The sequence below is a fragment of the Gluconacetobacter dulcium genome (assembly GCF_014174165.1).
GTDB lineage: Bacteria > Pseudomonadota > Alphaproteobacteria > Acetobacterales > Acetobacteraceae > Gluconacetobacter > Gluconacetobacter dulcium.
Genome location: NZ_JABEQN010000010.1, coordinates 1 through 115343, shown reverse-complemented (window position 1 = coordinate 115343; position 115343 = coordinate 1). Strand labels below are relative to the sequence as shown.

The 115343-nt window shown below is 65.5% G+C and carries 99 protein-coding genes and 1 pseudogene (1 of these 100 running past the window's edge); 60 read left to right on the top strand and 40 right to left on the bottom strand.

What is annotated here, in order from left to right; translation table 11 throughout:
* The 8 genes in view from HLH25_RS09960 to HLH25_RS09925 are tightly spaced (at most 29 nt apart) and all read left to right on the top strand, a layout consistent with a single transcriptional unit that may run on beyond the window.
* On the top strand, positions 1–961 hold the 3' portion of the coding sequence (locus tag HLH25_RS09960) for an aromatic ring-hydroxylating oxygenase subunit alpha (protein WP_182973910.1). 296 nt of this gene lie to the left of the window's left edge; only the last 961 of its 1257 coding nucleotides appear in the window; its start codon lies off the left edge, out of view; the stop codon is at positions 959–961.
* Positions 962–990: 29 nt separating this feature from the next.
* Entirely contained in the window at positions 991–2073 is a 1083-nt protein-coding gene (locus HLH25_RS09955) for a hybrid-cluster NAD(P)-dependent oxidoreductase (RefSeq protein WP_246401904.1), read from the top strand.
* Between the two features lie 4 nt (positions 2074–2077).
* Positions 2078–3043: a GlxA family transcriptional regulator gene (locus tag HLH25_RS09950; RefSeq protein WP_182973909.1), complete on the top strand. Its 966-nt coding sequence runs from the start codon at positions 2078–2080 to the stop codon at positions 3041–3043.
* A gap of 10 nt (positions 3044–3053) precedes the next feature.
* Positions 3054–5102: an NADH:flavin oxidoreductase gene (locus HLH25_RS09945; RefSeq protein WP_182973908.1), complete on the top strand. Its 2049-nt coding sequence runs from the start codon at positions 3054–3056 to the stop codon at positions 5100–5102.
* Between the two features lie 4 nt (positions 5103–5106).
* Positions 5107–6996: a DUF3483 domain-containing protein gene (locus HLH25_RS09940; RefSeq protein ID WP_182973907.1), complete on the top strand. Its 1890-nt coding sequence runs from the start codon at positions 5107–5109 to the stop codon at positions 6994–6996.
* Positions 6993–8084, top strand: coding sequence for an electron transfer flavoprotein subunit alpha/FixB family protein (locus HLH25_RS09935; RefSeq protein WP_182973906.1), 1092 nt, complete (start codon positions 6993–6995; stop codon positions 8082–8084). The genes HLH25_RS09940 and HLH25_RS09935 overlap by 4 nt, the downstream gene beginning before the upstream one ends.
* Positions 8084–8836, top strand: coding sequence for an electron transfer flavoprotein subunit beta (locus HLH25_RS09930; RefSeq protein ID WP_182977192.1), 753 nt, complete (start codon positions 8084–8086; stop codon positions 8834–8836). The genes HLH25_RS09935 and HLH25_RS09930 overlap by 1 nt, the downstream gene beginning before the upstream one ends.
* Positions 8829–9329, top strand: coding sequence for a prolyl-tRNA synthetase associated domain-containing protein (locus HLH25_RS09925; protein WP_182973904.1), 501 nt, complete (start codon positions 8829–8831; stop codon positions 9327–9329). The genes HLH25_RS09930 and HLH25_RS09925 overlap by 8 nt, the downstream gene beginning before the upstream one ends.
* A gap of 33 nt (positions 9330–9362) precedes the next feature.
* Here HLH25_RS09925 and purU read toward each other — a convergent pair whose 3' ends face one another.
* The 3 genes from purU to HLH25_RS09910 form a co-directional block, all read right to left on the bottom strand.
* Entirely contained in the window at positions 9363–10214 is an 852-nt protein-coding gene (purU, locus tag HLH25_RS09920; protein WP_182973903.1) for a formyltetrahydrofolate deformylase, read from the bottom strand.
* A gap of 17 nt (positions 10215–10231) precedes the next feature.
* Entirely contained in the window at positions 10232–11305 is a 1074-nt protein-coding gene (locus HLH25_RS09915; RefSeq protein ID WP_220791763.1) for a GlxA family transcriptional regulator, read from the bottom strand.
* Positions 11306–11441: 136 nt separating this feature from the next.
* Entirely contained in the window at positions 11442–12419 is a 978-nt protein-coding gene (locus HLH25_RS09910) for a glycine betaine ABC transporter substrate-binding protein (protein ID WP_182973901.1), read from the bottom strand.
* Positions 12420–12710: 291 nt separating this feature from the next.
* Between HLH25_RS09910 and HLH25_RS09905 the strand changes: the two genes are divergently transcribed.
* From HLH25_RS09905 to fghA, 12 genes are all read left to right on the top strand, one after another.
* Positions 12711–13346 (top strand): GNAT family N-acetyltransferase, encoded by a 636-nt coding sequence (locus HLH25_RS09905; protein ID WP_182973900.1) that lies wholly within the window; start codon positions 12711–12713, stop codon positions 13344–13346.
* Positions 13343–14224: a carbon-nitrogen hydrolase family protein gene (locus HLH25_RS09900; RefSeq protein ID WP_182973899.1), complete on the top strand. Its 882-nt coding sequence runs from the start codon at positions 13343–13345 to the stop codon at positions 14222–14224. Before HLH25_RS09905 ends, HLH25_RS09900 begins: the two co-directional genes overlap by 4 nt.
* 29 nt (positions 14225–14253) lie before the next feature.
* Entirely contained in the window at positions 14254–14667 is a 414-nt protein-coding gene (locus tag HLH25_RS09895; protein WP_182973898.1) for a ketosteroid isomerase-related protein, read from the top strand.
* A gap of 80 nt (positions 14668–14747) precedes the next feature.
* Positions 14748–15599 (top strand): choline ABC transporter permease subunit, encoded by an 852-nt coding sequence (gene choW, locus HLH25_RS09890; protein ID WP_182973897.1) that lies wholly within the window; start codon positions 14748–14750, stop codon positions 15597–15599.
* Positions 15596–16774, top strand: a complete 1179-nt coding sequence (locus HLH25_RS09885) for a quaternary amine ABC transporter ATP-binding protein (RefSeq protein WP_182973896.1) — start codon at positions 15596–15598, stop codon at positions 16772–16774. The genes choW and HLH25_RS09885 overlap by 4 nt, the downstream gene beginning before the upstream one ends.
* A gap of 470 nt (positions 16775–17244) precedes the next feature.
* Positions 17245–19701: a TonB-dependent receptor gene (locus tag HLH25_RS09880; RefSeq protein ID WP_246401902.1), complete on the top strand. Its 2457-nt coding sequence runs from the start codon at positions 17245–17247 to the stop codon at positions 19699–19701.
* 309 nt (positions 19702–20010) lie between these two features.
* Complete coding sequence (gene glyA, locus HLH25_RS09875; protein ID WP_182973933.1) at positions 20011–21318, top strand: serine hydroxymethyltransferase; 1308 nt, start codon at positions 20011–20013, stop codon at positions 21316–21318.
* A 21-nt stretch (positions 21319–21339) separates the two neighbouring features.
* Positions 21340–22710 (top strand): L-serine ammonia-lyase, encoded by a 1371-nt coding sequence (locus HLH25_RS09870; RefSeq protein WP_182973895.1) that lies wholly within the window; start codon positions 21340–21342, stop codon positions 22708–22710.
* A 304-nt stretch (positions 22711–23014) separates the two neighbouring features.
* Positions 23015–23290: a formaldehyde-responsive transcriptional repressor FrmR gene (gene frmR, locus HLH25_RS09865; protein ID WP_182973894.1), complete on the top strand. Its 276-nt coding sequence runs from the start codon at positions 23015–23017 to the stop codon at positions 23288–23290.
* A gap of 45 nt (positions 23291–23335) precedes the next feature.
* A complete protein-coding gene (locus HLH25_RS09860) occupies positions 23336–24445 on the top strand; it encodes an S-(hydroxymethyl)glutathione dehydrogenase/class III alcohol dehydrogenase (protein ID WP_182973893.1) in 1110 nt (369 codons plus the stop codon).
* Positions 24446–24506: 61 nt separating this feature from the next.
* The gene (locus HLH25_RS09855) at positions 24507–24908 is read left to right on the top strand and encodes a VOC family protein (protein ID WP_182973892.1); all 402 of its coding nucleotides are present in this window, start codon (positions 24507–24509) and stop codon (positions 24906–24908) included.
* A gap of 26 nt (positions 24909–24934) precedes the next feature.
* Positions 24935–25759 (top strand): S-formylglutathione hydrolase, encoded by an 825-nt coding sequence (fghA, locus tag HLH25_RS09850; RefSeq protein ID WP_182973891.1) that lies wholly within the window; start codon positions 24935–24937, stop codon positions 25757–25759.
* A 101-nt stretch (positions 25760–25860) separates the two neighbouring features.
* On the opposite strand, the gene HLH25_RS09845 is transcribed toward fghA, so the two are convergent.
* From HLH25_RS09845 to HLH25_RS09825, 5 genes are all read right to left on the bottom strand, one after another.
* Positions 25861–27573, bottom strand: coding sequence for an FAD-dependent oxidoreductase (locus HLH25_RS09845; RefSeq protein ID WP_246401893.1), 1713 nt, complete (start codon positions 27571–27573; stop codon positions 25861–25863).
* Between the two features lie 2 nt (positions 27574–27575).
* Positions 27576–28655 carry a Gfo/Idh/MocA family protein gene (locus HLH25_RS09840; protein ID WP_182973889.1) on the bottom strand — a complete coding sequence of 360 codons (1080 nt, stop codon included), beginning with the start codon at positions 28653–28655 and terminating at the stop codon, positions 27576–27578.
* Entirely contained in the window at positions 28652–29470 is an 819-nt protein-coding gene (locus HLH25_RS09835) for a sugar phosphate isomerase/epimerase family protein (RefSeq protein WP_182973888.1), read from the bottom strand. The genes HLH25_RS09840 and HLH25_RS09835 overlap by 4 nt, the downstream gene beginning before the upstream one ends.
* A 45-nt stretch (positions 29471–29515) precedes the next feature.
* On the bottom strand, positions 29516–31249 hold the full coding sequence (locus HLH25_RS09830) for an FAD-dependent oxidoreductase (protein ID WP_310889084.1): 1734 nt from the start codon (positions 31247–31249) through the stop codon (positions 29516–29518).
* Positions 31250–31349: 100 nt separating this feature from the next.
* On the bottom strand, positions 31350–32231 hold the full coding sequence (locus HLH25_RS09825; protein ID WP_182973886.1) for an IclR family transcriptional regulator: 882 nt from the start codon (positions 32229–32231) through the stop codon (positions 31350–31352).
* Between the two features lie 305 nt (positions 32232–32536).
* On the opposite strand from HLH25_RS09825, the gene HLH25_RS09820 reads away from it, so the two are divergent.
* Positions 32537–34150, top strand: coding sequence for a carbohydrate porin (locus HLH25_RS09820; RefSeq protein WP_182973885.1), 1614 nt, complete (start codon positions 32537–32539; stop codon positions 34148–34150).
* Positions 34151–34169: 19 nt separating this feature from the next.
* Here the strand turns inward: HLH25_RS09820 and HLH25_RS09815 are convergent, their stop codons facing one another.
* Positions 34170–34961 (bottom strand): IclR family transcriptional regulator domain-containing protein, encoded by a 792-nt coding sequence (locus HLH25_RS09815; protein ID WP_182973884.1) that lies wholly within the window; start codon positions 34959–34961, stop codon positions 34170–34172.
* Positions 34962–35019: 58 nt separating this feature from the next.
* Positions 35020–35913: a helix-turn-helix domain-containing protein gene (locus HLH25_RS09810; protein WP_182973883.1), complete on the bottom strand. Its 894-nt coding sequence runs from the start codon at positions 35911–35913 to the stop codon at positions 35020–35022.
* 139 nt (positions 35914–36052) lie between these two features.
* Here HLH25_RS09810 and pcaH point away from each other — a divergent pair, with 139 nt between their 5' ends.
* Genes pcaH through pcaDC form a run of 4 tightly spaced genes read left to right on the top strand, consistent with a single transcriptional unit; the run spans position 36053 to position 39907 of the window.
* Entirely contained in the window at positions 36053–36757 is a 705-nt protein-coding gene (pcaH, locus tag HLH25_RS09805; RefSeq protein WP_182973882.1) for a protocatechuate 3,4-dioxygenase subunit beta, read from the top strand.
* A complete protein-coding gene (gene pcaG, locus HLH25_RS09800) occupies positions 36754–37353 on the top strand; it encodes a protocatechuate 3,4-dioxygenase subunit alpha (RefSeq protein ID WP_182973881.1) in 600 nt (199 codons plus the stop codon). Before pcaH ends, pcaG begins: the two co-directional genes overlap by 4 nt.
* Positions 37346–38728, top strand: coding sequence for a 3-carboxy-cis,cis-muconate cycloisomerase (gene pcaB / locus HLH25_RS09795; protein ID WP_220791762.1), 1383 nt, complete (start codon positions 37346–37348; stop codon positions 38726–38728). The genes pcaG and pcaB overlap by 8 nt, the downstream gene beginning before the upstream one ends.
* A 3-nt stretch (positions 38729–38731) precedes the next feature.
* Positions 38732–39907 carry a bifunctional 3-oxoadipate enol-lactonase/4-carboxymuconolactone decarboxylase PcaDC gene (gene pcaDC / locus HLH25_RS09790; protein ID WP_182973880.1) on the top strand — a complete coding sequence of 392 codons (1176 nt, stop codon included), beginning with the start codon at positions 38732–38734 and terminating at the stop codon, positions 39905–39907.
* Between the two features lie 75 nt (positions 39908–39982).
* On the opposite strand, the gene HLH25_RS09785 is transcribed toward pcaDC, so the two are convergent.
* Both HLH25_RS09785 and HLH25_RS09780 read right to left on the bottom strand, forming a co-directional pair.
* On the bottom strand, positions 39983–40600 hold the full coding sequence (locus HLH25_RS09785) for an NIPSNAP family protein (RefSeq protein ID WP_182973879.1): 618 nt from the start codon (positions 40598–40600) through the stop codon (positions 39983–39985).
* Positions 40587–42377 carry an FAD-dependent oxidoreductase gene (locus HLH25_RS09780; protein WP_343065493.1) on the bottom strand — a complete coding sequence of 597 codons (1791 nt, stop codon included), beginning with the start codon at positions 42375–42377 and terminating at the stop codon, positions 40587–40589. The genes HLH25_RS09785 and HLH25_RS09780 overlap by 14 nt, the downstream gene beginning before the upstream one ends.
* A gap of 165 nt (positions 42378–42542) precedes the next feature.
* Between HLH25_RS09780 and HLH25_RS09775 the strand changes: the two genes are divergently transcribed.
* The 9 genes and pseudogenes from HLH25_RS09775 to HLH25_RS20270 form a co-directional block, all read left to right on the top strand.
* Positions 42543–43367 carry a shikimate dehydrogenase family protein gene (locus HLH25_RS09775; RefSeq protein WP_182973877.1) on the top strand — a complete coding sequence of 275 codons (825 nt, stop codon included), beginning with the start codon at positions 42543–42545 and terminating at the stop codon, positions 43365–43367.
* 124 nt (positions 43368–43491) lie between these two features.
* Positions 43492–44193, top strand: coding sequence for a 3-oxoacid CoA-transferase subunit A (locus tag HLH25_RS09770; protein WP_182973876.1), 702 nt, complete (start codon positions 43492–43494; stop codon positions 44191–44193).
* A 2-nt stretch (positions 44194–44195) separates the two neighbouring features.
* The gene (locus HLH25_RS09765; protein ID WP_220791761.1) at positions 44196–44858 is read left to right on the top strand and encodes a 3-oxoacid CoA-transferase subunit B; all 663 of its coding nucleotides are present in this window, start codon (positions 44196–44198) and stop codon (positions 44856–44858) included.
* The gene (pcaF, locus tag HLH25_RS09760) at positions 44851–46056 is read left to right on the top strand and encodes a 3-oxoadipyl-CoA thiolase (protein WP_182973874.1); all 1206 of its coding nucleotides are present in this window, start codon (positions 44851–44853) and stop codon (positions 46054–46056) included. Before HLH25_RS09765 ends, pcaF begins: the two co-directional genes overlap by 8 nt.
* Positions 46057–46164: 108 nt before the next feature.
* Complete coding sequence (locus tag HLH25_RS09755) at positions 46165–47553, top strand: MFS transporter (protein ID WP_182973873.1); 1389 nt, start codon at positions 46165–46167, stop codon at positions 47551–47553.
* Positions 47550–48383, top strand: coding sequence for a shikimate dehydrogenase (locus tag HLH25_RS09750; protein ID WP_182973872.1), 834 nt, complete (start codon positions 47550–47552; stop codon positions 48381–48383). The genes HLH25_RS09755 and HLH25_RS09750 overlap by 4 nt, the downstream gene beginning before the upstream one ends.
* A complete protein-coding gene (locus tag HLH25_RS09745) occupies positions 48383–49240 on the top strand; it encodes a sugar phosphate isomerase/epimerase family protein (protein WP_182973871.1) in 858 nt (285 codons plus the stop codon). The genes HLH25_RS09750 and HLH25_RS09745 overlap by 1 nt, the downstream gene beginning before the upstream one ends.
* 35 nt (positions 49241–49275) lie before the next feature.
* Positions 49276–51165, top strand: coding sequence for a bifunctional sugar phosphate isomerase/epimerase/4-hydroxyphenylpyruvate dioxygenase family protein (locus tag HLH25_RS09740; RefSeq protein WP_182973870.1), 1890 nt, complete (start codon positions 49276–49278; stop codon positions 51163–51165).
* A 155-nt stretch (positions 51166–51320) separates the two neighbouring features.
* Positions 51321–51432 (top strand): annotated as a pseudogene (locus tag HLH25_RS20270) (IS5/IS1182 family transposase); the annotation flags it as partial.
* A 41-nt stretch (positions 51433–51473) separates the two neighbouring features.
* Here the strand turns inward: HLH25_RS20270 and HLH25_RS09735 are convergent.
* Together HLH25_RS09735 and HLH25_RS09730 are read right to left on the bottom strand one after the other, a co-directional pair.
* Positions 51474–54434 carry a ligand-binding sensor domain-containing diguanylate cyclase gene (locus HLH25_RS09735; protein WP_182973869.1) on the bottom strand — a complete coding sequence of 987 codons (2961 nt, stop codon included), beginning with the start codon at positions 54432–54434 and terminating at the stop codon, positions 51474–51476.
* A 284-nt stretch (positions 54435–54718) separates the two neighbouring features.
* Positions 54719–55081, bottom strand: coding sequence for an ArsR/SmtB family transcription factor (locus HLH25_RS09730; protein ID WP_182973868.1), 363 nt, complete (start codon positions 55079–55081; stop codon positions 54719–54721).
* 88 nt (positions 55082–55169) lie between these two features.
* Between HLH25_RS09730 and HLH25_RS09725 the strand changes: the two genes are divergently transcribed.
* The 3 genes from HLH25_RS09725 (at position 55170) to HLH25_RS09710 (ending at position 57824) form a co-directional block, all read left to right on the top strand.
* Complete coding sequence (locus HLH25_RS09725) at positions 55170–56264, top strand: NADH:flavin oxidoreductase/NADH oxidase (RefSeq protein ID WP_182973867.1); 1095 nt, start codon at positions 55170–55172, stop codon at positions 56262–56264.
* A 314-nt stretch (positions 56265–56578) separates the two neighbouring features.
* Complete coding sequence (locus HLH25_RS09715) at positions 56579–57019, top strand: PadR family transcriptional regulator (RefSeq protein WP_246401891.1); 441 nt, start codon at positions 56579–56581, stop codon at positions 57017–57019.
* Between the two features lie 19 nt (positions 57020–57038).
* Positions 57039–57824 carry a siderophore-interacting protein gene (locus HLH25_RS09710; RefSeq protein WP_182973865.1) on the top strand — a complete coding sequence of 262 codons (786 nt, stop codon included), beginning with the start codon at positions 57039–57041 and terminating at the stop codon, positions 57822–57824.
* A gap of 62 nt (positions 57825–57886) precedes the next feature.
* Here HLH25_RS09710 and HLH25_RS09705 read toward each other — a convergent pair whose 3' ends face one another.
* Together HLH25_RS09705 and HLH25_RS09700 are read right to left on the bottom strand one after the other, a co-directional pair.
* Positions 57887–59008 (bottom strand): L-dopachrome tautomerase-related protein, encoded by a 1122-nt coding sequence (locus HLH25_RS09705; protein WP_375288971.1) that lies wholly within the window; start codon positions 59006–59008, stop codon positions 57887–57889.
* 185 nt (positions 59009–59193) lie between these two features.
* Positions 59194–61446, bottom strand: coding sequence for a primosomal protein N' (locus tag HLH25_RS09700; protein ID WP_182973863.1), 2253 nt, complete (start codon positions 61444–61446; stop codon positions 59194–59196).
* A 69-nt stretch (positions 61447–61515) separates the two neighbouring features.
* Here HLH25_RS09700 and HLH25_RS09695 point away from each other — a divergent pair, with 69 nt between their 5' ends.
* The 3 genes from HLH25_RS09695 to HLH25_RS09685 are packed head-to-tail and all read left to right on the top strand — an operon-like array spanning position 61516 to position 64458.
* The gene (locus tag HLH25_RS09695) at positions 61516–62523 is read left to right on the top strand and encodes a tyrosine recombinase XerC (protein ID WP_182973931.1); all 1008 of its coding nucleotides are present in this window, start codon (positions 61516–61518) and stop codon (positions 62521–62523) included.
* On the top strand, positions 62520–63482 hold the full coding sequence (pip, locus tag HLH25_RS09690) for a prolyl aminopeptidase (protein WP_182973862.1): 963 nt from the start codon (positions 62520–62522) through the stop codon (positions 63480–63482). Before HLH25_RS09695 ends, pip begins: the two co-directional genes overlap by 4 nt.
* Entirely contained in the window at positions 63466–64458 is a 993-nt protein-coding gene (locus tag HLH25_RS09685; protein WP_246401889.1) for a pepsin/retropepsin-like aspartic protease family protein, read from the top strand. The genes pip and HLH25_RS09685 overlap by 17 nt, the downstream gene beginning before the upstream one ends.
* A 43-nt stretch (positions 64459–64501) precedes the next feature.
* Here HLH25_RS09685 and HLH25_RS09680 read toward each other — a convergent pair whose 3' ends face one another.
* The 3 genes from HLH25_RS09680 to HLH25_RS09670 all read right to left on the bottom strand — a co-directional run bounded on the left by HLH25_RS09680 (position 64502) and on the right by HLH25_RS09670 (position 66903).
* Positions 64502–65008: a hypothetical protein gene (locus HLH25_RS09680; protein ID WP_182973860.1), complete on the bottom strand. Its 507-nt coding sequence runs from the start codon at positions 65006–65008 to the stop codon at positions 64502–64504.
* 174 nt (positions 65009–65182) lie between these two features.
* Positions 65183–66541 (bottom strand): ammonium transporter, encoded by a 1359-nt coding sequence (locus HLH25_RS09675; RefSeq protein WP_182973930.1) that lies wholly within the window; start codon positions 66539–66541, stop codon positions 65183–65185.
* Positions 66542–66564: 23 nt separating this feature from the next.
* Positions 66565–66903, bottom strand: a complete 339-nt coding sequence (locus tag HLH25_RS09670; RefSeq protein ID WP_114727956.1) for a P-II family nitrogen regulator — start codon at positions 66901–66903, stop codon at positions 66565–66567.
* A 247-nt stretch (positions 66904–67150) separates the two neighbouring features.
* On the opposite strand from HLH25_RS09670, the gene HLH25_RS09665 reads away from it, so the two are divergent.
* A complete protein-coding gene (locus HLH25_RS09665) occupies positions 67151–68386 on the top strand; it encodes a UbiH/UbiF/VisC/COQ6 family ubiquinone biosynthesis hydroxylase (RefSeq protein ID WP_182973859.1) in 1236 nt (411 codons plus the stop codon).
* Positions 68387–68562: 176 nt separating this feature from the next.
* A complete protein-coding gene (gene cysE / locus HLH25_RS09660; RefSeq protein ID WP_246401926.1) occupies positions 68563–69330 on the top strand; it encodes a serine O-acetyltransferase in 768 nt (255 codons plus the stop codon).
* A 162-nt stretch (positions 69331–69492) separates the two neighbouring features.
* On the opposite strand, the gene HLH25_RS20650 is transcribed toward cysE, so the two are convergent.
* Positions 69493–69960 carry an Lrp/AsnC family transcriptional regulator gene (locus tag HLH25_RS20650; RefSeq protein WP_182973857.1) on the bottom strand — a complete coding sequence of 156 codons (468 nt, stop codon included), beginning with the start codon at positions 69958–69960 and terminating at the stop codon, positions 69493–69495.
* Positions 69961–70151: 191 nt separating this feature from the next.
* Here HLH25_RS20650 and HLH25_RS09650 point away from each other — a divergent pair, with 191 nt between their 5' ends.
* From HLH25_RS09650 to HLH25_RS09630, 5 genes are all read left to right on the top strand, one after another.
* Positions 70152–72530, top strand: coding sequence for a TonB-dependent receptor (locus HLH25_RS09650; protein ID WP_246401887.1), 2379 nt, complete (start codon positions 70152–70154; stop codon positions 72528–72530).
* A 325-nt stretch (positions 72531–72855) separates the two neighbouring features.
* Entirely contained in the window at positions 72856–74193 is a 1338-nt protein-coding gene (locus HLH25_RS09645; protein WP_182973928.1) for an amidohydrolase family protein, read from the top strand.
* Between the two features lie 57 nt (positions 74194–74250).
* Positions 74251–75489, top strand: coding sequence for a TIGR03862 family flavoprotein (locus HLH25_RS09640; protein WP_182973856.1), 1239 nt, complete (start codon positions 74251–74253; stop codon positions 75487–75489).
* Positions 75486–76979, top strand: coding sequence for an ATP-binding protein (locus tag HLH25_RS09635; RefSeq protein WP_182973855.1), 1494 nt, complete (start codon positions 75486–75488; stop codon positions 76977–76979). Before HLH25_RS09640 ends, HLH25_RS09635 begins: the two co-directional genes overlap by 4 nt.
* A 391-nt stretch (positions 76980–77370) precedes the next feature.
* Positions 77371–79773, top strand: coding sequence for a TonB-dependent receptor (locus tag HLH25_RS09630; protein WP_246401885.1), 2403 nt, complete (start codon positions 77371–77373; stop codon positions 79771–79773).
* Positions 79774–79884: 111 nt separating this feature from the next.
* On the opposite strand, the gene HLH25_RS09625 is transcribed toward HLH25_RS09630, so the two are convergent.
* On the bottom strand, positions 79885–82152 hold the full coding sequence (locus tag HLH25_RS09625) for a TonB-dependent hemoglobin/transferrin/lactoferrin family receptor (protein ID WP_182973854.1): 2268 nt from the start codon (positions 82150–82152) through the stop codon (positions 79885–79887).
* Between the two features lie 317 nt (positions 82153–82469).
* On the opposite strand from HLH25_RS09625, the gene HLH25_RS09620 reads away from it, so the two are divergent.
* Both HLH25_RS09620 and HLH25_RS09615 read left to right on the top strand, forming a co-directional pair.
* Positions 82470–83048, top strand: a complete 579-nt coding sequence (locus tag HLH25_RS09620; RefSeq protein ID WP_310888868.1) for a biliverdin-producing heme oxygenase — start codon at positions 82470–82472, stop codon at positions 83046–83048.
* Positions 83049–83247: 199 nt separating this feature from the next.
* Entirely contained in the window at positions 83248–84711 is a 1464-nt protein-coding gene (locus HLH25_RS09615) for a GGDEF domain-containing protein (protein ID WP_182973852.1), read from the top strand.
* A gap of 198 nt (positions 84712–84909) precedes the next feature.
* Here the strand turns inward: HLH25_RS09615 and HLH25_RS09610 are convergent, their stop codons facing one another.
* Together HLH25_RS09610 and HLH25_RS09605 are read right to left on the bottom strand one after the other, a co-directional pair.
* Complete coding sequence (locus HLH25_RS09610; RefSeq protein ID WP_182977190.1) at positions 84910–85485, bottom strand: hypothetical protein; 576 nt, start codon at positions 85483–85485, stop codon at positions 84910–84912.
* A 188-nt stretch (positions 85486–85673) separates the two neighbouring features.
* Positions 85674–86294 carry a hypothetical protein gene (locus tag HLH25_RS09605; RefSeq protein ID WP_182973850.1) on the bottom strand — a complete coding sequence of 207 codons (621 nt, stop codon included), beginning with the start codon at positions 86292–86294 and terminating at the stop codon, positions 85674–85676.
* 173 nt (positions 86295–86467) lie between these two features.
* Here HLH25_RS09605 and HLH25_RS09600 point away from each other — a divergent pair, with 173 nt between their 5' ends.
* Entirely contained in the window at positions 86468–86905 is a 438-nt protein-coding gene (locus HLH25_RS09600) for a Fur family transcriptional regulator (protein WP_114727965.1), read from the top strand.
* An 82-nt stretch (positions 86906–86987) separates the two neighbouring features.
* Here the strand turns inward: HLH25_RS09600 and HLH25_RS09595 are convergent, their stop codons facing one another.
* Entirely contained in the window at positions 86988–87212 is a 225-nt protein-coding gene (locus HLH25_RS09595) for a (2Fe-2S)-binding protein (RefSeq protein WP_114727966.1), read from the bottom strand.
* A 219-nt stretch (positions 87213–87431) separates the two neighbouring features.
* On the opposite strand from HLH25_RS09595, the gene HLH25_RS09590 reads away from it, so the two are divergent.
* Complete coding sequence (locus tag HLH25_RS09590; RefSeq protein ID WP_182973849.1) at positions 87432–88388, top strand: hypothetical protein; 957 nt, start codon at positions 87432–87434, stop codon at positions 88386–88388.
* Between the two features lie 55 nt (positions 88389–88443).
* On the opposite strand, the gene HLH25_RS09585 is transcribed toward HLH25_RS09590, so the two are convergent.
* From HLH25_RS09585 to HLH25_RS09555, 7 genes are all read right to left on the bottom strand, one after another.
* Positions 88444–88878, bottom strand: a complete 435-nt coding sequence (locus HLH25_RS09585; protein ID WP_182973848.1) for a response regulator — start codon at positions 88876–88878, stop codon at positions 88444–88446.
* A 185-nt stretch (positions 88879–89063) separates the two neighbouring features.
* Positions 89064–91154: a S46 family peptidase gene (locus HLH25_RS09580; RefSeq protein WP_182973847.1), complete on the bottom strand. Its 2091-nt coding sequence runs from the start codon at positions 91152–91154 to the stop codon at positions 89064–89066.
* Between the two features lie 786 nt (positions 91155–91940).
* Positions 91941–94037, bottom strand: a complete 2097-nt coding sequence (locus HLH25_RS09575; protein ID WP_220791760.1) for a methyl-accepting chemotaxis protein — start codon at positions 94035–94037, stop codon at positions 91941–91943.
* 398 nt (positions 94038–94435) lie between these two features.
* Entirely contained in the window at positions 94436–94666 is a 231-nt protein-coding gene (locus HLH25_RS09570; RefSeq protein WP_182973845.1) for a hypothetical protein, read from the bottom strand.
* A complete protein-coding gene (locus HLH25_RS09565) occupies positions 94635–94955 on the bottom strand; it encodes a hypothetical protein (protein WP_220791759.1) in 321 nt (106 codons plus the stop codon). Before HLH25_RS09565 ends, HLH25_RS09570 begins: the two co-directional genes overlap by 32 nt.
* 130 nt (positions 94956–95085) lie before the next feature.
* A complete protein-coding gene (gene guaD / locus HLH25_RS09560) occupies positions 95086–96438 on the bottom strand; it encodes a guanine deaminase (RefSeq protein ID WP_182973843.1) in 1353 nt (450 codons plus the stop codon).
* A gap of 85 nt (positions 96439–96523) precedes the next feature.
* Positions 96524–98710, bottom strand: a complete 2187-nt coding sequence (locus HLH25_RS09555; RefSeq protein WP_375271481.1) for an FUSC family protein — start codon at positions 98708–98710, stop codon at positions 96524–96526.
* A 135-nt stretch (positions 98711–98845) separates the two neighbouring features.
* On the opposite strand from HLH25_RS09555, the gene HLH25_RS09550 reads away from it, so the two are divergent.
* Positions 98846–100258 carry an amidohydrolase family protein gene (locus HLH25_RS09550; RefSeq protein WP_220791758.1) on the top strand — a complete coding sequence of 471 codons (1413 nt, stop codon included), beginning with the start codon at positions 98846–98848 and terminating at the stop codon, positions 100256–100258.
* Positions 100259–100267: 9 nt separating this feature from the next.
* On the opposite strand, the gene HLH25_RS09545 is transcribed toward HLH25_RS09550, so the two are convergent.
* On the bottom strand, positions 100268–101218 hold the full coding sequence (locus tag HLH25_RS09545) for a ribokinase (RefSeq protein ID WP_182973842.1): 951 nt from the start codon (positions 101216–101218) through the stop codon (positions 100268–100270).
* A 141-nt stretch (positions 101219–101359) separates the two neighbouring features.
* Here HLH25_RS09545 and HLH25_RS09540 point away from each other — a divergent pair, with 141 nt between their 5' ends.
* The 4 genes from HLH25_RS09540 to HLH25_RS09525 are packed head-to-tail and all read left to right on the top strand — an operon-like array spanning position 101360 to position 103545.
* Complete coding sequence (locus HLH25_RS09540; protein WP_182973841.1) at positions 101360–101848, top strand: MucR family transcriptional regulator; 489 nt, start codon at positions 101360–101362, stop codon at positions 101846–101848.
* A 36-nt stretch (positions 101849–101884) separates the two neighbouring features.
* Entirely contained in the window at positions 101885–102823 is a 939-nt protein-coding gene (gene sppA / locus HLH25_RS09535; RefSeq protein ID WP_182973840.1) for a signal peptide peptidase SppA, read from the top strand.
* Between the two features lie 20 nt (positions 102824–102843).
* Positions 102844–103143, top strand: a complete 300-nt coding sequence (ihfB, locus tag HLH25_RS09530) for an integration host factor subunit beta (RefSeq protein WP_182973839.1) — start codon at positions 102844–102846, stop codon at positions 103141–103143.
* A gap of 57 nt (positions 103144–103200) precedes the next feature.
* On the top strand, positions 103201–103545 hold the full coding sequence (locus tag HLH25_RS09525) for a hypothetical protein (protein ID WP_246401874.1): 345 nt from the start codon (positions 103201–103203) through the stop codon (positions 103543–103545).
* Positions 103546–103837: 292 nt separating this feature from the next.
* On the opposite strand, the gene HLH25_RS09520 is transcribed toward HLH25_RS09525, so the two are convergent.
* The 3 genes from HLH25_RS09520 to trxB all read right to left on the bottom strand — a co-directional run bounded on the left by HLH25_RS09520 (position 103838) and on the right by trxB (position 106029).
* Complete coding sequence (locus HLH25_RS09520) at positions 103838–104053, bottom strand: hypothetical protein (RefSeq protein WP_182973838.1); 216 nt, start codon at positions 104051–104053, stop codon at positions 103838–103840.
* 36 nt (positions 104054–104089) lie between these two features.
* Complete coding sequence (locus HLH25_RS09515) at positions 104090–104977, bottom strand: LysR family transcriptional regulator (protein WP_182973837.1); 888 nt, start codon at positions 104975–104977, stop codon at positions 104090–104092.
* 92 nt (positions 104978–105069) lie between these two features.
* A complete protein-coding gene (gene trxB, locus HLH25_RS09510) occupies positions 105070–106029 on the bottom strand; it encodes a thioredoxin-disulfide reductase (RefSeq protein WP_182973836.1) in 960 nt (319 codons plus the stop codon).
* A gap of 162 nt (positions 106030–106191) precedes the next feature.
* On the opposite strand from trxB, the gene HLH25_RS09505 reads away from it, so the two are divergent.
* From HLH25_RS09505 to HLH25_RS09495, 3 genes are all read left to right on the top strand, one after another.
* Complete coding sequence (locus tag HLH25_RS09505; protein ID WP_114727977.1) at positions 106192–106686, top strand: Lrp/AsnC family transcriptional regulator; 495 nt, start codon at positions 106192–106194, stop codon at positions 106684–106686.
* Positions 106687–106754: 68 nt separating this feature from the next.
* Positions 106755–107846 carry a glycosyltransferase gene (locus HLH25_RS09500; RefSeq protein ID WP_182973923.1) on the top strand — a complete coding sequence of 364 codons (1092 nt, stop codon included), beginning with the start codon at positions 106755–106757 and terminating at the stop codon, positions 107844–107846.
* A 29-nt stretch (positions 107847–107875) separates the two neighbouring features.
* On the top strand, positions 107876–109306 hold the full coding sequence (locus HLH25_RS09495; protein WP_246401864.1) for an ArnT family glycosyltransferase: 1431 nt from the start codon (positions 107876–107878) through the stop codon (positions 109304–109306).
* 7 nt (positions 109307–109313) lie between these two features.
* Here the strand turns inward: HLH25_RS09495 and HLH25_RS09490 are convergent, their stop codons facing one another.
* From HLH25_RS09490 to HLH25_RS09475, 4 genes are all read right to left on the bottom strand, one after another.
* Positions 109314–109670 (bottom strand): response regulator, encoded by a 357-nt coding sequence (locus HLH25_RS09490; RefSeq protein WP_182973834.1) that lies wholly within the window; start codon positions 109668–109670, stop codon positions 109314–109316.
* Positions 109667–110164: an NUDIX hydrolase gene (locus tag HLH25_RS09485; RefSeq protein ID WP_182973833.1), complete on the bottom strand. Its 498-nt coding sequence runs from the start codon at positions 110162–110164 to the stop codon at positions 109667–109669. Before HLH25_RS09485 ends, HLH25_RS09490 begins: the two co-directional genes overlap by 4 nt.
* A gap of 156 nt (positions 110165–110320) precedes the next feature.
* Positions 110321–112237: a CocE/NonD family hydrolase gene (locus HLH25_RS09480; protein WP_375288970.1), complete on the bottom strand. Its 1917-nt coding sequence runs from the start codon at positions 112235–112237 to the stop codon at positions 110321–110323.
* A gap of 177 nt (positions 112238–112414) precedes the next feature.
* Positions 112415–112915 (bottom strand): hypothetical protein, encoded by a 501-nt coding sequence (locus HLH25_RS09475; RefSeq protein WP_310889082.1) that lies wholly within the window; start codon positions 112913–112915, stop codon positions 112415–112417.
* Between the two features lie 186 nt (positions 112916–113101).
* On the opposite strand from HLH25_RS09475, the gene guaA reads away from it, so the two are divergent.
* On the top strand, positions 113102–114724 hold the full coding sequence (gene guaA, locus HLH25_RS09470; RefSeq protein WP_246401845.1) for a glutamine-hydrolyzing GMP synthase: 1623 nt from the start codon (positions 113102–113104) through the stop codon (positions 114722–114724).
* 419 nt (positions 114725–115143) lie between these two features.
* Here guaA and HLH25_RS20000 read toward each other — a convergent pair.
* Positions 115144–115343, bottom strand: a 200-nt coding sequence (locus HLH25_RS20000; RefSeq protein WP_220791757.1) for a hypothetical protein, incomplete at its 5' end; no start/stop codon positions are given.

Sequence of the window (115343 nt, the reverse complement as noted above, 5' to 3'; positions counted from 1 at the left end):
GGCCATCGTCGGGAATCTGGTCTGTCCCTATCACGCCTGGACCTATGGGCTGGATGGGACGCTGAAATTCGCCGAACATATGGGCGAAGGGTTCGATCATGCGTGCCTGGGGCTGCGTCCCGTCGCGCTGCGCTCGATGGCCGGGCTGCTGTTCGTCTGCCTCTCCGACGATCCGCCGGACGATATCGACGACGTGATCGGCCAGATGGAGCCCTATCTGGCGCCGCATGACCTGAAGAACACGCGCGTTGCCCATACGGCGGACCTGATCGAATACGGCAACTGGAAGCTCGTGCTGGAGAATAACCGCGAGTGCTACCATTGCATGCCCAACCACCCGGAACTGACCATTCCCCTCTTCGCCTACGGATTCGGCTTCGCGCCCGAGGAACTGGGCGCGGAGGAACTGGAGCAGGCGGAACGCTACGCGACATTGCGCCGGACATCGCATGAACGGTGGGAAGCGGGGGGATTGCCGTCGCGCCTGATCGAGCATCTGGAGGACCGGCCCACCGGCTTCCGGACCGAGCGGCTGCCGCTGGACGGTTCGGGCGAGAGCCAGACGATGGACACGATGGCGGCCTGCCGGCTGCCGCTGGGCGCGCTGCGCGACAAGGCGGCGGGTGGCCTGCATTTCTGGACCCAGCCCAATTCGTGGCACCATTTCATGGGCGACCATGTCGTGACCTTTTCGGTCATTCCGCTTGACGAAGGACGCACGCTGGTGCGTACCAAATGGCTGGTCCACAAGAACGCGGTCGAGGGTGTGGATTACGATCTGGAAAACCTGACCGGCGTATGGAACGCCACCAACCGGCAGGATGCCGATCTGGTGGAAATGACGCAGCGCGGGGTGAGCGACCCTGCCTATATCCCCGGCCCCTATTCGCCGCATACCGAAGGACTCGTGGAGAAATTCATGGAGTGGTACTGCGCGCGTCTCAAGGTGCATCTGGGTTGATGGATGAAACGCCAGCGTGCAGGATGCAGATGAGCGATCGTGATCCGCCCCCCTTCTGGGACCCCGAAAGTGATGACGTGCTGGTCTGCCGCGCCGTGCGGCGGCAGACCCACGATGTTGCGACCTTTATCCTGACGGCGGCCCAGCCCAGGCGGTTCCGCTACACGCCCGGTCAGTTCATGACGTTTACCGTCAGGATCGACGGTGCGGAAATCCATCGCTGCTATACCCTGTCCTCGTCGCCGAGCCGGCCGGATTCCGTGGCGATCACGGTCAAGCGCGTGCCCGGCGGGCCGGTTTCCAACTGGCTGCACGACCATCTGCGACCGGGGATGGACATCGCGGCGCTAGGCCCGATGGGCGATTTTACGCTGGACCCGCCCCGTGATGCCGCGCCGGAGAAATATCTCTTTCTCTCCGCGGGAAGCGGGATCACGCCGGTGATGTCGATGGCGCGGAACCTGATCGACACGCGCTTTGACGTGGACGCGGTGTTTCTGCATTCCGCCCGTTCGCCCGAAGACCTGATCTTCGCGCGGGAACTGGCGTGGATGGCGGAGCAGGCGCCGTCGTTCCGCGTGCGGTCGATCTGCGAGCGCGACACGCCGCAGAACCGCTGGCCGGGCGCGATGGGTCGGCTTGACGCCGCATTGCTGGCGCGTGAGGTGCCGGACCTGTGCGACCGTCATGTTTTCGTTTGTGGACCGGAAGGATACCGGGCATCGGTTCGCGCCCTGGTCGGGCAGGCCGGACTGGACATGGCGCATTTTCACGAAGAGAGCTTCGATTTCGGCGTGCTGGCGGCGGAGGAGCCCGACATTCCAGCGCAGATCGAGGCGCTGGATGCGGCGCGGCACAAGGTCAGTTTCACGCGCAGCCGGCGCGAGATCGAATGTGGCGCGGACACGTTCGTACTCTCCGCCGCGCGGGCGGCGGGCATGCGCCTGCCGGCATCCTGTGCCAAGGGCATGTGCGGGACCTGCAAGTGCAAGCTGGTGTCGGGGACGGTGGACATGCAGCATGACGGCGGCATCCGTCAGCGCGAGATCGATCAGGGCATGATCCTGATCTGCTGCGCGCGCCCCACCAGCGACCTTGTGATCGAGCGTTAGACCGATGGCATCACGCGCCAGCGACCTGGCCAGCCTGCGCCGCTTCGGGTTTCTGACGCTGAAGACCTATTCGATGATCGCGGTCAGCAACGCGATCGAGGCCCTGCGCATGGCCAACCGGGTGACCGGCCGGGACGATTATGCCTGGCAGGTGCTGAGCCTGGACGGGGCGCCGGTCGAGGCGAGCAACGGGCTGGCGCTGCATCCGACCGGGGCGCTGGGGGATGGCGCGGACCTGGACGTGCTGTTCGTGTGCGGCGGGATTGATGTCCGTGCTGCGACCAGCGAGGCGTTGCGGGTGGCGCTGCGGCGGGTGGCGCGGCAGCGGATCGTGATCGGGGCGTTGTGCACCGGTACGTTCGCTTTGGCCGAAGCCGGGCTGCTGCGTGGCTATCGCTGTGCGATCCATTGGGAAAATCTGGGAGCGATCCGCGAGGAATTTCCCGAGATCGATATCGTGGACGAATTGTTCGTGATCGATCGCGACCGGATGACCTGCACGGGCGGGGCGGTGCCGCTGGACATGATGTTGCGGATCGTCGCCGCGCATGTCGGCCCGGCGCGGGCACGCGAGATCGCGATGCAGTTTCTGCTGGCGCGGGATCGGACGGGCAGCGAGGCGCAGCCCGTGATCGCGCTGGACCCTCTGCCGCCGTCACTGGGGCGGGCGGTGCAGTTGATGGAAAGCCGTATCGACCAGAAGCTGAGCGTCGGCGAGATCGCCAGTGCCGCCGGCCTGTCGGAACGCCAGCTTGAACGCCTGTTCCGGGCGCATACCGGGGCGACGCCGGCCGCCTATCTGGCGGCGGCGCGGCTGGAACGCGCGCGGCGCCTGCTGCGCCAGACCAGCATGTCGGTGACCGATGTCGGCATTGCCTGCGGCTTCATGTCCCTGACCCATTTTTCGACTGCCTTTCGCAACCGGTTCGGCTACGCGCCGCGCCAGGAACGTCAGCGGCAGGCACGTTAGAGGAACGACCATGATTCCCCACGCCGATGCTCTCTTGAAGCCGTTGCGCATCAAGTCGATGGTCATTCGCAACCGGGTGATGAGCACCAGCCACGCGCCGGGTTACGGTGTCGATGGCAAGCCGCAGGAACGCTACCAGCTTTATCATGCCGAGAAGGCCAGGGGCGGTATCGGGCTGACCATGTTCGGCGGGTCGTCGTCGGTCGAGGTGGATAGCCCGGCCACGCCGTGGAGCCAGATCGCGGTGTCCGACGACAGCGTGATCCCGTATTTCCGCCAGTTCGCGGACCGGGTGCATGACCATGGTGCCCGGCTGATGGTCCAGTTGACCCATATGGGCCGCCGCACCCGCTGGGATACCGATGCGTGGCTGCCGGTGATCGGGCCATCGGTCCGGCGCGAGCCGGCGTCGCGGTCGATTCCGAAGGAGATGGAGCCGGAGGATATCGCCCGCGTGGTGCGCGCGTTCGCCGCCGCGGCGCGGCGCTGCCGCGAAGGCGGGCTGGACGGGCTGGAAATCTCGGGCGCGCACGGGCATCTGCTGGACCAGTTCTGGAGCCCGGGGGTGAATCACCGGAGCGACGCCTATGGCGGCAGCCTGGAGCACCGGATGCGTTTCGGGATCGAGGTGCTGAGTGCGATCCGCGAGGCGGTCGGCGACGATTATGTGGTCGGCATGCGCATGTCGGGCGACGAAATGCTGAAGGGCGGCCTGACGCAGGATGAATGCATCGCGATCGCCGAGACCTATGCGGGGCGGGGCCTGATCGACTTTGTCAACGTGATCGGCGGCCAGGCGCGCGACGAGATGGCGCACGCGGTGTCGCTGCCTAACATGGCTTTTCCCGTCGCGCCTTTTCTCGGCCTGGCCAGCGCGGTCAAGCGGGCGGTGGATGTGCCCGTCTTCCATGCCCAGCGGATCACCGACCTGGCGACGGCGGCGCGCGCGGTGGCGGAAGGCCATATCGACATGGTGGCGATGACGCGCGCGCATATCGCGGACCCGCATCTGGTGCGCAAGCTCGCGGATGGGCGAGAGGACGATATCCGGCAATGTGTGGGTGCGGGTTACTGCATCGACCGGATCTATGTCGGCGGCGACGCGCTGTGCCTGCAGAACGCGGCGACGGGCCGCGAGGCGACGATGCCGCACGAGATCCCGCCCGCCGGAACGGCGCGGCGCGTCGTCATTGTCGGGGCCGGGGTGGCGGGACTGGAAGCGGCGCGGGTCTGTGCCCTGCGCGGCCATTCCGTGACGGTGTTCGAGCGCGACGACCGTACCGGTGGACAGGTGAACCTGGCCGTTCGCGCGACGTGGCGCGAGGCGCTGTCGGGCATCGTGCGCTGGCTGGACGGGCAGGTGCGCAAGCTGGGTGTCGATCTGCGGCTGGGGTGTGAGGCCACGATGGCCGATATCCTGCTGTGCGCGCCGGATGTCGTGATTCTGGCGACGGGGGGCGATGCGATCCTGGGGGACGATCCGGGCAGCGACCTGCACTGCACCACGCGCGACGTGCTGGCGGGGCGGGTCGCGCCGTCGGGTAGCGTGCTGCTGTTCGACGAGATGGGCCAGCACAATGCCGCCTCGGTGGCCGAACTGCTGGCGACGCGCGGTTGCCTGGTCGAACTGGCGACGCATGACCGGCTGGTGGCGCAGGAGGTCGGCACCACCAACCAGCCGGTGCATCTGCGCGAATTCTATCGGCTGAACGTGGTGACGACGCCGAACGTGGAACTGACCGAGACCTGGCGCGAGGGGAACCGTCTGGTTGCCGTGCTGCGCAACACCATGACGGGCACGGAAGAGGAGCGGGTGGTCGATCACATCGTGGTCGATCGCGGCGGGGTGCCGGATACGACGCTTTATGACGCGCTGAAAGCGGGCTCGGCCAATGCCGGGCAGACCGACGCGCATGCGCTGATCGCCGGGCGGCCCCAGCCGGTGATGGGGCGGATCGAAATGGGCGATTATGCGCTGTTCCGCATCGGCGATGCGGTGGCGGCGCGCAACATTCATGCCGCGCTCTATGACGCGCTGCGGCTGTGCAAGGATCTTTGACACCATGCGCTGGCTGGTTCTTGCGGAAATGGCGTGCGCGGGGGCCGCTGTGGCCCTCGTCTGGATGGTTCTGCTGGCGCGCTGGCTGAAGGGGCGCCCGGTCGGCCGGTCCTGGCTGGCCGGCCTGGTGCTGGTGCCGCGGCGCTATCTCGTGGACGTTCATCACGTCGTTGCCAGGCGGCCGAGGAATGCGCGCATGCACGCGCTGGCCGCCGGGGGATTGCTGGGCGGTTCGCTGGCGTTGCTGCTGGGCGTGCTGCCGGGGATGCCGCCGGTGCCCGGATTCATCATCCGGATCGTCGCGATCGTTTTCTTCGTGCCGGGGGCGTGGGGTGCCCTGATCGATCGCGCCCGCAGGCGGCCGCATACCCCGTCCCAGCTTTCGGGGGGGGCGTTTGTCTGGCTGCCGGTCGCGCTGCTTGCGTGGTGTGTGGGGAATGTGGTCGTCGCGCTCTCCGTGAGTGACACCGGCCTTCATGCGGCTGGCCTTGCCGGACTGGCCCTGGCCCTGGCTGGCGGTGTCGCGCTGCTGGTCGCCGTCGGGCGCGGGCCGATGCGTCATGGGCTGGCGGGCATTGCCTGGCTTACCGGACATACGCGGCCCGGCCGGTTTGCCCGTGCCGGTCTCCTGCGCCCGTTCGATACGGCGCTGTGGCCGCTCGATCTTGTGCATGAGCGGCTGGGTGTGCTGACGCCACGCGATTTTACCCGGCCGGAACTGGCAAGTTTCGATGCCTGCATTCAGTGCGGACGCTGCGAGGAAGCCTGTCCGGCTTTCGCGGCGGGGCAGCGCCTGAATCCGAAGGCGCTGATACAGGGGCTCTCCGGTGCGATGCGGGAGCGGCCCGCGCCCTATGCCGGGAGCCCCGCGCCCCATGCGCCGGCCATGCCCGGCGGTGGCGGCATGGATGCCGAGATCGTCGGACAAGTGCTGGCACCCGACACCTTGTGGGCCTGCACCACATGTCGCGCCTGCGTCGAGGAATGCCCGATGCTGATCGAGCATGTGGACGCGGTGATTGCATTGCGGCGTGGCCAGACCCTGATGAAAGGCGCGGTGCCGGCGGGCGCGGAGCAGGTGCTGCGTGCGTCGCGCGAGCAGGCGGAGCCGGGCGGGCGGGCGCTCGATGCGCGGACGGACGGGATCGCGGCCCTGGATGTTCCGGTCCTCGCGCCGGGGGAGGAGACCGATATCCTGCTCTGGCTGGGCGAAGGGGCCTACGACCTGCGTTACGGACGATCGCTGCGGGCGCTGGTGACGCTGATGCGCAAGGCGGGGCTGCGGTTCGCCACGCTGGGCGCCGACGAGGTCGATTGCGGCGATGTCGCGCGGCGGCTGGGGGACGAGGCGACGTTCCAGGCGCTGGCGCGGGATGCGATCGGGGTGCTTGGAACACGGAGATTCGGCAGGATCGTCACCGCCGACCCGCATGCCTTCCACGTCCTGAAAAACGAATATCCCGCCTTGGGCGGGACATGGGTGGTCGAGCACCATACGACCCTGCTGGACGAACTGGTGCGGGACGGGCGGCTTGTCCTCGCGCAGCGTGACGGGCCGGCCGTGGCCTATCATGATCCCTGCTATCTGGGGCGCTATAACGGTGTGATCGACGCGCCCCGCCGCCTGCTGGACGCGGCCTGTCGCACCCGCGTGGAAGTCGAGCGCCACGGCATGCGGTCCATGTGCTGCGGTGGCGGCGGCGGAAGCCCGGCGAGCGATGTCGATGCGGTCACCCGGATTCCCGACCTGCGGATGGAGCAGGTCCGGCAGAGCGGCGCGTCCATCGTCGCGGTGGCGTGCCCCGGATGCACGGCGATGCTCGAGGGCGTGACGGGGGAGCGCCCCGAGGTGAAGGACGTGGCTGAACTCGTGCTGGAGGCCGTGGTGCCATGACGGGACGGATCAGGCGGGACCCGCGTGCCGAGCGGTCGCGGTGCCTTGTGCCCGGCGGAGAGCGGCCGCGCCTGGCGCGTGACGGGAATGTCGCGGGCATGGTCGTGTCGCGCCGGCCGCGCGAAGCGACCGTCCGGCGGATCGAAACGCCCGCCTTCTGGGTGGCCGCCGTCGTCGAGGCCGTCGATGGCGGGCTGGACCGCTGGGGCCGCCAGCTTGTCGGCGCGGCGCGGATGCTGGCCGGAACCGATGGTGGTGTCGTGCTGATCGGTCTCGGCGACGTGGCCGGCAATGCGGCCGGCGAGGCGGGCGCGGATCGCGTGCTGACGGTCGGCGGCACGGACGATCCGGAAGCGGTGCCCGGAGTGCTGATGGACCTGCTCGGCCCCTTCGCTCCGCGCCATGTGCTGTTCGCCGAGAGCAGGGTCGGCGGGGATTTCGCGCGGCGGGTGGCGGCGCGGAGCGGCTGGCCGATCCAGCCGGGTGTCGAGGCGCTGAATGTCCGCCAGGGTATCCGGCCGTGTCGCGGCGGCCGGTATGAGCGTGTCGCGGCGGTGGCGCGGGTGGTGACCCTGCCGTGCGACCGGGTGGCCCCCTACGCCGGAGAGGCCCGCGAAGGACGGATGCTGGAGGCCGGGCCGCCGCCAGCCTCGCCGTCCGCGCGGCCGGTGGGAGGCGTGGTGCTTGGACCCGTCGCGCGGGCACCGGCCGGCGCGGTTCCGCTGTCGGAGGCGCCGTTCGTCGTGTCGGCGGGGCAGGGCGTCACGGATTTCGAGACATTTCATGCCCTTGCCCGCGCGCTGGGCGCGACGGAGGGGGCGAGCCGCGTGGTCTGCGATGCGGGCCTGATGCCGCGCGCCGCCCAGGTGGGGGCGTCCGGTACGGTGCTGGATGCGCGATGCTATCTGGCGTTCGGCATTGCCGGCGCGCCGCAGCATCTTCAGGGGCTGGGCAAGGTGGAGCACGTCGTGGCGGTGAATACCGACCTGCATGCCGCGATCATCGCACGCGCCGGACTGTCGATCGTTGCCGATGCGCAGGCGGTGATGCCGGCCCTGCTGGCCCTGTTGCGGGAGGAGGGGGCGTGATGCGGAGCATTGTACTCTTGTCGGGCGGGATCGATCCGCTTTCCGGTCGTCCGGCGCCGCCGCAGGGGGAGATTGCCGCGATCGGGCTGGCGCGGTCGATCGGCGGGGCGGCCGAGGGCCTGCATGCGGGTGGCCCGTCGCCCGCCCTGCGGCTGGCGGCGGCGCATGGGCTGGCCCGCGTGGACTGCCTGGACGGGGGAGGCAACGCGGTCGAGGCCCTGGCCACGTACCTGGCGACCTATCTGGGTGCCGATCCGCCGGACCTGGTGTTGGCCGGGCGGCAGGCGCGCGGCGGCGAGGATAGCGGCATGCTGCCCTATCTGCTGGCCGAGCGACTCGGCTGGCCGCTGCTGGCCGGGGTGATCGCCGTCGGCGCGGCGGCGGATGGCTGGCTGTCCGTCATGATCGGCCTGCCGCAGGGCGCGCGGCAGGAGGCGCGTGTCCGCCTGCCCTGCATCCTGGTCGCCCATGACGCGGCGCCGGCTCCCCCTTTCATCTTCGATCGGGCGCGCCGGGCCGAATTGCGGGTCGTGCCGGTGGCCGGTCCCGCGCCGGTGGCGGCCGAGGGGGCGGCGGAGGGCGACGACCGGCCCTATCGCGCGCGGCCGCGCCTGATCGGTGCGTCGGCGCGGACGGGGGCGGGACAGGTGCTGGATCATCCGGATATCGCCGAGGCGGCGACCGTACTGCGAGACCATCTCCGGGCGCTGGGTGTGCTTGGACCATCACGAGGAGCATCGCCTGATGCGTGACGATTTACGTGCCCTGCTGGACCGTCTGGGCTTTCAGCCGAAGAGCGTGCGCCACCCGCCGGTGCAGACGGTGGAGGAGGCGGATCTGCATTATGCCGGGCTGGAGGGCGTGCATACCAAGAATGCCTTCCTCAAGGATGCCAAGGGCGTGCTGGTGCTGGTTACCGTACCGGCGGATTGCCGGCTGGACATGAAGGCCCTGCCGGCGCTGATCGGCACCAAACGCCTCTCTTTCGCCAGTCCCGACCTGATGCGCACGGTCCTGGGGACCGAGCCGGGCGCGCTGGGGCCGCTCAGCCTGGTCGCCGACACGCAGCGCCAGGTGCGTTTCGCCATCGAAGCCTCGCTGCTCGAAGCCGATGCCATCACCTGCCATCCGCTGGACAATACCGAGACCTGGGTGATCCCGCGGAGCGTATTCGGGCGGATCATGGCCGATCTGGGCGTCGAACCGGTCGTGTTCTCGTTCGCAGGCGTCGCCGCCGACATCTGACCGTCTGGCGTCCCGACCGGCAGGGGGAGCCTGTCAGTCGGGGAAGACGACGGTGCGATGCCCGTCGAGAATGACACGATGCTGAAGGTGGTAGTTCACGGCCCGCGACAGGACGCGGCGCTCGACATCCCGGCCCTTGCGGATCAGGTCGTCCGGCGTATCCGCGTGGGTGATGCGCTCGACATCCTGTTCGATGATGGGTCCTTCGTCGAGATCGGTCGTGACGTAATGGGCGGTCGCGCCGATCAGCTTCACGCCGCGCACATGGGCCTGGTGATAGGGCCGCGCGCCCTTGAAGCCCGGCAGGAAGGAATGGTGGATGTTGATGCACCGGCCGGCGAGCGACGCCGACATCGTATCGGACAGGACCTGCATGTAGCGCGCGAGAATGACGAGGTCGGCCCCGGTCTCCTCGATCAAGGCCCGCAGGCTTGCTTCCTGCTCCGGCTTGGTGTCGCGCGTGACGGGGAGATGGTGGAACGGGATGTCGCCGATCTCGACGGCCTGCGTGGCCGTGCGCGGGTGGTTGGAGACGATGGCGACCGGGTCCATCGCCAGTTCGCCGATGCGCCAGCGATACAGCAGGTCGGCCAGGCAATGGTCGAATTTCGAGACCATGATCAGCACGCGCTGCCGTTCGCGCGGCGGGTGGAGTTGCCAGTGGGCGTCGAAGCGCGCGGCGACCGCCGCCAGCATGCTCCGCTCGGGCGGGGTGCCGGCGGTGAAGGCGATGCGCATGAAGAACTGGTTTTCCGCCAGGTCGGCATGCTGGTTGATTTCGATGATGTTCGCGCCGGCCTGAAACAGGCAACCCGACCAGGCGGCGACGAGGCCGGGCTGGCTGGCACAGGTAACGATCAGGACGTGCGCGTCGGAATGGGCCATGGATCTGGGTATCTTCATCAATCGGAGAACAGACGGATGCCGGCATGGGACTGCATGTCGGGCGCGTCGTGACGGGAGGTGAAACCGGGCAGGGTGGTGCGGTGGCAGGCACTGGGGCTGATGCCGAACATGCTCTTGAAATGACGGGAGAAATGCGAGCAGTCGGAAAAGCCCATGTCGATCGCGATTTCGGTCACGCTCATTTCCCCCGCCTCCAGCAGCGCGCGGGCATGGCGCAGGCGCAGCGTGCGATAGAAATCCTGCGGCTTGCGGCCCAGCGTGGTCTGGAACAGGCGTTCGAGCTGCCGGCTGGAAATGCCCAGCCGCGCGGCGAGCTGCGCGATCGGCAGCGGCCGGGCCATGTTCTGTTCCATATGCAGCACCGCGCGCCGGACCCGCGGATCGGCGAAACGGGTTTCCGCGACCAGGGTCGGCGGCTGGGGTTGCAGCCTGATCTGGTTGCTGATCTTGCCCGCGCGTTCCATCAGCAGGATGTGGCTTGCCTTCAACCCGGCCGGGCGGCCGATGCTGCGCTCGATCAGGTGCAGGGCCACGTCGGCCGCCGCCCCGCCGCCCGAGCAGGTGATGCGGTCGCCATCGTCGAGGAACATCTGGTCGCTGACGACCTCGTGCGCGGGGAAGGCTTCCTGGAAGTCCCGATGATGGTACCAGCTGACGCAGACGCGACGATTATCCATCAGGCCGGCCTGGCAGAGGGCGAAGGTGCCGGTGCAGACGCCGATCAGCGTGATGCCCATCTCCGCGGCCCGGCGCAGCCAGACGGTCGTCACGTAATCGATCTGCTTCTGCCCGTGCAGCAGGCCGCCGACCACGACGATGTAATCGAACGCACGCGGATCGCCGAGGGAGGCGTCCCGCGCGATCGCGACGCCGCAACTGGACCGTACCGGGTGGACCGACGAGGACAGGACCTGCCATGAACAATGGATCGGGCGGCTCCGGTCGTCCTTGTCGGCGGCCAGACGCAGATGGTCGACGAACAGGGCGAACGCGGAGAGCGTGAAATGTTCGGCGAGAATGAAGCCGACGCGCAGTCGCGGCTTCGTGTCGCCCGATGCTCCTTCTGACATGATCATTCTCCCGAACGAGCCGGGCCCGGCAATCGGTCCGGCACGTAGTTTCTTGTTCGAAACAAGGTTAAGTGCGGGGGGCTGTGGACGCCTGCTTAAAATACGACATAAATTTCATATATTTCGCCATAACCGATCAATTGGCCGGGGGCAGTGACAGATGTGCCCGCACGGCGGCAAGGGCTGGCGCCCCGTCGCGCGTCGTCACGCCGTCCAGCCAGGCGCGCCAGGCGTCCGGGTGGTCGCGCAGCCACTGCCGGGCGACCTGGAGCGGCGGCGTGTGGTCCTGCTGGATGGCCAGCATCATGCCGTTCTCGTCGGGAATGGTGAAGCGGATCTGGGCCAGCAATCGCGCGGCGTTCGGGCAGTCCGTACGATAGCCTCGCCGGATGACGGTGTTGACGGTGGTCTTGCCGTCCGGGCCGAAGACATCGTCGCCGCCGGTCAGGTAGTGCAGGGCGAAACGCAGGTTCATGGGGTGGGGTTCCCACGCCAGGAATACGATCGGCCGGTGGCTCTGGATACTGCGGTCGACCTGGCTGAGCATGCCCTGCTCGCTGCTTTCGACCAGGCGGAAGCGCCCCAGGTGGAACTGGTCCTTGCGGATCATGTCCAGCACCAGGGCGTTGCCGTCATTGCCGGCTTCCAGGCCGAAGATCATGTAGCCGAGGCGCGGACCCCATTTGGCGATGTCGCGATAATCGCGCAGACCGGCCTGCCAGACGAACTCGGGAACGGCCAGCGTGTAATGGGCGCCCGACAGGTTGACGGCCAGCCGCTCCACCGAGCCATCGGCGAGGAAAGGCGCGATCGGCGTGCTGCCCATGGGCTGCCAGTTGCTGAGAAACGCATCCACGCGCCGGTCGCGCATCGCCATATAGGTCATGACCAGCGGCAGCAGCGGCGTCTGCGGCGCGTAGCCGAGCGCGTCGAACAGCGTCGCGGCGACCGACGTGACGGCTTCGGCATCCGTCCAGCCCACATTGGACAGGCGGATGGGCACGCAGGCCGCCGGATCGCCTGCGGGAGACGCCGCGACGGCGGGCGCGGCGAGCAGGCTCGCCGCCGCGAACAGGCAGGCGATCCGGCCAGGGCGGGCGGTGCGTTTGGGCATCCGGATGATCACTCCTTCGCGGACTGGCGGACGTCATGGGAATATCATGTCCGCCTCCATTCGTTATTCACCCGAATGTTTGCGTCGCGGAATGGTTTGGTTTCGACATGAGGAGATGTTTGAGGCCGCCGGGCCGGTTTTGTGGGCTTGGTTCGGCATGCTGCGTATTCCATCACCCGCGCGTCGGCCTTAAAACTCGTGGGCGTTGGTGTGTGCGGATGTCGTCTCGCGCCATATCCGGATCGATGCCTCGCGCTGCGATGCGCAGTCCCTGCGGAGAGATGAAGCCTGATGGAGCCGCTTTCGTTCGAAATCCGCCATGCCGGATGCCTGGCCGAGATCGCCGACGACCTGGCGCGGCTCAGAATCACGGTATTCCGCGAGTGGCCCTATCTCTATGACGGGGCCGACCCGCTTTATGAGCGGCAGTATCTCGAGGTCTATCTGCGCAGTCCGCAGGCGGCGGCCATCGTCGCGCGTGACGGTGGCGGGCGGATCGTCGGTGCGTCCACCTGCCTGCCGCTGGCCGACGAAGCCGGTCCCATGCGCGCGCCGTTCGAGGCGCGGGGGCAGGATCTGCGACGGTTCTTCTATTTTGGCGAATCCGTTCTGCTGCCGGCATGGCGGGGGCAGGGGGCCGGGGTCCGCTTCTTTGCGATGCGCGAGGAGGTGGCGCGCGCGGCCGGTGCCGATTTCGCCGTATTCTGCGCGGTCCGCCGCCCGCCGGACCACCCGGCGAGGCCCGAGGGCTGGGCGCCGCTGGACGCATTCTGGACCCGCCGGGGGTACGCCCCGCTGCCCGGTCTGACCTGCGTCTATCCCTGGCAGGAGGTCGGGACCGGGCACGAGGTTCCCCATCGCCTCGATTTCTGGGGGAAAGCCCTGGGCACGGCAGCGTTGCCCGAACGGATTGTGGAGGACAGATGAGCCGGACATTGCGTCTTGGAGCCTATGCGTGGCCGGTCGAGCGGGCACGCACCCTGGAGGATTACGACGCCCATCTGGATCGTGTCGTCGCGGAAGGCGCGCGCCAGGCCGACCTGCTGCTGCTGCCGGAATATGCCTGCATGGAGGCCGCATCGGCGATGACGGCGCCGGGGCAGTCCGACCCCACGGCGGAACTGCATGCCGTATGCCGGCACAGCGATGCCCTGCTGGACATCATGATCGGTGCCGCGAAGCGCCATGGGGTGTGGCTGATGCCCGGCACCCTGCCGCGCCCCGAAGCCGGTTTCGTGCGCAACCGCGCGCCGCTGATCGCACCCGACGGGCGGGTCGCGTTTCAGGACAAGCATGTCATGACCCGTTTCGAGACCGAAGCCTGGGGCGTGCGGGCCGGCGACCCGCCAGGCGTGTTCGACACCCCCTGGGGCCGGATCGGCACGGCGATCTGCTACGATTCCGAATTTCCGATGTTGACCCGTGCGCAGGTCGAGGCGGGGGCGTGGCTGATCCTGGTGCCGACCTGCACCGATACGCTGCACGGCTTCAACCGCGTCCGCGTGTCGGCCCAGGCACGGGCGCTGGAAAACCAGTGTTTCGTCGCGGTGGCGCCGACGGTCGGCGACGCGCCGTGGTTGCAGACGCTGGACACGAATTGCGGCTGTGCCGCGATCTATGGCCCGATGGATCGGGGGTTTCCGCCCGATGGCATCATCGCGCAGGGGGCGATGAATACCGGGTCCTGGGCCTTTGCCACACTCGACCCGGCCGCGCTGGACGCGGTGCGCCAGGATGGGGCGGTGCGCAACTGCCGCGACTGGCCAGCCCATGTGCCTCCGGCCGGCGTCCATTCCTTTGTCTGAATTTCAAGCAAGATCGACCGGAGCCCATCATGTCCGCTGAACATACCCGCACGCTGATCGAAACCTATTACCGCACCTTCAATTCCGGCGATCGCGAGGCTTTTCTGGCCCTGCTGACCGACGATGTCGTGCATGACATCAACCAGGGCGGCTGCGAGCGCGGCGTGGAGGCGTTTCGCACCTTCCTGGCCCGCATGGACCGTTGCTATCGCGAAGAGATCCGGGACGTGGTGGTGATGGTCGATGGGCTTGGCGACCGGGCGGCGGCGGAATTCGTCGTTCACGGAACCTATCTGAGCACCGACGACGGGCTGCCGGAGGCCCACGGCCAGCGTTACGTCCTGCCCGCGGGCGCATTCTTTACCCTGCGGGCGGGCAAGGTCGCCCGGATCTCGAACTTTTACAATCTGCCGGAATGGACGCGCCAGGTTACCGGCGGATAGCGCCGGCTTGCATGGGATTGCCGCGATGGATGACGATCGAACGGACCGGCGTTGATCACTGCTGAATGAAGGGCGCACGGATGATGGCACCAGAACATTGGATTGCAGGACACAAGATTCCCATCGGCACCGCCATGGCGGCGGTGATCGATGTGATCCGGCATTATGGGATGGGCGTCTTCGACGCGATCAGCGACGTGGTCGGCGCCTGTGCGGATGGCCTGACCACGGTGCTGCTGGACGTGCCGCCGTTGCTGGTGGTCGCGGCCGCCGTGGCCGGGGCATGGTTCCTGCGCCGGTCGTGGGGGCTGGTGGCGCTGATCGCGCTGGGGCTGCTGTTCATCATCAACCAGGGATACTGGAACGAGACGATGGCGACATTGTCGCTGATCCTGTTCTCGACCCTGTGCTGCATGGCGATCGGCGTGCCGCTGGGGGTTGCCACAGCCCATCGTCCGCGCCTGGCGATGGTGCTGCATCCGATCCTTGACCTGATGCAGACATTGCCGACCTTCGTCTATCTGATCCCGACGCTGATCCTGTTCGGGCTGGGCACGGTGCCGGGCATGATCTCGACCATCATCTTCGCCGTGCCCGCGCCGATCCGCATGACCCAGATGGGGATCGCGCGGGTGCCGCGGGCGTTGATCGAGGCCGGCGAGGCGTTCGGGGCCACAGAACGGCAGATTCTGTGGAAGATCGAATTGCCGGCCGCCCTGCCGATGATCCAGGCCGGTCTGACGCAATGCATCATGCTCAGCCTGTCCATGGTCGTGATCGCGGCGCTGGTCGGGGCCGGCGGCCTGGGCGTTCCGGTGGTCAGGGCATTGAATACGGTGCAGGTCGATGTTGGTTTCGAATCCGGTTTCGTGATCGTGCTTCTCGCCATCATGCTCGATCGTCTCTGCCGTTCGAAGGATAGCGCATCGTGACCGAGACGAAGACCGCGGCGCTGGAATTCCGCAATATCGACATCCTGTTCGACCGCAGCGGCCGGCGCGGCGCGATCGAGGCGGCGCTGGCGCGGCTGGATGCCGGCGAGACGCGCGAGGAAATCGGCCGTGCCCTGAAGGTGACGGTGGGCGTGGCGGGCGCGAACCTGGCGGTGGCACGCGGTGAAATCAGCGTGCTGATGGGGCTGTCGGGATCGGGCAAATCGACGCTGCTGCGCGCGGCCAATCGCCTGAACCGGCCCGTGCGTGGCGAAGTGCGCATCGGCAACGGGTCCGCGTGGCTGGATATCGCGCGCTGCGACGACGAGACGTTGCGCGAATTGCGCAAGACGCGCATCGCCATGGTCTTTCAGCAATTCGGCCTGCTCCCGTGGCGGAGTGTGCGTGACAATGTCGGATTCGGGCTGGAACTGCGCGGGATGGCGCCGTCGATCCGGCGGGAGATCGTCGAGGAAAAACTGGCGCTGGTCGGGCTTTCGAACTGGGCCGATGCCCAGGTCCACGAACTGTCGGGCGGGATGCAGCAGCGTGTGGGCCTTGCGCGCGCATTCGCCACCGATGCCGATATCCTGCTGATGGACGAGCCGTTTTCCGCGCTCGATCCGCTGATCCGCCGAAAATTGCAGGACGAGTTGATGGACCTGCAGAAACGGCTGAAAAAGACGATTCTGTTCGTCAGCCACGATATCGACGAGGCGTTGAAGATCGGCAGCCGGATCACGATCATGCGCGAGGGGCGCATTATCCAGACCGGCACGCCCGACGATATCGCCCTGCGTCCGGTCAATGACTATGTCGCGGAATTCATCCGGCACATGAATCCGCTGCCGACCATCCTGGCATCGACCTTCATGCGGCGCTTCCATGATCTGCCCCTGCGGGCGGACGGGATGATCGATGGCGGGAATATCGCAATCGGTCCGGACGCGAGGGCAGTACGCATCGGCGATCAGGAGCGCGTGGCGACGGCACATCATGAGTGGGTGCGCGGGGCCGTCTGTATCGTACCGGTCGGGATGAGCCTGGGCGAGGTCATCGCGGTGCGCCAGCGCAGTGGTTTTCCTGTTCTGGTGGAGGACGAGGGGCGGTTGATCGGGCTGTGCGACGATGCCGATATTCTCCAGGCCCTGTCGGGAGAAGCGCGCCACGGATAGTCCGTGGCCGGTGCGAGGCATCGGCTTCGGGCGGTAACGTGTCCCTGTCGTCCCGACCTTCGCCGCCTTGACGCGGGGTCGTCCTCGGACCTTCGGCGGTTGAAGCCGGCCGTGCCGGATCGACCGTTCGGAACGGGCAATCCGGGGTTCACGAGGATGGGAATATTATGACGAGAACGAAATAATAGGCGTCGCTTTCGTTCATGCGTATCTCAATCTGGTTCTGTAACGTTCCATATTAGAGACGGGCTGGCGAAGCCTCGGCCTGGGGACGGACTGAACAGATAGACGACCGCATCGTCCATGGCGGACCACCGGTTTTGCCGGTGTGCTCCGGGCGAAAGGTTGCTCCGGGAGGCGCGGATGAAGGCCATCCGCCCGCTTCGGGGACGTATGTCGAAGGTCTTTCCATCCTGAATATTGCTTCTCAGAGTCCGGTTGCGGACATAGATCTCGGAGTCCTTGGCAGTATGCGACGACCTGCAAAAAACCACGGCGAACGGTTCTCGACGATCCGGTTTTCGTCCACCGTCATGGCGTCCATCCTGGCGGCGACCTATGGCGCAAGCGCGGCGTCGCCGAACAGTCGGCACCACGCCAAGGCTTCCAGAACCGCAGCCACGGCCACGCCTGCCGCGGCGGTAGCTGCGCCAGCCGCCGCCCATGCCGCGACGAAGCGGGCGATTGTCCGCGCCCCGCTGCCGCAGAACGAGGATGTCGCCATTTCGGCCCGTCGTCGCGCCCATGGCACGATGATCACGGTGGGGGCCAGTGCGATCGCGCGGTCCGTGCCGGGCACGAACCCGCTGAAGGTTCTGGCGCAGCAGCCCGGCGTGATGTTCCAGGCGGACGATCCGCAGGGTGTCGATACCTGGTCGACCCAGATCTACATGCACGGGTTTTTGCAGAACCAGATCAGCACGACGCTGGATGACATTCCGCTGGGTGAATTGTCCTACCGCAACTATAACGGCCTGAATCCCATTCAGGCGATCAGTTCGGAAAATGTCGGGCGGCTGGACGTATCGACCGGAGCGGGTGCCGAATCCGTGGCCAGCACCAATAATCTGGGCGGTTCCATCGAGTACCATTCATCGGACCCGAAGAACAAGCTGGGCGGCACGGTGGCCCAGACGTTCGGCAGCAACGCGCTGTATCATACCTTCATCCGTGTGGACAGCGGCGCGCTGAACCATACCGGCACCAAGTTCTATGTGTCGTATATGCGCAACGATACCGAGAAGTGGAAGGGTGGGGGCAACCAGTTCTTCCAGCAGGCGAATGCGAAATTCGTCCAGCCGATCGGGGAAGACAGCAAGATTTCGAGCTTTTTCGATTTCAGTCAGTATGCCCAGTTCAACTATCAGGACTACTCGCTGGACATCTGGAAGCATGGCGGAAATTACATCGACAATTACTATAATGGAAAAACGAGCGGCTATCTCTCGGCCATTCAGGCCGCTCTAGGGCATTATCCCGCTTCGCTCGACGGGATCTCGGACAAGGCCGACGCCGCCTATTACGACAGTTCGTCGGCTTCGACCGATTATTTCGGCGGTCTGACGGGCGATTTCCGCCTGACGGACAGGGTGCGGTGGAAGACCACCTTCTATGGGCATGGCGAACATCAGTTCAATCACTGGACCAATCCGTTCTATCCGTCTCCTTCGGGAGCGCCGATGTTCGAGCAGGTGAAGGAGCCGAGCATCCGGCGCTTCGGTATTCTGTCCTCGGTGCAGTATGAGATCGCCCATAACCATATCGAAGGCGGTGTCTGGTATGAGAATAACCAGTTCGTCTCGACGATGTGGGGGTATTCGCAGCCGAACGTGGTCGATGGCGTGATCGAGGGCGCGATGCTCAATCCGGTCGGCGCGATCCGGCAGGCGCCTTTCATGCAGCTTTATGGACAGACGACGAATACGAATACGTTTACCGCCTTCGTTCAGGATACCTATAACCCGCTGCCGAATGTCGCGCTGCATTTCGGGTTCAAGTCGCTGCTGAATACCTCGCGCGCCGGGGACGGTTACTACAATACGGGCTATTACGGTGCCGGTGCGTCGGCGACGGGTACGTTGACGACCGCACGCGCCTTCCTGCCGCATATCAGCGGCGACTGGCACTTCCTGAAGCATCATGAACTGTATTTCGATGTCGCCGAGAACGTGCATGCCTATCCGCAGGGGCAGTTCAAGACCATCGCGTCGCCTTTCGCGGTGACGCAGGCTGCATTCGATTATGCGCGTCCCAGCCTGAAGCCCGAAAGCGACTGGGCCTATGCGGTCGGCTATCGCTATTCCGATCATTTCCTCGATGCGACGCTGCATGCCTATCACACGGATTTTTCCAACCGTTTGCAGCAGATCACGTCCGGCAACATCGTGAACCCGATTTCCACGGTGCTGAATGTCGGCGGCATCACGATGAATGGTGTGGATGCCGGCCTGACGATGCGTCTGTTCCGTGGGGTGTCGCTCTATAACAGCATCAGCTATAACCACTCGACGTATGACAGCAACGTGTCATCGCAGGGCGTGACCTATTACACCAAAGGGTCTCAGGTCGTGGCCTATCCGCGCCTGATGTACAAATCGAGCCTGAGCTACAGCTATCGCGGGTTCGACGCGCATATCGACGCATCCTACATGTCGCAGCGTAATCTGAGCTATACGGGCGACACCAAGGTGCCGTCCTACTGGCTGGCGGATTTCGGCATGCGCTACAAATTCGGCAATATGGGGAAATATGCCCATTCTCTGGGGTTCATGCAGAACCTCGAGCTGGACTTCAATATCTACAACCTGACCAACCAGTCCTATGTTTCGACGATGGGCGAAAACGGCTTCCCGCTGTCGGGCGATTATCAGTCGTTCCTGCTGGCGGCTCCCCGCCAGTTCTTCGGGTCGGTTCGTGCCGAATTCTGAAGCCGCGCCTGTCCTGGGCGATATGCGGGGGATGCCGGTTTTCGGTTCCTTCGCGGGATGATGGCAACCCCCCGGCGCAGGCCGGGGGGTTTTTGCTTTTCGTGGGGCCTCCTGCCCTGACGATATTCTGTCGCAGGACTTCAAGGCCATGTCGTCTGCGTCAGCGATGACGAGAGGGAATCCGCCCTAGGATTTTCGACATTCCATGAGTCGGCGAGTGCATCACAGTCGGGACCCGGAGACCTCGGCGAGCATTTCATCCTCCAGGGAAAAGTGGTCTGGCACGGGAAAGGCAGTCTTATGCACGTTATGATGAATGAAGCGGAACAGAACGAGCGCCATCGCTTTTTCGGCGGGCCTCTGGACACGACCGATCCGGAGGTCGCGGCGATGCTCTGTGACGAGCTGGTTCGGCAGCAGGACGGTATCGAACTGATCGCGTCGGAGAACCTGGCCTCGTTCGCGGTCATGGAAGCCCAGGGATCGGTTCTGACGAACAAATATGCCGAAGGGCTGCCTGGCAAACGCTATTATGGCGGTTGCGTCGATGTGGACCGTGTGGAAACGCTGGCCATTGAGCGCGTCAAGCGGATATTCGGCGCGGCATTCGCCAATGTACAGCCGCATTCGGGCGCCAATGCCAACCAGGCGGCCTTCATGGCGCTGGGCAAGCCGGGCGATGTCATACTCGGCCTGAGCCTGGCGGCCGGCGGGCACCTGACGCACGGTGCGGCGCCGAACTATTCCGGCAAATGGTTCCGATCGGTGCAGTACGGCGTTCACCCCGACACCGGCCTGCTCAATTATGAGGAGGCGGAGCGGCTGGCGCGCGAACATCGGCCCAGGATCATCGTCGCAGGCAGCTCGGCCTATCCCAGGGTCATCGACTTCGCGCGTTTCCGCAAGATCGCGGACGAGGTCGGGGCCTATCTGATGGTGGACATGGCGCATTTCGCCGGTCTGGTCGCGGCGGGGCTTTATCCGAACCCGCTTCCGCATGCCCATATCGTCACCAGCACGACGCACAAGACGCTGCGCGGGCCGCGCGGCGGCATTATCCTGACCAACGACGCCGATCTGGCGAAAAAGGTCAATGCGGCGGTTTTCCCCGGATTGCAGGGCGGCCCGCTGATGCATGTCATCGCGGCCAAGGCGGTTGCGTTCGGGGAGGCGCTACAGCCTTCCTATGCCTCCTATCAGCGCGCGGTGGTCGCGAACGCGGCGGCGCTGGCCGACGAACTGCTGGGACGCGGTTTCGACATCGTGACCGGGGGGACGGACAGCCATCTGGTCCTGGTCGACCTGCGTCCGAAGAAGGTGACGGGAAAAGTCGCGGACGCGGCGCTGGAACGCGCGGGCATCACCGTCAACAAGAACGCGGTGCCGGATGACCCCGAATCGCCGTTCGTCACGTCGGGCGTGCGGCTGGGCAGCCCGGCCGCCACCGCCCGAGGCTTCGGCACGGCCGAGTTCCGCGAGATCGGGCGCTTTATCGACGAAGTGCTCAGCGCGCATGGTACGCCGGCCGCCGAAGACGTCGAAAAGCGTGTGAAGGGCGAGGTTCAGGCGCTCTGCCGCCGCTTTCCGATCTATAATGTCGCTTATCCCGGCGCCTGAGCGCCCTTTGCCGAGAGCCGCATGATCAGCCTGTTCGACCTTTTCAAAGTCGGTATCGGTCCGTCCTCGTCGCATACGGTCGGACCCATGCGCGCCGCACAGCGTTTCGCGGCCTCTCTGGCGTCTCTCGACGGGGTGGCCCGGATCCGGGTCACGCTCTACGGGTCGCTGGCGTGGACCGCTCAGGGCCACGCCACGGACACGGCCGTCATTCTGGGGTTGATGGGTGAAAGCCCCCAGAGTGTGGAGCCCGACAGGGTGGCCGGGATCGTGGCGGATGTCGGCGCGCGTGGGAGCGTCGTCATCCACGGACGCGGCATTGCCTTCGATCCGGGGGCGGACCTGGTTCTGGACCGCGACACCATTCCACCGGTCCATCCCAACACGATGCAGTTCGAAGCCTTCGACCGCGCGGGCGCGGTGGTGGCGTGCGTCCGCTTCTGCTCCGTCGGCGGTGGTTTCATCGTGCACGAGGATGCGACGGAAAGCGCGGGTTATGTGCAGCCCGATGTGCCGTTCGATTTCGCCAGCGGCGTGCAACTGCTTGAGCAGACCGGGCGCAATGGGCTGAGTATCGCCGAAATCGTCATGGCCAATGAAATGGCGCTGCGGCCGCGTGCCGAGATCGAAGCCTATCTCGATACCATCATCGATGTGATGATGGCGTGCATCGAACGCGGATTGAGGCAAACCGGCACGCTCCCCGGCCGCCTGAAGGTACGCCGCCGCGCCGCCGCCCTGTATGAGCGGCTGCGGGCCGGCGAGGGCTCGAATGCGCGGTCGGCCCATGGAATCATGGATTGGATCAGCCTTTTTGCCATTGCGGTGAACGAGGAAAATGCCGCCGGCGGGCGTGTGGTGACCGCGCCGACCAACGGTGCCGCCGGCATTATTCCGGCGGTCCTGCGCTATTATCGCGATTTTTGCCCGCAGGATTCGGCCGCGTCCACCCGGCAGGGCATGCATGATTTCCTGCTGACGGCGGCGGCGATCGGCGGCCTGTTCAAGCTCAATGCTTCGATTTCCGGGGCGGAGGTCGGGTGCCAGGGGGAAGTCGGCGTTGCCTCGTCCATGGCCGGGGCCGGTCTTGCCGCCGCGCTGGGCGGCAATCCGCTCCAGGTCGAAAATGCCGCCGAGATCGGCATGGAGCATCATCTGGGCATGACGTGCGATCCGGTGGCGGGACTGGTGCAGATTCCCTGCATCGAGCGCAATGCGTTCGGCGCGGTCAAGGCGATCAACGCCGCGTCTCTCGCGCTGCATGGGGATGGCATACATCATGTGTCGCTCGACCAGGTCATCCGTACGATGGCGGAAACGGGGCGCGACATGAGCCACCGCTACAAGGAGACCTCTCTCGGTGGGTTGGCCGTCAATCTGCCGGAATGCTAGGGCATCATCCGACCGGATGGACTCATCTGGTCGGATAGAGGTGCTCTAAAAATCAATACTCCAGAGCCATATCCGTGAACCGGTGTGAAGGGATGTGGCTCCGGGGCCGGCCAGAGGGGGATTCTGCCGGAAATCCTGTCGCGGGCTCGCAGGTTTTCGTGTCGGTGCCTGTGGCGGACGAAGGGGGCGGATGCACCCGGTGGCATCCTGTTCTCGTCCGCGACCGCCGCACGCGAATGGATTTGCATATTGGGTCGACGTATATTATCGATACTCACGGGGAGTATAAGGGAGCCTGACTTTCATGCCGCATACGCCTGCCGAGAAAAAGCGCGTCCTGACGCGCGTGCGCCGTATCAGGGGGCAGATCGATGCGCTGGAGCAGGCGCTGGAAAGGGGAGCCGACTGTGGGCCGGTGTTGCAGCAGGTGGCGGCCATTCGCGGCGCCATCAACGGCTTGATGGCCGGCGTCCTGGAAAGTCATTTACGAGAAGAATTCGTTGACTGTGCGGGTGATCGCAGCGCGGCCAGCGGCGCCATCGAGAATGCGGTGTCGCTCGTCCGTTCTTATCTCCGCTGACCCGCTGCGCGGATCGACAGATCGGAAACATGGAGAAGACAAATCATGAAATCACGTGCCGCCGTTGCCTTTGAGGCAGGCAAGCCCCTCGAAATCGTCGAGATCGACGTTGCTCCCCCCCGTGCGGGCGAAGTGCTCGTGCAGATCACCCATACGGGCGTGTGCCACACGGATGCATTCACGCTGTCCGGCGACGACCCGGAGGGGCTTTTTCCCGCCGTGCTCGGCCACGAGGGCGCGGGCATCGTGATCCAGGTCGGGGAAGGCGTTACCAGCGTCGTGCCCGGAGACCATGTCATTCCGCTCTATACGGCGGAATGCGGTGAATGCCTGTTCTGCAAATCCGGGAAGACCAATCTCTGCATTTCCGTTCGCGCGACGCAGGGCAAGGGTGTCATGCCGGATGGGACGACACGTTTTTCCTACAAAGGACAGCCAATTCACCATTACATGGGGTGTTCCACGTTCAGCGAGTTCACGGTTGTCGCCGAGGTGTCGCTGGCCAAGGTCAACCCCGCGTCCAATCCCGAGCATGTCTGCCTGCTTGGATGTGGCGTTACGACCGGTATCGGCGCGGTACATAACACGGCCAAGGTCCTGCCTGGCGACAGCGTTGCGGTTTTCGGCCTTGGCGCGATCGGCCTGGCCGTGATCCAGGGCGCGCGGCAGGCGAAAGCCGGACGGATATTCGCCATCGATACCAATCCTGGAAAATTCGACCTTGCGCGGACATTCGGCGCCACCGATTTTCTCAATCCCAAGGATTACGACAAGCCGATCCAGCAGGTGCTGGTGGAAATGACCGGCTGGGGCATCGATCATACGTTTGAATGCATCGGCAACGTCAACGTCATGCGCGCCGCGCTGGAAGCCGCGCATCGGGGGTGGGGACAGTCGATCGTTATCGGTGTGGCGGGCGCCGGTCAGGAGATATCCACCCGGCCTTTCCAGCTTGTTACCGGTCGCTCGTGGCGCGGCACGGCCTTCGGCGGGGTCAAGGGGCGCTCCCAGCTTCCCGGCATGGTCGAGGATGCCATGCGCAATGATATCCAGCTTGCGCCTTTCGTGACCCATACCATGCCGCTCGAAGACATCAACGAGGCCTTCGACCTGATGCATGAAGGCAAATCCATCCGTTCCGTCATTCATTACTGAGAATCGCGTCGTACGGCGGCAGGGCCGTTCGCACCGGTCGAAAGACCATAGGAGATCGATCATGGCAGTCATTTCGGGTGACGGCGTTTTTTCCCATGTTTTCCTCGGTGCGGTCGATACCGCACTGTCGGCGACGTTCTATGATGCGGCACTTGGCGCCCTGGGTATCAGGAATCTCGGGCCGTTCGGACATGGCTGGATTCTATATGGCCGGGAAAAGCCGGCCTTCATCATCGCGCGTCCTGGCGACGGCGAGGCGCCGTCGAGCAATGGTGTGACCATCGGCTTTGCGGCCGCCACGACCGCCGAGGTCGATGCCTTCCATGCCGCCGGCCTTGCCAATGGCGGAACGGACGAGGGCGCGCCGGGGCCGCGCAGCCATCTGACCGGTGCCTATGCCGCGTATCTGCGGGACCCGGCAGGGAACAAGGTGTGCAGCTACACCTTTACGGACGGCAACTGACAGTCTGCAATAAGGTCGCGAGAGCCATGGAAAGCAGGGAAGCACATTTCTCCTTCGGGGGAACGCAGCAAGTCTGGCGGCATCGGTCCGCATCGCTGGGGGTGGATGCCGATTTCGCCATCTATCTGCCTCCGCAGGCGCAGGACAAAAAGGTTCCTGTTCTTTACTGGCTCTCCGGCCTGACCTGCACGGAGCAGAACTTTATCACCAAAGCCGGCGCGCAGCGTGTCGCGGCGGAACTGGGTATCGCGATCGTCGCGCCGGACACCAGCCCGCGCGGTGCGGATGTGGCGGATCGTGATACCTACGACCTCGGGCAGGGTGCGGGCTTCTATGTCAATGCGACACAGGAGCCGTGGGCGGCCCATTACCGCATGTACGATTACATCGTCACCGAATTGCCGGCATTGATCGAAGCGCATTTTCCCGTGACCCAGGTGCGGGGGATCAGCGGACATTCCATGGGGGGCTTCGGTGCCATCATGATCGCACTGCGCAACGCGGGGCGTTATCGCTCCGTATCCGCTTTTTCGCCGATCGTGGCGCCGACGCAGGTTCCCTGGGGTGAGAAGGCCTTCAGTGCGTATCTTGGGCCGGATCGTTCCGCCTGGGCGGCGTACGATCCGATTGCGCTTATCCGCACGGTGAAAGAGCGGCTGCCGATCCTGATCGACCAGGGGCTGGCGGACAGCTTTCTGACGGAACAGCTCAGGCCGGAACTGTTACAGGCTGCCGCGCAGGAGGCGGCCCATGAACTGATTCTGAATCTCCGGCCCGGTTACGATCACAGTTATTATTTTATCGCCAGTTTCATCGAGGACCATCTGCGGCATTTCGCCAGATTCTGTTGAAGGGCCTTTCGGGCTGGCCCGCCGGATGGACGCAGGGGGGCGGCAGCGTGGTGCGGTGCCGCGATCAACGGATTGCGCGACATTCCCTCTTGTGTTGTGCGTCAGGCGGAATGATGACTCGCTGCGTCCTGAGCCGCGATGTAGCCAAAGGTCATGGCCGGACCGAGATTGATTCCGCCGGAAGGATAGAATCCCGCCATCACGCTGGCCTGATCGGACCCGGCCGCCCAGAGGCCGGGAATGGGTTTGCCTTCCGTATTCAGAACTCGTGCCCGCGCGTCGGCGCGGATGCCGGCGAATGTACCGAAACTGCCCGGAACGATGCGCAGCGCGAGATAGGGGCCATTCTCGATCGGCGCCAGACAGGGATTGGGCGTGCGGGTGGGGTCCCCACCGGAGCGGTTGAAAGGGGTGGAGCCCCGGCCGAATGCCGGGTCGTTGCCCTGCCGCGCGTGCAGGTTGTATTCGCGCACCGTATGCTCCAGTCCTTCGGGGGAAATGCCGCATTTGGCGGCCAGTTCGTGAAGGGTCGCGGCTTGGACGATGTAGCCGGAGCGGACGAACGGGCGCAACGGAAAGGGCGCGGGTCGTGAAAAGCCCAGACCCCAGCGCCGCTGGAAGGATCGTGTGCAGATCAGCCATGAAACGGGTGCCTCGCCGGGGGCGAGGGCCCGGAACAGGTTGGTGATGTAATCGTAATAGCCGTCGGCCTCGTTGACGAAGCGCCGGCCGTTGGCACGCACGGCGATGATGCCCGGTTTGGCGCGTTCGATGATATGCGGGTAATGGCCTGTGGTGCCGTCGCGAAAGGGCACCAGGGAAACGGGACACCACGCGGCAGGCGACGCGAGAGCGGTATCGATGTCCGCGCCGACGGATTCCGCGAGCGACAGGCCATCGCCGTACGTTCCCGGGGCCGCGACGGTCCAATGCTCATGGCCGGTCGGCGTGTGCGGGAACAGGGCCTTGCGACGGGCGATGTCGTGGGGAAAGCCGCCGGTGGCGAGGATGACGCCGGCGCGCGCACGGACCGTCAGATCGCCCCCGTTCGTCGTCAGATGCGCGCCGACGACCCGGCCGTGTTCGACGATCAGGGCCCGTGCCGGGCTGGAGGGCAACAGGCGTACCCCGGCCTTCGCGGCTGACAGCATCAGGCGGGCGACCAGTGCGCCGCCATTGACCAGATGCGTCCCGCGGCCGTAGCGGAGGAGGTCGAACAGGTGCCGGCCGATCCGCGACAGCACATGCAGGCCGGCCCTGGGCGAGCGGGTCGCGTTGAGAAAGGCGCGCAGGTCGGGACCGGCCTGGATACCCATGCCGGCAAGCGTCGTCTCGCGCATCGGTCGGCGCAGCAGCGGCCAGAGCGTGCCGAGTTTGCGTCCGTCGATCGGCGCCGCGACCACGGAGCGCGAGCCGGTGCCGGCGCCAGGGGTGTGGCCGTGAATGTCGCAGATCCAGGTGCCGGACTGGAACGTGACATCGGTTTCGTCGTCCAGGAAATCGACCATCCTGGGGCCGGCCTCAAGCAGGGCGCGGACACGATCTTCGTCGAAACGATCGCCCAGTTCGTGACGCAGGTAGGTTTCCGGGCCATCCAGCCCTTCCATATTGCCATCGCGCCGGGCGTAGCGTGTGCAGGGCACCCACATCCAGCCGCCGGACCAGGCGGTCGAGCCGCCCAGAACCGGCTCCTTCTCGGCGACGACGACCTTCAGGCCGCGATGGGCGGCGGTAACCGCCGCGCAAAGGCCGGCGGCGCCGGACCCGATGACGAGCAGGTCGCACTGTTCGACCCGCGCGCGTGCTGCGGACATGCTCATGATCCCTCGCAGGGGGTGTTGGAAGACGAAGACAAGGTGATTGTGGTGCCGGATCGTGCGGAATCCGTTACGGCGAGGGTGGCGCGTAGTGTCAGCAACCCTTCGCGGGCATCGACGACCGGGCGTTCGGTGCCGCGCGCCACGGCGCAGAGATTGCGCAATTGTGCGACATAGGGACTTTCCTTGCGGTAACCCGTCGTTTCGCGTGTCAGCGGTTCGTACCAATCCTGTCGTTTCTGATAATGCCAGAGATCGAGAGCGGGCAGGGCGAGGGAGCCTATGCTGCCGGCGATGACGGATGTGGTGACGGGTGCGGCGGGGGAGGGATAGGAGTCGATCTCGCCCGATTGCAGGTCCCAGCTCCACGGTGCGGCGGTGCAGTCGCTCAGCGCGATCGTCACCAACGCGCCGCCGTCCAGGCGCAGCAGGACGGATGCCGTGTCCTCGACCGCGAAACCTCGTGTTGCGTTGCTGCTCATGGCATGGACGGAGACGATTTCGCCATAGAGATGGCGCACCAGGTCGATTTCGTGGATCAGGTTGATCAGGATCGGGCCGCCACCCGCCTCGCGTCGCCACGTCGCCGCGAAATAATCGTCGGGCTTGCGGAACATTGCCAGCACGGCGACGGAGACGATCCGCCCCAGTCTGCCTTGTCCGATCAGGTCATGGGCCGTGCGGATGATCGGGTTGTGGCGGCGATGGTGGCCGACCAGAACGGGAACGGCCGTGGCCTGGGACGCATCGACGATCGCCTGGGCGTCGTCAAGCGTGCTGGCGATCGGCTTTTCCACCAGTGTGACGATGCCCGATTCGATCAGGTCGAGGGCGAGTGGCCGGTGGGTAGGGTTGGGGGTGGCGAGGATGGCGGCGTCGGGCCGGCCCGACGCCAGGGCATCGGCCAGGGTGGGAAACCATGCGACGCCGATGGAATCGGCCCAGGCGTGCCCTTCCGGTGTGGGATCGACCACGCCGGACAGGGTGCAGAACGTACAGGCCCGCATTTCCCGTGCATGCAGACGACCGATGGCACCGGCACCGACCAGCAACACGTTGCTGACATGGCCGGACGTCATGCCGGCCTACCCGTGCGCAGAAGGGCGGAGGTCGCATCGAAGGCCATGCTGGCCCAGTGTGACGCGCCCTGCTGAACATGTGCGGCCAGATTGGGGATTTCGACGCTGACGGGAAGATCGGGCGGGAGCGACGCGAGGATGGCCGGCAGGTCGATCCCGCCGTCGCCGGGCAGCAGGCGGGCCTGCCGGGCCGTATGGATCAGTCCCTCGCGCGTGGCGGGAATGTCGGCCGGCGCGTCGCAGATCTGGACATAGGCCAGTCGGTCGCGCGGGATATTGCGCAGATCGTCGGTGGTTGTGCCCGAGCGGGCGACGTGCAGCGTATCGACGATGATGGTGCCGTTGTCCGCCGCCGCCGTCGTGACGACGGACAGGGCGGTGCGGGCGTCGCGGACGGCTGTCCAGGGCATGAATTCCAGGGCCGGCGAGATGCCGCGCGGGGCGGCCAATGCGCAGAGATCGGCAAAGGACGAGGCCAGACGCGACAGATCCGCGTCATCGCCCGCGACCAGAATATGGGGGACCGACAGGTCGGCACACAGATCGAGGAAGGGTTCGATGTCGGCGGCGCGAAAACTGTCCGCAATCCGCACGATTTCCATGTCGGTGACCCGGATGGCCTCCTGTCGCGCCAGGTCGCGGATTTGCCGGCGAAACGACGGATCTGTCAGCAGAGGGGGCAGCGTTTCGCCCGGCGCGGCGGGAAGGGCGCGCAGGCCGACGCCCGTATATCCGATCCGGCGGGCCAGAGGGAGCATCTCGACGGGGTTCATGGGCGCGGTCGTGAGCCATGCCAGGGAAATCGGACGCGTCATGCCGTTGTCCTTTTTTTCTTGTTCTTGTCTGGTCAGGTGCCGGTTTTACTGAAGGGACAATTCCGCGCTCGCCATGGGGGCGGTGGCTGTCGCCGTTTGCGCCGTGAGGGCGGTGCCGCCGGCGACATGGTTGGCGATGCGCCAGGCCATGACCAGGGCTGGGCCAAGCGTGGTTCCGGGGCCGGGATAGGTGCCCCGGAACAGGGAGGTCAGATCGTTGCCGCAGGCATAGAGACCCGCGATCGGCTGGCCGCTTTCGTCGGTTACGCGGCCGTCGGGATCGCCGGTCAGGCCGGCGCTGGTCGCGAGGTCGGCGGGCAGGACGGCCATCGCGAAATAGGGGCCGGCTCCTACGGGGCGGAGGCACGGATTGGGCGTGCAGCGCGCATCGCCGTTGAAGCGGTTCATGGCCGAGGAACCGCGCCCGAAATCGGTATCGGCACCGTTTTGCGCCAGGGTGTTGTATCGCGCGACGGTTTCGCGCAGCGTGGCGGCATCGACGCCGATGGCGCGGGCCAGTTCGTCGATCGTCCGGCCGCGGAACAGATATCTGGCGCGGATCAGGTGCCCGATGCGGCGCATTCCCGGCCAGACCATGCCCAGGCCGTATTCGCGCAGAAAGGCGCGATCGCAGATTAACCAGGCGGGCATGCAGGCGGTTCGGCGGTTGTCGGCAATCATGCCCATGCAGAAATCGTGATAGGAACTGGACTCGTTGACAAAACGGCGGCCCGCGCCGTCGACGGCCAGCAGGCCGGGCTTGGCGCGGTCCAGAATGATATGCGGCCAGGTCAGGTCCGTACCGTCCTTCAGGCGTCGGCTGGAACAGGGCATCCATAGCGCCGGGCTGTCGCCGCCGTTGTCGAGGCCGGCCCCCGCGCGCAGTCCTGCCTCTACCCCGTCGCCGGAATTGGTGGCAGGGGCGAGAGATTTCATATTCCGCAGTGGAAACAGCCGATCGCGCAGGGTGGCGTTGGTCGCGATGCCGCCTGTTGCCAGGACCACGCCCTTGCGGGCGAGAACGGTGCGGTTTCCCTCCGGTGTATGGAATGTCGCGCCTGTCACGCGGCCGTCGGTGACAAGAAGATCGGTCAGCGACCATTCGAACAGGATCGGCACTCCGTGCTTGCGCAGGCTGAGCAGCAGCCGCGCGACGAGGGCGTTGCCCATGACCAGGCGCGTGCCGCGTGCATGCGCCCTGCGATCGGACGCCAGCCGCAGGAAGAGCGACAGCGTCTGCCGGAGATGGGAGAATGACGAAAAAGGCTTCAGCAACGCATCCAGTTCGTTGCGCCCGACCATCATCCCGCCGGGAGCGAGAAATTCGCGGCGGGGCGGGCGGACCCGGACGAAATCCGCCCCGAGTTCCCGCCCGTCGAACGGCAGGGGGGCCAGGGCGCGACCGCCATGGGCGGAGCCCGGCCCATCGAGATAGTCGGGATGGGCGGCGGCGGCGGCGAGTTTGACGTCGGTATGATCGTGCAGTTCGGCAATGGCGGCGGGCGCGGCTTGCAGGAAGCCTTCCCGCAGGGCTTCGCCACCCCGGTTGCCCACCACGGACTGGAGGAAGCGACGGGCGTCGTCGGTGCGGTCACGGGGGCCTACGGTTTCGGACAGGGCCGTTCCGGGAGCCCAGATCGTGCCGCCGGAGGTGGATGTGATGCCGCCGACCTGATCGGTCTTCTCGCACAGAAGAACATCGAGGCCGCGCCGCCGTGCAAACAGCGCGGTGCTCATGCCGCCGGCTCCCCCACCGATGACAAGCAGATCGGTTGTCACGATATTGGACGCGTCCAAAGTGGACCGGGCGGATTGGGGTGACCTGGGCATGCTTCGACCTCTTGTCGTCACGTCTGTGATGGGAAGGGAGGAAGGGAGTTCAGAAGGAAATGTTCTGCTGCGTGCGGGAGATATCTTTCGGTACGATCTGCATGTCTCCCAATTCACGCGCGGTTTCGACCAGGATGGCGCCGAGTTCGATCGCCCGCGCTTCGGAAATGCGCAGTGTCGGGCCGGCGATGCTCAACGTGCCGATGGCCTCGCCGGTGGATCGCGAGCGGATGACACAGGCGATTGCCGTCATCCACGGGGCGAAGGTCGCGATGGTGACGCTGAAGCCGCGCTTGCGGGTCTGCCGCAGCAGGGACAGCAACTGCTTGCCGTCCCGCGCGACGTTTGGCCCATACCCATCGGCCGGATTGCCGTAGCCCTGTTCATCCGCCAGCTTGACCGCGACCCCGTCGGGCATGGCGGCCAGCCACGCGATGCCGGTCGCCGTGGAGGAGAGATGGGCCACCTGGCCCATTTCCGGGTCGTATTTCAGCCCGCTGCGGCTGCCCTGCGCCCTGGCGATCCATGTCAGTTTCTGCCCGTCGGGTACGGCGAGCCGGACCAGTTCGCCGCTTTCGGCGGCCAGACGGTCAAGCAGCGGTTGGGCCAGATCGGTGATGCCGCAGGATGCCAGAAACGTGAAGGCGATGGACACGGGCTTCATCGTCAGTTTGTAGCGCCCACCCGCGCCGCCCTCCTGATGCACATAGCCCAGGGTCTGGAGGTCCGCTGTCAGGCGGTGGGTGGCGCTGAGCGGGATGCCGAGCTCGGAACTGATCGAGGAGATCGGCAATCCTGCGGCATGACGCGAGAGCAGCTCGATGATTGCAAGGGTCCGTTCCATGACCCCGGACGGGGTGGCTTTTGCGTCGCTGCTGGCGGCCGGGCTGGTGGAAGGGGCGGTGCGGCGCAAATCGGGTTTGAGGCTCATCGGGTTCTTCACGGCAGGAGGATGGCGATCTGATAGGGATTGATAGTGGAAAGTGTTTCCGATATCAATTTCTATCTCTGCATCGTGTTTCCACTTTGGCGATCGACGCCGGAGGCTCGGAGATGGGGCAGGAGCAAGAACCTCAAAAAGAGGCGTGGTTATGAAATATCTTTTCTGTGCAAGAAAATATTCTGTCGAGGACGGTCATCTGCGACATGGAGCGCCGCCGCGGCGATAGAGGCCCGGGCTTTCACGTCGAGCCTGATTCCAGGATTTGCTCCGTCTGATAGAAATGGTTCCTGCCGATGTCGTTCTCTCTTTTTTCACGGGCGGTACTGTTTGGTGCCGCTCTGTCCTGTTTCGGCGTTTCCGCCGCTGCTGTGGCGGCCGGAGCGGAGCAGGCCGGTGATCCTGTGCTGCGGCCATCCGCCCGCCATGCCGCCGGAGTGGGGCGTGGCCCACATCGCCCGTCGTCCTCACGCGCGCAGGTGAGTCGGAGTGCCGGTCTCACCCAGCCTGTGCAGGTGGCCGCCGCGACGGATCGTGTCACGGAACGGCTTTTGCGCGACGTTCGGGGAGCCGTGCAGGACAGCACCGCCGCGTCGCAGCAGGATTTGGCGAAAACCGGTGTTTCCGCATCGGCGCTGGGATCGTCCTGGACCGAGGTACGTGTGGTCCCCGCGAACGACCGTCTGCTCGGGTCGATCGGTGGCTGGCGCCAGCGCCTGTCCAGGGCGGGTTTCGATTTCACACTCAGTTACATGGCCGAAGGCGTGGCAAACGTAGCCGGCGGACGCAGGACCGGATTCGACTATTCCCATCAGGTGGTCATGGGAACCGATTTCGATTTGAACAAGTTGTTCGGCATGCAGGGATGGTCGTTCCACATGCTGGGCGTCCAGCGTGCCGGCCGCAGCGTGGCGACCGATTATCTTGGCAAGACGGGGCTGATCCAGCCGCAGCAGGATTACGGCGTGGGCGGCAATGTCCTGTACAAGCTGGTCTACATGTATTTCGAGAAGACGCTGTTCGATAAGAAGTTGACGATCGATTTCGGCCGCATGCCGGCCAATCTGAAATACGGCACGTCTTATTTCGGATGCTATGCGCTGAACAGCGTGATCTGTGCCCATCCGACGGGTCTGTCGGTGGGATCGAAATGGCGGTCCTGGCCGTTCTCGCAATGGGGCATGACGGCGCGCCTCAATCCCGGTCATGGCCTGTATGCCCAGGCCGGGTTCTTCGAGGCGTCGGCCACCGAAGGCGGGCGGGCCGGTTTCAATTTCTCTTTCAAGCCGCTGGGTTATGTCGTGCCGGTCGAACTTGGCTGGGAACCGGCGCTTGGGCGTGACAGATTGACCGGGCATTACAAGATCGGCGGTTATATCGATACCTCCAACCATCCCGACCCGTTCACGGCTTTTGATGGCAGTCCGATCCTGATCTCGCACAGGGCGGCACGGATCGAGCGGCAGCGGGGGGCGTGGTATGTCGGAGCCGACCAGATGGTCGCGCGGTTCGGGGCGGCAAAGGACCAGGGGCTGATTCTGTTCGGGATGGCTGGCTGGGATCAGGGGGCATCATTGCCTGGGCAGAGCCAATATACGCTGGGCATCATCTCGCAGGGGATGTTTCCCAGTCGGGTGACGGATGCGATCTCGCTGTTCTGGTCATGGCAGAACGTGAACAGGAAGATCACCCGTTATCAGGAGATGCAGCAGGATCTGGGCTACACGACCCTGCGGGGCGGCGTGAAATTGCCGCAATCGAACTTCCAGGTTCTGGAACTGACCTATACCGCCTTCATCACGCGCGGGCTCAAGCTGTTGCCGGATCTTCAATATATCGTGCATCCGGATGCCAACCGTACCTACCCGAACGCATTGGAGGCGGGTTTCCGGCTGCTGGCCCAGTTCTGAGCCTCCGGTCGGGAAGCCGTCAGGCCGTGCGGGCCTGTCCGCGCAGGGCGCGGCTGACCGCCATGGCGGCATCGACCACCGCCGGTACCACGAATTTACGCAGATCGCGCATCGGAGTGCGCGTGGCCTGCGTGCTGACATTCAGGGCGGCGACGACGCGCCCGTCCGGTCCGCACACAGGGGCCGCCACCGAGCGGAGGCCGGTTTCGAGTTCCTGGTCCTGGATGCAGTATCCGTCATGCCGGATCTGCGAGAACAGATCGGCCAGGGCCGCCGGGTCGGTGATGGTGCGGGAGGTGCGGGCGTCGAGCGTGGCCGGCATGTGACGCGGGCGCTCATCGTCGGGGAGGGCGGCCAGCAGGACCCGCCCCATGGACGTACACCATGCGGGGAGCCGGGCACCGATGCTGAGATCGACGGCCAGGATGCGACGGGTTTCCGTGCGGGCGATATAGAGGATGTCCATGCCGTCCAGGATTGCCAGCGATGCGCTTTCGCCCAGTGTCTGGCTGAGGCCGTTGAGAATCGGCTGGGCCAGTCGGGGGAGCGGCAGATCCTTCATGCCGGCCGACAGGTCGAGGACGCGGGGGGTGACCTGAAACAGTCGCCCGGATTGGGTCAGGTACCCGGTGGCGACCAGCGTGAGCAGGGCACGGCGCGCCGCGGCGCGCGGCAGGTCGACCCGTTGCGCCACGGCGGCCAGCGTGATGCCGTCGCGTTCCTGCGCGCAGACGCGCAGGACGTCCAGCCCCCGCGCGAGGGCGGTCACGAAATCGCGGTTTTCAGCCGGCTCGCCGGTGCGGTCGTCCATTGTGGCCATCGCCACTTTTTGCCCGAGAAGGATTGAACGGGCAAGGGAGCCGAACGTCTCAGCCGGTCTGTCGCTCCTGTCGGAAGGCGCGGATCGTGACGCCTTCCCTGGCGCGGAACCAGCGCGAGAAATAGGCCGGATCGCTGAAGCCCAGCCGTGCTGCGATCTGGGCGGCGCTGAGGCCGGAAAACAGCAGCAGACGCCGGGCTTCCGCCGCGATCCGGCTCTGGATGATGTCCTTGGGGGTCTGCTGGCTCACGCGGATGCAGGCCCGGCGCAGCGTACGTTCCGTGGTGTTCAGCGTCGCAAGATAGGTTTCGAGCGTGGCATGCGCGGTGAAATCCCGTTCGATCAGGGTGCGGAATGCCAGGACCAGCGCGGCGTCGCGCCGGGTTGGAGGTGGGGTATCGGCGGCGTGCAGCAGGCGGCAGACGGTCGCCAGGATGATCTGCGCGGTTGCGTTGCGCACCGTGTCCGACAGTGCGTCTTCGATTTTCGGCTGAATCTGGGACAGCGCGACGATGCGGTCGAATTCCGCGATGTCGGTCGCGACGGGGCGCGGCCCGGCCTGAAGAGGCGCGATGGTGCGGGTGCGGTCCGCGAGAGCGACAAGATGGCCGAGCCCGACCGTGATCACATGCCCGTGCGTGCGGGGGTGGTAGGCCAGCGAATGGGGGGCGCCGGCGGGAACCCAGATGAAGCCGGGGGCCAGGAAATCCTGGCTGACCCCATCCAGTTCGATCAGTCCACCACCGGACGCCAGCACGAAAATCTGCGCCAGCGCCGCGTGGCTGTGGCGGCGTACGCGCCAGTTCGCGGGGCGCGAGCGGCGCTCCAGCGGTTCGATGTCCAGGAAATACCGCAGACCGGCATGGTCGATCCCGTCGTGGATCAGGAAAGGGTCGCGATCTGTCCTGGTTTTATCGGCTGTTTCTCCATCCGGTCCGGTCATGGGTCGCATTGTCGTGAATTGTCCGAAAACTGCAAGTCGGGAAGGCTTTGTGCATCGACTATGACGACGCCGCACCCCATTGTGCGTTCATCGGGCCTGACCGCACAGGTGGGGCCGGGAGCGGAAAGGAAATAAAAAGATGGATGTGCTCCAATATTCTCCGCAAAATCTCTCCGAGCCACCGTCGCTCTATCCAGGATATGTCAGCACCGTTCCGCGCTCGCCGCGTCAGAAACTGGTCAGCATTCCGCAGACATTGACCGAAGTGACCGGCCCGATCGATTTCGGGGATCGGGTGCTGCGCGCGCCGGTTCATGACATGACCCGCCAGGGCAAGGGGGACCCGATCGGCGAGCGGATCATCGTATCCGGTCGTATTCTCGACGACCGGGGGCGCCCGGTTCCGCATACCGTCGTCGAAGTGTGGCAGTGTAACGCCGCCGGCCGCTATATCCACAAGAAGGATCAGCACGACGCGCCGCTGGACCCGAACTTCACCGGGCAGGGGCGAGTCGTGACCGATGCGGAAGGGCGTTACCGGTTTGTGACCATCAAGCCCGGCGCGTATCCTTGGCGTAACCATCATAACGCGTGGCGCCCGGCGCATATTCATTTCTCGCTGTTCGGCGCGGGGTTCGCAACGCGGCTGATCACGCAGATGTATTTCCCCGGCGATCCGTTGATCGACATCGATCCGATCGCGGGGGCGGTGCCGGCCGATGCGCGACGACGCATGGTTTCCCGTTTCGATATTGATACGACGGAAAATGAATGGGCGCTCGGCTATGTCTTCGACGTTGTGCTGAGAGGCCGGGATGCGACGCCGATGGAGAACCCGCTATGAACGACGTGACTGCACCGCCCCGTCTGGGACTGACGCCATGGCAGACGGTCGGGCCATTCTTTCATTATGCCCTGCCGTGGGAGGGAGGAGAGAACCTGGTGCGCGAAGGCGTGCAGGGCGAGCGGATCGTGGTGCGCGGGCGCGTGCTGGATGCGGATGGCGCGCCGATCCCCGACGCGCTGGTGGAGATCTGGCAGGCGAACGCCGCCGGCCGCTACGATCATCCCGAGGATTGTCAGGCGGATCGCCCAATCGACCCGGCGTTCATCGGTTTCGGTCGCTGCCCGACGGACGATGACGGCATGTTCGCGTTCCACACCGTGCGGCCGGGGCAGGTGCCAGGGCCGGGCAACAGCATGCAGGCGCCGCATATCGCGCTCGGCCTGTTCGGGCGTGGGTTGCTGCGTCGGCTGGTGACGCGGATCTATTTTCCGGAATCGGAGGGCAATGCCGTCGATCCGATCCTGGGTCTGGTCGAGTCCGATCGGGTTGGGACGCTGATGGCAACCCGTGAGGGCGAGCAGGACGGCATGCCGGTCTATCGGTTCGATATCCATATTCAGGGTGCAAACGAGACCGTGTTCTTCGATGTCTGACACGATGCCCGCTTCGTTCGCGACCGGAGGCGATAGACTTCTGGACGGCATGTTCGCGACCCCCGCGACCCTTGCGGCCTTGGGCGATCGCGGGCGGCTGGACGCCATGCTGCGGTTCGAGGTCGCGCTGGCTGAGGCCCAGGCCGCGCTTGGCCTGGTGCCGGCGGAGGCCGCCCGGGTTATCGCCGGCTGTGCCGACCCTGACGCCTTCGCCATTCCGGACCTGGCGACGGCGGCCGCGCGGGCGGGCAATATCGCCATTCCGTTCGTGTCCGCCCTGACGGCCCTCGTGGCGCAACGCGACGCGGCGGCGGCCCGCTATGTCCATTGGGGCGCGACCAGCCAGGACGTGATCGATACGGCGACGGTGCTGCAATTGCGTGCGGCCGTTCATGCTTGCCGTGTCGATCTGCTGCGATTGGAAACGGGGCTGGCCACGATCGTGGAGGCGCACGCGGCGACGGTGCTGCCCGGCCGGACATGGTTGCAGCATGCCGTACCCACCACTCTGGGGTTGAAGGCCGCAGGCTGGCTGACCGCCCTGTCTGCCGCGCGACGCGAAGTGGATGCCGCCGTCGCGCGGGCCGCGTGCCTGCAATTCGGCGGTGCGGCGGGCACGCTGGCGTCGCTGGGTGGTCGGGGGCTGGAGATCGCACACGGCATGGCTACGCGCCTTGACCTGCGGCTGCCCGCGCTGCCCTGGCATACGCTTCGCGGCGAACTGGCGGGGTGTGGCGGCGCGCTGGGCGTCCTGTGCGGTGTGCTGGGCAAGCTGGCCCGCGACCTGTCCCTGATGATGCAGACCGAAATCGCCGAATTGCTGCCGCCCGGCGGCAAGGGGCAGGGCGGGTCCTCGACCATGCCGCACAAGCGCAACCCGGTCGGCTGCGCGATCGCCCTGTCCGTGGCTACCCAGGCGCCTGGTCTGGTTGCGACCCTGATGGCCGCCATGGTGCAGGAGCATGAGCGTGGATTGGGCGGCTGGCATGCCGAATGGCAGACCTTGCCCGCCCTGCTGCGCCTGACGGCGGCCTCGGCGGCGCAGATGGCCGCGACGGTCGACGGGATGGAGATCCACCCGTTGGCCATGCAGGCCGATCTCGGCCGTACCCATGGCCTCATGATGGCCGAGGCCGTCAGCATGGAACTGGCGCGCGGCATCGGCAAGGAAGCGGCGCATCATGTGCTGGAAGAGGCCAGTCGCACGGCATTGGCGCGCGGCGTGGGGCTGGAACAGGTGCTGAAGCAGGACGACCGGGTTACCGGCGCGCTGTCGGCCGAGGCGATCGCACAATTGATGGACCCGGCGCATTATCTTGGAAACGCAAAAGAATTCTGTGCCCGTGCCTTGCAGGCATGGCGCGGAGGAGAGTGATCGATGTTCGTCACACTGCCCGATCTGAACGTGCATGTCCGCCTGGACGGACCGCCGGGGGCGCCCGCGCTGCTGCTGCTGCATTCGCTCGGCACGTCATCGGACATCTGGGATGGCATGACGGAGGCCCTGTCCCGCCATTTCCGGGTGATTCGCCCGGATATGCGCGGGCACGGGCTGACCGGCGTGACGCCAGGGCCTTACACGATCGAGGGGTTGGCGGCCGATGCCCTGGCGGTTCTCGATGTTCTGGGGGTCGGGACCGCGCATGTTGCCGGCGTGTCGATCGGCGGCCTGATCGCCCAGGCCATGGCGCTGCGCGCGCCGGATCGCCTGCTATCCGTGGCCCTGATCGACACCGCGCCGGTCTTTCCGAGCGAAACTTCGTGGCGCGAGCGGGCGGCGACGGTGCGGGCGTCGGGACTGGCCGGGATGGCCGATACGGTCATGGCGCGCTGGATCACGCCGGCCGGATTGGAAACCCCCGCGGCACGGGGCCTGCGCCAGATCTTTCTGCGAACCGACCCGGAGGGATATGCTTCGGCGTGCGAAGCCCTGGCGGTGAGTGACCTGAGCGCGCGTCTTCACGCCGTCACGCTGCCCGCGCTGGTCGTGGTGGGGGAGGACGATCCGTCCACGCCTGTCGCCGCCGCGCGGACGCTGGCGGAGGCATTGCCATCCGCCCGTCTGGTGGTGCTGTCGCGTGCGTCGCATATTCCCACTGTCGAGCGTCCCGATGCCGTCGCCCAGGTATTGCTGGATTTCCTCGTGCCGACGGGGGACGACGAGATGGCGCCTGATTTGTATGCGGTGGGGATGGGTGTGAGGCGCGCGGTACTGGGCACGGCCCATGTCGAACGCTCTACCACCCGGATCACCGCTTTCGACAGATATTTCCAGACATTCATCACGCGCACCGCCTGGGGGCAGGTGTGGTCCCGCCCGCAGTTCGACCGGAGGACCCGCTCGATCGTCACCCTGGCCCTGCTGGCGGGCCTGGGGTGCGAAGAGGAGTTTGCGCTTCACGTACGGGCCTCGCGCAATACCGGCTGCTCGGATGAGGATATTGCCGAGCTTCTGCTGCATGTCGCTGTCTATGCCGGGATACCGAAAGCCAATGGTGCGATACGATGCGCCAAGGAAATCCTGGCCGAGATGGCGGCGGAGAAAAACGGATAAGCTTTCGCGGTATGCGGATTGCGATTGCCCGTTGCCGGGCTTTCCAGAATGGAGAGCCCGGCGGTGCGTGGGCTGCTACTGAAGGGGAGAGAAGGCGGTCGGCAGCATGATCGTGGCCCGCATGTCGGGCAACAACCAGTCCGGCCCACCTTTCGGCGGCCACGCGCCGGCTCGGACGGACTCCGCTCTCTGGGTAGTACGGGCATCCAGGCTTTCATAGGGCCAGAGATGCGTGATGCGGGGTTCGCCATCCAGCGCATACAAGGCGGCCGTCAGCGGTGAAAAGGCGATACGGCCGGGAACGGCGGCCTGCCATTTGGCGAGGGTCGGTTGCAGGCCGCCCGGTTTCAGTCTGTAGCTGCGCAGTTCATAGATCGGGCCGTAGGAGCCGGGCAGGATTTCGGGCATGAAGGGAAACGAGGCGAAGGTTTCGGTTTCCATCCGGACCAGCCATTCGCCGCAGCCGAACGGCGAGGGGGCATCGAGCATGGCCTGGCGGGCAGTCAGAAGCGCCTGCGCATCCGCGTGGCTGCGCAATACGATCACCTGATTGAGGGCGCCGATCTCGGTCGTCCAGCACCCCAGAAGCGTGGCCGCCTGCGCACGATCCGTCAGCGCCTGTTCCAGCGCGGGCAAGGCCCTTCCGGTGGTCGCCGTTTGCAAGGTCAGTGTGATCAGTTCAAAGAGTTTCATGACGCGTTTCCTTCGTGGTGAGTGGTGTATCCGTTTGGTCGGCAAGGGTGGCGATCCGCCGGGCAGCCAGCCAGCCGAACGTCATGGCCGGGCCGAGCGTGATGCCGCCCGAGGGATAGGCACCGCGCATGATGCCGGCCATGTCATTGCCGACGGCATACAGGCCGGGAACGGGCCGGCCATCGGTATCCAATACCTCGGCTGAAGGCCCGGTTTTCAGCCCGGCGAAGGTGCCGAGGCTGCCGGGTACAATCCGCACGGCGTAAAAGGGCGCCCGCCGGATGGGGGCCACGCAGGGATTGGGCCGGTGCATGGCGTCGCCCAGCGCGCGTTGATAGGGGGTGCTGCCACGGTAAAAGAGGGTATCGCGACCGTACGCGGCATCGTCATTGTAATGCTCGACCGTCTCGACCAGGCCCTTTGCGTCGATTCCGCAGGCGCATGCCAGCGCGTCCAGTGTCCGGCCGCGCTTCAGGTAGCCGTTTCGGAGCCAGCCGCCGCGCGGAAAGGGAAAGGGTTTGACCGCCCCCAACCCGTAGCGGGCGATGAAAGGGTGGTCGCAGACCAGCCATGCCTCGCACGGTGCGCCTGGATGTGTGACTGCGAACAGCGCGCGCATGACATCGTGATAGGGCAACGCTTCATTGACGAAACGCCGTCCATCGCGCGTGACGGCGATCACGCCCGGTTTGGCCCGTTCGAGCAGATGGGGAAACGGGCGCATGTGGCCGTCGCGGCCCGGAACGCGCGAGACCGGCGCCCAGGCCGCCGGTTCGGCCAGCGACGTATCGACGATGCCCCCCACGGTTTCGCCCAATGTCAGGCCGTCTCCCGTGCAGGTCGGCGCGGCCGCGGAGCAATGGGCGGTGCCGGCGCGAACATGCGCGAAGAGTGCGCCCTGGCGCTGTGGATCGTGCGGAAACCCTCCCGTGGCCAGAATGACGGCATGGCGGGCCGTGATCGCGACGGTGCCGGACGCAGGCTGAAGCATGCCGCCGGCAATCCGCGACCCGTCACGGACAAGCGTCCGCAGCGGGGACGAGCACATGAAACGCACCCCGCGCTTTCGGCATTCTGCCGCCAGCGCGGCGACCAGGGCATGGCCGTTGCGATACTGCGTGGAGCGGCCATGAAGAACGATATCCCGACCGAACCGCAGAAGGCGCCGGCTGCTATGGATCAATGCTGGGAGCGACCGGGTGGCGGCAAGAAAGGCATTCAGATCGCGCCCTGGTGAAAGATCCAGGCCCAGAAGGGTCATCTCGGGAATCGGATCGGCGATCTGATGGCGGAATGGGCCGAGTTGCCGACCATCGAACGGGCTGGCCACGACGGAGCGCCATCCGGTGGCGGCCCAGGGGGATTCGCCATGGAAATCGGGCGACTGGCTGCCAGGCTCGAAACACACGCCAGTCTCCTGTTCCAGGAAATCGAGCATGGCCGGGGCCTGGCTCAGATACCGCTCCAGGCGATCTGATACGCCGGGAGCGTGATAGAGCGTACCCAGCACGTCTCGCAGATATGCGTGCCATTCCTCCGATGTGCCGCCATGGCCCGCGCGTCGGCTTTGTGGATTGCCGGGAACCCACAGCCATCCACCCGATCGTGCCGAAGTGCCGCCGATCCGAGCGGCTTTCTCCGCCACGATGACCGATAAGCCGGCATGGGCCGCCGTCAGTGCGGCCATCAGGCCGGCTGCACCCGATCCCGCGACCAGAACGTCGCAATGCGCCGTTTCGGCGGCGGGGCGCGTGTCGTCTGGATGCAAGTCTGACACGGCATGCATGCTGGATCGTCCATCTGCCTCTTCGCCCGGTCTTCAGGACGCACCTGATCGTCGCGACGCTATTAATGGAAACATTTTCCGATTAATGATTCAAGTGTGGAAAACGAATCCATTTTTGGGATGCGGCCCACCGGTCGCTAAGGAAGGCGAAAGGCAATGGTCTGGAACATCGACGGAAAAACCAGCATCTATCCCATCATTGGCGATCCGATCGTTCAGGTGAAATCACCCGCGGGCATGACGGAGGCATTTCAGGCACGCGGCGCGAATGCGATCTGCATTCCGGCTCATGTCGTCCCGGACGATTTCGCCGGCTTTACGAGGGCGTTGCTGACCATGCGGAATGTAGGGGGATTCATCGCCACGATTCCGCATAAATTCACGACAGCGGAGATTTGTCGGAGCCTGAGCCGGCGCAGTCGTATTCTCGGTGCTGCCAACGTGGCGCGGCGCGCGCGGGATGGCGGATGGCATGGTGACATGCTTGACGGTGCGGCCTTCTTGCAGGCGCAGCGCAACGCCGGGGCCGAACCCGCAGGGGCCTCCGCGTTGCTGATCGGCGCCGGCGGTGCCGGAAGCGCCATCGCCTGCGCGTTGCTGGAGCCCGGCATTGCCGATCTGGGTATCTGCGACTCCGACGAGGGGCGCGTGACGCGGTTGATCGATCGTCTCGCCCAAGGGGGATTGGCGGCACGGGCCCGTCTGCATCGCGCGCCGGCGGACCCGGAAGGCTATGCGATGATCTGCAATGCCAGCCCCGCCGGCATGCGGCCCGACGACCCGTATCCGGTGCGGGTGGATGGATTGCGTGCGGACATGGTGGTCGGTGATGTCGTCACCCAACCTGCTCTGACCCCCCTGATTGCCGCGGCGAGACAGAAGGGATGCAGCACCGCGACAGGAACGCAGATGTATGAGGTTGTTCAGCGGCTTATGCTGGAATTTTTCCTGTCCGATGAAGGGGCGCGCAGGATCACATGATCGGGAGATGGCGTATCTGCTCTTGCTCGCAGGTTCGGTTAGGACTGAATAATGTTCATATAACGCCCAGATGTTCGCATGTCGCACAATGGGCAAGAGCCACGCGGAAGAGGGCACGGGAACGATGATCAACAAGGAAGTCCGCGATATCGCGGACGCTCTGTCCGGCATCGGTGACGGCGCGGTGGTGATGGTGGGGGGCTTCGGCTCCGTCGGTCAGCCGGATGCGTTGATCGAGGGGTTGATCGAACAGGGCGCGCGCGACCTGACCATCATCGCCAACAATGCCGGGGCGGGCCGGGTGGGCCTGGCCAAGCTGATGGAGGCTGGGCGGGTCAGGAAGATCATCTGTTCCTTCCCGCGCTCCGCCGGATCGGTGGTGTTCGAGGAACTGTTTCGCGCGGGGAAGCTGGAACTCGAAATCGTGCCCCAGGGCACGCTGGCCGAGCGCATCCGGGCGGCCGGTGCCGGTATCCCGGGCTTCTACACCGCGACGACGGTGGGAACCCTGCTGGCGCAGGGCAAGGAAACCCGGACGTTCGATGGCCGGACCTATGTGCTGGAACATGCGCTGCATGCCGACGCGGCGCTGGTGGAAGCCTGGCGGACGGACCGGATGGGCAACTGCACCTATCGCGAGAGCGGACGCAACTTCAATGCCGTGATGGCGATGGCCGCGCGCATGACCGTGGTCCAGAGCTGCGGCATGGTCGCCGTCGGCGCCCTCGACCCCGAAGCGATCGTGACGCCGGGGATCTTTGTCGATCGGATCGTCGTCGTGCCCGAGGCCGCGAAGGTCGCGGCCGGCGCGGAAGGAGGCGCATGACCATGAGCATTTGCAAACCGCTGTCCCGCAGGGACCTGGCCGCGCGCATCGCCCGTGACATTCCCGAAGGTTGGTACGTCAATCTGGGCATCGGCATCCCGACGCTGATCGCCGATGCGATCCCGGCGGGGCGGGAGGTCATTCTGCATAGCGAGAATGGAATCCTGGGGTTCGGTCCGGCTCCCGCGCCGGAGGCGGTCGACCCCTGGCTGATCAACGCGGGCAAGCAGCATGTGACGCTGAATGCCGGCGGCAGCTTCTTTCACCACGCCGACAGTTTCGCGATGATCCGGGGCGGCCATCTCGATCTCTGCGTGCTGGGGGCGTTCGAGGTCGCCGCCAACGGCGACCTCGCCAACTGGGCGACCTCTGCCGAAGACAGCGCGCCTGCCGTCGGCGGGGCGATGGATCTGGCGGTGGGCACGCCCCGCGTGTGGGTGGCGACCGAACATACGACGCGCGATGGCGCACCGAAGCTGGTGGAACGCTGCACCTATCCGCTGACGGCGCCGGGGGTCGTCACGCGCATCTACACCAACCTCGCCGTCATCGACGTGCGGGATGGCCGTTTCGTCGTAACGGAGATGATCCCGGACCTGAGCCGCGAGGCCCTTCAGGCCCAGACCGGGGTCGAACTGCACTTCGAGGTGCCGGAATATGCGTGACGCCTATATCTGCGATTTCACACGTAGCCCCATCGGGCGCTATGCTGGCGCGCTGCGTGAGGTCCGGGCCGACGATCTGGCGGCCCATCCCCTGCGCGTGCTGCGCGAGCGGAACGCATCGGTCGATTGGGACGCGCTCGACGATTGCATCATGGGATGCGCCAACCAGGCCGGCGAGGATAACCGGAACGTCGCGCGCATGGCCGTCCTGCTGGCGGGTTTTCCGGTCGGCACGCCGGGTACCACCATCAACCGGCTCTGCGGTTCGGGCCTCGACGCGGTGGGCCAGGCGGCCCGTGCGATCCGCAGCGGCGAGGCCGACCTGATGCTGGCGGGTGGGGTCGAGAGCATGTCGCGCGCGCCCTTCGTCATGGGCAAGGCGACAGAGGCTTTTTCCCGCGATGCCGCGATCTATGACACCACCATCGGCTGGCGCTTCGTCAACCCGGCCCTGCGCGAGGCATGGGGCTGCGATTCCATGCCGGAGACGGGCGAAAACGTGGCGGCACGCTACGCGATCTCCCGCGCGGATCAGGATGTTTTCGCCCTGGCCTCGCAGCAGAAGGCCGAGCGCGCCCGGCAGGCGGGTTATTTCGCGCGCGAGATCACGCCGCTGACCATTCGGACACGCCGCGCCGAGGTTACGGTGCATGAGGACGAACATCCGCGCCCTGAGACCACCGCCGAAGGGCTGGCCAAGCTGAAAACACCGTTCCGTAAGGAAGGGGGCACCGTCACCGCCGGTAATGCCTCCGGCGTGAATGATGGCGCGGCCGGCCTGCTGCTGGCCAGCGCGGATGGTGCGAAGCGGCACGGCCTGACGCCGCGGGCGCGGGTCGTGGCCATGGCGACGGCGGGAGTCGAACCGGCGGTCATGGGGATCGGTCCGGTCCCGGCCGTCCGTCGCCTGTTGGAAAAGACCGGTCTTTCACTCGACGAGATCGACCTGTTCGAACTGAACGAGGCTTTTGCCAGCCAGTCGCTGGCCGTGCTGCGCGCGCTGGGGCTGCCCGACGATTGCGAGCGGGTCAATCCGCATGGCGGTGCGATCGCGCTGGGGCATCCGCTTGGCATGTCGGGCGCACGGTTGGCGCTGACGGCCGTCAACGGGTTGGAACAGCGCGGTGGCCGCCGGGCGCTCGTGACCATGTGCATCGGGGTCGGGCAGGGTATCGCGGCCATCATCGAGCGGCTATAGGCTGCTTTTCCGGGGTGCTACACCGGTTTTTACGCAGGACTTTCACTCCAACAACAAGAAACGTGAAGAGCGTGGCTCGCATGGCCGGCATCTTCAATGGAGTCCGCAATGTCTGGTTCCGTTTCCTATGAAGCGCGCCCCGGTGCGCCTCTACCGCATCACGATGCACGCGACGCCTCGCTGCTGAACGCCTCCGGGCAGCTCGCTCCTGCCGGTTGGACAGTGATGCGTGCCATCATCATCATGCTGTGTTTCGGCGTGAACATGGTCGATGGCGTCGATGTGCTGATGATTTCCTACGTCGCACCGACATTGTCCAAAAGTCTCGGCCTCAGTGCCGAGCAGCTTGGCATCGTGTTCAGCGCGGGCCTGGCGGGCATGGCCTTGGGCGGACTGCTGATCGCGCCGCTCTCGGACAAGACAGGGCGACGGCCGCTGATCATTTTCTCGGTCGCGCTGATGTCGGTGTGCATGATCGCCAGCGGCTACGCGACCTCATTGGTCGAACTCGCGGTCCTGCGTCTAGGGGTCGGGGCGGGCATCGGCGCTGCCCTGGCCGGGATCGCAACGCTGGCTGCCGAATATGCGCCGCCCAAACATCACGATTTCGCCGTAGCCATGTTGCAGGGTGGTTATCCCATTGCCGCGACCATCACCGGCTTCATCGTAGCACCGCTGATCCATACGTGGAGCTGGAATATTCTTCTGATCGGTGCGGGTCTTTTCTCGGCCTCGGCCCTTCTGCCGTTAATCTTCTTCCTCCCGGAATCCATGGCATTTCTTGCCCAGCGTCAGCCACGTAATGCCCTGCAACGTATCCGGACCATCGAGCGCCGTCTTCAGTTGCCGGAAACGGAAACGTTGCCCGAACCGGTTCCTCTGGATCGGACGAATGCCGGTGTGGGCGGCCTGTTCCGCGAGGGGCGCATGGTCAGGACGCTCCTGCTCTGGACGTCGATCGTCTGCGGCTTCATGACGCTGTATTTCATCATCAGCTGGATTCCGAAACTCGCCGTCGAGGCCGGTCTGGACATTTCGGACAGCATCTATGCCGGTGCGCTCTATAATATCGGTGCCTTTGTCGGCTGTGCGACGATCGGCATCATCGCGATGCGTCTGACGCTGCATCGCACGATCATGCTCTATCTCCTGATCGCCGCCGTGGCGTTGAGCATCTTCGGATCGATCACGATGTCGGTGATGCAGGTACTGGCGGTCGCTTTCGTCATAGGCATCTTTTTGCAGGGCGGCTTCAACGGCCATTATCCTCTTGCCGCCGGCCTGTATCCGGTCAAGGTCCGGGCGACCGGAATGGGCTGGGCCATGGGGGTCGGCCGGGTCGGTGCCGTGATCGGCCCATTCCTCGGCGGAACCCTGCTGCAACACCATGTGCGTCTTTCGATCATTTTTCAGATATATGCCGTCCCGCTGCTGATCTGCGTAGGCTGTGTCTATGCGATGTCGGTTCTACAGCGTTCGGCTGACAGGGGGGTATGATGAGCTGGCTCTGTGGTCTTGTCGGCGATGGGATCGCCAAATCGCGCAGCCCCGCGATGCATGAGCGCGAAGCGCGCAATCTCGGCATCCCGCTTGTCTATCGGCTGGCCGATACGGCGGCGTGGCGGGGGAATGCCGGGGCGCTTGCGGACATCCTGTGCTGGATGGAACGTTTCGGTTTCAACGGCACGAATGTGACCCACCCATACAAGCAGGCGGTCATCCCGTTGCTCGACACGCTGTCCGATGCCGCGCGCGCGATCGGTGCTGTAAACACCGTGGTCTTCAGGGACGGAAAGCGCATTGGACACAATACCGACTGGTCGGGATACGCGGCGAATTTCCAACGGACCCTGCCCGACGCATCGTTGCGGCGCGTCGGCCAGGTCGGCGCGGGAGGTGCTGCCGCAGCCGTCGCATATGCGCTGCTGTCGATGGGGGCGGCGCGTCTTGACCTCTTCGATGTCGCGACGGAGCGTGCGGCGGCCTTGGGGGACAGGCTGGGTAACCTCTTCCCGGAGGCGCAGGTTACGGTTGCGACCTGTGTTGAGGACGTGATCGCCGAGGCCAGCGGAGTCGTCCAGACCTCGCCGATCGGCATGGACTCACATCCTGGAACGCCGTTTTCCGCCGACCTGCTCCAGTCCAGGCAATGGTTTTCCGAAGTCATTTATTTCCCGCGCGAGACGGAGCTGCTTGCGGCGGCCCGCGTGAAGGGGTGCCAGACCGTCAGCGGTATCGGCATGGCGGTCTTCCAGGCGGCCGATGCGTTCGAACTGTTCACCGGACTGGTGCCGGACCGCGAGCGGATGCTGAAAGAGTTCGATTGATGGCCCGTGATCTTGCCCTTGCGCATCTCACGACGATCACATTATCGCCACCGGAAATGATCCGTGTCGCGGCGCGAACCGGCTTCCAGGCGGTCGGGTTGCGCCTGATCCGGGTCACGCCGACCAGTCCCGGCTATCCGCTGATGGACGACCCGGCATCAATGCGTGCAACCCGGTCCGCCCTGCGGGAAACCGGTCGGCGCGTTCACGATATCGAGTTCGTCAAAATAGAACCGGGGCTGGATGTCTCGTCTCTGGAGTCCTTCTGTGCGGCCGGTGCCGCATTGGGCGCGTCGCGGATTATCGCGGCGCCCTATGACCCGGATCTGGGGCGACTGGCCGATCGTTATGCCGCCTTGTGCGCGTTGGCGGCGGGATACGGACTGGGGGTGGTTCTGGAATTCTTTCCCTGGACCGTCGTGCCGGGTCTGGCCGATGCGCTGGAAATCCGTCGCCGGGCGGGGGCGCCGGCCAATGGCGGGGTGCTGGTCGATGCCCTGCATTTCTACCGCTCCGGAAGTCGCCTTGCCGATCTCGATGGGCAGGATGCGTCGGTTCTCCCTTTTCTGCATCTCTGCGACGGACCGGCGCGGGGAGGTGACACGTTGCAGGAGCGTCTACTCGAAGCCCGGGCCGAGCGGCTGGCACCCGGCGACGGGGCCCTCGCGTTGCGAGCCCTGATCGAGAAAATGCCGGTTGGCATTCCGATAAGCCTTGAGGTACCAATGGACCGGATGACGGCCGAATGCGGTGTGGAAGCAGTTGCACGCCATGTGCATCAGGCCACGATACACCTGCTCGGCAGCCTCGATGGGTCTTCGCGTCCATTTGCGCCGAATTCGACGCCGACATCGTGAAGTCCGTCCTGACGGAAAGCAAGAGGATCAGAAACATGCTGGATTCGATCGCGACCGTATCGCTCAGCGGCACTTTACGCGAGAAACTGGAAGCGATCGCCGATGCCGGCTTCACGGCTGCGGAAATTTTCGAGAACGATTTTGTAGCCTCCGATCTCTCAGCCGTCGATCTGCGCCTGCTGATGATGGATCTTGGCTTACGGAATGTCGTTTATCAGCCTTTCCGCGATTTCGAAGGATTGTCCGGCGACGCGCGTATCCGGGCCTTCGACCGGGCGGAACGTAAATTCGACCTGATGCAGGCGATGGGCACCGACCTGCTCCTTGTCTGTTCCAGCACTCTGGAAGTGGCGAGCGGCGATCATGCACGGATCGTCGCCGATTTCCGCGAATTGGGTGAGCGGGCGGCGACACGGGGGCTGTGCATTGCCTATGAGGCCCTGGCCTGGGGGCGCTACGTCAATGATCACCGGGTGGTGGCGCGGATTGTACAGCAGGTCGGGCTGCCATCGGTCGGGATGGTGCTGGATAGCTTTCATTCGCTTTCGCGAAAAATTCCCGTTTCGTCCTTGGAAAATATTGACCCGCAATCAATTTTCCTGGTGCAGATGGCCGATGCGCCTATCATGGACATGGATCTGCTGCAATGGAGCCGGCATTTTCGATGCATGCCCTTGCAGGGGGGATTGCCCGTCACGGAATGGGTCGCCGCCCTCATGCAGATTGGTTATCAGGGGCCGCTTTCGCTCGAAATCTTCAATGATCGGTTTCGCGCCGGATTGTCCAAGACCATCGCCGTTGATGGCCGCCGGTCGCTGATCGCATTGCGTGACGATGCCAGTAGACTGCTCGGCGAAGATGGTATGTTACCCCCACGCCCTCCGGTCGAACTGACGTTCGTGGAGTTCTCCGCGGCGCAGGATGCCGAGGGCGTTGTCGAAGGCATGTTGCAAGCTATTGGTTTGCGAAAAGTGGGCCGTCATCGCCATCGTGCCGTCGATTTGTGGCAGGGAAGCGAGAACACGCATGTCGTGGTGAACCGCGAAAGCCATTCCCTGGCGGGCAGCTTTGGCCTGATGCATGGGCAGGGGATTTGTGCGATCGGCGTAAGGGTTCCGAACCGTGCCGATGCAGCCCAGAGGGCGAAGGCTCTGGGTATGTCCATTCTTGAAGACCCTGCGGACAATCTTTCCCGGCGTGCCATTCCGGCCGTTCGTACCGTGGGGGGGAGCCTCGTCTATTTTCTCGATGATGACGCACTCGACGGGCTGTGGCAGCGGGAATTCGAGATCGAAATGACGCATTTCTCTCCAGTTGCCGGGGGAAGCCTCTTTTTCGATCATCTGGCTACGATCGTCCGATATGACGAGTTTCTGTCCTGGCTATTATTTTGGACCAGTTTGTTCGACTTGCGAGCGTGTCAGGAAGTCGATCTGATCGATCCGGGTGGTGTCGTGCAGAGCCAGGCTCTGGAGAATAACGATGGGTCTCTACGCCTGACATTGAACGGCGCATTGGGGACGCGTACGCTGGCTTCACGCTTCGAACGTCATTTCCTCGGTTCCGGCTATCAGCATCTGGCATTGCGGACGGACGATATTTTTGCCTGCGCTATCCGCATGAAGCGGGCTGGACTGCCGATCCTGGTCATCGCCCGGAATTATTATGACGATCTACAGGCGCGTTTCGGCCTGGATGATGCCTTTGTCGCTCGTCTTGCCGCGCATAATATCCTCTATGATCGTGATGCGGGGGGAGGTGAGTTCTTTCAGGTCTTCTCACGGGCTATTGATCGCATATTCTTTTTTGAAATTGTACAGAGAGAAAATTCATATAACGGATATGGGGCTGCTAATACGCAAGTACGGCTTACAGCCCAGCGCCGTGCCGGGTATGCGTCGAATACGGACTGGTTTCCAATATAATCACATCTATTTATAATAATGGATTTTTATATATTGGGGCCTGTTACGGCTTGATCCAGTCTGCTGCGGCAGCGATGTGGAGGGTTCGAAAAACCCCTGGTTGTTAACTGTTGGCTGTGAGTCCATCCCTGCTGTGATGATTGGGGGAATGGCTCATGAAGCAGGCGGGTTTCTTTGATGCTGACGAGCGCCTTGCCCGGTGAAGCGGGCTGGGCGATCAGTTCGAAGCGTTTTCCCGGCCTGTGGATTTTGAGGCGTTCTCTCCGACGAGCGAACGGAGTATCTGCTCAACGACCGACAGCCCTCCCTCACGCTTCCACGCAGATCCTGTCCCGTCCGGTATTCTTCGCCCGATAGAGCGCGGTATCCGCCCTTTGCAGCAGCAGCAGCGCGGTGCTTGGCTCGCCTCGGTGGGAACGCGCCACACCCGCGCTGAAGGTCACCCGCAGAGCGAGCGTGCCGCCCCAGTCCTTTTTCGCATGGAAGGCCGCGCGCAGGCGCATGCACGCGGCCTCGCCTTCTTCCAGCGTGGTTTCCGGCATCAGGAGCGCGAATTCCTCGCCTCCGATGCGGGCGACGATGTCCGGCGTGCGGGTGGAAGCCCGCAATACGTCCGCGATCCCTTGCAGCACTTCGTCTCCCGTCGCGTGGGAGTGTTCGTCGTTGATGCGTTTGAAATGGTCGGCGTCGATCAGGGCCAGGCAGAAATCGGGTCGACCCGCCATGACCCCCTCCAGGGCCGCGGCAAGATGTTCGTTGAAGGCTCGGCGGTTCGGCAGACCCGTCAGCGGGTCTTCCCTGGCCTGCCGGGTCGCGACATCGGCCTGCTGGCGCAGGCGTTCCAGCAGAAGGCTCTTTTCCTGGTCCGCGGCTTGCAGCCGTTCGGCCGTTCGCGTCAGTTCGCCCGTCCGCTCGGCGATGATGCGCGACAGGATGCGGGCCTGACGCCGGTAGGAATAGGCAATGCCCAGATAAATCCCGACCAGCAGCACGCTGAACGCCGCGATGGCACCGATCCAGACCCCCCGGCGCTGCCACCACATCGGGTCGACGACGATCGGCACCGCCATGTCGTGCGTGGACCATGCGCCGCCGGGGTGGGCGGCGGAAACGCGCAGTGTGTAATCACCCGGCGGCAGGCCGACCAGCCGGAGGCTGCGCGTGTTGCCTTGCTCCGTCCATGATGGGTCCATGCCTTCCAGCCAGGTTCGGTAAATGATCCGGTCGGGCAGCAGATAGCTCAGTGCCGCGTAGCGCACCGTCAGGCCATGGCCGGCGGGAATGTGAATGGCTGCGCCGTTGCTGGGCGGAGGCAGCGGATTGCCGTCGAGATCGAGCAGGCCGAGCGCCACCGAAGGCGGGGGTGGGCGCATGACGAAGACATGGACCTGCGCCGGGTCGGCATGCGCGACGCCGATGGCGGTGGCGATCCAGATCGTGCCGTCCTGGCGCAGGATCGCCGACGGGGACGCGCTGCCGCTGGCCTGGCTGCTGAGCAGGCCGTCGGCCTCGTCGAAATGCAGAGGGGCCAGATGCTGCGACCGGCCGTCGGCCACGGTTTCGATATCGGAGCGGGCCAGACGCATGATGCCGCGATTGCTCGTCAGCCAGACATGGTCCTGCCGGTCGGGCAGCATGGCAAAGATGGAATCGATGGGCAGTCCCTGCTCGCGCGCCACATGCACCAGCGTGCCGTCGCGGTCGCGATACAGGCCCCGGTCGGTGACGAACCACATGTCGCGGCCAAGGGGCGTGAAGCCGAAGATCGTGTGCGCGCCTTGCGGGTCCGTGAAACGAAGCGTCTGTATGGAGGCGTCATGCAGATGGCGCACGCCGTCGAGCGTGCCGATCCACAAATCGTCCGCCTGCGCCCGCAATGCGGTGATCAGGCCATGCGGGGCGCCGGCCCCGTCGAGCGGGCGCGGTGGCCCGTCGCCCACGCGGAAGACGCCGTGCTGCGTACCGACCCAGACGGCCCCGCTTTCGCCGATGCTGATCGCCCGGATATTGCCGGCCGGCAATCCTTCCGCCGCGCCGAAATGGCGGTAGCTGTTGTCCGGCAGGTGCTCGTACAGCCCGTCCGAATAGGTGCCGATCCACAGATCGCCGTCCCTGTCCTCCGCGAGGCTCAGGACGGCCGGCTGATGATCGTGCTCGGCGGTCAGCGGCACCATGGCCATCGTGCCGTCCGGGCCTTCACGCGACAGGCCGGTATCCGTGCCGACCCATAGCCGGCCGTCGTGGTCTTCAAGAACCGATCGGGCGAAATTGTCCGGCAGGCCGTCCTGTCGGGTGAGGGTGCTGAACAGGGCTTCGCGCAGACGGTACAGGCCGCCGTTGGAGCCGATCCACAGGCTGCCCTCGCTGTCCTCCATCAGGCTGAGGATGCGCCCCGATGCCGGCGCCATGGTATCGGGCAGGCGTTCGATGCCGGCGGCGGAAAGGCGCAGCAGCCCGTGATCCTCGGTGCCCGCCCACAGCGCGCCGTGGCGGTCCTGAACCAGGGCCGTGATCCGCCCGGTGTCGTGCAGGTCGTATTGCAGGGTGGCGCCGGTCGCGTCGATGCGGAAGATCCGGCTGCCGGCAACGATCCAGAACGTGCCGTCCGGCCCGCGATACGGCCAGCCCAGCCCGTGCGGCAGGTGCCAGCCGGCCGGGGCGGTGTGGACCTGACCATGGGTATCCTGAACCATGACACCGTCATAAGTGCCCACCCAGAGCGCCCCGCTGCTGTCGAACGCCATCCGGCGATAGACATTCAGCAGCGGCGATTTCGGGGGCGGCCGGACATAATGGAAGGTGCCACCCGCCGTCATGCTTCCCAGACCGTTGCCCTCATAGAGCAGCCACAGGCGGCCGGTCGGGTCGATCTGCAAGGACTGGACGATGATGGAGGGCGCGCTGGCGGGGTGTGGCCACAGATTCCATGCGCCGTTGGCGTCGCGCCGGCCGATATTGCCTCGGGAATCGCTGAACCACAGATCGCCCGCCGGATCGGTGACGATGGTGCCGATCCCGTTATCGAGCAGCGGAACGCGGCTGCCGCGGTCATAGACGGTGAACTCCATCCCGTCGTAGGAGGCCAGCCCTTCCCAGGTGGCGAACCACAGCCGGCCATCGGGCGTCTGCGCAATGTCGCGGATCGAATTCTGCGGCAGGCCGTCGCGTGTCGACCAGTGATCGATGACGTAATTGGCCAGTGGCGGCGGGGGGGCCGCCCAGGCCCGCGGGGCCAGCCCGGCAATGCCGCAGAGGAGGGCGATCAGCACCAGCCATGGCGGCGCTTTTCCGGCGGAAGAGGAAAAGATGAGCCACCCGGACCCTGATGGCTGCATGGGGCGAAACGTAATGAAATCCATCGCCCTCAGCTCGGGGCGCCGTTCACCATGGGCATCGGGATTCAGTCTCCGCGTCCGGGGTCCGGTATTTGCACTACTTGCATGGCACACATGTTCCATCATGGACGGGGCGTCAATAGCAGGGCGGTTCCAGCCATGGTCGGGATGAATGCTGGAGCCGCCATGCCGAGCGGTGGCAGCCAATGGCGCCGCTTTCAGGCGGGCGTGAGCGGGCGTGCGGATGCTTCCGTGGTGGTGGCGTGCCCGATTTCACCCAGGACCGCCGCCATCAGGCCGGGGAAGCGTCGGTCCAGCATTTCGCGGCGCAGGCTGTTCATATGCTCCACGCCATGGCTGGCCGTATGCAGCACGCCGGAGGCGCGCAGGATGCGGAAATGATGCGACATGCTCGATTTCGGCCGGCCGAAGCTCAGGTCGCCGCAATTCATGGGCACGGCGCTGGCGGCCAGGGTCCGGACGATGCGCAGGCGATAGGGATCGGACAGCGCATGGAAGATCGCTTCCAGCGACACGGTCTCTTCATCCGGATGAGCATAGCCGCATTCAACTCTTGCCATGGTGCTCACTCTACCCGACATGTCGTTTGTTCGATAAAAGTAGAACAAATCCCTCCCGGACGGGAGGGGCGAGGAAGAGGAAGACCGGATGACTCATCTCTTTACCCCCTACACGCTGGGCGACGTGACCTTGCGCAACCGGATCGCCGTTTCGCCCATGTGCCAGTATATGGCCGAGGACGGCATGGTAAACGACTGGCACCATGTGCATCTGGGCACGCTGGCGCGCGGCGGCGCCGGGCTGGTGGTGGTGGAGGCGGCCGCCGTCTCGCCCGAAGGCCGGATCACGCCCGCCGATGTGGGGATCTGGCGCGACGACCAGGCCGAGGCCCTGGCGCCGATCGCTCGTGCCATCACCGAGGCCGGATCGGTACCGGGCATCCAGATCGCCCATGCCGGCCGCAAGGCCAGCGCCAACCGGCCGTGGGAAGGCGATGACCATCTTCCGGAATCCGATCCGCGCGCCTGGCCGACGATCGCGCCTTCGGCATTGGCGTTCGGCGACAATCTGCCGCGCCAGCCACGAGAGATGACGATCGCGGACATCGAACGGGTGCGGCAGGATTTCGTGTCGGCCACCATCCGCGCGCGCGATGCCGGGTTCAAATGGCTGATGCTGCATTTCGCGCATGGATATCTGGCGCAGAGCTTCTTTTCTCCATTCGCCAATCAACGGACGGATGCCTATGGCGGTTCCGCCGAAAACCGGGCGCGCTTCCTGGTCGAGACCCTGCGCGCCGTGCGCGCGGTGTGGCCGGAGAACCTGCCGCTGTCGATCCGGCTGGGCGTGGTCGAATTCGCCGGCGATGACGAGGCGATGTTCGCCGAGGCGCTGGCCATGCTCCGGGTCATGAAACAGGAGGGCCTGGGCTTCGTCGATGTGTCGATCGGCTTCAATACGCCGACGGCGCAGATTCCGTGGGGGCCGGGTTTCCTGGGGGCGATCGCGGGGCAGGTCCGGCGCGAGACCGGTCTGCCGACCGCCACAAGCTGGAACGCCGCCAGCGCGCCGCAGCTTGCCGATGCGATGGTGCGTCAGGACGAGGTCGATCTGGTCATGGTCGGGCGTCCGCTGCTGGCCGATCCGCACTGGCCCTATGCGGCGGCCAAGGCGCTGGGCCGTCAGGACGCCGCCTGGGTGCTGCCGCCGCCGTACGCCCATTGGCTGGCCCGTTACCGCTAACAACGCGAGACCCTGAAAATCAGCGTGCTTTCAGCACGTTGATGCGGAAACGCGGGTGCCTGACGCAACCTGTCGCGGTTGAGGCAGGCACCAGCGGCCGGATGAGGGAAAATACATCCCGATATATCTTGACGTTCCGATATATCTGGATGCATATCGGAATCATGAAATACAGAAACAGACATGACGGCGGTTGCGATCGCCGCTTCTTTTCCGCTGAGGGTTTTTCCGCGTTCTTGGGGCGGGGCCGGCATCACGGCCGGGGCGGCGGTGGCCGCCACGGGGGCCGCAACCGGCTGCTGGATTACGGCGAAATGCGCCTGCTGGTCCTCAGCCTGATCGCCGACAAGCCGACCTATGGCTACGAGCTGATCCGCACCATCGAGGAACGGTTCGGCGGCAGCTACACGCCGAGCCCCGGCGTGATCTACCCGACGCTCACCTGGTTGGATGAAGCGGGCTATGCGCGCCTGGCCGAGGAAGACGGTCGCAAGAGCTACCACATCACCCCGGAAGGCGAGGCGTTCCTGGCCGCGAACCGTGCGGGGCTCGATGAAATTCTCGCTCGCTCGGCCGCCGCCGGCACGGAATGTGGCGGTGGACGCCGGAACATCCCCATGCCGGTGATGCGCGCCATGGAAAACCTGAAGACGGCGCTGCGTCTGCGCTTGCGCAATGGCGGACTGGACCAGGCGGCGGAACAGAAGATCGCCGACCTGCTCGACACCGTTGCCCGTGAAATCGGGCAGGCGTGAAGGCATGGGAGAGCGGCAGATGACCGAAAGCGAATCCCTTCACGGTCGCGGGGATGGTCCCGTGATTCAGCGGGTGCGGCATGAACTGAAGCGGCGCGATCTGGACGTTGCGGCTGTGGAGCGCCTGACCCCGCACATGATCCGGGTAACGCTGACCGGCGCCGACCTCGACGGCTTCGTCAGCGCGTCGCCTGACGACCACATCAAGATTTTCGTACCCGACCTCAATGGCGAAATGACGCGACGGGATTATACGCCGCGCCGCTACGACCCGCGGGCCGGGACCCTGATCCTGGATTTCGTGAACCACGATGGCGGTCCCGCCGCCGCCTGGGCGCGGGCGGCCAGGGTCGGAGACAGGCTGGAAATCGCCGGTCCGCGCGGGTCGCAGGTCATCGCCGGCCCGGTGGATGAATGGCTTCTGATCGGCGACGAAACGGCGCTTCCCGCCATCGGCCGACGGGTCGAGGAACTTTCGGCCCATGACCGGGTCACGACGGTGGTGGCCGTGCCGGGCGCCGATGACGAGCAGGCGTTCACGACACCCGCGCGGCATGACGCGCATTGGGTCCATCGGCCCATGGAGGCGGCGGATCAGGCGGGAGGCATCCTCGACGTGCTGGCCGGGATCGAAATCCCGGCCAGCACCTTCGTCTGGGTCGGGGCCGAGGCCAGCGTGGCGAAGGCGGTGCGCCGCTATCTGCTGGAAGAGCGCGCAATCGCCCCGGCATGGCTCAAGGCATCGGGTTATTGGCTCAAGGGAACGGCCGATGCATCGGTGAAGGATGTGGGCGAGGGCGCCTGACCCCAGGCGTTCGCGCGCCAGCCGTGATCAGGCTGTTTTCGGCGGCTTTTCCCTTTGGCTGTTCAGCGCTGATCTTCGCGGATAGGCGGCGTGATCGGTGCGCGGATCAGCAGATAGGGCGGCTGGCGCAGATCCTTGCCGCCGTTGAAGCCCGGCAGACGGTTCCACTGCCCCAGCGTGCAATAGACATGGTCGGCCGTGACGAAGATTCCGTCCGGCCAGACGATGCGCGGGTCGCGCGCCACAACCTCGATCCTGCCGTCTTCCGGCAGCCAGCGCATGATGGAATCATGCTCGCTGGCCGTCAGGTAAATCCTGCCCTGGGCGTCGGTTGCTATGCCGTCGGTCATGACCTTCTCGCCGTGATCGGTGACGCCGGCGGCAAGCTGTTCCTCGGTCGCGTCGAAATTCGACAGCAGCGCGGTCGGAATGCTGTAGAGGCGGCGGCTGGTCAGCGGTGAGTAATAAAGCCGCGTGCTATCCGGGCTGAGGGTGATGCTGTCCACCCCGCCGATCGGAAAGGTCGGGTTCCTGGGGTCGTAGCGCAACGGGCGCCCATCCAGCACCGTCAGGAACCCTTTCTCGGCCTGGGTCGATGGATGATCGGCCAGCACGCGCCGCTGGCGGCCGGTCGCGATATCGACCACGACCAACGCTGGCGAGGTGCCGAAGGAGGAATCCGCGACATACGCCGTGCCCAGCGCGCCGTGCGTCAAATCGACGCGCAGATCGTTCATATGGCTGTCGGGCCGCATGGCCGGCGCCTTCAGCACGATACTGGCAATCAGCCTGTCGGTTGCCGGGTCTATGCCGATCACCTTCGCCGCCCCTGGCGCAATGGGCTGGCCGACGATCTTGCCATCGTCGATCGCCCACAGTCGCCCCTTGCTGTCGGTCGTCATGCCGTGGATCGAGACCAGCCGGTGGTCCGGGCTGGCTGAGGATGGCAGGCTGAGGGCCTTGTCGGGATAGGGCACCAGGACATCGCCCTTCAGTTCGGCGAGCGTGGCCTTGCGGTGGTTCTCGGCATGGCGTGGAAAACCGACGAAGATGCGGTTATCCGGCGTGACGGCAATGCCCGAGGGACCGGGGCCATAGAATTCGGCAACGACTTCCAGCGAACCGGTGGGAACCGCGTCGCCCGACACCGTGCCGGCGCGTGACACGCCGGCCAGAGCGGGCAGAAGGGTCGCACCGGCGGCGGCGGTGAAGAGGTCGCGACGATTCAATGGTCATTTCTCCCTTGGACGCGTTCAGGGCGGCGTGTGCCACGATTGGTCTCTACCCGTCATAAGGTCATGCGCCCGCCGCGCCGAATGAAATGGTTTTTAGATCGGTCCAGTGTTTGCAACCCTGTCCTGCGCAGGCGTCAAAGAAACGAAACAGGATCGATATCGACGTCGATCCGCGCGCCGCGTTCCGGCGCTACCCGTTCCAGCCATTGTCGCACGATCGGTTGCAGCGCGATTTCGCGCCGGGCGCGCAGGAGCAGCCGCCTTCGGTGGCGGCCGCGCAGGATGGCCAGCGGTGCCGGCGCCGGGCCGAGAACCTGCAAGCCGTCGCCGCGCGGCGCGCCGGCGCCCAGGGCGCGGGCGGTCGCATCGGCGGCTTCCGGCGTGTCGGCGCTGACGATCAGGGCCGCCAGACGGCCGAACGGGGGCCAGAAGCCGGGGCGGCGCTGCTCGGCTTCCTGCCGCATGAAACTGGCGAAATCGCCCGAGACCAGGGCCTGCATCACCGGGTGCTCGGTGCAATAGCTTTGCAGCAACACGGTGCCGGGCGCCTCGGCGCGGCCGGCGCGGCCCGCGACCTGATGCAGCAATTGCACCGTGCGTTCCGCCGCGCGCAGGTCGCCGCCGCCAAGCCCGAGATCGGCATCGACCACACCGACCAGTGTGAGATGCGGAAAATGCCAGCCCTTGGCGACGATCTGCGTGCCGATTACCAGATCGACCTCGCGCCGGGCGATCTGCGCCACCGCGTCGGCGGTCGCGGCCGGGCCGGGCAGCGTGTCGCTGGCCATCACCAGCAGGCGGGCATCGGGGAAGGTGGCGCGCGCTTCCTCGGTGATGCGCTCCACGCCGGGGCCGATCGGGGTCAGGCTGGCTTCGGCATGGCAGGACGGGCAGGTGGGCGGCGTGGGCTCCTGATAGCCGCAATGGTGGCAGGTGATGACGCGGCGCGCCCGATGTTCCACCAGCCAGGCGGTGCAGTTGGGGCATTGCAGGCGATGGCCGCAGGTGCGGCACAGCGTCAGCGGCGCATAGCCGCGACGGTTGAGGAACAGCATTGCCTGTTCGCCGCGCGCCATCGTCGCCTGCATCGCCTCGGTCAGCACGGGGGAGAGAAACAGTCCGCGCTCGGGCGGGTGGGCGCGCATGTCGATGGTGCGCACCTCGGGCATCGTCGCCCCGCCATGGCGAGCGGTCAGCGCCAGATGGCGGTAGCGGCCGGCACCGACATTGGCCAGCGTCTCCAGGCTGGGCGTGGCGGAGACCAGCAGGATCGGCGCGCGGTCCAGTCGCGCCCGCACCACCGCCATGTCGCGCGCGTGGTAGGTCACGCCGTCTTCCTGCTTGAAGGCGCTTTCATGCTCCTCATCGACGATGATCAGCCCAAGTTCCGCAAAGGGCAGGAACAGCGCCGAACGCGCGCCCACCACCACCCGCGCCGTCCCTTCGGCCACCGCGTGCCAGGTCACGCGGCGCAGGCGCGGGCTCAGGTCGGAATGCCACAGCGCGGGCTCGGCGCCGAAACGCCGGGTGAAGCGGCCGGTCCATTGTGCCGACAGCGCGATTTCCGGCAGCAGTACCAGCACCTGCCGTCCGCGTTCCAGGCAGGCGGCGATGGCTTCCATATAGATCTCGGTCTTGCCCGAGCCCGTGACGCCCTCCAGCAGCGTGACGGAAAACCCGCCCGCTCCGGCGAGGTCGCGCAGGCTCTGTGCCGCCTCCTGCTGGCCGTCCCCCAGGGTCGGCGGGCAATGGGCGGGGTCGGGCGCGGCAAACGGTGGCGCGGGCTTCAGCACCACGGCCCGCAGCGCGCCGGCATCGGCCAGGCCGCGCACGACGCTGGTGCCCACACCCGCGCGCCGGGCCAGTTCGGCGCCGGGCAGGGGGCCGTCGCTGGCGACAATCTCCAGCACCCGGCGGCGGGCGGGGGTCTCGCGCAGGTCGGGCGGCGGTTCGGCGACGGCCCAGCCCGTGGTCGGGGTGACGGGCGCGGTGGCGGCGGTGCGCAGCGCCATGGCCAGCACCATGCCGGGGGGGGAGAGCGTATAGGCCGCCACCCAGTCGACGAAGCGGCGCAGAGCACCGGGCAGGGGCGGCTGGTCCAGCCGGCTGATCACCGGTTTCAGCCGTCCGTCCGCCACGGCTTTCATCGGCGGGGGCGTGAATTCCGGCGGCAGGGCAGGGGTCTGGTCCCACACCACGCCGGTTTCGGTCCGGCGGCCCAGCGGTACGCTGACGATGTCGCCCGGTTGCAGGTCGGTCAGCGCGGGGGGCACGGCGTAGTCGAACGGGCCGGGAAAGGGCAGCGGCAACAGCACCGCGACGCGCGGCCGGCCGGCGCTTTCCGGCTTTCGCGCGGGGGGGCGTTTGTCTAGACTCGCATGGACCATGAGGTTTTCTATCGCCCCAGCCGCCCGCTGTCTTGTCCGGCAATCGTCGCCTGCCGCGCGGCGGCCCTGATGACCGGTGCCGAACTGCGCGATGCGTTCCTGGACTGGATGCGCGACGAAAAACGGGCGGCGACGCTGACGCTCACCGCCTATCGGGGCGATCTGGACCGGTTTCTGGCATTTGTCGGCACCCATGTGGGTGGCACGGTGGACCTTGCGGTGTTGGACCGGCTGTCGCTGGCCGACCTGCGCGCCTGGCTGGCGTCGGAACATGCCGGGGCGCAGAAGGCGGCGGCCGGCCGTCACACCGGCGGAGCGGATCGCGCGGCGCGGACCCGTGCCCGGCGGGTTTCGGCCATGCGTTCCTTCTACCGGTATCTGGCGCGGTATCATGGCGTGACCAACCCGGCGCCGGGCCTGCTGGCGGCCCCGCGTTTCCGCGCCTCGCTGCCGCGCCCGCTGACGACGGACCAGGCGCTGGAGGTGCCCGACGGGCTGGGCGCCATCGCCGCCAGCCCGCTGGCCGAGCAGCGCGACCGGACGCTGTTCCTGCTGCTTTATGGCTGCGGCCTGCGCATTTCCGAAGCGCTGGGGCTGGATATCCGCGATCTCGACCGGGCGCTGTCGGCGGGCGGCACGCTGCTGATCCGTGGCAAGGGGGGGCGGGAACGGCTGGTGCCGATGGTGCCGGTCGTCGTGCGTGCCCTCACGGACTGGCGGGCCAGGCACCCGGCGCCGCTGCCGGACGCGCCGTTGTTCCCCGGTGTGCGCGGCGGCCGGTTGCAGCCGGCGGTGGCGCAGCGCGCCATGCGGGTGTGGCGCGACATGGCGGGCCTGCCCGACCATGCGACGCCCCATGCGTTGCGGCATTCCTTCGCCACGCATCTGATGGAGGGCGGCGCGGACCTGCGCGTGATCCAGGATCTGCTGGGTCATGTCAGCCTGTCGACGACCCAGCGCTATACTCTGGCGGACGAAGCGCGGCTGATGCAGGTTTGGGCCGGCGCTCATCCGCGCGCCGCCGGGCACGGCCCGTCCCATGACGCGGAAACAACAACGGGGAAGAACGACCCATGACCATCGCCGCCGAGCGCATGCCGTATCCACCGATCGAACCCTATCGCACCGGCATTCTGGACACGGGCGACGGGCACCGTGTCTATTGGGAACTGTGCGGCAATCCGGACGGGATTCCCGTGGTGTTTCTGCATGGCGGCCCCGGCGGCGGCTGCACCCCGGCGCATCGCCGCCTGTTCGATCCGGCCCGCTATCGCATCCTGCTGTTCGACCAGCGCGGCTGCGGTCGCTCAACGCCCCATGCCGGGCTGGACAACAACACGACCTGGCATCTGGTCGCGGATATCGAGCGCCTGCGCGTGCTGACGGGCGCGGAACGCTGGCTGGTGTTCGGTGGCTCGTGGGGGTCGACGCTGTCCCTGGCTTATGCCGAGACGCACCCCGAGCGGGTGACGGGGCTGATCCTGCGCGGGATCTTCACCCTGCGGCGCGCCGAATTGCTCTGGTATTATCAGGAGGGCGCATCCTGGTTGTTCCCCGACAAATGGGAGCGGTTCCAGGCGCCGATTCCGGAGGCGGAGCGCGGTGACATGATGGCGGCCTATCGCCGCCGCCTGACCGACCCCGACCGGGCGGTGCGCGTCGAGGCCGCCGTGGCCTGGAGCGTGTGGGAGGGCGAGACGCTGACCCTGCGCCCGGCACCGGCGCTCTCGGCCCAGCACGCCGACGAAGAGTATGCGCTGGCCTTCTCGCGGATCGAGAACCATTATTTCGTCCATGGCGGCTGGCTGGAAGAAGGGCAACTGATCCGCGATGTGGAGCGGATACGGCATATTCCGTCCGTGATCGTGCAGGGCCGTTATGACGCCGCCACCCCGATGCGGACGGCATGGGACCTGCATCGTGCCTGGCCCGAAGCCGATTTCCGTCTGGTGGACGATGCCGGCCATGCCGTTTCGGAACCGGGCATCCAGACCGCGCTGCTGGACGCTACCGACCGTTTTGCCGCCGGAGGCTGACCGCGCGCGTCGGCCGCGCTGGCTGGCGGCGGCGCTGTTGTGCCTGCTGCCGGCCCCCGTGCTGGCTCAGGATGGGGCGCCGACTCAGGACGGGGCGCCCGTGCCCTGTGCCGTCACTCGTATCGCACGGGTGCCGCTGCGTGATGACGGCGGCTATCTGTCGGTGCCGGTTTCGATCGCCGGGCGGGCGGCGCAAGGGGCGTACAGCCTCGTGGTCGATACCGGGGCCGAAGGTGGCCTGATCAGTGGTCGGGTGGCCGAGGCATTGGGGCTGTTGATCGATTCCGGGCGGCGCACCGTGCTGTACGGCACCGGCGGCGCCGGGGGGATGGTGCCCAATGTCCTGATCGCCGATCTGCGCCTGACCACGGAAGACGGGCAGGGCCTCGATCTCGGCCCGCTCTCTACGCCGGTTGGCGACCTGCCGGGGCAGCCGATGATCACGCCGCCGGTTGCAGGGCTGTTGGGTGGCGACGTGCTGTCGCATTTCGATCTGGAATTCGATGTCGCGGGGGGCTGGCTGTCGCTGTGGCGCATGCGGGGCGATGACGGCGCGTGCCATGCCGCGCCGGCCTGGCATGGAGCCTATGACACCGTGCCGCTGGTGCGCGACGGCCATCGCGTGGCGGTCGGGGTGGAACTGGACGGACAGGCGCTGACCGCCCTCGTGGATAGCGGCGCGCGCTCGCGCATTCTCTCGACGGACGCGGCGGCACGGGTGGGGGTGTCGGAGGATCGTCTCGCGGTCGATCCGGGTGGCGAGACCAGCGGCGTCGATGGCCGGACGAAATGGTATCACTGGCATCGTTTCGCCAGCCTGCGGGTAGGGAACGAGGTGGAGCACGCACCGGTGCTGACGGTCGCGCCGTTGCGGGACAGGGTGGACATGCTGCTGGGGGCGGACTGGTTCGCCCGGCATAATGTCTGGATATCCTATGCCGGTAACCGGATGTTCGTGCGGCCGGCCCGGCGGTAGTGGGTTGCGACGGGGCCGGGCGCCCCGTCGCAACCGGCCGGCATCAGCCCTTCAGGTGGGCGTTGCAGACGCTGTAATAGCCGCCGCCCTTCTGGATCCATTTCAGGCCGCCATTGGCGTTGGTCGCCTTGTTGGCCTTGTACTGGTCCAGGCAGGTGTGCATGCGGGCCTTGCCCGCGCTCTCGCTGGCATATTGCGCCGAGACCGCGTTGGGCAGCACCGCGCTGCCGGCGGCAGCGGCGGCCGGCGCGGCAGCCGCAACAGGAGCGGCAGGGGCAGCCGGGGCGGCAGGAGTCGCCGCGGTTGCAGGAGCCGCCGGCGTGGCGGGTGTCGCGGGGGCAGCGGCAGCGGCCTCGGGCGTCGCGCACTGCGCCGCCTTGAACTCCTTGTAGGTCTGGCCCTTGACGGTACCGGCTTTCCGTTCGGCGTTGAATTTCTGGTAGCACGCCTGCGCCGCGCTGACGGCGTGGGCCTGGGGGGCGAGCAGGGGCGCCGCGGGCGCGGCAAGAAGCAGGGCAACGGCAATCCGGCCACGAAGCGCAATAGCCATGGAAGTGCGATCCTTTCCGTTCAGAACGAGCCGGCGGGCATCATGCCGCGACGGGCCATCGGGTCTGCATCCTGTTTCATAACATCATGATCCGAATACGGAAAGAAAAAGGCCGGACCGGGGCAATGCCCGGTCCGGCCTGTTCTGGTCGGCGGAAGAAGAGATGGCGACCGATCAGATATTGATGCGCTCCCCATGCTGGGTCATGTCCAGCCCTTCCTGTTCGTCGTCACGGCTGACGCGCAGGCCGATGGCGGCGTCGATGATCTTCAGCAGCACGAACGACACCACCGCGCACCAGACGATGGTAACGGCCACCGCTTCGGCCTGAACGCCGAGCTGCTTCAGCGAGCCGCTGATGCCGGCGGGGTTGGCATCGGTGGCCGAGAGCGGACCATAGGCGAAAACGCCCGTCAGCAGCGCACCGACGATGCCGCCGATGCCATGCACGCCAAAGGCATCCAGGCTGTCGTCATAGCCCAGCATGTGCTTCAGCGAGGTGGCGGTCCAGAAGCAGATCACCCCGGCCAGCAGGCCGATGATCAGCGCGCTGCCCGGCAGGACGTAACCGGCCGCAGGCGTAATGGCGACCAGCCCGCCCACGGCGCCGGAGATGATGCCCAGCACGGTCGGCTTGCCGGTGCGCGCCCATTCGGCCACCATCCAGCCCACGCCGGCGGCGGCGGCGGCGATCTGCGTCGTGGCCATGGCCATGCCGGCGCGCCCGTTGGCCCCCAGGGCCGAACCGGCATTGAAGCCGAACCAGCCCACCCACAGCAGCGACGCGCCGATGACGGCGTAGGTCAGGTTGAAGGGCGACAGGTCGTCCTGGCCGTAGCCGACGCGCTTGCCCAGCACCAGCGCGGTGACCAGGCCGGCGACGCCGGCATTGATATGCACCACCGTGCCGCCCGCGAAGTCGATGGCGCCCAGCCCGGCGACCCAGCCCAGCGGGCTCCATACCCAGTGGGCGACCGGCGCATAGACCAGCAGCGACCACAGGACGGTGAAGGCACACAGCGCGCTGAACTTCATGCGTTCGGCGAAGGCACCCGTGATCAGCGCCGGGGTGATGATGGCGAACGTCATCTGGAACATCATGTAGATGCTCTCGGGGATCGTCATCGTCGTGGCGTTGGGGGTGCCCGCGCCCAGCGTGAAGCCGATATCGGCGCCCTTGGCGATATGCGCGCCGATGCCGTTCAGCATGAAGCGCGACAGGTCGCCGATATAGGGCGTGCCGTTGCCGAAGGTCAGGCTGTAGCCGGCCACCATCCACACCACGGTGACGATGCAGCAGATCGCGAACGACTGCATCAGCGTCGCCAGCACGTTCTTGCGGCGGACCATGCCGGCATAGAACAGCGCCAGGCCCGGGATCGTCATCATCAGCACCAGGGCGGTGCTGACCAGCATCCACGCCGTATCGCCGGTGTCGATCGGAGGCGCCGCATCGGCGGCGGATGCCGGAGTGGAGAAGCCGGCCAGGGAAACAGCCGCCACCGCCGCGACGGCGGCCGGCAGGCGGGGCATCGCGCGACAGGCGCTCGGAATGGTCACAGCGCGTCTTCTCCCATTTCCCGCGTGCGGATGCGGATGACGCTGTCCAGACTGGAGACGAAGATCTTGCCGTCGCCGATCTTGCCGGTGTGGGCGGACTGAAGGATCACGTCCACCACCTGGTCCACGATGTCGTCGGAGACCGCGATCTCGATCTTCACCTTGGGCAGGAAGCTGACGTGATATTCCGCGCCGCGATAGATTTCGGTCTGTCCCTTCTGGCGGCCGAATCCCTTCACTTCCGAGACGGTCAGGCCCTGGATGCCCAGGGGCGTCAGGGATTCGCGAACGTCGTCGAGCTTGAAGGGCTTGATGATGGCTGTGACAAGCTTCATCGCGCCACGTCTCCTTGGTTCATTGTTGTAGTCCGTTTTTCCTGATGCGGAATGATGATCCAAATCGCGATTAGGGCAATACAAAAACCGTGCCAAGTACGCGCATGGTTGACGGAGCGCGGTGTCTGGTGTGCCTTGCGCCATTGGTGTGCGGCATGATGTGCCTTAATTATGGGCGCGCGCACCGGAACGGATCATTCTCGCCGCAGGGCCATCGGGCCGGAACGGCTATTGCAGGACCACACTCATGACCGCAGGCACGATGTCCCACCCCCAGACCGGCACCGGGCAGGACGATGTGGATGTCTGCATCGTGGGGGCAGGGCCGGTCGGCGCCACGCTGGCCTGCCGCCTGGCGGTGGCGGGCCTGCGCGTGGCCATCGTCGATCGCGCGGCGCTGCCGCCGATGGAAGACCCGGCCTTCGACGGCCGCGCGTATGCCATCGCCGCCGGCCCGCGTCGTCTGCTGGAGGATGCCGGGGTGTGGGGCCTGCTGCCGCTCCTGGCCTGCCCGATCGAGGAAATCCGCGTCTCCGACGGCCGACCCGGCGAGAAGCCTTCGCCCCTGTTCCTGGAATTCGGGCGGCAGGATGCCGAGCAGCCCTTCGGCTGGATGATCGAGGCCCGCGCGCTGCGCGTGGCGCTGAACCGCGCACTCCATGCCCATGACCTGCTCACGGTACTGGCGCCGGACGAGGCGACGATAACCCGCACTGCCGAAGGCGCGCGGGTGCGGATGCAATCGGGCCGCACCTTCGGTGCCCGGCTGATCGTGGCGGCCGAGGGGCGGCGCTCCGCGCTGCGCGATCAGGCGCGGATCGGCATCACCCGGCTGCCCTATCATCAGAGCGGCATCGTCTGCGCCGTGGCGCACGAGCATCCGCATAACAACCGTGCGCTGGAACATTTCCTGCCTGCCGGACCGTTCGCGCAACTGCCGATGGCCGCGACGCCCGAGCATCCGAACCTCTCCGCCATCGTCTGGTCGGAAAGCGACGCGCTGGCGCGGCGCATGGCGGCCTTGCCGCACGATGCCTTCGCGCACGAGATCCAGCGTCGCATGGGCGACTGGCTGGGCCGGGTCACTCCGGTCGGGCGGCGCTGGGTCTACCCGCTGTCGGCGCAATATGCGCAGCGCTATTTCGACACGCGGATGGTGCTGGTGGGCGATGCCGCGCACGGCATCCATCCCATCGCCGGGCAGGGGCTCAATCTGGGCTTTCGCGACGTGGCGGCGCTCTCCGACGTACTGATCGCCGCCCATGCGCGGGGCGAGGATTTGGGCGCACCGTCCCTGCTGCGCCAGTATCAGGCACGCTGTCGCCCCGCCAACATGCTGATGCTGGCCGCGACCGACATGCTGGAGCGACTGTTCGGCAACGACAATCCCGTGCTGCGCCGCGCACGGGACCTCGGGCTGGCCGGTGTGCATCGCATGCCCGCGCTGCGGCGTGCCTTCGTCCGCCACGCGATGGGCCTGTAGCGCGTCGCGTCGCAAGGCCGCCTCTGGTCAACGGGGCGGCGCCCTCCCATATCGTTCCTTCCGCTGACAGGACCGGTTTCATGCCTGATATTTCCCCGACTTCGCTGGCCGCGGCCCGCGGCACCCGCGCCGTTGCGGAGCCGACACTGGTTTCCATCGACCAGGAACGGCTGTGGATGGATATCGCGGCGGGCTGCGAAGGCTGTGACGATCCGCTGGTGCGCGGCCTGCTGGCCACCGGCATCCGCAACCACGCCACCTTCGCCAACGGACTGGCCGCGCTGATCGGGCGCAAGCTGGGCGACCGCTCGGTGGCCGATGACGCGCTGTCGGAACTGGTGACCGAGGCGTTCGCCGCCGATCCGCAGATCGTCGCCGCCGCCGCCGCCGACCTGGTGGCGATCCGCGAGCGCGATCCGGCGACGGCGAACTACGCGACGCCGTTCCTGTTCTTCAAGGGCTATCACGCGGTGCAGTGCTATCGCGTGGCCCACTGGCTGTGGAACAACGGCCGGCGTTACCTGGCCCTGCATCTGCAAAGCCGCACATCGGAACTGTTCGCCGTCGATATCCACCCGGCGGCGCGGCTGGGCCGGCGCATCCTGTTCGATCACGGCACCGGAATCGTGATCGGCGAGACCTCGGTGCTGGAAGACGACGTGTCGCTGCTCCAGGGCGTGACGCTGGGCGGCACCGGCAAGAATGTCGGCGACCGCCACCCCAAGGTGCGGCGCGGCGTGCTGATCGGCGCCGGCGCCAAGGTGCTGGGCAATATCGAACTGGGTGAGGGGGCGAAGGTCGGCGCCGGGTCGATCGTGCTGGAATCCGTGCCGCCCTTCACCACCGTCGTCGGCAACCCGGCGCGGCCGGTCGGCACCCGCCACAGCGCCCTGCCGGCCTTCACGATGGACCAGATGCTCCCGCCGATCGACTACATGATCTGACCGGATGATCTGACCGGATGATCTGACCGGCCCTGGCCGGACCCGCGCGGGGCCGTTCTGTCACGCGGCGTCTCCACCCGCTGGGGCGATGCGATTCCATGCCCGCTTTCGCTCTGGCGTCAGCGGGCGGGACCTGCCGATGCGCCGGTGGGCAAACGCGGGTCAGAAATGCAGGTAGGTCCGCTGGACGACCTCCTTCATGGAAAAGAACGTCCTGGTCATCCGGATACCCGGCAGCGAGACCAGCCAGTCGCCATAGATCGCGTTGAACTCGTCGATCGACGACGCCCGGATCGTGACCAGATAATCGAATTCACCCGACACGAGGTGACACGAGATCACCAGCGGATGGTCGCGGATCGCGGCCTCGAATTCTGCGAAGGCCAGCTTGTTCAGCCGGTCCAGGCAGACCCCCATGACGATGACGGCGCTGCGTCCGACCGAGGCCGGGCAGATATCGGCCCTGAAGCCGGTGATGATGCCGTCCTCTGTCAGGCGCTGCACGCGCCGGAAACAGGTCGCCGTACTGGTCGCGGCCTGACGCGCCAGATCCGTAATCGATATGCGCCCGTCGACGCTCAGAACACGCAGGATTCGCTTGTCGATTTCGTCTATGTCAAACTGTTTCACTTTTCAGTGATCCGGCCAAAAATGAAAGAATCGTTCATTTTTATCGCTAACATGACGGCATCCTCATTCGTTTCGTATCAAGAATGAACGCACTGATCATAACGGATTGGATATATTTTTCCCTCCCATTTCGAGGGTCTGATATGCAAAAAAAATATGACTCTGACGTGCAAGCGACGGTTTCCATCCGGATGGACAGAGATCCACGTCCCTTTTACCGCCGTCGCCGGCTGATGCTGGCGACGGCTCTGGGGGCCATGGCTCTGGCGCCCATGGCTCATCCGGATGCCCACGCGCAGGCCAGCCGGCCCAAGCCCGCGCCCGCCGGGCAGACGCCTGCGCGGCATGCGGCGGCCAGGCCCGCGGCGCGCCACGCGCAGGCCGCGGAACCCCGCTCGGCCGAGGCGCTGTCGGTCGTGGGGTCGCACGAGACGTCTCACGGCATGGAGCAGACCATCACGCGCAAGACGCTCAACCGCTTCGTGGCAGGGACCAGCCCGCTCCAGGTCCTCGGGGCGACGACGCCGGGCGTCAGCTTCGCCACGGCGGACGCGCTGGGCCTCGATACCTATGCCAATTCGCTGTATATCCGTGGCTATAACCAGAGCCAGTTGGGCGTCACCCTGGACGGGATTCCACTGGGTGACCAGGGTTTCATCAACACGAACGGCCTGGATATCAACGAGGCTGTGACGCCCGACAACATCGCGCGGATCGACATGTCCCAGGGCGGCGGCGCGCTCGATGTCGCATCGACCGCCAATCTCGGCGGCGCGCTGCAATATTATACGCTGGACCCGCGCGACACGCTGGGGGCCGATGTCTCGCAGACCTTCGGCAGCAACAGCACCTATCGCACGTTCGGCCGCTTCCACAGCGGTGTGCTGAACCAGACCGGCACGAAATTCATGGCGTCCTACGCGCGCACCGACGCGCAGAAATGGAAGGGCCATGGCAACCAGTACGAGCAGCAGGCGAATTTCAAGTTCGTCCAGCCTCTGGGCGATCGCGGGCAGTTGACGGGATTTTTCGACTATTCCCAGTTCAATCAATATAATTACGGGAATATCAGCCTGGAGATCAAACGCAAGCTTGGGTCGAGGACGGATTATTTCTATCCGGACTACAAGGGCGCCTACCTGGCCGCGCAGGGCATCTTTCCCGCCGGATGGGACCAGGTGTCCAGCCCCACCGACATCGCGTATTACGATGCGGCGCAGGACCAGCGGAATTATCTGACCGGGCTGAACGGGAAATACGACCTGACATCACGCCTGCGGCTGAAGAGCGTGCTGTATGCACAGGTCTCCGGCGGAGACTACGAATTCACCAATCCGTACGTGTCGTCGCCCAACGGCGCGCCGATGATCCAGCAGGCCGACCATCAATGGTTCCGCCGTGTCGGCGGTACGCTGGCGCTGCAATACCGGCTGGGCCATCACGACCTGGAATCCGGCGTCTGGTACGAAAACAACGATTTCACCTACGCGCAGCGGCTATACAGCCAGCCCCTTCTGGGCGAGGGCACGCCGCGCAAGGGCACCGGACCCTACAAGGATTCGTTCGCCACACGCTATGGCGTGCAGATGAACACGAATGCCTTCCAGTACTATCTTCAGGATGCCTGGCACATCCTGCCCACCCTGCGCCTGCATGCGGGGTTCAAGTCGCTGCTGGTCACGACGGCGGGTGGCGCGTTCGAAAACAACGAGACCTATACCGGGCAGAGCATGCTACCCAGCGGCAGCCTGACGACGGCGGGCGCCTTCCTGCCCCATGTCAGCCTGAACTGGACGTTCCTGCAACATCATGAACTGTTCTTCGACGTCTCGCGCAATATGCGCGCCTATTCCTATGGCGGGTGGAACTCGCCTGTTGCCTGGGGCGTCGACAACCAGGCCATTTTCTCGCAGTTGCGCAAGACGCTGAAGCCCGAAAGCACCTGGAACTACCTGATCGGCTACCGTTACAACAGCAGATATGTCGATGGCGTGCTGAACCTGTATCATTCGGATTATTCCAACCGCCTGGCGCCGATCACCAGCGGCACGCTGGTCAATGCCAACCAGACCTTCCTGAATGTCGGGTCGATGGCGATGTGGGGCGTCGATGCCGGGGTCACGGTCCGCCCCCTGCCGCACCTCGAAATCTTCAACAGCATCAGCTACAATCATTCGACCTACGGTCAGGGTATCTATAATGCCGGGACGTATTACGACCTCAAAGGCAAGATGGAGGTCAATTACCCGTCCGTCATGTATAAATCGAACGTAGCCTATACCTACGGGGACGCAACGCTGAACTTCAACGTCTATTACATGGGGCGACGCTACCTGTCCTACATGAACGACACGTCGGTCGACCCGTACTGGAACGCCAACCTGACGGCATCGTACGATTTCAAGCATATCCCGCACGTCGCGGGCCTGAATTTCTCCCTTGGTATCTACAACCTGTTCAATCAGGAATATATCAGCGCGATCGGCGCCAATCCGATTTCGGGCGACCGGCAGTCGATGTTCGCCGGCGCGCCGCGCCAGTTCTTCGGAACGATACGCGCCCGCTTCTGATGCGCAAGGGGACCGCGCGCCGGCTCGCCGCCGGCGCGCACCCCGACGACCCGCTACCGCCGCGCGCGCTGCGCCTGCCGCGCAAAAAAAAATGAGGGGGCGTGCATCGCCTTCCGGCCGCGTATCGTTGATGGACGGCCGGTCTGGACATCCTGACCATCCCACTTAACAGTGGGGGCCGGAGATACCGGGGCAGGAAGGGCAGGGGACCGACATGAAGAGCGCAACACGCATCGACGGGAAACGCATCCGGTTCCGTGCGGTCCCCATCCGATCATTCTCCCTCTGGGCGATCCCCTTCGGCGTGGCCCTGTCGCTGGGGGCCATGCTGACGGGCGCATCGGGCGCGCGGGCGGCGCAGCCGGTGCTGCTGGAACATGCCACGATCATCGACGGCACCGGCCGGGCGCCGCTCGCCGACGGCGCATTGCTGATCCGCGATGGCCGGATCGCGGCGGTGGGGGCCGCCGGCACGGTTGCGGAACCGGGTGCGAAGGTCGTGGACCTGACCGGCCGGACGATCGTGCCGGGCCTGATTTCCGATCACAGCCATACCGGGCTGGTGAAGGGCACGACGGACGACGGTGCCAATTACACGCGCGAGAATATCCTGGCGCAGTTGAAGCAGTACGAACGCTATGGCGTGCTGACCGTGGTCTCGCTGGGCCTCAACAAATCGCCGCTGTTCGACCAGTTGCGGCAGGAACAACATGCCGGGCGCAATCCGGGGGCGGACCTGTTCGGGGTCGATCAGGGCATCGGCGCGCCGGATGGCGTGCCGCCGCAGGGCATGTTCCATCTGGGGGCGGACCAGGTCTATCGCCCGACCAGCGTGGCCGAGGCTCAGGCCGCCGTCGATCGCATGGCCGACGAGGGTACGGATCTGGTGAAGATCTGGGTGGATGATTTCCGCAATGGCGTGCCGGGGGCCAAGGGCTATCCCAAGATCGACCCCGTGATCTACGGCGCGGTGATCGAACGCGCGCATGCGCGCGGGATTCGCGTCGCGGCCCATATCCACGACCTGGCCGACGCCAAGGCGCTGGTCACCGCCGGGGCCGACATCATCGCCCACGGGGTGCGCGACCTGCCGGTCGATACCGACTTCATCATGCTGATGGAGCAGAAGGGGGCGTGGTACATCCCCACCCTGGACCTGGACGAGGCGAACTACATCTTCGCCGAACATCCCGAATGGCTGGATGACCCCTTCCTGTCGGCCGGCCTGGACCCCGCCCTGCGAGCGCAGTTCGCCGACCCGGCCTGGCGGGCGAAGATCCTGGCGGCCCCCCTGACGGCAGCGGCGAAGAAGGCGCTGGCGCTCAACGAGCGCAATCTGGTCACGCTCTACCGGTCGGGCATCCATATCGGCTTCGGCACCGATTCCGGCGCCTCGCCCACCCGTATCCCCGGTTTTGCCGAACATCGCGAACTCAAGCTGATGGTGGCGGCGGGCCTGACGCCCATGGAGGCGCTGGCGGTCGCGACCGGCAATGCGGCGGCCCTGATGCATCTGGACGACCGGGGCATCCTGCTGCCGGGCCGCTGGGCCGACCTAGTGGTGGTCTCGGGCGATCCGGCGGCGGACATTACCGCAGTCGACAGGATCGAGCAGGTCTGGCATCGCGGTGCGCGGACCGAAGGGCCGTTGGTCCCCCGCTGATCCCGGCCGTCCGCGCGCGCCGGCCCGGCGGGTAGTGTGCGAGGGAGCAGGAACAGCATGGCCCATATCGTGGTGATCGGCGGCGGGCCGGCCGGTCTGGCCGCCGCCGAGGCCCTGGCTGCCGGCGGATGCGCCGTGACGGTGGTGGAACGCATGCCGACCATCGGCCGCAAGCTGCTGATGGCCGGCCGGGGCGGGCTGAACCTGACCCATTCCGAATCGCTGGAGCGTTTCCTGACCCGCTACGGTGTCGCACGCCCGTGGCTGGAGCCCGCCTTGCGGGCCTTTTCCCCCGACGATTTGCGCGATTGGGCGGCTGGGCTGGGCCAGCCCTGTTTCGTCGGCAGCAGCGGGCGGGTGTTCCCCCAGGCGATGAAGGCGTCACCGCTACTGCGGGCCTGGGGCGCGCGACTGGCGGAGCAGGGGGTGACGATCCTGACCCGCCACGCTTGGACCGGCTGGGACGGGCCGGGACGGGTGCGTGTGGTCTCGCCGCAGGGCGAGCGCGTACTGGCTGCCGACGCGGTCGTGCTGGCGCTGGGCGGGGCAAGCTGGGCCCGCCTGGGTTCCGATGGTGCATGGACCGGCCTGCTGGCCGGCGAGGGCGTGGAACTGGCACCGTTCCGCCCCGCCAATTGCGGCTTCCGCACCGACTGGAGCGACACCTTGCGCGCGCGTTTCGCCGGCACGCCGCTGCGCGGCATCGCGTTGACGCCCGAGAGCGGCGGCCCCACCGTGCGCGGTGAGGCGGTGGTGACGGCGCGGGGGCTGGAAGGCGGGGCGGTCTACGCCCTCTCGGCCTTGCTGCGCGACCGGATCGCCGCCGAGGGGCAGGCGCGCCTGATGGTCGATCTGCGTCCCGACATGACCGAGGCCGCGCTGGCCGAACGTCTGGCCCGGGTCCGGGGGCGCGAGAGCCTGTCGAACACGCTGCGCAAGGCGTTGCGCCTGCCACCGGTCGCAGTGGCGTTGCTGCGCGAGGGGCCGGATGCACCGCCGCGCGACGCGCCGTCGCTGGCGCGGCTGATCAAGGCGGTGCCGGTCACGCTGACGGCACCCGATTCGCTGGACCGGGCGATCTCGGTGGCCGGTGGCGTCAGGGCGGATGCGGTGGATGCGCGCTTCATGCTGCGGGCGCTGCCGGGCGTGTTCGTGGCGGGCGAGATGCTGGATTGGGAAGCACCGACGGGCGGTTATCTGTTGCAAGCCTGCTTCGCGACCGGCCGCGCGGCAGCCCATGGCGTGCTCGACTGGTTGCAGGAGGGGGGCAAGGAACGGTATCCGTCCTGCCCATGACGGTTTCGATCACGATTGGGGATATACGGGGCGGCGGCCCGGCGGTCATGGACCTGGCGGAACTGCTGTCCACCCGCCTGCTGGTGCAGGGCAATTCGGGGTCGGGCAAATCCCACCTGCTGCGGCGCCTGCTGGAGCAGTCGGCAACGCTGGTGCAGCAGGCGATCATCGACCCCGAAGGCGATTTCGTCAGTCTGGCGGAACGGTTCGGCCATCTGGTGATCGACGGCTCGGCCCATACCGAGGCCGAGTTGCAGGCGGCCGGCGAGCGCATGCGCGTGCATCGCGCCTCGGTGGTGCTGAACCTGGAAGGCGCGGATGCCGAGGTGCAGATGCGCCGTGCGGCCGCCTTCCTGGGCGGCATGTTCGAGGTCGGGCGCGAATATTGGTACCCCGTCCTGGTGGTGGTGGACGAGGCGCAGCTTTTCGCCCCCGCCGCCGCCGGCGAGGTGACGGACGAGGCCCGGCGCGCCTCGCTGGGCGCCATGACCAACCTGATGTGCCGTGGCCGCAAGCGCGGCCTGGCGGGGGTGATCGCCACCCAGCGTCTGGCCAAGCTGGCCAAGAACGTGGCCGCCGAGGCGTCCAACTTCCTGATGGGGCGCACGTTCCTCGATATCGACATGATGCGCGCCGCCGACCTGCTGGGCATGGAGCGCCGCCAGGCCGAGAGCTTCCGCGATCTGGAACGGGGCTATTTCGTGGCACTCGGCCCGGCGCTCTATCGCCGCCCGGTGCCGGTGCGCATCGGCGACGTGGAGACCGAAAGCCGGTCCGCCGGGCCGACGCTGCTGCCCATGGGGCCGGCCGCGCCGCCCGAGGATATTCGCGACCTGATCCTGGCGAAACTGCCGGACCGCGAGAGCCTGCCCCGTCCGGCCCGCCCGACCGCCCCGCCACCGCCCGATATTCTGGCGCAACTCGCGGCCCACGCGGCCTCGGCGGCGGTAGAGGCCGAGATGGAAGCGCCGGTCGTGGAAACTCCGGCCGACAAGGCGGAGCAGAAGCGCCGCTTTCTCACCATCCTGACCGAAATCCTGCGTGACGAGGACGCGGGCTTCCGGCCGCCGCCGGTGCTGTATCAGGATTTCCTGGTCCGCTGCCGGATCGAAGGCATGGGGCGCGAGGCGCTGGACATGCCGCGCTTCCGCCGCCTGCTGGCCACCGCGCGGGCGGGCGTGGATGCCGAGACCGCCGAATCCGACCGCTGGATGCAGGCCGAGCGCATCGCCGCCCCGCTGCCGGACGATGTGCGCGGCATCTTCCTGCTGATCGCCCGCGCCGCGATGGAGGGCCAGCCCTGCCCGTCGGATGCGGCGGTGGCGCGGGTTTATGGCACGCACTCGCTCGGCCGTGCCCGCCGGCAACTGACCTATCTGGAAGAACAGAACGTCATCGTCCTGCGCATGGACGGCTTGGGGCGGCGCAGCGCGGCCGTGATCGGGCCGGGATGGGAAACCGCGCCGTCCGATCCCAGCGACGGAGCATAGCGCCCCCGTCGTCCTCGGAGCCCCTGTGGGCATGCGATTCGGCACGCGTTCCCGCGCATGGGGCTTGCGGCCACCAGGGCCGTTCTCGCTCGCCGGCGCGTATCGCAAGCCGGTCAATGACAAAGACCGTCACACGCCGACGCGCCTGTCGCCGCGTATGCGCCTTTTCCTCACCGGAATCCCGTTGGCCGGATTTTTCTCACGAAGTGGAAAAGTATATGGAATATCAGGTATTTTTTTCTGAATATCCATCATGGGTGCCGATGTCGATGGCGTGATCCGGGTCCGTAACGGCCGCCCCGCGATATTATTCTGTCACATTTAAATTGCGAATAATTCTCATTATTGATAATGGTTCCGCGTTCACTGTATCGAAATGAAACGGGGTGCCATGAGCCGCTTTATCAGTCGTTGCCTTCAACCTTTGCCCGTCATGACCGGACTGGCCCTTGCGGCCTCGGCCGCTCAGGCCGCGACGCCCGATCCGACGACCGATCCGCACCGGGCGCACGAACGGCTCGACGGCCAGCGGCCCACACGCGACGCGCGGCCGGACGGCACGGCGAAGCATGCCGACGCGGACAAGGTCCTGGCCGATGGCGGCCACGCGCCGGAGACGGTGACGGTCGTCGGCCACGGCTTCAACACGCTGCACGAGCCCACCGGCCTGTCGCGGATGCCGCAGGATGTGCTGCACACGCCGCAGCAGATCAACGTCGTGCCGCAGGCCCTGATGAAGCAGCAGAACGTCAAGTCGCTGGACGAGGCATTGCGCAACGTGCCGGGCGTCACGTCCTCCATCGGCGAGGGCGCCGGCGGCATGAATGGCGACCAGTTCCTGATTCGGGGCTTCCAGGCGCAGAACGACATCTACGAAGACGGCCTGCGCGATTTCGGTGTTTATAGCCGCGACGCCTTCAATCTGGAGACGGTTTCCGTCATCAAGGGGCCGTCGTCCGAGGTGTTCGGCAACGGCACCACCGGCGGCGCCATCAACATGAAGACCAAGACGGCGGGCCTGACCGACCGTTACGCCGCCGAGTTCAGCGGCGGTTCGGGCTCCTATTATCGGGGCACGCTCGATTTCAACAAGCGGCTGGACAGCAGCACCGCCCTGCGCATCACCGGCATGGGCAGCGAAAACAATATCGTCGGCCGCGACTTTCTCTATTCCCATCGCTGGGGCATCGCCCCGTCGATCGCCTTCGGGCTGGGCCGGCGCACGACGCTGATCCTGCAATATATGCACCAGCAGGAAAACTCGATCCCCGATTTCGGCGTGCCGGTCGTCAAAAAGCCGGGTGCGGCTTTCGGTGCGCCGATTACCGAATACGGCATTCGCCGTACCAATTTCTATGGTACGAACAACGACCAGAATGCCACCAACGACAATATGGAGACCGCGCGCTTCTCCTTCAGGCTGAACAAGCACATCACCTTTTATGACGATCTGCGCGGCGGCGAATATTACCGCACCTTCGCGGCGTCGAAGGCGACATGCGACAAGACCTGCGTCAATAATTACTTCCTGGGCAACCCCAACGCCGCCCTCGTCGCGCGATCCGGCCCGGTCGGCGCCGGCAACGGCGTGGGGCCGGGCACCTACATGGCGCCGCTGCCCTACCAGCAGACAAGCTGGTCGGTGCAGAATGTCGGCTCCATGGTCGCCGATTTCGACACCGGTTTCCTGAAACACCAGATCGTGGCCGGCTTCGATATCGAGCGCGTCAACGACGTGCGCTCGCAATCGACCTATCTGAAGGCGAAGCCCTACGCCAATCTGGTCAACCCCAATCCGTATGTCGGCAATCTCGACCTCGTGCCGGGCGAGGCCAATCCGGGCGGCCTGGTCACGCTGGGCAGCCTGGGCGCCAAGCCGCACAGCAACGGCTACGGATTCGATACCGGCCTGTTCTTCTTCGATCAGATCTGGATCACGAAGTGGCTGTCGGTCAAAGGCGGCTTCCGCTGGGATCGCTGGCAGACCAGCTACAATCTGACCGGGGGCAACGTCGCCAAGTTTCCCGATGTCCACTTCCACAATGTCAGCAGCGTCTTCAACCCGAATGTCAGCCTGGTGCTGACACCCGACGAGCACCAGACCTATTATTTCACCTGGGCCAACTCGACGACGCCGATGGGCATGTATGTCACCAACGGCTCGGTGCCGATCCGTCCGGGCACCAATTCCTACGCCAGCCCGGAAAAGGCCAATCTGTACGAAGTCGGCGCGAAATACAGCGCCTTCCATGACCGGATCGGCTTCACGGCGTCTCTGTTCCGGCTGGAAAAGGGCAATGCGCTGAACGCTGACCCGGTCACGGGCGAAATCCTCGGAAGCTCCGATCGCCAGCGCAACCAGGGGCTGGAACTGTCTGTCGGCGGCATGATCATGCGTGGATGGAACGTCAGTGCTACCTACGCCCTCTATGACAGCGATACGACCAGTTCCGCCACGGCAGCCAATCGCGGCCGGCAGGTGCAATATGTGCCGCATAATCAGGCGACGCTGTGGTCGGTCTACGAGGCGTTCCCGAGCAAACCCTACAATATCGCCTTCGGCGGCGGCCTGACCTGGCGCCAGCATGTCTGGCTGGATGCGGCCAATACGATGCGCGCACCGGCCAACCTGGATTTCGATGCCGTCCTCTCGCATCATTTCAACGACCACTGGAAGATCGCGATGAACGGTTACAATCTGGCCAACAGGCTGAACTACCAGAGCCTGTTCTCAAACCGCGCCACGCCCTCCGCCGGCCGGACCTTCATGGGGCAGCTCAGCTTCACCTACTAAGGCCATGCGCGCGGGCCGGATCGCCAATCCGGCCCGTGGCCATCGGGTCATGAAAAAACGCGCCGGCTTGTCGCCGGCGCGTCTCACATGGGGGGCGATCCGCCGGAAGGATCAGAATTCGATCCGTGCGGTGACTTTGAACGAGCGGCCCGGCTGGCTGTAATATTGTTCGGACAGGCTGCTGCTGGACTGGCCATAGGGCAGCGCGGCGGCGTTGTAATAGGTCTTGTCGAAGATATTGTACATGCCGGTCTGAATGCGCAGGGGGCGGTAGAAGGTCGGGCTGTACCAGCCCGTCAGATCGAACAGCACGTAGCCCGGCGTCTTCCACTGGCTGACCGGTGTGCCTGAAGTCGTCAGGTATTTTGCGTTGTCCCGTGCCGTCGCAAACGTCGCGGACAGGCTCGTGCCCCAGTTCTCGCCCTTGTAGCCGAAGCCGATGATGCCACGGAACGGGGCAACGGAACTGAGGTGGTAGTTCAGATCGGTATTGCGGCCGTCGGCATAGGCGAACGAGCCCCATGCCTGCCAGTGCTTGTCGAACGCCCATTGAGCACTGGCCTCGACCCCGTAAATGCGCACATGCCCCAGGTTGGCGTAGCCATAGCAGTAATAATATCCACTACATCCGCTCACGCCGACCATGTCTATGAAGTTTTTATAGTAATTATCATAGAACGAGACATTGGCGCCGCGTTCGGAATTTCCGTATTTCATGCCCACTTCCCAGCCTCGGCTGGTTTCCGGCTTGATATCGGGATTGCCGACGACCTGATAGATCGGCGGCGTGCTGTAATTGAGATAGGCTTCGGTCGCCGAGGGGGCGCGGAACGCCTGCGAATACTGGCCGTAAAGCGTCAGGTCGTGGGCCACGCGCGCCTCGATCAGCACCTTGGGCGAGAAATGCCCGCCATGCGCGCCCCGTGGCAGACCGGCATAGCCGGGATTGTTCCTGAAGAAGGCGCTGTTCCGCGGGGCGCGCTGGTAATAATCGAAGCGGAAACCCGGCGTGATATGGAACCATTCGCCAACGCCCATGCCGATGCGGTCCTGTAGGATCGCGCCCAGGTCGGTGCCATGGACCTTCGGCATGTCGGCATAATTATCGTGCGTGTAGGCACTTGTCGTGGCGCGCTGCCCGGTTTCATGCTGGCTGGTATCGGTCAGATAGACCTCGCCGCCGAAGGTGATGGCGTGATGCAGCGGACCTGTGAAGAGATTGGCTGTCGCCGAGCCGGTCATGCCGTAGGACTGCACCGACAGGTTGAGATTTTCATGCGCATTGGCGGCGGGGCGGAGGCTGTTCGTGTTGCGGATGTCGGTGATCGTGTTGGTGTCCTGCCAATAAGCCAGAAAATGCCCTTCGCTGAACAGGGCGGTCGGACTTTCCGCCTTGTAGTCGTAATTGGCCGAGACGCGGGCACGCTTGTTCTCGCTGCCTGTGCGGTAATGCTGCCCCGCGCTGGTCTCCGATGTCATGGTGTGTTCGTCATAATTGCGGTCGAACCATTCTCCCGTCAGCCCCACCCGGTGGCCGCCCGCGAAGTAATGCCGGATCTTGCCCAGAAAACTGCCCTGATCGTAGGAGGCCGGGTTGCTTCTGGTCCGCGCGCGCCCGCTGCCCCCGATCCGGCCCATGTTGCCGGTCTGGCTGCCGTTCTGATAACCGCCTTCCAGCAGAAAGAGCGTATCGCCGTAGCGGGCGGCGAACGTCTGGTTAAGGTAGGCGCTTTCGCTCGATCCATCATATGTGGTCTTGGTCAGCCCGCCGAAACTCTTGCCCGGCTTGAGAATATCTTCCGGGTCCAGCGTGCGCAGCGCAACGACGCCGCCAAGCGATCCCGTCCCGAAAAAGCTGGAATCGGCGCTTTTAACAACGTCGATCGCACCGAGGGAATTGAAGTCGAAGGCGCTGACGCCGCCCTGGGCTGTATTGTAGGTGCCGGTATAGGCACCGTCATTGGCCCAACTCGTGCGCACCCCGTCGATCGTCGTCAGAATGCGGTTCTGGTCGAGGCCACGGATATTGATGCTGGCATTACCGGCACTGTAATTGACGGCGGCATCGACGCGACGTGCGTAATCTTCCAGATTGTCGATCTGGCGATCGCGAAACACCTTGTAGGTCGTGGTGGTCGTCAGTACGGCCGGCTTGCCGGTGCTGCTGTGGTCTGCATCGGGATCGAATTTCATGGAATCGATCACATCGGCACGCCCTGAGACTTTCACCGGCCGGAGGTTGATCGCAGGGGCAGCGGGACGCGCGCCGGTTGCGTTCGCGGGTTGCTGACTGGGGGCAGTGGCGCTGCCGGGCGCCGCCTTCCTGGCGGTGAGTGCATCGGTTGCCGGCGCATCAGTCGCGGCACGGGCGAAATCCATGGATGCATATCCGCAGGTCAGTGCGGATGTCGCCAGTATATGACAGAGAATCGTGCGATGCCGTTTTTTTTGCCGCCTTATCACCGCGTGCTCCATAAATGAGAATTGTTCGCATCTAATGCGGGGGCGGTGTTCTGCTTGTCAACATAAAATGCGCTTGATTCTCATTTGCATAAAAGGCAAAAGATCAGGCAATCAACAATTGTCTGATGAAATGGGCTTGGCTGGAAACAGACGAAACAATCCGCAAATCATTCGTTACATTCTGTCTGTTTGCGCTGTCTGACATGAATGGAAATAATCGAAGGATTCCTATCGTGAGCGACCCGATCCTGACCTCACCCCTGTCATCACAACTCAAGGCGCATACGCACGCCATTCATGAGCAGCTGGACCATGCCATCATGACAGCCGGCATGTTCTCGGATCGGCCGGGGTATCAAAATTTCGTGCTGGTCCAATATCGGTTCCATCGAGACCTGAACGTACTCTATGGCGATCCAGCTCTTGCACGCATCGTGCCCGATCTGCCCGCACGAAACCGGTTTGCACAGTTGGTCGAAGATATGGCGGACCTGGATATTCCCACCCCTGAAGCGACGGAACGCCCTGTCGCCCATGATCCGTCGGAGGCAATGGGGTGGCTGTATGTGGCCGAAGGATCGAAGCTGGGGGCCGGCATTCTGACGCGCCTGGCCGAAAAGCTGGGCTTCGGCGCCTCGTTCGGCGCCCGTCACCTGCAACCCGATCCGGCGGGCCGCGGGCGCTCCTGGTCGGCTTTTCAGGAGGCGATTGATCGCGCCGGGCTGGACCCGGACCGCTGTGTCATCGGGGCCGAAAGCGGTTTTACGCGCGTAATCGACTATCTCGGCAGCGTTACGTCGGCGCGGGCCTGAGGCGGCACCCAAGGGCCGGTGCGGAAGAGAGGGAGACCGCAGGCGGCGGCAGGCAGAGCATGACGCGATATCTACCGCCTGTCATAACGATAACGTATGGAGTCGCCGGCGCTTCAGGTTTATATTCCGCGCAAGATAGCCATTGACCTCTCAACCGCTCGACGGCCGAGACGGAGTGTGCCGGCAGGAGCCGTGTTGAATGGTAGGACCCGCGCGTCCGTGGACCCAAATCGTCCAATCGTCGCGAACTTGGCGCCCGTTCCGGCCGGCCGAGCAGCCGCGCGGGCGCGGCTTGATCCTGCTTTTTCTTCTGCTGTTTGGCGGTCTCGTCGTGATCACCCGTTTCCTCACCGAGGATAATGACGGGTTCTCGGCTTTCTGGCCTGCCAACGCGGTAATGCTGGTCGCTCTGCTGATTCTGCCGGAACGGCGTAGCCTGGCTGTGATGGCCGGCTGCTGTGCGATCAATCTGTGCGCCAACTATGGGGCGGGATGGGCGAACGGCGAGGCGGTTCAGGCCAGTCTGCTGAATATCATGCAGGTCGCGATAGCGGCCCCTTTGACGCGGCAGTTCTGCGGTGCCCGGACCGATCTGGCGCGCCTGCCGCGTTTCCTCTGCTTTTCGATCATTGCCGTTGCGGCATCCGCGATCGAGGCCGGCTTCGGCGTCCTGGGCGACCGTTTCATCATGGGCGATCCGGCCCCGTTGCTCCGGGACTGGATCCAATGGGTTGCGTGCGACGCGCTCGGCCTGATCCTCGCAACACCGGTCATCATCCATCTGATCCGCAATGTGCGCGGGGACAACGAGTACCGGCGGGGCCGGTCGATGGTGCTCTCGCTCCTGTGCCTGGCGGTTTCGATCGCCAGTTTCGTATGGGGACGTTCACCGCTGCTGCTGTTCAGCTATCCTCTCCTGACCATCGTCGGTTTTCGCGCGAGCCCGGTATGGACATCGGGAACCGTCTTTCTCGTGGCGGTCTGCGCGACGGCGTTCACGCGGCGGGGGATGGGGCCTATCGCGCTCTTTTCAGGTCACGACGTCATTCTGCGCGAGGTGGGAATACAGACCTATCTCGTGTCGCTTGTCCTCACGGTCCTGCCCGCCAATGTATCGGTCGATGAAAACCGGCGTTCTCTGCGGCGGATGCTCTTCGTGCAGGATCGGTTGCGGCAGGCATCGTCGCATGACGAACTGACACTGGCCATGAACCGGCGCACGTTCGAACCGGCGGTCGAGGCGCATATGAGACTCTCCGCAGCGGGCGCGCTGCTGATCGTCGATCTCGACCATTTCAAGCGGATCAACGATACATATGGACATGCTACGGGGGACGACGTACTGCGGGTTTTCTCCCGGCGCCTGATCGTGATCCTTCGGGATGTTCATGGTCTGGTCGCCCGCTATGGCGGAGACGAGTTCGTGGCCTTCATACCCGACGTGCAGACGGTGTCGGACCTGGAGGCGCTCTGCATGCAGGTCCGGCATGAACTGGCATTGCCCTACGACCTGCCGGAGGTGGGGGCCGCGGTCACGGCCAGCATCGGCGCCACGTTGTCCGGATCGGGGCGGCAAGGCATCAAGGACATTCTCCGGCGCGCCGATCTCGCGCTCTACAAGACGAAGGCTGCCGGGCGGAACGGATATACGCTCCTCACCTGAGAAAATGCGGTCTGGTGAGCGAGAGCGGCCCGTCAGGGCCGCGTCCGGCGTGTGTTTCCGAGCAGCGGAGCAGCGCAGCCTTGATGGCCGTGCGCACCGAAGCGCAGGAAACACACGCCGGATCGCCACCAGGGCGCATTTTGGGGTCAGGCTCCGACACGCCGCGCCAATGTTGGAGCCCGACTGTGCAGCAGCCTGCTAAATGGCTCGTATCGGCGGCTCATCCACCGGGCGCGCCAGGACGGCGCCCAGCGACGGGATCTCGTTTTCCGTCACCTCGCGCAGCCAGTCGGCCACGGAAACCGGTTCATGCCACCATTGGCGGTCTGCCCCGCCGGTATTCCGGCGGGGCAGGATATAGCCCGCACCGGCGAGGCAGGCCCCCAGCATGGCCAATGCGGCCATCAACCGATCGGGAATATCCCCTTCCGGGAAGAGGGGACGCAACGCCCTTCTGAGATCGGTGACACGACCATTTTGCGCGATCTCGATGGCGTCGAGCAGATGATGTTCGACCGTGGTGACCACAGGCGCCTGGAACGGCATGATTCCGGCCAGCCCCAGCGCGCCGGGCGGCATCATGGCCGCGGCATCGGCCAACATCCGGGCGAGATACGGATAATCCTCCGACAGCAGCGAGAGCGGCAGGCGTGCCATCGTCTCGTCGCGCGACAGGCCGCCCACCGGGCCGCCAGGCATGAAATGGCGCATCACATGCACCGCCAGCCGTTCGCTGCGTGAAAGAGCGTTCATGGATGTTTGCGGATGGGTCATGATTATTTCCGATCACTGCCGTGTCGGCTCCCTTGGAGGTTTTCTGCCCGGCCTCCTGCCTTATCCCTTTATAATAATAGATGCGGCTGCCTCGCGTTTGCATCTACAAGATGGCAGGACACCCATGACAAAACAGGGGGAGGGCGAGCGGCCAATCGCGGGTGCCCGGCCATCGACAGACCCGGCGGCTAATGGACGAGGCCGAGATTTTCCGGATGCGGCCAGTGATGGTGGCTCATTCCCATATCCAGTTCCTGCCAGCGTGCCATGGCGACCAAGGCGGCGGTATCCGTACCCTGTCGCCGGAGCGCATCGGCCTCATCGGTTTGCATTTCGATCAGGCGGGGCGGCTGGGTAGCGGGGGAGGGGCGGCGGCTGGGCAGCCAGTGCCCCGCGCCGGCCAGGCACGCGGCCAGCACCGTGACGGCGGCGGCGAAGCGCGACTGCACATAATGATGCGGAAAGACCCGCCGCAATGCCGCACGGACCGCAGCCTCGTTTCCGTTCTGTGCCGCCGACGTTGCGTCCAGAAAGCCCTCTTCGGTGGCAGTCAGCATCATCGTGCCGGGCATGCCCACGTCCAGACGGTCCATGCGCAGTCCAGCCATCCGGCTCATCGCGGCGCGAAACGCCTCCACGACTCCTTCGAGGTCGGCGTGGAACCCCACCATGAACAGGCTCCGGGCCACCGGGCGGGACGATGCGCCCGTGCAGGCGGGCACCTCGCGCCGCGTGATGCATCGGATCATCCAGATGGCCAGCTTCTCGCTGCAGGAGAGGTCGTTCACGTAATGCCGTGCGTGGCTCATTGGGCACTCCTGGCCGGCGACGCCGCCGATCTGTTGCTGTGTCACGGCACTATATGAGAACGATTATCATTTGCAAACATGAAATGCTCACATCGTGATGATGTCCGCCCCATCCAGGCGCCGTGCCAATCCATTGGACGCGATTCGTCGGATCAGGCTATGCTGGGGAGGCAATGAAAACAGACGACAGGCTGGACTCCCCGATCGCCGCGATGTGCCGCGAGAAGGGCATGAAACTGACCGGGCAGCGGCGTACGATCGCGCATGTCCTGTCCGAATCCGACGATCATCCCGATGTTGAGGAACTCTATCGCCGGGCCACGGCGGTCGATCCGCATATCTCCATCGCGACAGTGTACCGGACGGTGCGGCTGTTCGAGGAGAAGGGCATCCTGCGGCGTCGCGATTTCGGCGGGGGCCGAGCGCGGTACGAGACGACCGATCATGGGGACCATTTCCACCTGATCGATGTCGATACCGGTACCGTCATGGAATTCGACGACGACGAGCTGAAAGCTCTGCTGGCGGAAATCGCTGCCAGGATGGGCTACGAGGTCGCGACGACCCGTCTGGAACTCTACGGCCGCCGCAAGAAGAAAAAAGGCCGGTAATCCGGCTGGCACAAAGCCGGCCGGGCTTTCGGCCCGGAACGGTCCACGCTGGATGACCGCCAGCGCGTTTTCGGTCGGATTCTCAGGCGTGGCCGGCGTGCTGCCGTTGCGCATCCGCGTTGGGCAGCCCTTCCAGAGTGGCGGCCTTCAGCGCGTTGCGCAGCAGGCAGAGCATTCCCGGAACACAGTTGCCGCACTGCGCGCGGCATTGCCGCGCGGCATGGATTTCGGCGGGGCGCGACGCGCCCGCGCGGATGGCGGATTCGATGTCCGTATGGGACAGCGCATTGCACGAACAGACGATCATGAAGGCTCCGCTCCCGGCGAGGTGTAAGGAGGTCTTCATTCTTCGTATTGCAATTGCGATGCGGTCGCAATAATGATCGGAGGCCACGGGACATCCGGCAGTTGCCCGACCGTCGATTTCCCAACCCCGTCCCGTGGAAACTCCGGCGGCACCGAGGGCGCGCTTGCGCTGTTTGGTGCCGCTGTTCTCTTTTCGCCTCCTGACGGGAAGCTGTTGACGATGAGCGAGACAATCGGTTGCGACGCCTCCTGGCACCTCACGCACTCACAACCGCCACTGCTGGTGGATTATTTCGATCCCGGCCGCGGATTTGCCGGGCAGATCAACGGGCTGGTCAGCCGGTTCCAGACGGTCCAGGCGGTGTGCCAGAATGGCGAGGGTCCACTGCGCCTGACCGAACTGCGCAATGAACTGGCCTTTCATCTGGTCAAGATGTCGCGCTGGTGGGGGTTCGATTTCTGCCCGCTGGGCCTGACGGGCGTGCGCAACCCGCTGTTCATGAGCTACGTGAAGGCGCATGCGGCCCGGTCGGTCGAGGACGAGTCGCTGCTGGATCTCTTCACCGTGCAGCGTCATATGCACGGGGGCGATCCGGGCCATATCCTGGTTCTCGGCCGCGACCCGGAGAGCAGCGGCACGATGTCGATTCTCTACGGCGTCGACGGCCAGAAATCCTTCCGCTTCACGACCAGGGCCAACGGTGCCGCGATCGCGTGGTATCGCCACAGCTATCCCGATTTCGTCAGCGCGTGGCTGGCGGCGTGGACCTATCACTGCCCGGCCGGCCATGTCTGCGCGAACATGCGCGAGCATCTGGCCGCCGAGCGCGAACATACCTGGGCGCGAAGCTGGCACCGCCAGCATTTTCACCGCACGGGCGGGAGCCTGGTCGTCCGACTCTATCTGGATGCGATGAGCCAGCTTTCGGCGTGCGAGTCCCGTTTCGGCCGGATGGAGTTCGAATCCATCGTGAATGCCATCGCCTTCAAGATCGTGCGACATGCGGTCGAGCGGCGGATCGCCATTGCCAGCCTGCTTGCGGAAGGCAGCGCGCAGGAGATGAGCCAGCGCGTGATCGATGTCATCCGGCAGAGGGCGCGCCTGTATGTCGGCCGGTCGATTGATTCGCTCCAGCGCCCGAAACTGGAGGCGCTGCTCGATCAGTGCGTCCCGTAACCTTCGGGAGCCAGGGTGGAAACCCGCATGGTGTGCTCTGATCCTGGCCGGGTCGTCAGACCGTCAGCGCGGCCCTGTCGGGTTCGACCCAGTGTGATCGTGCTTCGGGGCCAAACAATGTCTCCCGCGTCCAGTGCCCGAGCAGCCAGTCGCTCCGGCCGGGCGCCCCCGCCATCAGGGCATCCAGGATAATGCAGAGCGGTGTTTCCGCCGGATAATGTGCGAGGAAAGCCCTTGCCGCCCGCATCGAGGCGATGGTGATCGTTTCGTGATAGCCGCTTGAGAGCGTATTGGCCGTGCCGCTGGCCTCGTTATAGGCACGGATCAGGCCGCGCATGATCGGCAGTTCCGCCCATTCCGGCCGATGGCGCAGCAGCCACAGGGCGACGGCGAAATGGGCCGCGTGCGTCCATTTCGCCTTCGGCAGGGTGCCGCTCAGAAACGCCGATACGATATCGTTGATCTCGGTATCGTCGCTGTAAGCAGGCATGGCGGCGGGCTTTCTGGAAAAACCGTCTGATAGGAAGACGCCGCCGCGATGGGGCGGTGTTGCCCGAGGGAGGCAAGGCGCATTCGTCCTATGCCACCACGGCAAAGAGGGGAAGGCCGGTCCATGACCATGCACCGGGAGAAAGGGCATGCCACGACGCGGCCTTCCGGTTAAGGCGCGGCCCGTCAGCGGTGGCCGCGCACCAGTTCGTCGGCCAGCGCGGGTTCGGCGTAGACCGTGCGCAGCGCGGCGATGATGGCGCTGGTGTCGGTCGAAACCGCGCGGTTGCTGCCGATGTCGTAATACAGATCGCCGGCCAGGCTGGGCAGGTTGCCGTCGAAGATCAGCCCGACCGCATGGCCCTGACGGTCAAGCACCGGCGAGCCGGAATTGCCGCCCACGATATCGTTGGTCGAGACGAAATCGAGATGGGTGGACAGGTCCAGCCGGGCCTTCGCGTCCAGCCAGCGTTTGGGCAGGGCGAAAGGCTCGCTGCCGGTGGCATGGCGATACATGCCGGCGAAGTCGGTAAAGGGCGGAATATCCGCGCCGTCCTGCCGCCAGCCCTGCACCGTGCCGAAGGAAAGGCGCGGCGAGAAGGTGGCATCGGGATAGATCGCATCGAGCCGCCCCGCCGCCTGTGCCTGCGCGAAGCGGGCGCGGGCGATGTCCCCCTCGGCCTTGTGCAACGGTGCCGATACCTCGTTGAGCATACGCTCGCGCAGCGCGTCATAGGCGGGGAAGAGCGTCCGGGCGAAGATGACCATCGGATCGGTCGCCTTGTCGATCGCCGCCTGGCCGCCATGCCACAATGCGGTGCGTATGGCAGGGTCCGCCAGCCGGGTCTCCTTCACCAGTCGCGCCGCCACGGCATCCGGGCTGTCGTTCCCCAGCGCGGTGCGGACCAGCGGATCGTCCGCGCCCAGGATCTGGCGCAGGCTCGTCAATGCCAGGGCGAGGGACGCGGTTTCCAGTTCCGGATAGACAGGCTCGCTGGCGGCAAGCTCCGTTTCGATTTCGCCAAGTTGTGCGTCGTGATAGCCGGCATGCCGTTTGGCATCGGGTTTTGCGCGTTCGCGGGCGCCTTCGACCAGCGTCATGGCGTCACCGGCCAGACCATGCAGGGCCATATGCAGCGCGAGATTGCGGGCGAACAGGTCCTTCTGCACGCCGATCGCCTTGTCCACGACCGCGAAAGGCTGTCCATATTCGGCGCGCCGCGCCGGGTCCGCGTCGATCCAGGCTTGCAGGGCCGCATCCTCTTTCGCCCGTTGGGCGACGATATCGCTCGATCGCAGGGCGGCTTCGGTGCCGGAATAGGATTTCAGCGCGTTCTGCACGCCGAACAGCGTATCCTCGGCCTGCCGTGCATGTTCGGCGCTTTCGCGCGCATATTGCCAGAGCATGCCTTCGCGCACCGAGAATATGTCGATAATGGCCGGATTGGCGATATCGCGCTGGAAGGCCAGGGCCGCCGCGGGCAGGCCGCGCTGGGTGCGGCCCGGATTGCCCGAGGTGAAGACGAGGTCTCCGGCCTTGGGGCCTTTGGGGTCGAATTGCAGGAAGGGTGTGTGGACCGGCTTGCCATCCTCGTACACCCGCAGCATCGACAGGTCGATATCATAGCGCGGATAATTGAAATTGTCGGGGTCGCCACCGAAGAACGCGATATCCTGCTCGGGCGCCATCACCACCCGTACATCCTTGTAGCGGCGATAGCGATAGAGCGCCGTCTGTCCGCCATGATAGAGGGCCACCATGTCGCAGCGCCAATGTTCGGCGTCGCCGGCGGCGCACGCCTTGGTCAACCGGCTTTCGACTTCCTGCACGGCGGCGTTATAGGCCGCACCCTGCCGCCCCTTCGTCGCCTGCGCGACCTGGGACGACACGTCGGTGATGCCGTCCAGCCGGTCGAGTTCCATGCCGGGGCACTGACGTTCCTCGGCGAGCGACTGCGTGTGGAACCCGTCACGGAAATAATCATGCGTCTTGTCCGACAGGGCGGACAGGCATGAATTGGCACAATGGTGATTGGTCATGACCAGCCCGTCCGCCGAGACGAACGAGGCCGAACAGCCTTCGGCCAACCGGGCGGACGATTGCACGACGTGCTGGATCCATGCCGCATCGGGCTGAAATCCATAGTTCTTCTGCAAAGCAGCTTTCGGAAGGTGGTCGAACGTCCACATGCCCTCGTCCGCGCGGGCACTGACGGAGCCCGCCAGAAGCGACAGGATCGCACCCGACAGCATCAGATAGGATTTTGCAAGTGACATACGCGCATCTCGCCATTGAGTTATGATATAACATTATGCACGAGTTCGTATCGCACGCCAACACGCGATTTTCCCATGAAAAAGACCGTATGCGACGAAACCGATCACCAAGAAAAACATCAGGTTGGATGACGGTAGCCATGGGGGCGACAGGGATAAGCTTAAACGGCTATGGTAAATTTACGCGGCCTGCATCGAGAATTTTTCCCTGGTGTTTTCATAAAAAATGGCTTTTTCTAAAATAATGTCACCGGTTTCTTTCTGCTGCTCTGAAGATTTGTTATTTATGTGTTCGCTTATGAGTGGAAAGAGCATTTTTGTGGAGTCAGGGGATGCGTCCTGCAAAAAAGTCGGAGAGAATATTAATAACAACAAATACAATATTCGTATTTTCCCTTGTTGTCTTCATTCATTTACATGATGGAAGACCGGCTGAAATTATATTTTCGTCCATTATGCTGATCGGATCCGCGGTAGGTCTTTTGGGAGGGTATTTAAATTATAGGGTTTCAAAAAAGAAATAGAGTATATTTTATGTTCGTGCGCGAGATAGAGGCGGCGCGTAATCCTCAGGCGGGCGCTCTGTTCATTTGATCTGCAAAATCCGTCTGCGTAGCTCGACAGAGTTATAATTTCTTTTTGAATACTAATATAATGTATCGCTCATCTGCAAAAATTTCCAATCAATTCTTATAAACTTGCAGGCGAGAATGATCGCCCGCCCCGTTGGGCGCGTCATGCGTGGGGGCGGGCTCGATCCAATCTGTCATCCAATCTGTCAGGGTGTCATCGTGCCTTGTTCCGGGGCCGGTATTGGACGAGATTCGTGCTGTCCGGAAGATGGAAGCGGCCGACAAGCTGGGTCATCCTGTCCGTCTCGCCCGCCAGGCGGCGCGCGGCGGCGTGGGAATGTTCGGCCACGGTGGCATTGCGCTGCGTCACCTGGTCCATGTCGCTGACCGTGATGTTGATCTGGGTCAGGGTGGCGGATTGTTCCTGCCCGGCTGTCAGGATCTGGTTCAGATTATCGCTGATCTCGGCGATGAAGCGGGAGATGTCCTGAAGCGACTTGCCGGTTTCGGTCACGCGTTTCGAGCCGGTCTTGATGTCCGATGTCGTGGTCCTGAGCAGGGTGCCGATCTCCTTGGCCGCCTGGGCGCAACGCTGCGACAGGGCCCGGACCTCGCTGGCGACGACGGCGAAGCCCTTGCCCGCATCGCCGGCCCGGGCGGCCTCGACGGCGGCGTTGAGCGCCAGGATATTGGTCTGGAAGGCGATGATGTCGATCGTCTCGATGATGGCGACGATCTGTTTCGAGTTGTCCTCGATCCGCGCCATGGCCGTCTGTGTCTGCTGCATGAGGTCGGACGAACTGCTGGCGGAACCACGGGCCTGCACGCCGATCTTCTGCGCGGTGCCGATCTGCTGGACGGATTCGCTGACGCTTTCGGTAATCTCGTTGACCGCTGCCGCCGTCTGCTCCAGCGAGGCGGCCTGCTGCTCCGTCCGCTTGGCCAGGGTTTCGGCTTCGGTCGCAAGCTGCGCGGTGTTCTTGCTGATGCTGCGGCCCATGCCGGCGATGTCGGACAGCGCCTCGGCGAGCTGGCGTACCGACTGGTTGAAATTCTGTCGCAGGGGCTCGAATTCGGGCGGCAGGGCGGTGTTGATCTGGCAGGAGAGATCGCCCCTGGCCAGGTTGTCGAGCCCGTCTCCCATGGTCCTGATGACGTTGTTGATATTGCGGATCTTGGTTTCTTCTTCCTGCCGCGTCTTCCGCTGAAGCGCCTCATGCTGGGTTCGGGCTTCCGTCGCATGGGCTTCCGCCTCCCGGCCTCTCAGGAGCGTCTTGCGAAAGCCTTCCAGGCCCTGGGCGACCCTGCCGATTTCGTCGCCGCGCCCGGTGCCGGGAACCGCCCGGTCATATTGGCCCAGGGTCAGATCGGAAACCGCCGCCAGCAGGTTGCGGAACGGCTCCCTGATCAGTTTTCGCGAGATGAAATAGACGACGAGAACGGAAAGGATCATCAGCAGCACGCCCGAAATCAGCAGGGCGACGATGTTGTTCGTCACCGGCGCATCCAGCGCGGCACGGGGGATGTCGACGACGAGGGTCCAGACATTGCTGAAGCCGGGGATCTGGAAAGGAACCATCACCCGCTCCAGCTCCCCGTCATGAAAACCACGGATGATCCGGACCTTGCGGCTGGAAATCGCCTGCGACAGCTCGGCCTTTCCGTCGTCCGTGTAGGGCTGGAGCAGGCGCTTCTTGTCGGGGTGTGAAATCCAGACCATGTCCTGGGACAGAAGCGAAATGTTCTTGCTGCCGAAGACGTCGGACGAGCCGAGCAGGGTGACGATCCAGTCCAGGGGAGTATCGATCCCGGTCACGCCGATCTTCCTGCCGTCGAACACCAGCGGATAGGAAAACGAGATCATCTCCACGCCGCTGCCTTCGTCGATATAGGGCTCCGTCAGAATGGGCTCGCCGCTGGCCATCGGCTGGGTGAACCAGCCCTGGCTGTAATGCTCGTCGACGGCGTTGAAATCGATCGATCCGTCGGGTTTGCGGACATAATAGGGATTGAGGATGCCATGGCTGTTCACCCCCGGCGCATTGAGTGCCTTCTGCCCGTCGAACCCGCCGGGGATTTCCTCCATCCACACGGCATAGAGGTTGGGGGACCGGATCTCCGTCTCGCGAAGCAGGCTGACGATTTCGGCCCGGCTGGCCGTTCCGGCCTTGTGGCTTGCTTCAATGGCCACCTTGTTGGCGCGCGCGATATCGTTCAGGTCCAGCAGGCGCCGGGTGATCTGGTCGACCAGGATCTGGCTGCGGGAGGTCGCTTCGGAAAAAACGCTTTTTTCAACCTGGGACTTCATCATCCATGCCGATATCGTCATGGCCACGACCTGTATGGCGATGAAGGCGAGCCCGCATATCAGAACAATGCGCGCGGACAAGCTGTTCCATGGACGGCGTTCTAAATGTCCCGGCATAAAATATCGCATCCTTTATGTATTCTCATGACCTTTCATGGAAGGCATCATGTTCCCGTCACCTGCAAATGGCTTCCCAGGCCATGTCAGGGAATGGTTCCAACACAACGATCCTGAAAGTTTATGCCGGTCAGCCTAACATATCGTTTTTTTATGTAAATGAAATTGCCTCTCGGGTGCCGGGGGCCTCGGATGCGTATTCAATCGAGACACCAGCCGCCCAGATCTTGCGGGCTCTGCGCATATCGCGCGGAATCATCAATAATGACGTGTAAAAATGCTCTTCATTCCATCTTTACCTGAAAATCAATTAATGTACGAATATGAGTCATTAAAAAATATGTTAATGGCTGCGTCGGCCGGTTCTTCTGACGCAAGCGCGTGACAATAAACCAGAAAACCATCGCGCCGGTCGCGCCCGCCGCTGCAAAAACACGTCCGTTGAAAAGAAGGGCCGAACGATACGCCGGAAAAAAGCCCGGTTCAGGCACGCCCGCCAATGCGGCGGTGGGCAAAGACGCAAAAATCATCAGCGATCCCAGGCCGCCCCAAAAGAAAGCTTCCAGACACGAAAGCGGGCATCCGGCCCCGCTCTATCGTCTTCACAACGCAAAGCGCTGCGGCGCATGATATCGCGGCAGAGATGGCGATGACGACGAAAAGAACAAGAAACACGATGCCATATAAATAAGCGCCGACGGAGTGGCTGAAATCCGCCGGAAATCTGGACAGGACGAGCACGAAGGTCGTTACGAAAGTCGCGATCATATACGCGGCGAAGAGATCTTTTGTCCTGGACGCCATGACATCTCCGCGTTCAGATCCGGCGCGGGTCGAAACTCTCATTGACGAGCACTCATGGTTTCGATCCCCGATCGTCAGGCGCGGATTTGAAGGCTGTTCTCGCCCACCAGCGCATATTTACGTCATGCTCTCAGGGCATCCCGCTGTCATCGGCGTCCCGATCGTGGACCAGCGCACCGGCCACGTAGGTCGCGCGAACGCTGCGGTCATCGCCCAGCATCATCAGCACGAACAGCAGGTCCTCGATCGTTTCGCACTGTTCGGCGCGCTGGGCCATCAGCGGCGTGGCGCGCGGGTCGAGCACGCACAGGTCGGCTTCCATGCCAGGGGCGATGGTGCCGATGCGGTCGTCCAGATACAGCGCGCGGGCGCCGCCGGCCGTCGCCAGCCAGAAGGCCTGGGCCGGGTGCAGGCGCCGGCCGGTCGATTGCGCGACCTTGTAGGCTTCGTTCAGCGTCTGCAATTGCGACAGGCTGGTGCCAGCACCGATATCGGTGCCCAGGCCCACGCGCACCGGCCGGCGCGGGTCAAGCGCGTCGAACAGGCGAAAGGCGCCGCTGCCCAGGAACAGGTTCGAGGTCGGGCAATGCGCCAGCGCGCATCCGGCCGCGTGACAGGTATGGAACGTGCCCTCATCGACATGGACCCCATGGCCCAGCACGCTGCGCGGCCCGACCAGCCCGGCATGGGCATAGACGTCGAGATAGGAAGCGCGGTTGGGAAACAGGTGGCGGATCCATTCGACCTCCGCCAGGTTTTCCGACAGGTGGGTCTGCATGAACAGCCCTTCGCGCTGGCGCAGCAGGCTCCCCGCGAGGTCGAGCTGTTCTTCGGTGCTGGTGGCGGCGAAGCGCGGGGTGACGGCATAGAGTTGCCGCCCGTGCTGGTGCCAGCGGTCGATCAGGGCAAGAGATTCGTCATAGCCACGCTGGGGCGTGTCGCGCAGGTTGGCGGGCGCGTTACGGTCCATCAGTACCTTGCCCGCGACCATGCGGGTATTCAGGCGTGCCGACTCGGTAAAGAACGCATCGACCGACTGGGGGTGGACCGTGCAGTACACGGCGGCGCTGGTGGTGCCGGCGCGCAGCAGTTCGCGCAGGAAACGACGCGCCACGTCGGATGCGTAATCCGGGTCGGCATAACGGGCTTCGGTGGGGAACGTATAGCGCTCCAGCCATTCCAGAAGCTGTTCGCCATAGGCCGCGATCATCGGCAGTTGCGGATAATGGACATGGGTATCGACGAACCCGGCCGAAATGATGCCCTCGCGCCAATGCGTGACCGGGGTGTCGGGTGGCAGCGTGTCGCGCAGTGCGTCGAAGGCGCCGAACCGCGTGATGCGCCCATCCTCGATCAGGATCAGGGCGTCGGCTTCATACACCAGCGCCCGCGCCGGATCGTCCATGAACGGATCGGCGCCGAAGGTGACGGCGCGGCCGCGCAGGGCATGACGGGCGGGCGTGGGGGGCAGGGACGGGATCATGATCGGGGTACTCGGTCTGGCTCGATCCGGTCAGTGTTGCCTGTTTTGTGCCGGCAGGAAAAGGCGGCACGCCGGGCGGACAGGTCTAGGTGGGCGGACGATAGGACGACGACGTATCGAGAAACGTCGCATTGGCGTCCAGTTCGTTCGAAATGACCAGCAGATAGGCAATGGCGCGGGTCAGTTCGATGCGGGCACCGATATTGGGTTCCCTGGCCTCGATGCCGCGCAGGCTGGCGACGGCAAGGCGGGCCGCCTGCGCCGTGCGGCCGTGCTTACCGGTGAATTGCGCCATCCGGCGCAGGACAAGCAGCAGCGGGCGGTGCGCCCGGAGCGGAAGCTGGTCGCGGGCCAGGACGGTGCGCACGCGGATGATGTTCAGCCCGATCGTCATGACCGAGAGCGTACCTTGCAGATAGGCTTCGATCGTCGGTGTCGGGGTGGGGCCGGCATGGCGGATCAGCCGGGCGAAGCGGTCGGTGTTCAGCCCGATCCAGTCATGGGTCTGCGGAATGGGCATCGCCGACGCCAGATGGTGCAGGTCGTACAGATTATGTTCGCGCATGCGCAGGCGCTCGGCCCGACTGCTGAAAGGCAGGATGGTGCGGAAGATCAGCACGGAGAACCCGATGCTGGCCAGCAGCGAGAGCGAGGAATTGAAATACGCGATCTCGTTCAGCCGGCCCTGGTTCGACGGGCCGATCAGGTTGGAAAGGAAGAGGGTATAGGACGCGGCGGCCCCGGCGGTGGCCGGATTGCGGGTAGCCAGCCCGCCGGCGAACATCGGCAGTGCCAGGCAGGCCGCCAGAACCTCGAAATCCGCCGGACGCGGCAGGATCAGCATGACCAGGACGAACGAGACCCCGACCGCCCACACCGCGCCAAGCAGGAAGTTCATGGTGCCCAGGACCGGGTTTTCGCGGGTGGCGAACAGGCCGCAGGTCAGGGCGACCATGATGATGAAGGCCAGGCCGCTCGGCCAGGCCGTGATTTCCCAGATCAGTCCCGCCGCGGTAATCGCGACGGCGGCGCGAATGCCGTTATGGGCCGCCTCCTTGAGGTCGCGATGCGCTTTCAGGCGGAAGTGGAAACGGTCTCCCCGGATGACGCGGTGGCTGGCATCGAATTCCTCCAGCGCCTGCTGGAGTTCCGCCAGCAGTTCCTCCAGCGCGCTGTGCAGGATGCGCCCGTCCAGCAGCGACTGGATCTCGGGGCTGTCGGGCGGGTGCTGGCCGCTGCTTTCCTCGGTCAGCGCATTGACGATCTGCTGGCGGCAGACACCGCGCAGCGCGCGCAGGTCGGCCAGCACCTCCGGCAGGTCCTCGTCCTGTTTCAGGCGAGGCGGCAGGCCCTGAAGATAGGTGCGCACCAGCAGCGACGTTTCGGTAAAGCCCGCGTGGGCCGTACCCAGCGCGCGCAGGCGCGCGGTCATGCCCAGCCCGCGCGACAGCAGCACCGACACCGTGGCCAGGGCCGCGCGCGCATGATCGCCCTCATGCCCGTGCGGCCCCATCTCGATCTCGCTGAACTCGATCTGGTCGTTGATCGTCAGGATGGTGCCGAACAGGGCGCGCGAACGGACGAAGGCTTCCTCGTTGCCGGCCAGCAGGTCGGCAATGGCGTTGGAGGAACTGGTCAGGGCCGAGAGCAGCTTCTCGCGAATATTGCGGCGCGCGGTATCGGCCAGATTATGGGACAGCAGGCCGGCGATCAGACTTTCGCACGCGATGCCCAGCACGATGTAGGTCGAGCGCGACATCGCGATCATGAACACGTCGTTCGGGTCGCGTACGGCATCCAGCGCGATGATGGCGCAGGTATAGCCCGACAGAACCAGCGCGTAGGAGCGGAAGTTGCGCACCAGCGTGGCCACGCTGCAACATAACCCGATCCATATGCCGATCGCCGGAAAGAACAGCCACGGCGCCTGTGGAAAGGCCGCCACCAGCGCGACGGCGGAAATAGCGCCGATGGCCGTGCCCACCAGACGCCATCGCGCCTTCGACAGGCTTTCGCCGCGCGATCCCTGCGCGACGATCCACACGGTCATCGGCGCCCATTGCGGGTCGTCCAGTTCCATCCACATCGCCAGGATCAGCGACAGGATGGCGGCGGCGGTCGTGCGCAGCGCAAAGCCGACGGCATCGGCCTTGGGGGCATATAGCCACCGCAGATGGCTCAGCCGCCCGGCTCCCGGTGGTCGGAGAGTCGGCGGGCGCCATGACAGGAGGCGATCCAGCATGCTGAGGGCAAAGGCGGGGAAGACGGGCACGGCGTGAGGGGTATCCGGCGGCAGGGGCAATTCACGATTAGACTAGGTCACGCTTCTCCGGGACGATAGCCAGACTGTGTATATCAGTCATAAGCGGCGGCAGTCGCATGGCCGAACCGCCGCAGGGAGAGATGAATGACCGATCAATGGCCCGCTCCACATCGTTCCGGTCCCCATGCATGGGCGGATCTGCGGAACTGCGTGGTATCCGGGGACTGGTTCCATGCACCGGTCGCCGGCCGGCTGGAGCGGATGGCGGGCGGATTGCTGGAAATCGGTGCCGATGGGCGGATCGCCGCGGTCTGCCACGCGGGCAGCGAAGAGCATCGCACCCTGGCGCGGGAGGCGGCACAGGCAGGCCGACTGGTGACGCTGGACGGCCTCCTGATCCCCGGCCTGGTCGACCTGCATGTGCATGCGCCGCAATATCCGCAACTCGGCAAGGGCCTGGACCAGCCGCTGGAGGTCTGGCTGCAACGCTATACCTTCCCGCTGGAAGCGCGCTACGCCGACCGCCTGTTCGCGCGGTCGGTCTATCGGCGCCTCGTGGCCGACCTGCTGGCGGGGGGCACCACCACGGCGCTGTATTTCGCCAGCCGGCATGTAGAGGCGACGTGCGAGCTGGCCGATGCCTGCATCGAGGCCCGGCAGCGGGCGCTGGTGGGGCGCGTGGTGATGGACAATCCCGACCAGTGCCCGGATTTCTATCGCGACGCCTCGGTGGCCGAGGGCGTGGCCGCCACGCGGGCGGTCGCGGCGCATATCGCGGCTCACCCCGCCAATGCCGGATGGGTGCGGCCGGTGATCACGCCGCGCTTCCTGCCCTCATGCACCGACGACATGCTGCACGCACTCGGCGATCTGGCCGGTGAGTGCGGTTGCCATGTGCAGACCCATTGCGCCGAAAGCGACTGGGCGCGCGATTACGGCCAGGCCCGCTTCGGGCACAGCGATATGGAGGCACTCGACCGTTTCGGTCTGCTGACCCGCCATACGGTGCTGGCCCACGGCAATTTCATCACCGCGTCTGACATGGATCTGCTGGCCCGGCGGGGTGGGGCGGTGGCGCATTGCCCGCTCTCGAACGCTTGGTTCGCCAATGCGATCTTTCCGCTGCGCGTCGCGCTGGACAAGGGCGTGCGGGTGGGGCTGGGGACCGATATCGCGGGCGGCCCTTCAGCCTCGATGATGGGGACGATGCGCATGACGGTGGCCGCGTCGCGTATGCTGCGCGACGGCGTGGACCCTGACCGGCCGGCGGCGGAGCGCGGCCGGCCGGGGAGCGCGGTGGACATGATGACGGCTTTCCATCTGGCCACGGCGGGCGGGGGCGACGCGCTGGACCTGCCGGTGGGCCGCTTCGCGCCCGGCCAGCATTTCGATGCGCTGCGCATCGACCCAGACGCCCCGCTGGGCACCATGCGGCTATGGGGCGACGAGAGTGACGAAGACCTGCTGGCCACGGCGCTCTATACGGCGTCGCGCGCCAATATCACGCATGTCTGGACCGATGGGCAGCAGACAGGGCAGGGGCCGCGGCCCGCATAACGCCGCCGCCTATGCCGGCTGCGCGGTCAGCAGGCGCTCGACCTCCGGCCGGGTTGGCGCGGCGTCCGAGGCGCCCCGGCGTGTGGTGGCCAGGGCGCCGCAGGCGGCCGCGTAGCGCGTCGCGCCGGCCAGATCCATGCCCGACGACAGCGCGACCGCCAGGCCGCCATTGAAGCAGTCGCCGGCCGCCGTGCTGTCCACGGCATCGACAGTAAAAGGCGGCACGAATCCATGTCCGTATTCGTCCGAATACAGAACGCCCCGCGCGCCCAGTTTCACGATGGCGCGCCGCAGACCCAGGCGGTGCAGCCTGTCGGCCGCATGGCGTGCGCTTTCCGCGTCATGCGGGCGCAGGCCGGTCAGGCGTTCCGTCTCGGTTTCGTTCGGTGTCATCAACTCGGCGAGGGGAAACAGGTCGGGAGGCAGGCCATCCTGCGGCACCGGGGCGGGGTCGAGAATCAGCCGCGCGCCGGCCTGCATAACGGCCTGGGCTGCGGCGCGCAGCGCGTCCAGCGGAATTTCGCATTGCATCAGTACGATCGTGCCCGGTGTCAGAAGGGGCACCAGGCGGGCGATGTCGGTGCCGTCGATCGCCATGTTGGCACCGCCCACGACGACGATCGTGTTTTCGCCGCCCGAGTCGGTACAGATCATCGCGAGTCCCGTCAGGTCGCCGGCCGAGCGGTATAAATTCTCGGCGCCGACACCGTGCCGCCGGAGCGAATCGGCCGCGAAATCAGCCAGTGGATCGTCTCCCGTCCGGCCCACAAGCCGCACATCGGCGCCCAGCCGGGCCGCCGCGACGGCCTGATTGGCGCCTTTGCCGCCCAGGCCGAGCCCGGCATCGTGTGCATGCAAGGTTTCGCCCGGAACGGGAAAGTGATTCACACGTGCGCTGATGTCGATATTGACGCTTCCGAACGCGATGATTGACGGGTTATTACTTCTTGTAACGCTCATCGTCGGTCGTTCCCGTTAAAAATAAAAAATGTTTCGTAAGAATTATTTGTCTGCGCTGCCATTTCAAGATACTTATGATAGAGAAGCGACGCGAATCGCGTGATGTCGTAAGAAGTCATAATAACAGAATGGGATTTCGGTATGTCGGAAATCGAGCAGGGTGCCTCTTTGTTGGAACTCACGGCGCAGATCGTATCCGCGCATGTTTCGAACAACAGCGTAGTCGCCGATGGCGTGCCTGATTTGATCCGGCAGGTCTATCAGGCGTTGACCTCGCTCGGCCAGGTCGCGCCGGAACCTGAGAAGCTGCAACCCGCAGTGCCGATCAAGCGGTCGGTCTTCCCGGACTACATCGTCTGCCTCGAAGACGGAAAGAAGCTGAAGATGCTCAAGCGGCATCTGCAAAGCGCCTACGGCATGACGCCGGACCAGTATCGCGAGCGTTGGGGCCTGCCCACGGATTACCCGATGGTCGCCCCGAACTACGCCGAACGCCGCTCCACCCTGGCGCGGGAAATCGGGTTGGGCCGCAAGATCACCGCGACGGTGGAAGAAACGCCGACCGAGAGCGACGCGGCCGCCAAGCCGGCCGCCCGCCGTGGGCGCAAGCCGGCCGCGCCGCAGGAGTAATGATGCGGTTCGCGTCGCGGATCGCCCGGCGGTCCCATGGCTGATCCCGATCTGGTGGTCGACCGGTTGCGTCTGCGCCGCCGGCTGATCTTCTGGCGAGTGGGGGCGGTGGCCGCCTTCGTTCTGGCCTGGCTGGGGCTGGGTGGTCATACGCTGTTCCATCATGCTCCCATGATCGGCAGCGACCACCTGGCCAGGGTTCGGGTCAGCGGGATCATCGGGTCGGACAATCGCAAGCTGATCGACCTGATCGACCGCGCCGCAAAGGCCGACAGGGTGCGTGGACTGGTGCTGTCGGTCGACAGTCCGGGCGGCTCGGTCAGCGGTGGCGAGGCCCTGCACGACGCGGTGGCCCGCTTCGCCGCGCGCAAGCCCGTCGTGGTGACGATGGGCGGGGTCGCGGCCTCGGCGGGTTACATGATTTCGGTGCCGGCGCAGCGTATCTTCGCCGGCCAGTCGACCCTGACCGGGTCGATCGGCGTGATCATGCAGGCCCCGGATGTCTCCGGCCTGCTGGATCGCGTGGGTGTGCGGGTGGACGAACTGGTGTCCGGCCCGCTGAAGGGGCAGCCTTCGGCCGTCCAGCCGCTGTCGCCTGAAGGGCGGCAAATGCTCCAGGGCGTCGTGGCGGACCTGTTCGACCAGTTCGTCACGATGGTCGCGGACGGGCGGCATATGCCGGTCGACAAGGTGCGCACGCTGGCCGACGGGCGCCCCTATACCGGCCGGCAGGCGCTGCCTCTGGGGCTGATCGACCAGATCGGCACCGAGCGCGACGCCGTGGCTTGGCTGGCCCGCAAACAGCACCTTCCCGACACGGTTCCTGTTGTCGATCTGAAGGCGCCGGCCAAGGGGAAATGGATCTCGCGACTGACGCGCAGCATGCTCAGCGTCATTCTTGGTGAGGAATGGGCGGGATCTGTGGTATCGCAAGGTGTTGCGCTCGACGGAGCGGTCGCGCTCTGGAAACCTTGAATCGAAACGGGACAAGACGGATGACCAAATCGGAGCTGATTGCCGAACTGGCTGCTGCCAATCCGCACCTTCTCGGCCGCGATGTCGAACTGATCGTTCAGACGATTTTCAGCGAGATCAGCGGGGCCCTGGCACGCGGGGACCGGGTGGAACTGCGTGGATTCGGGGCGTTCACGGTCAAGAAGCGTGATGCCCGCACCGGCCGCAATCCCCGCACCGGCGAAATGGTGGCGGTGGATGAAAAGGTCGTTCCGTTCTTCAAAGCCGGGAAGGAACTGCGCGAGCGGGTCAATGGCGGCGTCGATTCCGGGGAAGACTGACCGCCCACCCAGGACGGGTGCGATGTGGCGCACCTGCGCGCGTCCGACGGATTGTTCTTGATACGTTCCAGGCTTGGCTGCTACCAGTTCTTCTCCATGATTGGCGCCGGACGGCGAGGGTGCGTGAGCGTGCGGGACGTAATCTCTGGTCTTCTTGCGGTGTGTGTCTCGGCGTCCTGCGTTGCCGCGCCGGCCTGGGCCGGCACCCGCACGCATCATCATCATCGTAGCGGCCTGGCAGCGCATCTCTGCGCATCGCATGACGCGGTGATCGGGACGCACGGCCACAGGCTGCGGGCCATCGGCCAGCGGCACTATTTCGCCCCGATCGGGCAGGCCATGTATTATCGCGACAAATCGCATCGCTGCCGGCTCGGGCGCACCGCCCACCGCCATAGCTGAACGCCAGGAGCAGGGCAGGGGAGCGGCTGCGCGCCGTCACCCCTCGTGGGGCGCCGCGGCGTGCGTTGCTGAAGGTCAGTTTCGATGCCGCTGCTCGCGGTGGCCTGACGGCAGTCTGTTGCGGCCAAGGCTTACGGCCCACGGGGCCGCTCCTTCCGCCGCCCCCAAAACTGCCACCAGACGCGCGGCGATGGCTGCGCTTCCGCGCACCATCAGAAGCTTTTGAAACGGCCTCAGTGCCAATCTGTCGAAGGCGCCGGAAAGCGCCTTCAGCGGGGTCTGTGACAGACTCTTAGAGGGGTCGGTGGGCTCGGTCGATGAGGCGCCGCCAGACAGAGCGCGCCTGGGCCAGCACGGGATTGGGCTGCGCCTGCGGGGCGGAGGCGGCCTTGCGGGTATCATCCTTGCGGGCCAGCCAGTTATCCAGGCTCACGCCGGCCTTCGCGGCCCGGCGGGCTTCGTAGGCCTGCTTGCCTGGGGCGTTGCCCTGCTTGTCGCGGCTGCTCATCGGTCCTGCGGTTCCTTGCGGATGGTGTCGGCCCGCTTAGTGATGGCGGCCATTGATTTCCGACAGCAGGAAATCGCGGAACACGGCAACCCGCTTGGAGGTGCGCAGTTCTTCCGGATAGACGAAATAGGCATCGACCGTCGGCAGCGGGATGTCGGGCAGGACCTTGACCAGATGCGCATGCGGCCCGGTCGCGTAAAGCGGCACCGAGCCGATTCCGACTCCGGCCGCGATGGCCGATGCCATCGCCGGCAGGCTGTTGACTTCAAGCCGCGCGCCCCGCTTTTCGTCGGACGGCACGCCAGCTTCCGCTAACCAGTTGATGTGCGGAACCGGCGGATGATACCCGCCGAACAGCACCAGCTTGTGGGCAGACAGCTCGTCGAGGGTCTGGGGGGTGCCATATTCCTCCAGATAGCTGGGGGCGGCATAGATCGGCAGCGGGAAATCCGCGAGGTGACGCTGGATCAGGTCGGGCTGGCGCGGCGGATGCATCCGCACGGCGACATCGGCCTCGCGCATGCCCAGATCCAGGTCGTTATCTTCCAGGATCAGGGTGATCGTGATGTCGGGATTGGTTTCCATGAACCGATGCAGGCGCGGCGTCAGCCAACAGGTGCCGAAGCCCGTCGTCGTCGTCACGCGCAGGCGGCCGGCAGCCTTTTCCTTGCTCTCGGTCAACAGCGACTGCGTCATCGCCAGTTTCGAGAACACTTCCCGCACGGTCTGGTTCAGGGTCTCGCCCTGCTCGGTCAGGATCAGGCCACGGGCGTGGCGATGGAACAGCGGAACCTGAAGGGCTTCTTCCAGTGCCGAAATCTGTCGCGAAACCGCGGACTGGCTAAGGTTGAGCACGTCGCCCGCATGCGTGAACGAACCGGCCTCGGCCACCGCATGAAAAATACGGAGTTTGTCCCAGTCCAATGCTACGCTCCGATCCTGACAGGAGGAAATAGTGAAACCAAAGTTACTTTTGGTGACCGAAACGGGCCGTCCGGTCAAGGATTTGATGGAGGTCAGCCCGGTATTCCAGCCAGGAAACGTTCCGCTTCCAGCGCCGCCATGCAGCCTGTTCCCGCAGCCGTGATCGCCTGGCGGTAGATCTTGTCCTGAACATCGCCGGCCGCGAACACGCCGGGCACCGAAGTGCGGGTTCCCCCTGGCTTCGTCACGATATACCCCTCGTCGTCGGTTTCGATCTGGCCACGGAAGATGTCCGTGTGCGGCGCATGACCGATGGCGACGAAGACGCCGTCGACCGACAGATTTTCCGAAGCGCCGGTTTCAGTGTCGCGCAGGGTGATGCCGGTCACCACCGGCGGCTCGCCGTCCGCGACAATCTCTTCGGCCACCCGGTTCCACTTCACCGTGATCTTGGGGTGCGCGAACAGCCGGTCCTGTAGAATCTTTTCGGCACGCAGGCTGTCGCGCCGATGGATCAGGAACACATGCTCGGCATGATGGGTCAGGTACAGCGCCTCTTCCACCGCCGTATTGCCGCCGCCGATAACGGCCACCGTACGGCCGCGATAGAAAAACCCGTCACAGGTCGCGCAGGCCGAGACTCCGGCGCCCTGATATTCGGTCTCGCCGGGAATGCCCAGCCACTTCGCCTGCGCTCCGGTCGCGATCACCACCGAGCGGGCGAGATAGACATCGCCCGAATCGCCGACGAGGCGGAAAGGTTCGTCAGCTTTACGCTCGGCCAGCGCGCATTCCGTAATGATGTCGTGGATGATCCGCGTGCCGACATGGGCAGCCTGCGCGGCCATCTGTTCCATCAGTTCCGGGCCCTGGATGCCACGGGCGAAGCCCGGATAGTTCTCCACGTCCGTCGTGATCATCAACTGGCCGCCGGGCTGGAGGCCGGCAACCAGAATCGGCTTCAGGTTGGCGCGGGCGGCGTAGATGGCGGCGGTGTAGCCGGCGGGGCCGGCACCGATCACGAGCAGGTCGGTGGAATGGGTATGGGTCATGGACTCCGCGCCGGTCTGTTCAAGCTGCATGGGATATGGCCGCGCGGCGCGCCGGGCACAAGCCGTCGCGGGGGCTGATGTCGGAAGCGGGATACTCTTTTCGGCGCGCGGCGCATACCGTATCCTGTGGTTTGATATTCAGGGACGGACAAAACTGACGTGATGGATCTGGATGCGATTGACCGTCGGATCGTAGCGGAACTCCAGGCGGATGGCCGCATGACCAACGTGGAACTCGCGCGTCGGGTCGGCATTTCCGCCCCACCGTGCCTGCGGCGCGTACGCCGGCTGGAGGAAGAAGGGCTGATTCGCGGCTACCATGCCGACACCGACGCGGCGCTTCTGGGATGGACGATCACCCTGTTCGCCCTGATCGGGCTGGACAGCCAGAAGGAAACGGTCCTGACCGCCTTCGAGGCCCAGGTGGCCGGCTGGCCCGAGGTGCGCGAGTGCCACATGATCCGGGGGGGCGGCGATTTCCTGGTCCGGCTGGTGGCGCGCGACGCGGCGCATGAAAACCAGTTGACGCGCCGCCTGACCGAAAGCCCGCATGTCAGCCGGGTTCAGACATTGCAAACCATCCGCACCTCCCTCAGCCGCGCCGGCGTGCCGGTGCAGCCGCTGGCCCAGCCTTTCGGCGATACAGACGGCGCATGATGTCCGTCCGGGGCCAGGTCGGCCCCGCATCGGGGGATGGCGCTGGAGAGACGGCAGGCGCCGGCCCGATGCGTCCGGCGCCGGAGATCAGCATCGTCGTGCCCTGCTATAACGAGCGGGCCAATGTGCGTCCGCTGGTGGCGGCCCTCTCCCACGCTCTGGCCGGCCGGGATTGGGAAGTGATCTTCGTCGACGACAATTCGCCCGACGGCACGATCGACGAGGTCCGGGCACTGGCCGAACGCGACGGCCGTGTGCGCGGACTGCTGCGCGTGGGGCGGCGCGGCCTGTCCTCGGCGGTGATCGAAGGCGTGCTGTCTTCCTCGGCGCGGATCGTCGCCGTCATGGATGGCGACATGCAGCATGACGAATCCTGCCTGGGCCGTATGATCGACGCCGTCGCGGGCGATGGCTACGACATCGCGGTCGGCAGCCGCCATGTGGCCGGCGGCGACAATGCCGGCCTGGCCAGTGGCTGGCGGACATTCCTCTCCGATTCCGGCATCCGCCTGGTGCAGATGACCCTGCCGGTCAGGCTGGGCGATCCGATGAGCGGCTTCTTCGCCATGCGCCGCGACCTGTTCGCGCAGACGGTGCCGCGTCTGTCGGGCACGGGCTTCAAGATCCTGCTGGATGTGTTCCTGTCGGCACCCCGGCGGCCCAGGGTGCTGGAGGTGCCGTTCGTCTTCCGCCCCCGCGCGGCGGGCGAGAGCAAGCTGGATATTCTGGTGCTGGTGCAGTTCGTGGCGATGCTGGCCGACAAGCTGTGCCGGGGATTCCTGCCGACCCGGTTCATCGCGTTCTCGCTGGTGGGGCTGGCCGGCATCCTGGTCAACCTGGCGGTGCTGGAGGTGGGGCGGCGTCTGGGCGCCGATTTCACCACCGGCCAGTGGCTGGGCACGCTGGTGGCCATGGTGACGAATTTCTGGATGAACAATGCGCTGACCTATCGCGACCGGCGATTGCGCGGCGCGCGGATGTGGCTGGGGCTGGCGCTGTTCATGGTCATCTGTTCGGCTGGCGCCATCGCCGATGTCGGGATCGCGCGGGCGATTTTCAGTCGTGACGGACAATGGGGCCTGGCGAGCACCGCCGGGGCCGCGATCGCGGTGGTGTGGAATTATGCCGTGTCCTCGACCCTGATCTGGCGCGTGCGGTGACCGGCGGCGCGGAGAGGGCCGGCCCCGACTTGTCGCGATGGGGCCTGGCCCTCATCGGGGTGACGGTCGTGCGCCTGCTGGTGGCGGCTTGCACGCCAATCTCGCCCGACGAGGCCTATTACTGGGTCTGGTCGCGCGCGCTGGCACCCGGCTACCTGGACCACCCCCCGATGGTGGCGCTGTGGATTCGTGTGGGCACCGCCCTGCTGGGGAACGGTGCGCTGGGCGTGCGGCTGCTGGGTCCGCTGTCGGCGGCGATCGGCACGCTGTTCCTGGCCCTGGCCGCCCGCGATCTGGGATCTGGCGACGAGCCGCCGTCCGGCCGGATGGTGCGGGCGGGCGTGCTGCTCAACGCCACGCTGGCGCTGGGCATCGGCGCGGTGATGATGACCCCGGATACGCCGCTGCTCTTCTTCATGACGCTGGCGCTGTGGGCATTGGGCCGGCTGCTGGCCACTGGTCGGGGGGCATGGTGGCTGGTGCTGGGGGCGGCGCTCGGCCTGGCGTGCGACAGCAAATATACCGCCGTGCTGCCGGGTGGCGGCCTGGCCCTGTGGTGCCTGTGCAGCCGCGCCGGCCGCGCGTGGCTGCGCACACCGTGGCCGTGGTGCGGGGCGGTGTTGGCCGCGATCCTGTTTCTGCCGGTCATCCGCTGGAACGAAGCGCACCATTGGGCCAGCTTCGTGCGCCAGGGCGGCCGGGCAGGGGACTGGCGACCGGCACGGGCCGTGCAGTTCCTCTCGGAACTGGCAGGCGGCCAGCTTGGCCTGATGACACCCTTGATCGCGCTGGCATTCGGCGCCGGCCTGTGGCGGGCGTGGCGACGGGCCGGCCGCGATCCTGGGGCGGCGGTGCTGCTGTGGTGGATCATCCCGGCCGGGCTTGTGTTCGTACAGCACGCGCTGGGCGATCGCGTACAGGCCAACTGGCCGGTGCTGCTCTATCCCGCCATGGCCATCCTGGCCGCGTCGCCGGTCTGGCGATTCTGGCGTGCGGGCGCGGCCCTGGGGTTCGCGCTGACGCTGCTGGTCTATCTCCAGTCCACGCTCGCGCCGGTGTCGCTCTCGCCGCATCTCGACATCACCTTGCGGCAGATGGCCGGCTGGCAGGGGCTGGCGCGGGCGGTCGACGGGCTGGCCGCGCCCGGCGGGTTCGTGGCGGCCGACGAATACGGGCTGGCGTCGGAACTGGCGCTGGCCCTGCCGCGCCGCGCCGTGATCGGCATCGAGCCGCGCTGGGCGCTGTTCGCCCTGCCGCGCCCGGCGGGGGGCAGCGGCGTCTTTCTGTGCAGCATGCGGCGGCTGCGCGATCTCGATCTGTCGCCGTTCAGCAGTGCCACGCGGATCGGCACGGTGGAGCGGGCACGCAAGGGCAATGTGGCGGAACGCTATGCCGTCTTCCGCGTGACGCTGGCGCCCGGTTCCCGTGTCGGCGCCGCACGCCTGCCGGCGGGGGAATAACGCGCCCCTATCCCGCCGCGCCGGCCAGCGCGGAGCGCACCAGATCCAGCAAGGCGCGGACCCGGAAGGGTTTTTCCAATGTGGGGCCGGGCGCGAAGGCCGCCAGCCGTGCCGGGTCGCCGCTGATGGCGATCACGGGAATGCTCGCCGTTTTCAACCGGGCGACCAGACGGTCCGGCGGCCCGTCGGGCAGGGAAAGGTCGAGAATGGCCAGGTCGATCGCTCCCCGTTCCATCGCGTCCAGGGCGGCCTGCACGCCCGCGCAGGCGGTAACGCGCAGGTCCGAGGCTTCCAGCGCCGTGCGGATCAGGTCGGCAATGGCGGATTCGTCTTCCACCAGCAGGATATGGCGGCCGGATGTCATGATGCATGGTCCTCTGCGGGGATAAGGCGGCGGAGATCGCCACCGGGGACCGGCCATGGCGCGACCCCCCGGTCGGAAAGCGCCAATGTGCCCAGTTCCAGCAGTCCGGGGCTCATGCGTTCGGGTGCGGCGCGGATCTGGTCGAGCGAGAACCAATCGACGGCAACCGCGTCATCGGCGGCACGGATATCGGTCTGGCCGGAATCGGCGCAACGCACGACGGCGATGACGTAATGAAAGCGCAGGCGGCCCTCGGGCATGCGGTCCAGCACGTCGAACGCGGTCAGCACGCCCTGCGCGCGGGTCACGAACCCGGTTTCCTCGCGCAGTTCGCGTTCCGCCGCCTGGAACAGGGTCTCGCCATGCTCGATCCGGCCGCCGGGAAAGCCCCATAGCCCCTGATCGGGCGGATTGGCCCGCTGGACCAGCAGCAGGCGCGCCCCACGGACAACGACGGACAGGATGGCGGCCGACACGATGGAGGAAGCAGTCATGCGGCGATCTTAACCGCATGCCCGCCTCCGGCGCCACCATGCCGGGCGGCTATCAGCCTGAGAGCCTGACCGCAAATGCGCGCTGGCGGCGTGTCCTCCGCGAAGCACAGGAAACGCGCGCCGGGTTTCCCCCGGCGCGCGCGTCCGGTCAGGCTGTCAGGGGACGACCGGCAGCCAGATGGCGGTGGATTGTTCTCCACCCCGATGGATGGTCTGGGTGGCGGCGACATAATCATGCGCCGTGGCGCGCAGCACGCTGGGAACGAAGGTCTGCGGGTTGCGGTCATAGAGCGGGAACAGCGAGGACTGGATCTGCACCATGATCCGGTGTCCGGGCTTGAACACATGATTGACCGCCGGCAGCGTGAAGCGATAGCGCGCCGTCGCGTTGGGCACCGCGGCCACCGAATGGTCGAACCCTTCGCGGTAGCGACCACGGAAGATATCCATCGACACCGCCAGTTCGTATCCGCCCATTTCCGGCCGGTCGCCGTCGGTGGCGGGCATCACGTCGATCAGCTTCACCACCCAGTCGGAATCGGTGCCGCTGGTCGCCGCGAACAGGTCGGCCACCGGCACGCCACTGACGCGGACCGACTTGGTCAGCACCGGCGTTTCATAGGTCAGCACGTCCGGGCGGCTCTCGGCGGGGCGCTGGTCCTGTACCAGCCAGGTCTTCCAGCGCGGCCCGTCGCTCGCGAAATTGAACGGGCGCTCCACGAACGGCACCGGATGCGCGGGGTCGGATACGTAGGAATCCTGCCCCGTGGCCGGATGGTCGAACGACAGGCTGTAGCCGGCCTGGAGATAGAGCGGCTTCAGCTTCTGGTCGCAGCCCTTGTCGTCGCAGGCCAGCGGCCAGTGCGGGAAGCGGTCCCAGTGGTTCTCGCCGGAATTGTAGATGATGGCTTCCGGCAGATGCGCGTCGGGCGATCCGGGGCGCAGATACTGGTTGAAGAAGGGCAGCAGCACCTCGGCGCGGAACTGATGCGCGGTGTCGCCATTCCAGTGCAGCGGGCCGAGTTCCGATCCGTCGTAATTCACCTGGCTGTGGCGCCACGGACCCATCACCAGCACGTTGGGCACGTTCGGGCGGGTCGCCTTCAGCGCCTGCCAGGAATGGATGGCGCCCCACATGTCTTCCTGGTCCCACAACCCCTGTTCCCAGAGGATGGGTACGGTCAGCGGATGGCGGGTGATCAGCTTGTCCAGCGCCTGATCCTGCCAGAATGCGTCATAATCCGGATGGGCCAGCATGCGCTGCCACCACGGAAACTGGTCCAGCCCGGCGGCGGAGGCGAACTGCGCGGCCGAGCCCGCGCGCAGGAAGTTCGTATAATCGTCGCGATCGACACGCGGAATGGAAGAGCCCGAGCCGCGCTCCGTCATCTGGTCGGTAAAATAATCGAGCCCACCCTGGCGGAAGGCGCCGTAATGGTACCAGTCATCGCCCATCCAGCCATCGACCATCGGGCTTTCCGGGGCCGCGACCTTCAGCGCCGGGTGCGGGTTCAGCAGCGCCATGACGACGGTGAAGCCTTCATAGGACGAGCCCAGCATGCCCACCCGCCCGTTGGATTGCGGCAGGTTGTGCACCAGCCAGTCGATCGTGTCCCACGCATCGGTCACTTCGTCGGTGTGGGTGGGGTTCAGCGGGCCGCGCACCGGGCGCGTCATCACATAATCACCCTCGGACCCGTATTTGCCGCGAATATCCTGGAACACGCGGATATAGCCGGACTCGACGAACACATCGTCGCCCTGGGGCAGCAGCGCGCGCATGGTCAGCGCGTCCTCGACCCGGTTGAGCCGCTGCGAGGCGTGATAAGGCGTGCGCGTCAGCAGGATCGGCGCATCATGCGCGTCACGCGGGATCACGATCACCGTATGCAGCTTCACCCCGTCGCGCATCGGGATCATGACCTCGCGCTTGACGTAGTCGCGCGCGGCGGTGGGGAAGGTGACGTGCGCGGGAATGTCGCTACCCGTCTGCACCGTCAGGGACGACGCGGCGGCCGGAGCGGCCGGCGGAGGCGGCGGGGCGGCGTAGCCCAGGCTGCTGGTCAGGCACAGGGCGGCCGCCAGGGCGATCGCGCCGCCTGAGCGATGGAAGGAAGGGGTCAAGCGTGGCGCTCCTGCTCTGTCCGCCGTTGCGGAGATGTCACGTTTTTCGCGTGTTCGCACCATGTCGCAACCCGATGGATCAGGCAACCGGCCATCATCGTGGCGCATGCGTCCATCGCGCCGGTTTCAGTGACCCATGAAATGGTCCATGGCATGCGCTTGCGGGCGGGTGAGCACGACATGGGCGCGACAGCGCGGCGTGCCATACGTGCCCTGAATGGTGGCACCGTCGGGCGTGCCTTCGAATACCATGGGAAAGGGCTTGCGGTTCATGTCGCTCAGCACGAGCTGCGCGTGGAACCGGCCCGGCGTCGCGTCGCGCTGCCCGCGCAGGGTATGCACGCCGTCGGCAGGCGTGAAGGCGATGCGCCTGCTCTCGATCTGCAAGGTGGAGGGGGCGCGCGTCTCGGGGCAGATGCCGCGTTCGGCGACCAGCGTGCCCGTCCAGATGCCCACCGGGTCCCTGGCGGCGTCGGTCGCCGGCTCCGCCGCCCCGGCCGGCGTCATGCAGCCTACCGACAGGCAGCCCACCGACAGGGCGAGGATGAGGGCACCGGCAATCGCCGCGCGCCCATGGCCGCGTGAACGCGAGGGAAGCAGAGGGCGGTCCAGTCGAAAGAGGGGCACGTTCGGGCTCCGTAACACCTTGGGTCTGCCCTCCAATATGGGCGCGCGCGGCCCGGCGGACCATAGGGTGCCCCCGGCAGCGGGCTTGCACTATACTCTGTGTCGACGCATATCCGGCTCCTGCACGGCCCGCCCGGTCCGCGCAGCGCGCCCTGCGACCGTAACGCCGCGACCGAAAGAGCAACGATGAGCGACGATGTGAAGACCGCCGGTTCCACCCAGACCCTGCCCCAGGATACGACGACGTTCGACGCGGCGTTGCATCAGGACCGGATTCTGATCCTGGATTTCGGCAGCCAGGTCACGCAGCTGATCGCCCGCCGCGTGCGCGAGAGCGGCGTTTATTGCGAGATCTGGCCGTTCTCCACCGACGAGGCGAAGATCCGCGCCTTCGCCCCGCGCGGCATCATCCTCTCGGGCGGCCCGGCCAGCGTGCTAGACGACAACGCGCCGCGCATTCCCGATGTGGTGTTCGCGCTGAACGTGCCGGTGCTGGGCATCTGCTACGGGCAGCAGGCGATGTGCCTCCAGTTGGGTGGCGCGGTGGAAACCCACGCGCATCGTGAATTCGGCCGGGCGCATGTCGATATCGTCGAGGATTGCGCGCTGTTCCGTGGCACCTGGACGCGAGGCGGGCGCGAGCAGGTCTGGATGAGCCATGGCGACCGCGTGACGAAGCTGCCGCCGGGCTTCCGCGCCGTGGCCGTCAGCGAGGGCGCGCCCTACGCCATCATCGCGGACGAGGGGCGGCGCCTGTATGGCGTGCAGTTCCACCCCGAGGTGGTGCATACGCCGCACGGCGCGGCCCTGCTGCGCAATTTCACCCACGGCGTGGTGGGCTGCCAGGGTGCCTGGACCATGGCCGGCTTCCGCGACATGGAAATTGCCCGCATCCGCCAGCAGGTCGGCTCGGGCCGGGTGATCTGCGGCCTGTCGGGCGGTGTGGATTCCTCGGTGGCGGCGGTGCTGATCCACGAGGCGATCGGCGACCAGCTCACCTGCATCTTCGTCGACCCCGGTATCCTGCGTGCCGGCGAGGCCGACGAAGTGGTCAAGACCTTCCGTGGCCGCTTCAACATCAAGCTGATCCATCGCGATGCATCGGACCTGTTCCTGTCCGCCCTGGAAGGGGTGACGGACCCGGAGGTGAAGCGCAAGACCATCGGCCGCCTGTTCGTCGAGGTGTTCGAGGAAGAGGCCGCGAAGCTGGGCGGCGCGGAGTTCCTGGCGCAGGGCACGCTGTATCCGGACGTGATCGAAAGCGTCAGCTTCACCGGCGGCCCGTCGGTCACGATCAAGTCGCACCACAATGTGGGCGGCCTGCCGGAACGCATGAAGATGCAACTGGTCGAGCCGCTGCGCGAACTGTTCAAGGACGAGGTGCGCGCACTGGGCCGCGAACTGGGCATCCCCGAAGCCATTGTCGGCCGTCACCCGTTCCCGGGTCCGGGCCTGGCCATCCGCATCCCTGGCGCGATCGACCGTGACAAGCTGGCCCTGCTGCGACAGGTCGACACGGTCTTTCTGGAGGAAATCCGGGGTGCTGGCCTGTATGATGCGATCTGGCAGGCATTCGCGGTGCTGCTCCCCGTCCGCACCGTCGGCGTGATGGGCGACGGCCGCACCTACGATTACGCCTGCGCCCTGCGCGCGGTCACCAGCACCGACGGCATGACCGCCGATGTCTATCCGTTCGACATCGGCTTCCTGAATCGCGTCGCCAGCCGCATCGTCAACGAAGTGCGCGGCATCAACCGCGTCACCTACGACATCACCTCAAAGCCGCCCGGTACCATCGAGTGGGAATGATCCCGCGTCTGGCATAGGGTGGCATCACCCGGCATAAAAGTGCTTCAAAGCCCGCAGAAATGCGGGCTTTTTTGTTTTTTGGTCCGGCATTGTCTGGCATCAAATAGAGAGGTGATGTTGTGGACGGCCCCCGCACGGAATGTGCGAAGGTGAGATTGTCGCCGTCTGCAACGCATGGAGCCATGTGTGGACGGCCCTGACGATGCAAGTGGAAAGTATGACTTTGATGGTCGGGTGCAGCCATGTGTCCGGCCTGTTTGTGCAGCCCGGCGGCTGCTGGCCCTGATGAAGTCCGCGGATCGGATCCCTGATCACCTCTGCGCGCTGTTGCTGCGCTTGGCCCCCTCGGGTTTGTCCTCTCCCCGGCCTGACCGGTTCGCCATCACATCTCACCACTCCGCACATTCACCTTCGTCACGTTAACCCGCATTTCTCACACGCTGATGTGGGGCGGTCTGACGGAGCGCCGTCAGCTGGTTGCGAGCGGTTCTGATCTGTTTTCGTAACAGGAAACCGAATTTTGGGCACGCGCCATCCATGCCCGCTTTGACGGGGATCAGACGCGTGGGCATGGCGCCTTGCGGTGTCTGTTTCGTCAGCGGGCGGCGTTTGTGAGCAA

Excerpts from the sequence above, each read along its gene's own strand:
- HLH25_RS09955 (WP_246401904.1), top strand. The coding sequence starts at position 991 with ATGAGCGATCGTGATCCGCCCCCCTTCTGGGACCCCGAAAGTGATGAC.
- HLH25_RS09950 (WP_182973909.1), top strand. The coding sequence starts at position 2,078 with ATGGCATCACGCGCCAGCGACCTGGCCAGCCTGCGCCGCTTCGGGTTT.
- HLH25_RS09945 (WP_182973908.1), top strand. The coding sequence starts at position 3,054 with ATGATTCCCCACGCCGATGCTCTCTTGAAGCCGTTGCGCATCAAGTCG.
- HLH25_RS09940 (WP_182973907.1), top strand. The coding sequence starts at position 5,107 with ATGCGCTGGCTGGTTCTTGCGGAAATGGCGTGCGCGGGGGCCGCTGTG.
- HLH25_RS09935 (WP_182973906.1), top strand. The coding sequence starts at position 6,993 with ATGACGGGACGGATCAGGCGGGACCCGCGTGCCGAGCGGTCGCGGTGC.
- HLH25_RS09930 (WP_182977192.1), top strand. The coding sequence starts at position 8,084 with ATGCGGAGCATTGTACTCTTGTCGGGCGGGATCGATCCGCTTTCCGGT.
- HLH25_RS09925 (WP_182973904.1), top strand. The coding sequence starts at position 8,829 with ATGCGTGACGATTTACGTGCCCTGCTGGACCGTCTGGGCTTTCAGCCG.
- purU (WP_182973903.1), bottom strand. The coding sequence starts at position 10,214 with ATGGCCCATTCCGACGCGCACGTCCTGATCGTTACCTGTGCCAGCCAG.
- HLH25_RS09915 (WP_220791763.1), bottom strand. The coding sequence starts at position 11,305 with ATGTCAGAAGGAGCATCGGGCGACACGAAGCCGCGACTGCGCGTCGGC.
- HLH25_RS09910 (WP_182973901.1), bottom strand. The coding sequence starts at position 12,419 with ATGCCCAAACGCACCGCCCGCCCTGGCCGGATCGCCTGCCTGTTCGCG.
- HLH25_RS09905 (WP_182973900.1), top strand. The coding sequence starts at position 12,711 with ATGGAGCCGCTTTCGTTCGAAATCCGCCATGCCGGATGCCTGGCCGAG.
- HLH25_RS09900 (WP_182973899.1), top strand. The coding sequence starts at position 13,343 with ATGAGCCGGACATTGCGTCTTGGAGCCTATGCGTGGCCGGTCGAGCGG.
- HLH25_RS09895 (WP_182973898.1), top strand. The coding sequence starts at position 14,254 with ATGTCCGCTGAACATACCCGCACGCTGATCGAAACCTATTACCGCACC.
- choW (WP_182973897.1), top strand. The coding sequence starts at position 14,748 with ATGATGGCACCAGAACATTGGATTGCAGGACACAAGATTCCCATCGGC.
- HLH25_RS09880 (WP_246401902.1), top strand. The coding sequence starts at position 17,245 with ATGCGACGACCTGCAAAAAACCACGGCGAACGGTTCTCGACGATCCGG.
- glyA (WP_182973933.1), top strand. The coding sequence starts at position 20,011 with ATGATGAATGAAGCGGAACAGAACGAGCGCCATCGCTTTTTCGGCGGG.
- HLH25_RS09870 (WP_182973895.1), top strand. The coding sequence starts at position 21,340 with ATGATCAGCCTGTTCGACCTTTTCAAAGTCGGTATCGGTCCGTCCTCG.
- frmR (WP_182973894.1), top strand. The coding sequence starts at position 23,015 with ATGCCGCATACGCCTGCCGAGAAAAAGCGCGTCCTGACGCGCGTGCGC.
- HLH25_RS09860 (WP_182973893.1), top strand. The coding sequence starts at position 23,336 with ATGAAATCACGTGCCGCCGTTGCCTTTGAGGCAGGCAAGCCCCTCGAA.
- HLH25_RS09855 (WP_182973892.1), top strand. The coding sequence starts at position 24,507 with ATGGCAGTCATTTCGGGTGACGGCGTTTTTTCCCATGTTTTCCTCGGT.
- fghA (WP_182973891.1), top strand. The coding sequence starts at position 24,935 with ATGGAAAGCAGGGAAGCACATTTCTCCTTCGGGGGAACGCAGCAAGTC.
- HLH25_RS09845 (WP_246401893.1), bottom strand. The coding sequence starts at position 27,573 with ATGTCCGCAGCACGCGCGCGGGTCGAACAGTGCGACCTGCTCGTCATC.
- HLH25_RS09840 (WP_182973889.1), bottom strand. The coding sequence starts at position 28,655 with ATGACGTCCGGCCATGTCAGCAACGTGTTGCTGGTCGGTGCCGGTGCC.
- HLH25_RS09835 (WP_182973888.1), bottom strand. The coding sequence starts at position 29,470 with ATGACGCGTCCGATTTCCCTGGCATGGCTCACGACCGCGCCCATGAAC.
- HLH25_RS09825 (WP_182973886.1), bottom strand. The coding sequence starts at position 32,231 with ATGAGCCTCAAACCCGATTTGCGCCGCACCGCCCCTTCCACCAGCCCG.
- HLH25_RS09820 (WP_182973885.1), top strand. The coding sequence starts at position 32,537 with ATGTCGTTCTCTCTTTTTTCACGGGCGGTACTGTTTGGTGCCGCTCTG.
- HLH25_RS09815 (WP_182973884.1), bottom strand. The coding sequence starts at position 34,961 with ATGGACGACCGCACCGGCGAGCCGGCTGAAAACCGCGATTTCGTGACC.
- HLH25_RS09810 (WP_182973883.1), bottom strand. The coding sequence starts at position 35,913 with ATGACCGGACCGGATGGAGAAACAGCCGATAAAACCAGGACAGATCGC.
- pcaH (WP_182973882.1), top strand. The coding sequence starts at position 36,053 with ATGGATGTGCTCCAATATTCTCCGCAAAATCTCTCCGAGCCACCGTCG.
- pcaG (WP_182973881.1), top strand. The coding sequence starts at position 36,754 with ATGAACGACGTGACTGCACCGCCCCGTCTGGGACTGACGCCATGGCAG.
- pcaB (WP_220791762.1), top strand. The coding sequence starts at position 37,346 with ATGTCTGACACGATGCCCGCTTCGTTCGCGACCGGAGGCGATAGACTT.
- pcaDC (WP_182973880.1), top strand. The coding sequence starts at position 38,732 with ATGTTCGTCACACTGCCCGATCTGAACGTGCATGTCCGCCTGGACGGA.
- HLH25_RS09785 (WP_182973879.1), bottom strand. The coding sequence starts at position 40,600 with ATGAAACTCTTTGAACTGATCACACTGACCTTGCAAACGGCGACCACC.
- HLH25_RS09775 (WP_182973877.1), top strand. The coding sequence starts at position 42,543 with ATGGTCTGGAACATCGACGGAAAAACCAGCATCTATCCCATCATTGGC.
- HLH25_RS09770 (WP_182973876.1), top strand. The coding sequence starts at position 43,492 with ATGATCAACAAGGAAGTCCGCGATATCGCGGACGCTCTGTCCGGCATC.
- HLH25_RS09765 (WP_220791761.1), top strand. The coding sequence starts at position 44,196 with ATGAGCATTTGCAAACCGCTGTCCCGCAGGGACCTGGCCGCGCGCATC.
- pcaF (WP_182973874.1), top strand. The coding sequence starts at position 44,851 with ATGCGTGACGCCTATATCTGCGATTTCACACGTAGCCCCATCGGGCGC.
- HLH25_RS09755 (WP_182973873.1), top strand. The coding sequence starts at position 46,165 with ATGTCTGGTTCCGTTTCCTATGAAGCGCGCCCCGGTGCGCCTCTACCG.
- HLH25_RS09750 (WP_182973872.1), top strand. The coding sequence starts at position 47,550 with ATGATGAGCTGGCTCTGTGGTCTTGTCGGCGATGGGATCGCCAAATCG.
- HLH25_RS09745 (WP_182973871.1), top strand. The coding sequence starts at position 48,383 with ATGGCCCGTGATCTTGCCCTTGCGCATCTCACGACGATCACATTATCG.
- HLH25_RS09740 (WP_182973870.1), top strand. The coding sequence starts at position 49,276 with ATGCTGGATTCGATCGCGACCGTATCGCTCAGCGGCACTTTACGCGAG.
- HLH25_RS09730 (WP_182973868.1), bottom strand. The coding sequence starts at position 55,081 with ATGGCAAGAGTTGAATGCGGCTATGCTCATCCGGATGAAGAGACCGTG.
- HLH25_RS09725 (WP_182973867.1), top strand. The coding sequence starts at position 55,170 with ATGACTCATCTCTTTACCCCCTACACGCTGGGCGACGTGACCTTGCGC.
- HLH25_RS09715 (WP_246401891.1), top strand. The coding sequence starts at position 56,579 with ATGCGCCTGCTGGTCCTCAGCCTGATCGCCGACAAGCCGACCTATGGC.
- HLH25_RS09710 (WP_182973865.1), top strand. The coding sequence starts at position 57,039 with ATGACCGAAAGCGAATCCCTTCACGGTCGCGGGGATGGTCCCGTGATT.
- HLH25_RS09700 (WP_182973863.1), bottom strand. The coding sequence starts at position 61,446 with ATGGTCCATGCGAGTCTAGACAAACGCCCCCCCGCGCGAAAGCCGGAA.
- HLH25_RS09695 (WP_182973931.1), top strand. The coding sequence starts at position 61,516 with ATGACCGGTGCCGAACTGCGCGATGCGTTCCTGGACTGGATGCGCGAC.
- pip (WP_182973862.1), top strand. The coding sequence starts at position 62,520 with ATGACCATCGCCGCCGAGCGCATGCCGTATCCACCGATCGAACCCTAT.
- HLH25_RS09680 (WP_182973860.1), bottom strand. The coding sequence starts at position 65,008 with ATGGCTATTGCGCTTCGTGGCCGGATTGCCGTTGCCCTGCTTCTTGCC.
- HLH25_RS09675 (WP_182973930.1), bottom strand. The coding sequence starts at position 66,541 with ATGCCCCGCCTGCCGGCCGCCGTCGCGGCGGTGGCGGCTGTTTCCCTG.
- HLH25_RS09670 (WP_114727956.1), bottom strand. The coding sequence starts at position 66,903 with ATGAAGCTTGTCACAGCCATCATCAAGCCCTTCAAGCTCGACGACGTT.
- HLH25_RS09665 (WP_182973859.1), top strand. The coding sequence starts at position 67,151 with ATGACCGCAGGCACGATGTCCCACCCCCAGACCGGCACCGGGCAGGAC.
- cysE (WP_246401926.1), top strand. The coding sequence starts at position 68,563 with ATGGATATCGCGGCGGGCTGCGAAGGCTGTGACGATCCGCTGGTGCGC.
- HLH25_RS09650 (WP_246401887.1), top strand. The coding sequence starts at position 70,152 with ATGGACAGAGATCCACGTCCCTTTTACCGCCGTCGCCGGCTGATGCTG.
- HLH25_RS09645 (WP_182973928.1), top strand. The coding sequence starts at position 72,856 with ATGCTGACGGGCGCATCGGGCGCGCGGGCGGCGCAGCCGGTGCTGCTG.
- HLH25_RS09640 (WP_182973856.1), top strand. The coding sequence starts at position 74,251 with ATGGCCCATATCGTGGTGATCGGCGGCGGGCCGGCCGGTCTGGCCGCC.
- HLH25_RS09635 (WP_182973855.1), top strand. The coding sequence starts at position 75,486 with ATGACGGTTTCGATCACGATTGGGGATATACGGGGCGGCGGCCCGGCG.
- HLH25_RS09630 (WP_246401885.1), top strand. The coding sequence starts at position 77,371 with ATGAGCCGCTTTATCAGTCGTTGCCTTCAACCTTTGCCCGTCATGACC.
- HLH25_RS09625 (WP_182973854.1), bottom strand. The coding sequence starts at position 82,152 with ATGGATTTCGCCCGTGCCGCGACTGATGCGCCGGCAACCGATGCACTC.
- HLH25_RS09615 (WP_182973852.1), top strand. The coding sequence starts at position 83,248 with ATGGTAGGACCCGCGCGTCCGTGGACCCAAATCGTCCAATCGTCGCGA.
- HLH25_RS09610 (WP_182977190.1), bottom strand. The coding sequence starts at position 85,485 with ATGACCCATCCGCAAACATCCATGAACGCTCTTTCACGCAGCGAACGG.
- HLH25_RS09605 (WP_182973850.1), bottom strand. The coding sequence starts at position 86,294 with ATGAGCCACGCACGGCATTACGTGAACGACCTCTCCTGCAGCGAGAAG.
- HLH25_RS09600 (WP_114727965.1), top strand. The coding sequence starts at position 86,468 with ATGAAAACAGACGACAGGCTGGACTCCCCGATCGCCGCGATGTGCCGC.
- HLH25_RS09595 (WP_114727966.1), bottom strand. The coding sequence starts at position 87,212 with ATGATCGTCTGTTCGTGCAATGCGCTGTCCCATACGGACATCGAATCC.
- HLH25_RS09590 (WP_182973849.1), top strand. The coding sequence starts at position 87,432 with ATGAGCGAGACAATCGGTTGCGACGCCTCCTGGCACCTCACGCACTCA.
- HLH25_RS09585 (WP_182973848.1), bottom strand. The coding sequence starts at position 88,878 with ATGCCTGCTTACAGCGACGATACCGAGATCAACGATATCGTATCGGCG.
- HLH25_RS09580 (WP_182973847.1), bottom strand. The coding sequence starts at position 91,154 with ATGTCACTTGCAAAATCCTATCTGATGCTGTCGGGTGCGATCCTGTCG.
- HLH25_RS09575 (WP_220791760.1), bottom strand. The coding sequence starts at position 94,037 with ATGATGAAGTCCCAGGTTGAAAAAAGCGTTTTTTCCGAAGCGACCTCC.
- HLH25_RS09565 (WP_220791759.1), bottom strand. The coding sequence starts at position 94,955 with ATGGCGTCCAGGACAAAAGATCTCTTCGCCGCGTATATGATCGCGACT.
- guaD (WP_182973843.1), bottom strand. The coding sequence starts at position 96,438 with ATGATCCCGTCCCTGCCCCCCACGCCCGCCCGTCATGCCCTGCGCGGC.
- HLH25_RS09550 (WP_220791758.1), top strand. The coding sequence starts at position 98,846 with ATGACCGATCAATGGCCCGCTCCACATCGTTCCGGTCCCCATGCATGG.
- HLH25_RS09545 (WP_182973842.1), bottom strand. The coding sequence starts at position 101,218 with ATGAGCGTTACAAGAAGTAATAACCCGTCAATCATCGCGTTCGGAAGC.
- HLH25_RS09540 (WP_182973841.1), top strand. The coding sequence starts at position 101,360 with ATGTCGGAAATCGAGCAGGGTGCCTCTTTGTTGGAACTCACGGCGCAG.
- sppA (WP_182973840.1), top strand. The coding sequence starts at position 101,885 with ATGGCTGATCCCGATCTGGTGGTCGACCGGTTGCGTCTGCGCCGCCGG.
- ihfB (WP_182973839.1), top strand. The coding sequence starts at position 102,844 with ATGACCAAATCGGAGCTGATTGCCGAACTGGCTGCTGCCAATCCGCAC.
- HLH25_RS09520 (WP_182973838.1), bottom strand. The coding sequence starts at position 104,053 with ATGAGCAGCCGCGACAAGCAGGGCAACGCCCCAGGCAAGCAGGCCTAC.
- trxB (WP_182973836.1), bottom strand. The coding sequence starts at position 106,029 with ATGACCCATACCCATTCCACCGACCTGCTCGTGATCGGTGCCGGCCCC.
- HLH25_RS09505 (WP_114727977.1), top strand. The coding sequence starts at position 106,192 with ATGGATCTGGATGCGATTGACCGTCGGATCGTAGCGGAACTCCAGGCG.
- HLH25_RS09500 (WP_182973923.1), top strand. The coding sequence starts at position 106,755 with ATGCGTCCGGCGCCGGAGATCAGCATCGTCGTGCCCTGCTATAACGAG.
- HLH25_RS09490 (WP_182973834.1), bottom strand. The coding sequence starts at position 109,670 with ATGACATCCGGCCGCCATATCCTGCTGGTGGAAGACGAATCCGCCATT.
- HLH25_RS09485 (WP_182973833.1), bottom strand. The coding sequence starts at position 110,164 with ATGACTGCTTCCTCCATCGTGTCGGCCGCCATCCTGTCCGTCGTTGTC.
- guaA (WP_246401845.1), top strand. The coding sequence starts at position 113,102 with ATGAGCGACGATGTGAAGACCGCCGGTTCCACCCAGACCCTGCCCCAG.